The sequence below is a fragment of the Nonomuraea sp. NPDC003707 genome (assembly GCF_053587055.1).
In genome coordinates, this window is sequence record NZ_JBSFNK010000038.1 from 1 (window position 1) to 114520 (window position 114520).

The 114520-nt window shown below is 67.4% G+C and carries 106 protein-coding genes and 5 pseudogenes; 46 read left to right on the forward strand and 65 right to left on the reverse strand.

What is annotated here, in order from left to right; genetic code table 11:
* Positions 1 to 248: 248 nt before the first annotated feature.
* Entirely contained in the window at positions 249 to 572 is a 324-nt protein-coding gene (locus ACWDRB_RS54565; protein ID WP_449908464.1) for an EthD family reductase, read from the forward strand.
* 370 nt (positions 573 to 942) lie between these two features.
* Here ACWDRB_RS54565 and ACWDRB_RS54570 read toward each other — a convergent pair whose 3' ends face one another.
* The gene (locus ACWDRB_RS54570) at positions 943 to 1407 is read right to left on the reverse strand and encodes a luciferase domain-containing protein (RefSeq protein WP_449908466.1); all 465 of its coding nucleotides are present in this window, start codon (positions 1405 to 1407) and stop codon (positions 943 to 945) included.
* Positions 1408 to 1417: 10 nt separating this feature from the next.
* A complete protein-coding gene (locus tag ACWDRB_RS54575; protein WP_449908468.1) occupies positions 1418 to 2326 on the reverse strand; it encodes an NADP-dependent oxidoreductase in 909 nt (302 codons plus the stop codon).
* An 89-nt stretch (positions 2327 to 2415) separates the two neighbouring features.
* Between ACWDRB_RS54575 and ACWDRB_RS54580 the strand changes: the two genes are divergently transcribed.
* Positions 2416 to 3684 (forward strand): LuxR C-terminal-related transcriptional regulator, encoded by a 1269-nt coding sequence (locus ACWDRB_RS54580; protein ID WP_449908470.1) that lies wholly within the window; start codon positions 2416 to 2418, stop codon positions 3682 to 3684.
* Between the two features lie 382 nt (positions 3685 to 4066).
* On the opposite strand, the gene ACWDRB_RS54585 is transcribed toward ACWDRB_RS54580, so the two are convergent.
* From ACWDRB_RS54585 to ACWDRB_RS54610, 6 genes and pseudogenes are all read right to left on the reverse strand, one after another.
* Positions 4067 to 5554: an MFS transporter gene (locus tag ACWDRB_RS54585; protein ID WP_449908471.1), complete on the reverse strand. Its 1488-nt coding sequence runs from the start codon at positions 5552 to 5554 to the stop codon at positions 4067 to 4069.
* Positions 5555 to 5615: 61 nt separating this feature from the next.
* Positions 5616 to 6155 (reverse strand): TetR/AcrR family transcriptional regulator, encoded by a 540-nt coding sequence (locus ACWDRB_RS54590; protein ID WP_449908473.1) that lies wholly within the window; start codon positions 6153 to 6155, stop codon positions 5616 to 5618.
* Positions 6156 to 6212: 57 nt separating this feature from the next.
* Positions 6213 to 7796, reverse strand: a complete 1584-nt coding sequence (locus tag ACWDRB_RS54595) for a multicopper oxidase family protein (protein ID WP_449908475.1) — start codon at positions 7794 to 7796, stop codon at positions 6213 to 6215.
* Positions 7793 to 8239: a hypothetical protein gene (locus ACWDRB_RS54600; RefSeq protein ID WP_449908477.1), complete on the reverse strand. Its 447-nt coding sequence runs from the start codon at positions 8237 to 8239 to the stop codon at positions 7793 to 7795. The genes ACWDRB_RS54595 and ACWDRB_RS54600 overlap by 4 nt, the downstream gene beginning before the upstream one ends.
* A 51-nt stretch (positions 8240 to 8290) precedes the next feature.
* Positions 8291 to 9160: pseudogene (locus tag ACWDRB_RS54605) on the reverse strand (IS630 family transposase); the annotation flags it as partial.
* Positions 9156 to 9449 (reverse strand): annotated as a pseudogene (locus ACWDRB_RS54610) (helix-turn-helix domain-containing protein); the annotation flags it as partial. The pseudogenes ACWDRB_RS54610 and ACWDRB_RS54605, both read right to left, overlap by 5 nt.
* Before the next feature lie 218 nt (positions 9450 to 9667).
* On the opposite strand from ACWDRB_RS54610, the gene ACWDRB_RS54615 reads away from it, so the two are divergent.
* Together ACWDRB_RS54615 and ACWDRB_RS54620 are read left to right on the forward strand one after the other, a co-directional pair.
* Positions 9668 to 10072: a hypothetical protein gene (locus tag ACWDRB_RS54615; protein WP_449908478.1), complete on the forward strand. Its 405-nt coding sequence runs from the start codon at positions 9668 to 9670 to the stop codon at positions 10070 to 10072.
* Positions 10073 to 10149: 77 nt separating this feature from the next.
* Positions 10150 to 10851: a class I SAM-dependent methyltransferase gene (locus ACWDRB_RS54620; RefSeq protein WP_449908480.1), complete on the forward strand. Its 702-nt coding sequence runs from the start codon at positions 10150 to 10152 to the stop codon at positions 10849 to 10851.
* A gap of 104 nt (positions 10852 to 10955) precedes the next feature.
* Here ACWDRB_RS54620 and ACWDRB_RS54625 read toward each other — a convergent pair whose 3' ends face one another.
* On the reverse strand, positions 10956 to 11288 hold the full coding sequence (locus tag ACWDRB_RS54625; RefSeq protein WP_449908482.1) for an integrase core domain-containing protein: 333 nt from the start codon (positions 11286 to 11288) through the stop codon (positions 10956 to 10958).
* Between the two features lie 87 nt (positions 11289 to 11375).
* On the reverse strand, positions 11376 to 11999 hold the full coding sequence (locus ACWDRB_RS54630; RefSeq protein WP_449908650.1) for an integrase core domain-containing protein: 624 nt from the start codon (positions 11997 to 11999) through the stop codon (positions 11376 to 11378).
* Between ACWDRB_RS54630 and ACWDRB_RS54635 the strand changes: the two genes are divergently transcribed.
* A complete protein-coding gene (locus tag ACWDRB_RS54635) occupies positions 11880 to 12254 on the forward strand; it encodes a hypothetical protein (RefSeq protein WP_449908658.1) in 375 nt (124 codons plus the stop codon). The genes ACWDRB_RS54630 and ACWDRB_RS54635 overlap by 120 nt on opposite strands.
* Before the next feature lie 29 nt (positions 12255 to 12283).
* On the opposite strand, the gene ACWDRB_RS54640 is transcribed toward ACWDRB_RS54635, so the two are convergent.
* Positions 12284 to 12520 (reverse strand): hypothetical protein, encoded by a 237-nt coding sequence (locus ACWDRB_RS54640; RefSeq protein ID WP_449908484.1) that lies wholly within the window; start codon positions 12518 to 12520, stop codon positions 12284 to 12286.
* A gap of 257 nt (positions 12521 to 12777) precedes the next feature.
* On the opposite strand from ACWDRB_RS54640, the gene ACWDRB_RS54645 reads away from it, so the two are divergent.
* The 3 genes from ACWDRB_RS54645 (at position 12778) to ACWDRB_RS54655 (ending at position 17007) form a co-directional block, all read left to right on the forward strand.
* The gene (locus ACWDRB_RS54645) at positions 12778 to 13041 is read left to right on the forward strand and encodes a hypothetical protein (RefSeq protein ID WP_449908486.1); all 264 of its coding nucleotides are present in this window, start codon (positions 12778 to 12780) and stop codon (positions 13039 to 13041) included.
* 216 nt (positions 13042 to 13257) lie between these two features.
* Positions 13258 to 16494 carry a glycoside hydrolase family 97 catalytic domain-containing protein gene (locus ACWDRB_RS54650; RefSeq protein ID WP_449908488.1) on the forward strand — a complete coding sequence of 1079 codons (3237 nt, stop codon included), beginning with the start codon at positions 13258 to 13260 and terminating at the stop codon, positions 16492 to 16494.
* 168 nt (positions 16495 to 16662) lie between these two features.
* Positions 16663 to 17007, forward strand: a complete 345-nt coding sequence (locus ACWDRB_RS54655) for a hypothetical protein (protein ID WP_449908490.1) — start codon at positions 16663 to 16665, stop codon at positions 17005 to 17007.
* A gap of 751 nt (positions 17008 to 17758) precedes the next feature.
* On the opposite strand, the gene ACWDRB_RS54660 is transcribed toward ACWDRB_RS54655, so the two are convergent.
* From ACWDRB_RS54660 to ACWDRB_RS54705, 10 genes are all read right to left on the reverse strand, one after another.
* Positions 17759 to 19438: a CocE/NonD family hydrolase gene (locus tag ACWDRB_RS54660; protein ID WP_449908492.1), complete on the reverse strand. Its 1680-nt coding sequence runs from the start codon at positions 19436 to 19438 to the stop codon at positions 17759 to 17761.
* 349 nt (positions 19439 to 19787) lie between these two features.
* Positions 19788 to 21104: an NAD(P)/FAD-dependent oxidoreductase gene (locus ACWDRB_RS54665; RefSeq protein WP_449908494.1), complete on the reverse strand. Its 1317-nt coding sequence runs from the start codon at positions 21102 to 21104 to the stop codon at positions 19788 to 19790.
* A gap of 127 nt (positions 21105 to 21231) precedes the next feature.
* Positions 21232 to 21825 carry a TetR/AcrR family transcriptional regulator gene (locus ACWDRB_RS54670; protein ID WP_449908495.1) on the reverse strand — a complete coding sequence of 198 codons (594 nt, stop codon included), beginning with the start codon at positions 21823 to 21825 and terminating at the stop codon, positions 21232 to 21234.
* A gap of 73 nt (positions 21826 to 21898) precedes the next feature.
* Entirely contained in the window at positions 21899 to 23479 is a 1581-nt protein-coding gene (locus ACWDRB_RS54675) for a class I adenylate-forming enzyme family protein (protein ID WP_449908497.1), read from the reverse strand.
* Complete coding sequence (locus tag ACWDRB_RS54680) at positions 23472 to 24008, reverse strand: hypothetical protein (protein WP_449908499.1); 537 nt, start codon at positions 24006 to 24008, stop codon at positions 23472 to 23474. The genes ACWDRB_RS54675 and ACWDRB_RS54680 overlap by 8 nt, the downstream gene beginning before the upstream one ends.
* Before the next feature lie 87 nt (positions 24009 to 24095).
* A complete protein-coding gene (locus ACWDRB_RS54685) occupies positions 24096 to 24866 on the reverse strand; it encodes an ABC transporter ATP-binding protein (protein WP_449908501.1) in 771 nt (256 codons plus the stop codon).
* On the reverse strand, positions 24863 to 25837 hold the full coding sequence (locus tag ACWDRB_RS54690; protein ID WP_449908503.1) for an ABC transporter ATP-binding protein: 975 nt from the start codon (positions 25835 to 25837) through the stop codon (positions 24863 to 24865). The genes ACWDRB_RS54685 and ACWDRB_RS54690 overlap by 4 nt, the downstream gene beginning before the upstream one ends.
* Positions 25834 to 26691: an ABC transporter permease gene (locus tag ACWDRB_RS54695; protein ID WP_449908652.1), complete on the reverse strand. Its 858-nt coding sequence runs from the start codon at positions 26689 to 26691 to the stop codon at positions 25834 to 25836. Before ACWDRB_RS54695 ends, ACWDRB_RS54690 begins: the two co-directional genes overlap by 4 nt.
* Entirely contained in the window at positions 26691 to 27647 is a 957-nt protein-coding gene (locus ACWDRB_RS54700; protein WP_449908505.1) for an ABC transporter permease, read from the reverse strand. Before ACWDRB_RS54700 ends, ACWDRB_RS54695 begins: the two co-directional genes overlap by 1 nt.
* Positions 27648 to 27653: 6 nt before the next feature.
* A complete protein-coding gene (locus tag ACWDRB_RS54705) occupies positions 27654 to 29306 on the reverse strand; it encodes an ABC transporter substrate-binding protein (RefSeq protein ID WP_449908507.1) in 1653 nt (550 codons plus the stop codon).
* A gap of 184 nt (positions 29307 to 29490) precedes the next feature.
* Between ACWDRB_RS54705 and ACWDRB_RS54710 the strand changes: the two genes are divergently transcribed.
* Entirely contained in the window at positions 29491 to 30906 is a 1416-nt protein-coding gene (locus ACWDRB_RS54710) for an amidase (RefSeq protein ID WP_449908509.1), read from the forward strand.
* A gap of 76 nt (positions 30907 to 30982) precedes the next feature.
* On the opposite strand, the gene ACWDRB_RS54715 is transcribed toward ACWDRB_RS54710, so the two are convergent.
* The 4 genes from ACWDRB_RS54715 to ACWDRB_RS54730 form a co-directional block, all read right to left on the reverse strand.
* On the reverse strand, positions 30983 to 31234 hold the full coding sequence (locus ACWDRB_RS54715) for a hypothetical protein (protein ID WP_449908511.1): 252 nt from the start codon (positions 31232 to 31234) through the stop codon (positions 30983 to 30985).
* Complete coding sequence (locus ACWDRB_RS54720; protein ID WP_449908513.1) at positions 31231 to 32505, reverse strand: flavin monoamine oxidase family protein; 1275 nt, start codon at positions 32503 to 32505, stop codon at positions 31231 to 31233. Before ACWDRB_RS54720 ends, ACWDRB_RS54715 begins: the two co-directional genes overlap by 4 nt.
* Before the next feature lie 61 nt (positions 32506 to 32566).
* Positions 32567 to 32770: a hypothetical protein gene (locus tag ACWDRB_RS54725; RefSeq protein WP_449908515.1), complete on the reverse strand. Its 204-nt coding sequence runs from the start codon at positions 32768 to 32770 to the stop codon at positions 32567 to 32569.
* A 108-nt stretch (positions 32771 to 32878) separates the two neighbouring features.
* Entirely contained in the window at positions 32879 to 33874 is a 996-nt protein-coding gene (locus ACWDRB_RS54730; RefSeq protein ID WP_449908517.1) for an alcohol dehydrogenase catalytic domain-containing protein, read from the reverse strand.
* 141 nt (positions 33875 to 34015) lie between these two features.
* On the opposite strand from ACWDRB_RS54730, the gene ACWDRB_RS54735 reads away from it, so the two are divergent.
* The 4 genes from ACWDRB_RS54735 (at position 34016) to ACWDRB_RS54750 (ending at position 37730) form a co-directional block, all read left to right on the forward strand.
* The gene (locus ACWDRB_RS54735; protein WP_449908519.1) at positions 34016 to 34903 is read left to right on the forward strand and encodes a LysR family transcriptional regulator; all 888 of its coding nucleotides are present in this window, start codon (positions 34016 to 34018) and stop codon (positions 34901 to 34903) included.
* Between the two features lie 96 nt (positions 34904 to 34999).
* Complete coding sequence (locus tag ACWDRB_RS54740) at positions 35000 to 35281, forward strand: hypothetical protein (RefSeq protein ID WP_449908521.1); 282 nt, start codon at positions 35000 to 35002, stop codon at positions 35279 to 35281.
* 205 nt (positions 35282 to 35486) lie between these two features.
* Complete coding sequence (locus ACWDRB_RS54745; RefSeq protein WP_449908523.1) at positions 35487 to 36782, forward strand: MFS transporter; 1296 nt, start codon at positions 35487 to 35489, stop codon at positions 36780 to 36782.
* 234 nt (positions 36783 to 37016) lie between these two features.
* The gene (locus tag ACWDRB_RS54750) at positions 37017 to 37730 is read left to right on the forward strand and encodes a flavin monoamine oxidase family protein (RefSeq protein WP_449908654.1); all 714 of its coding nucleotides are present in this window, start codon (positions 37017 to 37019) and stop codon (positions 37728 to 37730) included.
* A 40-nt stretch (positions 37731 to 37770) separates the two neighbouring features.
* Here ACWDRB_RS54750 and ACWDRB_RS54755 read toward each other — a convergent pair whose 3' ends face one another.
* Positions 37771 to 38193 carry a MarR family winged helix-turn-helix transcriptional regulator gene (locus ACWDRB_RS54755; protein WP_449908525.1) on the reverse strand — a complete coding sequence of 141 codons (423 nt, stop codon included), beginning with the start codon at positions 38191 to 38193 and terminating at the stop codon, positions 37771 to 37773.
* A 411-nt stretch (positions 38194 to 38604) separates the two neighbouring features.
* Between ACWDRB_RS54755 and ACWDRB_RS54760 the strand changes: the two genes are divergently transcribed.
* Positions 38605 to 39384: an oxidoreductase gene (locus ACWDRB_RS54760; protein WP_449908527.1), complete on the forward strand. Its 780-nt coding sequence runs from the start codon at positions 38605 to 38607 to the stop codon at positions 39382 to 39384.
* 123 nt (positions 39385 to 39507) lie between these two features.
* On the opposite strand, the gene ACWDRB_RS54765 is transcribed toward ACWDRB_RS54760, so the two are convergent.
* From ACWDRB_RS54765 to ACWDRB_RS54825, 13 genes and pseudogenes are all read right to left on the reverse strand, one after another.
* Positions 39508 to 41928: a glycoside hydrolase family 2 TIM barrel-domain containing protein gene (locus tag ACWDRB_RS54765; protein ID WP_449908529.1), complete on the reverse strand. Its 2421-nt coding sequence runs from the start codon at positions 41926 to 41928 to the stop codon at positions 39508 to 39510.
* Between the two features lie 56 nt (positions 41929 to 41984).
* The gene (locus ACWDRB_RS54770; protein ID WP_449908531.1) at positions 41985 to 43469 is read right to left on the reverse strand and encodes a beta-N-acetylhexosaminidase; all 1485 of its coding nucleotides are present in this window, start codon (positions 43467 to 43469) and stop codon (positions 41985 to 41987) included.
* A 185-nt stretch (positions 43470 to 43654) separates the two neighbouring features.
* Positions 43655 to 45124 (reverse strand): family 43 glycosylhydrolase, encoded by a 1470-nt coding sequence (locus ACWDRB_RS54775; protein ID WP_449908532.1) that lies wholly within the window; start codon positions 45122 to 45124, stop codon positions 43655 to 43657.
* Positions 45121 to 46044 (reverse strand): carbohydrate ABC transporter permease, encoded by a 924-nt coding sequence (locus ACWDRB_RS54780; RefSeq protein WP_449908534.1) that lies wholly within the window; start codon positions 46042 to 46044, stop codon positions 45121 to 45123. The genes ACWDRB_RS54775 and ACWDRB_RS54780 overlap by 4 nt, the downstream gene beginning before the upstream one ends.
* Positions 46041 to 46952 carry a carbohydrate ABC transporter permease gene (locus ACWDRB_RS54785; RefSeq protein ID WP_449908535.1) on the reverse strand — a complete coding sequence of 304 codons (912 nt, stop codon included), beginning with the start codon at positions 46950 to 46952 and terminating at the stop codon, positions 46041 to 46043. Before ACWDRB_RS54785 ends, ACWDRB_RS54780 begins: the two co-directional genes overlap by 4 nt.
* Before the next feature lie 51 nt (positions 46953 to 47003).
* Positions 47004 to 48371, reverse strand: coding sequence for an ABC transporter substrate-binding protein (locus tag ACWDRB_RS54790; RefSeq protein ID WP_449908537.1), 1368 nt, complete (start codon positions 48369 to 48371; stop codon positions 47004 to 47006).
* A 26-nt stretch (positions 48372 to 48397) separates the two neighbouring features.
* Entirely contained in the window at positions 48398 to 50500 is a 2103-nt protein-coding gene (locus ACWDRB_RS54795) for a beta-galactosidase (protein WP_449908539.1), read from the reverse strand.
* Between the two features lie 205 nt (positions 50501 to 50705).
* Complete coding sequence (locus ACWDRB_RS54800; protein WP_449908541.1) at positions 50706 to 51725, reverse strand: LacI family DNA-binding transcriptional regulator; 1020 nt, start codon at positions 51723 to 51725, stop codon at positions 50706 to 50708.
* A gap of 227 nt (positions 51726 to 51952) precedes the next feature.
* Entirely contained in the window at positions 51953 to 53662 is a 1710-nt protein-coding gene (locus ACWDRB_RS54805) for an IlvD/Edd family dehydratase (RefSeq protein WP_449908543.1), read from the reverse strand.
* A 324-nt stretch (positions 53663 to 53986) separates the two neighbouring features.
* On the reverse strand, positions 53987 to 54511 hold the full coding sequence (locus ACWDRB_RS54810) for a LacI family DNA-binding transcriptional regulator (protein WP_449908545.1): 525 nt from the start codon (positions 54509 to 54511) through the stop codon (positions 53987 to 53989).
* Positions 54512 to 54545: 34 nt separating this feature from the next.
* Positions 54546 to 54653: pseudogene (locus ACWDRB_RS54815) on the reverse strand (transposase); the annotation flags it as partial.
* Positions 54617 to 55324: a response regulator transcription factor gene (locus tag ACWDRB_RS54820; protein WP_355202248.1), complete on the reverse strand. Its 708-nt coding sequence runs from the start codon at positions 55322 to 55324 to the stop codon at positions 54617 to 54619. The pseudogene ACWDRB_RS54815 and the gene ACWDRB_RS54820, both read right to left, overlap by 37 nt.
* Positions 55321 to 56418 (reverse strand): sensor histidine kinase, encoded by a 1098-nt coding sequence (locus ACWDRB_RS54825; RefSeq protein WP_449908547.1) that lies wholly within the window; start codon positions 56416 to 56418, stop codon positions 55321 to 55323. The genes ACWDRB_RS54820 and ACWDRB_RS54825 overlap by 4 nt, the downstream gene beginning before the upstream one ends.
* Positions 56419 to 56606: 188 nt before the next feature.
* On the opposite strand from ACWDRB_RS54825, the gene ACWDRB_RS54830 reads away from it, so the two are divergent.
* The 7 genes from ACWDRB_RS54830 (at position 56607) to ACWDRB_RS54860 (ending at position 61632) form a co-directional block, all read left to right on the forward strand.
* Entirely contained in the window at positions 56607 to 57563 is a 957-nt protein-coding gene (locus ACWDRB_RS54830) for a quinone oxidoreductase family protein (RefSeq protein ID WP_449908549.1), read from the forward strand.
* 3 nt (positions 57564 to 57566) lie between these two features.
* Positions 57567 to 59012, forward strand: coding sequence for an FAD-dependent oxidoreductase (locus tag ACWDRB_RS54835; RefSeq protein WP_449908551.1), 1446 nt, complete (start codon positions 57567 to 57569; stop codon positions 59010 to 59012).
* A gap of 12 nt (positions 59013 to 59024) precedes the next feature.
* A complete protein-coding gene (locus ACWDRB_RS54840) occupies positions 59025 to 59231 on the forward strand; it encodes a hypothetical protein (RefSeq protein WP_449908552.1) in 207 nt (68 codons plus the stop codon).
* Between the two features lie 198 nt (positions 59232 to 59429).
* Positions 59430 to 59612, forward strand: coding sequence for a hypothetical protein (locus ACWDRB_RS54845; protein ID WP_449908554.1), 183 nt, complete (start codon positions 59430 to 59432; stop codon positions 59610 to 59612).
* Between the two features lie 2 nt (positions 59613 to 59614).
* A complete protein-coding gene (locus ACWDRB_RS54850) occupies positions 59615 to 59776 on the forward strand; it encodes a hypothetical protein (protein ID WP_449908556.1) in 162 nt (53 codons plus the stop codon).
* Between the two features lie 190 nt (positions 59777 to 59966).
* Positions 59967 to 60329: a hypothetical protein gene (locus ACWDRB_RS54855; protein WP_449908557.1), complete on the forward strand. Its 363-nt coding sequence runs from the start codon at positions 59967 to 59969 to the stop codon at positions 60327 to 60329.
* A 31-nt stretch (positions 60330 to 60360) separates the two neighbouring features.
* A complete protein-coding gene (locus ACWDRB_RS54860) occupies positions 60361 to 61632 on the forward strand; it encodes an MFS transporter (protein ID WP_449908559.1) in 1272 nt (423 codons plus the stop codon).
* A gap of 192 nt (positions 61633 to 61824) precedes the next feature.
* On the opposite strand, the gene ACWDRB_RS54865 is transcribed toward ACWDRB_RS54860, so the two are convergent.
* The 6 genes from ACWDRB_RS54865 to ACWDRB_RS54890 form a co-directional block, all read right to left on the reverse strand.
* Positions 61825 to 62181: a hypothetical protein gene (locus ACWDRB_RS54865; protein ID WP_449908560.1), complete on the reverse strand. Its 357-nt coding sequence runs from the start codon at positions 62179 to 62181 to the stop codon at positions 61825 to 61827.
* A gap of 9 nt (positions 62182 to 62190) precedes the next feature.
* A complete protein-coding gene (locus tag ACWDRB_RS54870) occupies positions 62191 to 62523 on the reverse strand; it encodes a hypothetical protein (protein WP_449908562.1) in 333 nt (110 codons plus the stop codon).
* 485 nt (positions 62524 to 63008) lie between these two features.
* Positions 63009 to 63590 carry a hypothetical protein gene (locus ACWDRB_RS54875; protein WP_449908564.1) on the reverse strand — a complete coding sequence of 194 codons (582 nt, stop codon included), beginning with the start codon at positions 63588 to 63590 and terminating at the stop codon, positions 63009 to 63011.
* A 343-nt stretch (positions 63591 to 63933) separates the two neighbouring features.
* Positions 63934 to 64350: a nuclear transport factor 2 family protein gene (locus tag ACWDRB_RS54880; RefSeq protein WP_449908566.1), complete on the reverse strand. Its 417-nt coding sequence runs from the start codon at positions 64348 to 64350 to the stop codon at positions 63934 to 63936.
* 382 nt (positions 64351 to 64732) lie between these two features.
* The gene (locus tag ACWDRB_RS54885; protein ID WP_449908567.1) at positions 64733 to 65485 is read right to left on the reverse strand and encodes an SDR family NAD(P)-dependent oxidoreductase; all 753 of its coding nucleotides are present in this window, start codon (positions 65483 to 65485) and stop codon (positions 64733 to 64735) included.
* A 93-nt stretch (positions 65486 to 65578) separates the two neighbouring features.
* Positions 65579 to 66010 (reverse strand): Rrf2 family transcriptional regulator, encoded by a 432-nt coding sequence (locus ACWDRB_RS54890; protein ID WP_449908568.1) that lies wholly within the window; start codon positions 66008 to 66010, stop codon positions 65579 to 65581.
* Positions 66011 to 66208: 198 nt separating this feature from the next.
* Between ACWDRB_RS54890 and ACWDRB_RS54895 the strand changes: the two genes are divergently transcribed.
* The 3 genes from ACWDRB_RS54895 (at position 66209) to ACWDRB_RS54905 (ending at position 69005) form a co-directional block, all read left to right on the forward strand.
* Positions 66209 to 66454, forward strand: coding sequence for a hypothetical protein (locus tag ACWDRB_RS54895; protein WP_449908570.1), 246 nt, complete (start codon positions 66209 to 66211; stop codon positions 66452 to 66454).
* Positions 66451 to 66675, forward strand: a complete 225-nt coding sequence (locus ACWDRB_RS54900; RefSeq protein WP_449908571.1) for a hypothetical protein — start codon at positions 66451 to 66453, stop codon at positions 66673 to 66675. Before ACWDRB_RS54895 ends, ACWDRB_RS54900 begins: the two co-directional genes overlap by 4 nt.
* Before the next feature lie 221 nt (positions 66676 to 66896).
* Positions 66897 to 69005 (forward strand): serine/threonine-protein kinase, encoded by a 2109-nt coding sequence (locus ACWDRB_RS54905; protein WP_449908573.1) that lies wholly within the window; start codon positions 66897 to 66899, stop codon positions 69003 to 69005.
* Positions 69006 to 69232: 227 nt separating this feature from the next.
* Here the strand turns inward: ACWDRB_RS54905 and ACWDRB_RS54910 are convergent, their stop codons facing one another.
* Both ACWDRB_RS54910 and ACWDRB_RS54915 read right to left on the reverse strand, forming a co-directional pair.
* Positions 69233 to 69460: a hypothetical protein gene (locus tag ACWDRB_RS54910; protein WP_449908575.1), complete on the reverse strand. Its 228-nt coding sequence runs from the start codon at positions 69458 to 69460 to the stop codon at positions 69233 to 69235.
* Positions 69461 to 69468: 8 nt separating this feature from the next.
* Positions 69469 to 70293 (reverse strand): hypothetical protein, encoded by an 825-nt coding sequence (locus ACWDRB_RS54915; RefSeq protein WP_449908577.1) that lies wholly within the window; start codon positions 70291 to 70293, stop codon positions 69469 to 69471.
* A 336-nt stretch (positions 70294 to 70629) separates the two neighbouring features.
* Here ACWDRB_RS54915 and ACWDRB_RS54920 point away from each other — a divergent pair, with 336 nt between their 5' ends.
* From ACWDRB_RS54920 to ACWDRB_RS54930, 3 genes are all read left to right on the forward strand, one after another.
* A complete protein-coding gene (locus ACWDRB_RS54920; RefSeq protein ID WP_449908579.1) occupies positions 70630 to 70992 on the forward strand; it encodes a CU044_2847 family protein in 363 nt (120 codons plus the stop codon).
* Between the two features lie 62 nt (positions 70993 to 71054).
* Positions 71055 to 72509, forward strand: a complete 1455-nt coding sequence (locus ACWDRB_RS54925; RefSeq protein WP_449908581.1) for a WD40 domain-containing protein — start codon at positions 71055 to 71057, stop codon at positions 72507 to 72509.
* A 156-nt stretch (positions 72510 to 72665) separates the two neighbouring features.
* The gene (locus ACWDRB_RS54930; protein WP_449908583.1) at positions 72666 to 72863 is read left to right on the forward strand and encodes a hypothetical protein; all 198 of its coding nucleotides are present in this window, start codon (positions 72666 to 72668) and stop codon (positions 72861 to 72863) included.
* A gap of 322 nt (positions 72864 to 73185) precedes the next feature.
* Here ACWDRB_RS54930 and ACWDRB_RS54935 read toward each other — a convergent pair whose 3' ends face one another.
* The 3 genes from ACWDRB_RS54935 to ACWDRB_RS54945 all read right to left on the reverse strand — a co-directional run bounded on the left by ACWDRB_RS54935 (position 73186) and on the right by ACWDRB_RS54945 (position 75579).
* Entirely contained in the window at positions 73186 to 73392 is a 207-nt protein-coding gene (locus ACWDRB_RS54935; protein ID WP_449908584.1) for a hypothetical protein, read from the reverse strand.
* A 742-nt stretch (positions 73393 to 74134) separates the two neighbouring features.
* Positions 74135 to 75199, reverse strand: coding sequence for a hypothetical protein (locus ACWDRB_RS54940; RefSeq protein WP_449908586.1), 1065 nt, complete (start codon positions 75197 to 75199; stop codon positions 74135 to 74137).
* Positions 75200 to 75321: 122 nt separating this feature from the next.
* Entirely contained in the window at positions 75322 to 75579 is a 258-nt protein-coding gene (locus ACWDRB_RS54945) for a hypothetical protein (protein WP_449908587.1), read from the reverse strand.
* A 1355-nt stretch (positions 75580 to 76934) separates the two neighbouring features.
* Here ACWDRB_RS54945 and ACWDRB_RS54950 point away from each other — a divergent pair.
* From ACWDRB_RS54950 to ACWDRB_RS54960, 3 genes and pseudogenes are all read left to right on the forward strand, one after another.
* Positions 76935 to 77186: pseudogene (locus tag ACWDRB_RS54950) on the forward strand (hypothetical protein); the annotation flags it as partial.
* A gap of 474 nt (positions 77187 to 77660) precedes the next feature.
* A pseudogene (locus ACWDRB_RS54955) lies at positions 77661 to 78173 on the forward strand (transposase); the annotation flags it as partial.
* 289 nt (positions 78174 to 78462) lie between these two features.
* On the forward strand, positions 78463 to 80112 hold the full coding sequence (locus ACWDRB_RS54960; RefSeq protein WP_449908589.1) for a glutamate--tRNA ligase: 1650 nt from the start codon (positions 78463 to 78465) through the stop codon (positions 80110 to 80112).
* Between the two features lie 121 nt (positions 80113 to 80233).
* On the opposite strand, the gene ACWDRB_RS54965 is transcribed toward ACWDRB_RS54960, so the two are convergent.
* From ACWDRB_RS54965 to ACWDRB_RS55010, 10 genes are all read right to left on the reverse strand, one after another.
* Positions 80234 to 82240 (reverse strand): radical SAM protein, encoded by a 2007-nt coding sequence (locus ACWDRB_RS54965; RefSeq protein ID WP_449908591.1) that lies wholly within the window; start codon positions 82238 to 82240, stop codon positions 80234 to 80236.
* Positions 82237 to 83505 (reverse strand): aminotransferase class I/II-fold pyridoxal phosphate-dependent enzyme, encoded by a 1269-nt coding sequence (locus ACWDRB_RS54970; protein ID WP_449908593.1) that lies wholly within the window; start codon positions 83503 to 83505, stop codon positions 82237 to 82239. Before ACWDRB_RS54970 ends, ACWDRB_RS54965 begins: the two co-directional genes overlap by 4 nt.
* Positions 83502 to 84362 (reverse strand): class I SAM-dependent methyltransferase, encoded by an 861-nt coding sequence (locus tag ACWDRB_RS54975; RefSeq protein ID WP_449908595.1) that lies wholly within the window; start codon positions 84360 to 84362, stop codon positions 83502 to 83504. Before ACWDRB_RS54975 ends, ACWDRB_RS54970 begins: the two co-directional genes overlap by 4 nt.
* Positions 84352 to 85425, reverse strand: coding sequence for a hypothetical protein (locus tag ACWDRB_RS54980; RefSeq protein WP_449908597.1), 1074 nt, complete (start codon positions 85423 to 85425; stop codon positions 84352 to 84354). The genes ACWDRB_RS54975 and ACWDRB_RS54980 overlap by 11 nt, the downstream gene beginning before the upstream one ends.
* Positions 85422 to 86459, reverse strand: a complete 1038-nt coding sequence (locus ACWDRB_RS54985; protein WP_449908599.1) for a S66 peptidase family protein — start codon at positions 86457 to 86459, stop codon at positions 85422 to 85424. Before ACWDRB_RS54985 ends, ACWDRB_RS54980 begins: the two co-directional genes overlap by 4 nt.
* Positions 86449 to 87900, reverse strand: coding sequence for a glutamate--tRNA ligase (gene gltX / locus ACWDRB_RS54990; protein WP_449908601.1), 1452 nt, complete (start codon positions 87898 to 87900; stop codon positions 86449 to 86451). The genes ACWDRB_RS54985 and gltX overlap by 11 nt, the downstream gene beginning before the upstream one ends.
* Positions 87901 to 87939: 39 nt before the next feature.
* Complete coding sequence (locus ACWDRB_RS54995; protein WP_449908602.1) at positions 87940 to 89055, reverse strand: hypothetical protein; 1116 nt, start codon at positions 89053 to 89055, stop codon at positions 87940 to 87942.
* A 452-nt stretch (positions 89056 to 89507) separates the two neighbouring features.
* The gene (locus ACWDRB_RS55000; RefSeq protein WP_449908604.1) at positions 89508 to 90701 is read right to left on the reverse strand and encodes an MFS transporter; all 1194 of its coding nucleotides are present in this window, start codon (positions 90699 to 90701) and stop codon (positions 89508 to 89510) included.
* A 93-nt stretch (positions 90702 to 90794) separates the two neighbouring features.
* On the reverse strand, positions 90795 to 91580 hold the full coding sequence (locus ACWDRB_RS55005) for a thioesterase II family protein (RefSeq protein ID WP_449908605.1): 786 nt from the start codon (positions 91578 to 91580) through the stop codon (positions 90795 to 90797).
* 267 nt (positions 91581 to 91847) lie between these two features.
* Positions 91848 to 92363, reverse strand: coding sequence for an LmbU family transcriptional regulator (locus ACWDRB_RS55010; RefSeq protein WP_449908607.1), 516 nt, complete (start codon positions 92361 to 92363; stop codon positions 91848 to 91850).
* 654 nt (positions 92364 to 93017) lie between these two features.
* Here ACWDRB_RS55010 and ACWDRB_RS55015 point away from each other — a divergent pair.
* From ACWDRB_RS55015 to sbnB, 13 genes are all read left to right on the forward strand, one after another.
* Positions 93018 to 93332 (forward strand): phosphopantetheine-binding protein, encoded by a 315-nt coding sequence (locus ACWDRB_RS55015; RefSeq protein ID WP_449908609.1) that lies wholly within the window; start codon positions 93018 to 93020, stop codon positions 93330 to 93332.
* Between the two features lie 6 nt (positions 93333 to 93338).
* Entirely contained in the window at positions 93339 to 94307 is a 969-nt protein-coding gene (locus tag ACWDRB_RS55020; RefSeq protein ID WP_449908611.1) for an EamA family transporter, read from the forward strand.
* A gap of 183 nt (positions 94308 to 94490) precedes the next feature.
* Positions 94491 to 95207 carry an aspartate/glutamate racemase family protein gene (locus ACWDRB_RS55025; RefSeq protein ID WP_449908613.1) on the forward strand — a complete coding sequence of 239 codons (717 nt, stop codon included), beginning with the start codon at positions 94491 to 94493 and terminating at the stop codon, positions 95205 to 95207.
* A 105-nt stretch (positions 95208 to 95312) separates the two neighbouring features.
* Entirely contained in the window at positions 95313 to 97277 is a 1965-nt protein-coding gene (locus ACWDRB_RS55030; protein ID WP_449908615.1) for a hypothetical protein, read from the forward strand.
* A gap of 7 nt (positions 97278 to 97284) precedes the next feature.
* Complete coding sequence (locus ACWDRB_RS55035) at positions 97285 to 100386, forward strand: amino acid adenylation domain-containing protein (protein ID WP_449908617.1); 3102 nt, start codon at positions 97285 to 97287, stop codon at positions 100384 to 100386.
* Entirely contained in the window at positions 100379 to 100579 is a 201-nt protein-coding gene (locus tag ACWDRB_RS55040; RefSeq protein ID WP_449908618.1) for an MbtH family protein, read from the forward strand. Before ACWDRB_RS55035 ends, ACWDRB_RS55040 begins: the two co-directional genes overlap by 8 nt.
* 41 nt (positions 100580 to 100620) lie before the next feature.
* The gene (locus ACWDRB_RS55045) at positions 100621 to 101646 is read left to right on the forward strand and encodes an amino acid--tRNA ligase-related protein (RefSeq protein WP_449908656.1); all 1026 of its coding nucleotides are present in this window, start codon (positions 100621 to 100623) and stop codon (positions 101644 to 101646) included.
* Positions 101643 to 102902, forward strand: a complete 1260-nt coding sequence (locus tag ACWDRB_RS55050; protein WP_449908620.1) for an ATP-grasp domain-containing protein — start codon at positions 101643 to 101645, stop codon at positions 102900 to 102902. The genes ACWDRB_RS55045 and ACWDRB_RS55050 overlap by 4 nt, the downstream gene beginning before the upstream one ends.
* A gap of 9 nt (positions 102903 to 102911) precedes the next feature.
* On the forward strand, positions 102912 to 104579 hold the full coding sequence (locus ACWDRB_RS55055; RefSeq protein WP_449908622.1) for a condensation domain-containing protein: 1668 nt from the start codon (positions 102912 to 102914) through the stop codon (positions 104577 to 104579).
* A gap of 260 nt (positions 104580 to 104839) precedes the next feature.
* Positions 104840 to 105589 carry an N-acetyltransferase family protein gene (locus tag ACWDRB_RS55060; RefSeq protein WP_449908624.1) on the forward strand — a complete coding sequence of 250 codons (750 nt, stop codon included), beginning with the start codon at positions 104840 to 104842 and terminating at the stop codon, positions 105587 to 105589.
* A 136-nt stretch (positions 105590 to 105725) separates the two neighbouring features.
* Positions 105726 to 106424 carry a PucR family transcriptional regulator gene (locus tag ACWDRB_RS55065; RefSeq protein ID WP_449908626.1) on the forward strand — a complete coding sequence of 233 codons (699 nt, stop codon included), beginning with the start codon at positions 105726 to 105728 and terminating at the stop codon, positions 106422 to 106424.
* A gap of 219 nt (positions 106425 to 106643) precedes the next feature.
* Entirely contained in the window at positions 106644 to 107591 is a 948-nt protein-coding gene (locus ACWDRB_RS55070) for a pyridoxal-phosphate dependent enzyme (protein WP_449908627.1), read from the forward strand.
* On the forward strand, positions 107584 to 108579 hold the full coding sequence (gene sbnB, locus ACWDRB_RS55075; RefSeq protein ID WP_449908629.1) for a 2,3-diaminopropionate biosynthesis protein SbnB: 996 nt from the start codon (positions 107584 to 107586) through the stop codon (positions 108577 to 108579). The genes ACWDRB_RS55070 and sbnB overlap by 8 nt, the downstream gene beginning before the upstream one ends.
* Positions 108580 to 108772: 193 nt before the next feature.
* On the opposite strand, the gene ACWDRB_RS55080 is transcribed toward sbnB, so the two are convergent.
* The 3 genes from ACWDRB_RS55080 to ACWDRB_RS55090 form a co-directional block, all read right to left on the reverse strand.
* Positions 108773 to 109837: a helix-turn-helix domain-containing protein gene (locus ACWDRB_RS55080; protein ID WP_449908631.1), complete on the reverse strand. Its 1065-nt coding sequence runs from the start codon at positions 109835 to 109837 to the stop codon at positions 108773 to 108775.
* 116 nt (positions 109838 to 109953) lie between these two features.
* Positions 109954 to 110481 carry a DinB family protein gene (locus ACWDRB_RS55085; protein ID WP_449908633.1) on the reverse strand — a complete coding sequence of 176 codons (528 nt, stop codon included), beginning with the start codon at positions 110479 to 110481 and terminating at the stop codon, positions 109954 to 109956.
* A gap of 295 nt (positions 110482 to 110776) precedes the next feature.
* Entirely contained in the window at positions 110777 to 111244 is a 468-nt protein-coding gene (locus ACWDRB_RS55090; RefSeq protein WP_449908635.1) for a cupin domain-containing protein, read from the reverse strand.
* A 153-nt stretch (positions 111245 to 111397) separates the two neighbouring features.
* Here ACWDRB_RS55090 and ACWDRB_RS55095 point away from each other — a divergent pair, with 153 nt between their 5' ends.
* Entirely contained in the window at positions 111398 to 112036 is a 639-nt protein-coding gene (locus tag ACWDRB_RS55095) for a TetR/AcrR family transcriptional regulator (protein WP_449908636.1), read from the forward strand.
* A gap of 396 nt (positions 112037 to 112432) precedes the next feature.
* On the opposite strand, the gene ACWDRB_RS55100 is transcribed toward ACWDRB_RS55095, so the two are convergent.
* Positions 112433 to 112666, reverse strand: a complete 234-nt coding sequence (locus tag ACWDRB_RS55100) for a hypothetical protein (RefSeq protein WP_449908638.1) — start codon at positions 112664 to 112666, stop codon at positions 112433 to 112435.
* 73 nt (positions 112667 to 112739) lie between these two features.
* Between ACWDRB_RS55100 and ACWDRB_RS55105 the strand changes: the two genes are divergently transcribed.
* Positions 112740 to 112910, forward strand: a complete 171-nt coding sequence (locus ACWDRB_RS55105) for a hypothetical protein (protein ID WP_449908640.1) — start codon at positions 112740 to 112742, stop codon at positions 112908 to 112910.
* Between the two features lie 114 nt (positions 112911 to 113024).
* On the forward strand, positions 113025 to 113429 hold the full coding sequence (locus tag ACWDRB_RS55110) for a nuclear transport factor 2 family protein (RefSeq protein ID WP_449908642.1): 405 nt from the start codon (positions 113025 to 113027) through the stop codon (positions 113427 to 113429).
* Position 113430: 1 nt separating this feature from the next.
* Here ACWDRB_RS55110 and ACWDRB_RS55115 read toward each other — a convergent pair whose 3' ends face one another.
* Complete coding sequence (locus ACWDRB_RS55115) at positions 113431 to 114513, reverse strand: TDT family transporter (protein ID WP_449908644.1); 1083 nt, start codon at positions 114511 to 114513, stop codon at positions 113431 to 113433.
* Between the last annotated feature and the right edge of the window lie 7 nt (positions 114514 to 114520).

Sequence of the window (114520 nt, forward strand, 5' to 3'; positions counted from 1 at the left end):
AGGGCACCACCAAGATGAACTCCCTGCGCTCCGACGACCTCGACGCCCGCTTCCCCGGCCTCATGCGGGCCATCATCGACTCCTGCGTCCGCGAAAACGACCAGGCCGCCCAAGCCCGTTAGACGACCGCGCCGGTCACGAACGCACTCCCGCGATCTCTAGCCTCTCCGACGGATCGCGGCTTCATCTCCCATGCCCCGATGGCATGAACATTCCGATATCTGTACGAGATCACCACGAGGAGACCCATGATCCAGGCGTGCTTGCTGTACCCGAACACCGAGGGCTCGCACTTCGACTTCGAGTACTGGCAGAACAGTCACCTGCCCTGGCTGACGAGGATCCTCAGCCCGGCACTCCAGCACATCTCCGGCGTCAAGGGGTTGTCCGGCGGCGAACCCGGAAGCGGGCCGCCCTATGTCGCCATCGGTGCCCTGCAGTTCGAAAGCCTTGACGCGATGCAGGCCGCCTACATGCCACACATGGAGGCGATCTTCGACGACATCAAGAACTTCACCGACATCACCCCGGTACTGATGCTCGGCGAAGTCGTCGGTCCGGCGCCCCGGTAGTGTCCGGTCCCGGACGTTCGTCAGCGGCGGTCGCGGTGCTCCTGCCTGCCAGGGGCCTCAGTAGCAACGCGGCGGACGGTCCCGAGCCCAGCTGGGCGAGTCCGCCGGACAGTAGCTGCGCGACTATCTCGGTACGACCACCGTCACCTACGTCCACCTCTACCTCGGCGTGATCCCTGATGCCTATCGCCCGCTGCTGTACTTCGTGTGCGCAGCCGGAAGTGCTGGCAGTGCATTGTGGTGCTCTCCTGCGACAGCACGGTTGATGACCGGGGAGCAGCGAGCCGAGCCGGCGCAGATCAATGCGGCGTTGACCGAGACGGCTCCCAATGACTCCACCCGGTCTGCGCCACATGACAGCTGAAGAGCGCTACAGTGACCTGCCGGTCGCGTAGCCGTAGGAGGTGGCGACGACGGTCTTGGCTACTTCCAGTTCCTCCTCGGTGCGGGGTCCGTAGAGCATCACCACGTTGATCGTGGGAGAGTACAGGGGGTGGCGCTCACCCCAGCCCTTGGCGATGAGTTCCTGCTGATCCTCTTGAGACAGGGCCAGGTGCAGGCTGCCGTCGGCATGGACGTGTGCGAACTCGGCGATCAGACGGGGCGGCAGGAGCACCGCTCCCTCAGGTGGCTTCGCGTCGCCTTCCAGGAAGAAGGCGGTCGCGCCCGGCTCGGAGATCTCACTGGGCCTGATCTCGGTTGCGGGGAGCGCGGTACTCATCCACTGCGTCAGTTGTTCGCGGATCTCGTCGGGGCTGAGTTGGCTGAGCTGAACGTGCGGCACGGACGGTCCCGTCTCGGGGCGGTCGCCTGCGCGGGTGGGCAGGGTCATCATGGTGGTCTCCTCAGAGAGTGATCGCGATCTTGCCGCGGGTGTACGTGCCGGCGGCGAAGTCGCGCATGGCTTCCATGGACTGTGCAAAGGAATAGGTGGCGGCCACCTCGATGCTGATGCGGTCGGCGGCCAGGCTTGCCGCCTGCCCGGGCAGGTCTCCCGTGGCCGGATCCATCCAGACGTAGACCGGCACCACGCCATCCACCTCGGCGGGGCCGTACAAGGTCGAGATCAGCCGTCCACGTTGCCGAACGAGCACCGCCGTTGAGGCGAGTGCGGGACCGGCGTTGATCAGATCGACGACCACGTCCGCGTCGGTAGAGATGGGGCCGCGCGTGTAGTCGATCGCAGTCTCCGCACCGAGCTCCTGGATATAGGCGGCGTCCGCAGGGGCTGCGGTGGCCAGCACGCGAGCGCCTGCCTGGGCGGCGTGCTGGGTCACGAGCGCGCCGACTCCTCCGGTGGCGCCGATGATCAGCACGGATTCGCCGGGCTCGATGCGCGCGGCTGTCACGACGCAGTGCGCGGTCATGGCCACGGTGGGCAACGCCGCGGCGGCGATCGGGGGCAGAGCTGACGGCCGGTGCGTGATATGTGGCCCGTCGGTGATCACCGCATACTCGGCCAGCATCCCGGACACCGCGCCCGCGTAGGCGATCACCTCATCACCCACCGCGAACCGCGACACCCCCTCCCCCACGGCTGTCACGACGCCGGTGGCGTCCATGCCGGGTACGAACGGATGCGTCACAGGGAACAGCTCGCGCAGCTCACCGGTGACCAACTTGATGTCGAGCGGGTTGAGCGCAGCTGCCTGCACGCGCACCAGCACCTCTCCTGAGGCTGGCAGACGCTCAGGTACATCGGAGACGCGAAGCTGGTCAACAGCGCCGTAACCAGACGCGGCAAGGGCTTTCATGGGAACAAGCCTGCTGGTGGCACGCGGGTGGACGCACTGCCCGTTCGGCTGGTCTCCGCTGCTCGAACGAGTAGCCCTAGCATGAGGCCATGCGCCTGCCTGACCCCGCGGCCGCACTCGCCGCTGCCGCTTCGGTGCTCCAGGCCCCGATCGGCGGCATTCTGGAGCCCGTGTCCGTAGCGTTGTCGGAGTGCCTGCCGCACCGGGCGCTCGCCATGCTGACCGGTGATTGCGCCAGACACCCTATGAAGGCGTATGGCGAAGCCGCGCTGACCGAGCTGATCACCAGCACCGAGTTGGCCAGAGCGGGCGGGACGGTGGAGGTGGGGAGACCATGGTTCGGCCAAGCCCATCTGGCGGGCGAGCTCATATACGCGCTCGTCGTGGCGTCCCAGCCACCCGGTGCCGACGGCGCCCTGCTCGTGGTGGTGACCGGCGATGAACCCGCCGACGAGGTGCGCGTGCTGGTGCAGGCGCTGTGGGATCTGGTGGCGCTGCACCTGTCGCACCGGGCCGTCAATCTCCGACCGGCCGACCTCAGCGGGAACCGGGTCGCGGCCAGCGAGCGCGCCCGTGCCATCACCGAACTCACCAGCGCTCACGCGGCCACGCTCCAGTCGCTGCTCAGCACGTTGCGCAGCCGTACACTCGACGACGCCGCAGCTCGGCGCACCGCCACCGATCTGGCAGTCTCCGCGCTCATCGAACTGCGCGCGGCGGCTGACCTCGACTCCACCCTGAGCGAGGAGCGGGCAGGAGCCGCCTTCGACCGGCTCGCGGGGAAGCTGGCGCCGCTCACCCGCTACAGCGAGGTGTCACTGGAACTCGACGGCCCGCGCGAGCCGGACCACGTCCTGCCTGGTGACATCGCCAACGCGGCCCAGGCCCTGGCCAGGAACACCGTCGTCACCATGCTCGAATACGAGGGGCTGAGCAGGATCCGCGTGACCTGGGAGGTGGCCGGGGCCGAGCTCCACCTGGCGATCCGCGACGACGGACCCGGCGTGCTGACCATCGACGCCCTACCGGTACGCCGCCTCACCGAGCTGGCAGCAGCCGTGGGCGGCCGCCTCTCGCTCGACGCGGTCCCGGGCTGGGGCACCACGGTGACCGCGGCGCTGCCACTCACGCCACCTGTCACAGAGGTTCCTGACGATGCCTTGGCCGTACTCAAACCGCGCGAGCTGGAAGTGCTCGAACGGCTGGCGCGCGGCTTGCGTAACCGGCAGATCGCCGAGGACCTGCTGATCAGCGAGCACACGGTGAAGTTCCACGTCGCCAACATCCTCGGCAAGCTGGGAGTCGCCACCCGTACCGAGGCCGCGGCCCTCGCCCACGTCCATGGCCTGAGCGCCTGACCGCGGACAACGATGATCACCTGTGTCTCGGCTGGGCGCACAGCGCGCGCCGTTTTGTAGGTTGCCGGGCTTGAGGGCACCTTCCTCGTGGCCCGTGGAGGGAGGCCGATACCCTATTCGCGAGTAGCAACGCCAAGTTCTGTGTCACATCGTCCGGCCGTACCCGCCAACGAGGTCATCGCCACTGTTCGCTCTCATCCGACCCGAGGCATGTCGCGTTGACCACCGAGGGAGAAGCGCCGGCCGCGTCGCCGCGCTCGAAGCGCGACACCCAGGACGGCCGGTATACCAACCCGCTGCACACCTGGCTGGTCAGCGAAACGTCCCCGACAGCGATGACCGCGTCCTGCGCTTCCCCACCCGCCAACGGGAGCCAGACGGTTCAGTGGTGTGCCGCGGCCAGGTCCAGCCGGGCCGGTGTCAGCCGCCAGACGGCCAGTGCCGCGACCAGCATGAGGATCGCGCCGTACAGGCTGGTCGTCTTCAGTGATTCGGTGAAAGCGAGCGTGGCCTGGGCGACCAGGTCGGCGGAGCCGCTCTCGCGGGCGACCGCCAGCGCACCGCCGAGCGATTCGCGAACCGCGTCGGTGGCGTTCGCGGGAAGTTCTGCACGGTAGAGGACGGCGGCCAGGCTGCCCAGCACTGCGACGCCGAAAGTGCCGCCGATTTCGTAGGAGGTCTCTTCGATGGCGGCCGCGCTGCCCGCCTTTTCCGCCGGAGTGCCCGACATGATTGCGGCGGAGGCGATGGCGAGCGTTCCCATGCCCGCCCCGATCAACAGGAGCGAGGTGGCCACCCAGGGGAAAGTCGTCGGGGTGAGCCAGAGCACGACAAAGCCGAGCGCGGCGATCACCAGCCCGCCGGCCAGCACGAGGCGCGCGCCGATCTGCGCGGCGATGGCCGGGGCCGCGGGCGAGAGCACACCGGCGCCGACCGCCATCGGCAACATGGCCAGGCCCGTCTGCAGCGGGGAGTAGCCCTCGACCAGTTGCGCCCACTGGACCATGAGCAGCATCATGCCCGCCAGGGCGATCGAGGTGGTGAAGGCGGCCAAGGTGCCGGCGGTGAAGGCGCCGTTGCCGAACAGCCGAATGTCGAGCAGGGGATCCGTACGGCGCAGGCACCGTCGTACGAACCACGTCAACGTGCCTGCGGCCAGCACGGCCGTGCCCGCGGTCCAGGCGTCCAGCCCTTCCGTGGCCAGGTGCTTGATGGCGTAGACCAGGGCGACCATGCCGACGATCGACAGCGCCGTGCCCAGCGCGTCCCAGCGGCCCGGTCGGGGGTTGCGCGACTCGGGCAACAGGAACAGCCCGGCGGCGATCGCCACGACCATCACCGGCACGTTCACCAGGAAAGCGGTGTGCCAGCTGAAGGACTCCAGCAGCAGACCGCCCACGATCGGGCCGAGCGCGCTGCCGACCGCCGCCATCGCCGCCCACACCCCGAGTGCAGTGGCCCGCTCGCGGGCGTCGGTGAAGATGTTGCGGATCATCGACAACGTCGACGGCATGATCATCGCCCCGCCGATGCCGAGCAACGCCCGTACCGCGATCACCTCGGCAGGGCTGTCGGCCCACACGATGGCGGCGGACGCCCCGCCGAAGACCGCGAAGCCGCACAGCAGCATGCGCTTGCGCCCCCAGCGGTCACCCAGCGCGCCCACGGTCACCAGCAGACCCGCCACCACCAGGGAGTAGACGTCGATCATCCACAGCAACTCCACCGCGCCCGGCCTCAAGTCGGCCGAGATCTGCGGCAGCGCCACGTTGAGGATGGTCATGTCCATCGTGACCAGCAACAGGCTCGCTGACAGGACGGCCAGCGCCGTCCAGCGTTTGCGGTAGAGCTCGGTCGCAGTGTGCATCATGAGGTCCTTCCGGGGTTGTGTGGCCGACCCCGGCGCGGCAGGTCTCATGCGAGCACGGGGATCAGCTCTTCGGTTCCATCAAGGCGTTCAGCCGGTCCCGCAGGGCTTGTGCGATCGGCTCGGGCAAGGGGGTGCCGTTGGTGGCCTGCCATAGCCACAGTCCGTCGACGGCCAGCCGGGCCAGGAGCAGGTCGATGTCGTGGGGCTCGGCCGAGGTGGGCAGCGGGGCCCAGCGGTTGATGAGCTCGTTCCACACTGTGGCGAGCTCGGGAGCGGCGGCCGACTCCAGCATGAACGCCAGGTCCGCCTTACCCGCCTGGCTATATGCGCCCATCCGCACATAGGCCGCCACGGTTTCTCGCACCGACGCCTCCGCTGGCGGCTTGCCCAGCTCGGCGATGAGCCAGGTCTCCCAGGCCTCGGTCAGATGCTTCTGGATTGCCATCAGCAGGTCGTCGCGCGTTCTGAAGTGGTACATCAGCCCGCCCTTGGTGACGCCGGCCTCTTCGGCCGCCGACTCCAACGTCAGGCCGGTGATGCCATCGCGTTCTGTCACGCGGATCGCGGCGTCCAGGATCTGGTTTCTCTGGCTAGGGCGCACCCTCCTAACTATACCACCCAGAAGGTACAGTTAGGAGGGCATGTGAAGGCGTGCGGCTCATATGATGCTGAAGTTCGCCATCATCGCCATGTCCTCGTGCTCCAGGTTGTGGCAATGGAGCATGTACCGGCCGCGATAACCCTGGAAGCGGGCCAGCACGTCCACGGTCTCATACGGCCGCACGTCCACCGTGTCCTTCCAGCCGCGTTCATGCGCCCCGGGCGGCTGCCCATCGCGAGACACCACCTGGAAGTGGGCCAGGTGCAGATGCACCGGATGGTAAAAGTCACTGGTGAACCGCCACCGTTCGATGGCCCCCAGGCGCGGCGCCGCCAGGAATCGATCGGGAGCGAAGGGATGTCCGTTCACCGTCCAGATGGAGGAGCCGTCGGACCTCCACGTCAGCCGGAAGTCGAAGGTCCGGGTGGCCGCGACGCGCGCCCCGGCCAGGGGCTGGACGTCTGCGAGCCGGGCGGGGACGTGTGACCCGTCACGCACCTTGCGGGTCACCCGGAACCGCATGACCTCGCGCATCCTCCCCTCGCCCAAGGTGTTGACGAGCTGGACGGCGGTGCCGGGTTTCCAGCGCGAAAAGTCGATGACGACCTCGGCCCGCTCCGCCGGAGCCAGTGTGATGGCGTCCAGCTCCTGGGGACGGGCCAGCAGTCCGGCGTCGGTGCCGATCTGGATCAGCGGTCCGCCGGGATCCAGGCGCAGGCGGTAGCGACGCGCGTTGCAGGCATTGAGCAACCGGAAGCGGTAGCGGGTGGCGGTCACCTCCAGTTCGGGCCAGGGCGCGCCGTTGACCAGGGTGACGTCCCCCATCACGCCGTTCATGTACGGCTCTTCGACGCCTGGCCTGCCCTTGAGCGACGGGTCGAGGGCGGGGTAGCGGAAGGAGCCGTTCTCCTCGAAGGCCCGGTCACAGATCATCAGGGGAATGTCCCGGTCCCCGTCGGGGAGGGGGAGCGCCAGTTCCTCGTCGTCGCGCACGAGGAAGAACCCGGCCAGCCCGCGCCAGACCTGCGGGCCGCTGAAGTCCATGCGGTGGTCGTGATACCAGAGCGTCGCGGCCTGCTGGATGAGCGGATACACGTATTCTTTGGCCTGGTCAGAGATGGTCCAGGCGTTCGGCGCCATGTGCATCGCGCCATGAGACATGCCCGCGTCGGCCGGCGCGGGCCGCCAGCCCTTGGGGGCGACGATGTCGGTCGGATAGCCGTCGGATTCGGGTGGAGTCACTCCGCCGTGCAGGTGGGTGGAGGTGGGCACGGGAAGTTCGTTGCGCACGGTCACCAGGGTGTTGCGCCCCGACCGGCCGACGATCGTCGGGCCGGGGAACCGCCCGTCGTAGCCCCACACCTGGGTACGCAGTCCGGGCAAGATCTCCGCCTCGGCGACGCGTTGCACGATCTCGTAGCGATCCACCCCGCCCGCCGTGCTCACCGGTTGGGCGACCTGCGGTATGGGCAGCGGAACACGGAACGGCTTGGGCAGCGCCGTCCTGCTTTTGATGACCCGGCCCGGGCTCTCCTGGCCCGCGGTGCGCAGGGTGGCGGCGCCGCCGGTGATCGTGGCGATCGTCATCCCTCCCGTGACGCCCAGAAACCCGCGGCGGCTCAGTCGGCGCGTGAATGTCATCGGGACTCCTTCGTGTATGCCGCCGCAGCGGGCGTGTCGACCCAGACCGACTCGGCGAGCACGACCAGCAGGACGAGCATGGCGACAGCGGCCATCGTCACGCCGAGGAACATGTGCGGGGCCACCACGCGGGCCATGCCCAGGCCGATCTGTACCGCCGCTATCGCCAGGAAGGCGCCGGACAGGATCGTCGGCCGCCAGATGGCAGGGCCTCCTGCCCGCTTGCGCCACCGGTACTCCAGTACCGCGGCCACGACCTGAACGAGCGCGACAACGAGGAGCGCGGAGCCGACCGCGCTGTGAACGGTGAGCAGACCCGCATCCCCTGTCACGAACAGGCCTGCCAGCAAACCCTGAACAAGAGTCGCCAGAAGAAGAAGCGCTGAAGTCACCCTTAGCACCCATGCCATCCATGGGGCTTTGGGAATCGGGTCGGTGGGCATGAACGTCCTTTCGTCATTCGCCGCACGGCGCGGGAGAGCGCAGCCTGTGGGTCATGAGTCTGTTGCCCCGCATGGCATGCGCCACGGGAAGGCATCTCGGCCCGAGCGCTCGTTACTGTACCATCTAGAAGGCATAGTAACTCTATGCCCCCGGCGCTGATGAGCTCGATGGCGCGGGCATGACGCAGCTGGTAGATGTCGATCTCCAGTGGCGGCGAAGCCGGTTTTCGGTTGGGCACGGGCGTTGCGCCAGCGAACGTAGCCACCGATCGCCGTGTTCTGCTCGTCATGGGAACGGTGATCGGTGCTGTTCAGGGCGTAATAACGCAGCGCGGCGAACTCGGACTCGATCCAGTTCAACCACGAGCCGTAGGTCGGCAGGAACACCAGCTCGACGTCGTTGCCGGCGGCCCACGCTCGGACCTGGAGATGCTTATGCGGCGAGTAGTTGTCCATGATCACATACAGCCTCTCGCCGGGCCACCGCGAACGCAGGGTCTTGAGGAAGGACAGAAACTCCCGCCACCGCTTACGCCGGCGGATGCGGTAGTACAGCTTGCCGGTGGCCAGATCCAGCGTGGCGATCATGTGTATGACGCCGAAGTAACGGTTGTAGGTGGCCCGCAGCCGGGCCGGACTTCCGACTGGCCGCCACCGTTTACCCTTGCGGGGCAGCAGGTTCAACGGGCCGAACTCATCGACGCAGATCACCTTCCCGTCGGCGGGTGGGTGGTCGTATGACTCCAGCACCCGCTGCATCTTGGCGATGAAGTGCGGGTCGTTGGACGCCTTCCACGTGGTGGTGGTCTGCCAGCTCACGCCACCCTTGCGCAGGATGCGCCGCAGGTGCTCGCGGCTGAGGGCGTCCACCACGCCGCAGCCGATGAGGTGTTCGGCCAAGGTGCGCAAGCTCCAGGTGGAGTGGCCGGGGTGATGCCCACTCGGCGGGGACCGTCCGGGCGATCAGACAGATGTGCTCACGCACCTGCTCACTGATCGCCGGTGGCCGGCCCCCGCTCCATTTTGGGTCCAGCGCGTCGAACCCCCGCTCGTTGAAGGCGTGGATGACATCGCGCACGTAATCCTCACCGACCTGCATCAACGAGGTGATATCCGGCACGCTCTGGCCTTGCCCCGACATCATCACCACGATCGCCCGGCGCAGCCTGACCGGGTCCTTCGCACTCCGGATCTTTCGGCCCTCCTCCATCGACAAGGGCTGGACGAACACATCCGGTGGACGAGCCACTCCCTCCCAGCTTCAGAGGCAGCCAGCCTGACGGGTTCACCAGCCGAGATCAATTACCCGGTCAACGTTCCGGGACGGCCCACTAGGAAGCAAGCCCGCGATCGACACGCTGCCGGAGACCAGCGATGAGACTCAGCCCTCAGCAACGCCACCACAACGAGACCAAGATCCGAGCCGCCATGGACCGGCTCCTGCGGGGTGACCTCCCGCCCGGCGGCAAGTGCGACATCAAGACCCTCGCCCGGGAATCCGGCATCGACCGCACCGCCTTCTACGGCAACCGCCCCTACGCCCACCTGCGCGAAGAGTTCGAAACCAGGCTCGCCGCCATCCACGATGCCGGCGACACCCCCCACTCCCGCGATGCCCAGATCAGCCGGCTGAAAGCCGAGATCACCACCCTCAAAGAACGACTCACCCGCCGAGACCAGACCATCGACGAACTCGCCGACTTCCGCATCGAAGCGCTCTCCCGGCTCGCCGCCCAGCATGAGGAGATCCTCCAACTCCGCCTCCAGGACGATCGAGATGCCCAAGTACGTCGGCTACCGACCAGGACCACAAGCACCGGGCCATGCAGTTGACGAGTCTTCTGCGGACTGCCATCGCTGACTGCGAACTGTCTTGGCAAGCAACGACGATCTCTGCTCGAGTGGGCCGCATGCCACAGCGCTATGACGAATTCGCCGATTGGTACGACACCTGGGTCACCAGCGGAGTGGGACAACCACACGCCCAATCAGCAGACCGACTGCTGCTCCGACTACTCGGCCCCGGCCATGATCGCCTCTGCCTCGACCTCGGCTGCGGTGGAGGCGCACACGTCCCCGCCCTGACCAATCTGGGCTGGCGCGTCACCGGCGTTGACCTCTCCCCTCAGCAGGTCGGCCTCGCCCGGCGAACCGGCATCACCGCCACGGTCGCCAATGCCGAAGACCTTCCTTTCGAAGACCAATCCTTCGACGCCGTCGCCACGATCATGACCACCACCGACTTCGACCACCTGCCGCCGGTCTTCGCCGAAGCCCACCGAGTACTCCGCCCCGGAGGCCGTCTCGTGGTCATCGCGAGTCACCCCTGCTTCGGCGGGGTCTTCGTCGAACGTGACGGCCAAGGCTCCTGCATCGTCCATCCCGGCTATCGCCGCCATGAACGCATCGAGGAACACCCCCTCCTCGGCGACGGAATCCGCTCCCGCGTCGGCGTCGTCAACGTCCCCCTGCCCACCCTGCTCAACGCGTTGACCGGGGCGGGGCTCATTCTCAACGAAACCGCGGAAGATGACGGCGATCAACCGATCCCGAAATTGCTCGGCCTCACCGCCATGAGGCCACACCAACAGCCATGCCGATCACCCATGTGATCTCCATCACACACCGCGCCCCGAAACGCAACACAAGGCACATCGAGAGCTACAAACGACCGCATGCACGGCAGTGCGCCTGCCGACAATTACATCCAGGCAGATCAAGCGGCATGTGAGTACTCGTGGAAGACCCCGCCAAGCCGGTCCCGCCGACGTATGTTCAGGTCGACGATTCGCGCCGGATCCGTGATCGGGTCCGGAACGGCGCGTTGCGGAGCCGCTTGATCCAGGGCTCGATGAGCACGGTGCCGGTTGTAGAACTGTTCGTACTCACGCAGGGCGTACTGTAGGTGGCGTTCGTTCCACAGCAGGCAGCGGTCGAGCAGCTCACGGCGGCACGACTGCACCCACCGCTCCATGACCGCGTTCATCCGCGGCACCCGGATCCCGGTGAGAACGGTACGGATACCGGCCTCGGCCAGGATCTCGTCCATGAGGCTGGGGAACTTCCCGCCTCGGGTCCCGGATCAGGTAGCGGGCCCGACAACCGACCTCTTCCAGGTCCATCACGAGATTCTTCATCACCTGGACGACCCGGCTCGCGGTCGGATGGGCGGTGGTACCCAGCACACTGACGCGCCTGCCGGCGTGCTCGATGACGGCCAGGATGTACTGGCGTTGCCCAGCGAGGGTGACGGTCTCGATGAAGTCGCAAGCCGGCAGCGCATCAGCTTGGGAGCGCAAGAAGTCGGCCCACGTGCTGAATGCCCGTTCGGGCGGCGGATCGAGCCCTTGCTGCTTGAGGGTCTCCCAGACGGTGGAGGGCGCGACCTTGATGCCGAGCGTGGTGAGCTCTCCGTGGACCTGCCGGTAGCCCAGCCGGGGTTCTCGCGGACCAGGCGCAGGATGAGAGCGCGGATGGACTGGAGGGTGGGCGGGCAGCCAGGCCGCTTCGGCCGGCGGTGAGGTCGGGCCGCATTGTAGTGCGCCAGGTGGCGGGTTAGGGTTCGGCGGAGATGGTGCTCGTTGAGGATGAGCAGGCTGCCCAGGAGTTCACGGCGTAGGGTGCCGATGAGCCTTTCGCAGTGTTCGTTCGCCTTCGGGGCCTGCGGTGGGCTCTTGATGACCCGCAGGCCGGCGTCGGCGAGGATCGCGTCAAAGGCGTCGGTGAACTGGCCGCCACGGTCGCGGATCAGGAACTTCAGCTTCGTCATATCCGTGCCGGTGTCGATATCCATGAGGAAGTTACGAGCGGCCTGGACCGTCCACGGCCCGCTGCGGCGCGGGGCGGGCTCACCCCCGGCTCGCTTAAGGATGTTCCAGACGGTAGAAGCCGAGATCGTGTGGCCAAGGCGGGTCAGTTCACCGTGGATGCGCCGGTGGCCCCGGCCATGCGCAAGATGAGAGCCTTGACCGCGGCCGAGGTGGGTGGCCGTCCGAGACGGCGACGTCTGCTGTAGTCCCACTTCTTCGCCACGAGCTTGCGGTGTCAGGCCAGCAGCATGGCCGGGGTTATCGGGAAGATTTCCGCCCATCGGAAACGGGGAATCAGGTGTGAGAGCGCCGCCAACCACAGGCGATCGGCCGGCTCGTAACGCACCCGCTGGACCTGACGGCGCAGGACCTCATTCTGATGCCGAAGCACCAGCAGTTCCGCCTCCTTGGAGACGCTCCTCCGTAGCAGCAGCCCGAGCAAAGACAACAGACGCCGGGTAACGGCGTACACCGTAGACAAGATCACGAAACATGATCCCAGGCGACCCCGACCAGCCATTCGGCGCCCCCGAGCCCTTCCGCCCACCGGACGACGGGCTCTGCGCTGGAAGTGATTCGAGTTCTTGAGCCCCACACGCTGCAACTCGGCTCCATGACGGTCCGGCGGGCACGCCAAAATCGGCTGTCACACGCTGCCGTCGAGCCACACCGGGCGGCAGGACCCCCGACGGACCGAACGTAGGCGACGTTCTCTTCTCACTCGGCCGGGTGGCCGGTGGCTTCGTCATCGACCGTATCCACGGATCCATCGTCGGCCCGATCGTGATGCCCGCCCCCATCGCGGGCCCGTTCCTCCTGCATCCCCCTTGGCGCGGTCCAGGCCTGGGCCCCTATGCCTATCCCGCCGTCGACGGTTTCGACCAGCTCGCCGCGCCGCGGGTACTGAGCGACATCGCGGAGGGCGAGGACGCCCACGTCTCATCGGGAGGGAAAGCGCCCGTATCCACGAATGATCGGCCCGCGCCCACCTGAAGGCCGTCGTGCATCACTTCACCCGAGTACTCGCCAGCCAAACCTGTCCGATTGAGGCACTTTATTACTTCGCATTAGGACGTTGACGAGAACCTTTTCGGACATCTAGCGTCACGGAACATGCTGCGGAGTGCCTCCGTAACACACCCCCTGACAGAAGAGGCAAGCGTGCACCGAGCGGACGCGGCGCGGAGAAGACGAGCGCGACTGCTCTCGATGACGGCCGCCGTCCTGGTCTCGGTAGGGGCCATGGCGGTCCCCGCCCAGGCCGACGAGCCCGCCCCCGGAGCTCTGGCCGAGGTCGCTGAGGCGGGTGCACAGGTCGTGCGGTCACCGGACGGGGATCTGCGGGTCGCGATCACCACCGTGGGCGGGCGCCTCACCTACAGCGTGAACAGTCATGGCAAGGCTCTCGTCGGCGCGTCAGGGCTCGGCGTGGATCTCGCGGGACGGCCCAGCCTCACGCAGGGCATGAGCATCGAGTCCGTCGAGCGGCGTACGATCGACGAGACGTGGAAGCCGGTCTGGGGGGCCTCGAGCAAGGTCCGGAACCACGCGCGCGAGCTCACCGTCCACGCGGTCCAGGCCGACACGGGGTTCAGGCTCGATCTGGTGTTCCGGGTCTTCGACGACGGAGTCGGCTTCCGCTACCGCTTCCCCAGTCAGAGCGGTCTGGACGCCTACACCGTCACCGCCGAGCAGACCGAGTTCGCTCTCGCCCCCACCGCGCGGAGCTGGTCGATCGCCGCGGGCAAGACCTGGTCCGCCGATGAGCAGCACTATCGCGACCTGCCCCTGTCCGGTGTCTCCACCGCCCAGACCCCCATCACCGTCTCGCCCGCCGCCGACTCGTACGTGGTGGTGCACGAGGCCGACCTGACCGACTACCCCAGCATGACGCTGAAGTCGGTGCCCGGACGGCCCGGCCGGTTCTCCAGCGACCTGATCGCCCTGCCCGACGGCACCAAGGCCAGGCTGAACGGCGAGTTCTCCACGCCCTGGCGTACCCTGACCGTGGGCGAGCGCCCCGGCGACCTGGGCGAGTCCCATCTGATCGAGAACCTCAACGACGCGTGCGCGGTCTGCGGCGACACCTCCTGGATCAAGTCGGCGACGTACGTGGGCGTCTGGTGGGAGCTCCAGCGCAGGCAGACCACCTGGACCGCCGGGCCCAAGCACGGCGCGACCACCGCACGGGTCAAGCAGTACATCGACCTGGCCAAGCAGGCGGGCGCGAAGTTCGTACTGGCCGAGGGCTGGAACATCAACGCCGGCGGCGCCTGGGCGAATCAGGACTTCCTGACCCCGCAGGCCGACTTCGACCTGCTCGAGGTGCTCCGGTACGCCGCCGACAACGGCATCGGGTACATCGCCCACAACGAGACTCGGGGCGACATCGACTACTACGACCAGAACCTGGAGAAGATCTTCTCCAAGTACGAGGAACTCGGCATTCGCGCGATCAAGACGGGCTACGCCACGAAGTTCCTGCTCGGCGGCGTGAACCGCAGCCACTACGACCAGGAGGCCGTACGCCACTACCAGCGGGTGATCGACGCGGCGGCCCGGCACCGCATCACCATCGACGCACATGAAGCGATCAAGCCCACCGGCCTCGCGCGCACCTACCCGAACATGATGACGGGCGAGGGCGTCGCGGGCATGGAACAGCAGAACTACATGGGCGTCAACGGCAACCCGCCCGCACAGGCCACCATCCTCCCCTTCACCCGGTTCATGGGAGGACCCGCCGACTACACGCCCGGCGTCCTGAACGTCACCTGGGACCCGGCCCGGCTCGGCACCCGCGTCCAGACCACCTCGGCCGCACAGCTCGCGTTGTACCCGACGTTTTTCAGCCCGATGCAGATGCTCGCGGACACCCCCGAGAACTACGCCGCCCACCCGGGATTCGCCTTCCTCAAGGACATGCCCGCCACCTGGGACGAGACCCGCGTCCTGGACAGCGTCATCGGGGACTACACCACGACGGCGCGTCGGAACGGCGACACCTGGTACCTCGGCGCGATCACCGATGAGAACGACCGGACCCTTCAGGTTCCGCTGTCGTTCCTCCCCAACGGCATCTTCGTGGCGGAGACCTACGCCGACGCCCAGGAGACCACCTGGAAGGGCGACCCGCTGCCCGTCGAGATCCGCAGGACGCTGGTCCGGTCGTCCACCCGGTTGTCCATGTCGCTGGTCGCCGCCGGCGGCCAGGCCGTCAGGATCAGACCCGCGACCGCCCGGGACCTCGCCCACCTCTCCTGGTACACCGGCCCGCGTGCCGGGTACGGCACCCCCAAAGCCGTGCTGGACCCGGCCACCCAGCAGCTCACCGTGAAGGCTCCCCTGACCAACAAGGGCAGCACCGTAGCCGAATTCCAGGCCCGGCTGTTCGTCGACGGTCGCGCCGCGGGCCAAGTGCGGCGTGTCCGCGTCGCGGGCGGTGCAACCCGGACCGTCGAGTTCGTTCTGCCCGCCTCCGAGGTTCCGGACCAGGACTTCCGGATCGCCATGGGCGCACCCGGCGGCGAGCGCGGCAGACCGGTTCCGGTGGCGCAGCCGCGTTCACTGCTCGGCCTCGTCCGGGAGCTGCGAAAGTCCGGCGGGCTGACGTCGTCAGCGCTGGCGCTCCTCCAGCCGACGATCTCCAGGGCCGACACCGCGCTCCGTCAGGGCGACGTGATCGGCCGTCTCCTGGCGCTCCAGGAAGTACGGCTGTCGCTCTACGGTCTTCCCCTCACCGAGGTGACCGCGCAGGCCCGAACCGCCATCGACGACCGGCTCGCCGCTCCGCTCGGCACACCGCAGGCGCTCTTCTCCCTCGCGCTGAAGGTGCGGCTCGCAACCGACGTGGGAGCCCTCGACCCGGCGCTGTCCGGCAGGCTCGGCACCGAGGTCAAAACCTCCATCACCGCGGCGGCCGCGAACAACCCGGCCGGAATGAGGGAGGCGCTCAACCAGTTCACGGCCCTGGTCACGGCCGGCCCGGTCCCGGCGGACGTCGCGGCCGACCTGCTGGCCCTCAGCGGAGTGCTCGCCACCGGGCCCCGCAGGATCGAAGCGGAGTCCGCGCAACTCCTCGGCGGCGCGTGCCTGCGTACCGACCACACCGGCTACACCGGCACCGGCTTCGTGGCCTGCATGAAGACCAAGGACAGCGGCGTACGGTTCAATGCCCCGGTCACCATCAGTGGCCTCTACACCCTCCGCCTCCGCTTCGCCAACGCCATGGGCACCCCTCAGACGATGACCCTCAACGGCGGTACCCAGCCCATCCAGCTCACGCTCCCCACCCTGGCCAACTGGGACACCTGGTCGGAGCACCAGCTCAGCCTCCCCCTTACCCCGGCCGCCCCGCTCACCTTCACCTTCGGCCCCAACGACAACGGCAACGTCAACCTGGACTCCATCAGCCTCGACCCCGATCCAGGAGTCATCCACCGATAACTCGCATCGACCACCATGACGCCTGTGAAATCAGTGGCAGGACCGATCCTGCGGCACCGTCCCACCGGCTCAGCCCAGGACATTCCGCCTGCCGAAGAATCCATCCATGCAGTTCAAGCGGCATGTGGCTACTCGTGAGGAACTCCGCCGAGCCGGTCTGGTCGGCGTATGTTTCAGGTCAGCGATGCGCTCTGGATCCCTGATTGGATCGGGGACGGTGCGCAGCGGGATCGCTTGGGTCAGGACTTGATTGTGCTCGCGAAGGGAGAGAAGCGCCATCCTGTTGGCCGCTCATTCGACGGACTGTGGTTGCTCAACAGCTGCTCGTGCACGTTCGATCGCCGAGGAGACCTGGCCCTGTTCGGCGCGATTCACTCAATGGAATACGAACAAATGGCGCATAATACCGACGGCAAAGGATGCGGGGTTGCTCGGCGGTTGCTCGCGCGTACGCGATACGACCCGGGACGCGTGATCACTACCCGGCACGACAGCGGCGATAAATGCGATTAGATTGACACAAGGCAGCACGTCGCGGCACCCAGCGGCATTTAAGAAACGCACTCATAATCCGTGGGTCGTGGGTTCAAGTCCCACCCGCCCTACTCTTCAATACCGCGTTCGACCTGGGGTTTCTCAGTTCTCGCCGGCCTTCGATCGCGTTCTTGATCATGGTTGGTTGCTCGGTGGCTGCTCATCTGCGCGGGTCGTGCGATGCGGTAGATCATTTAGCCTGCCGACGTCACGTCAGACCCGCGTGACGAGCAGGAGAAGATCAAGTAGGAACGGCCGAGCAGACTTTCGTCCGCTGGTCGCTCGTCGCGAGCCGCCAGCCTCCAGCGGTTACGACAGGGTCAAGCGGATCGTCCGGCAATCCTGGTCGAACGGCCCGATCGGCGTCGCCGCGCGATAGGACGATTTCACCACCTGGACGTGCTTCTCCGCCCCGCCCACACATGTCTTCGCCATACTGCGAGATTCATGGCTGTACGGCACCATCCGCCCACCCCTGACGCCGTTCCGTCCTGCCCGAGCTCCCCAGGCCGGAGGCGACACTGTCCATTGACGACATCTGCAGATCCAGTCCAACGGTGTGCATCCGGATACCGGCGGGAGCCCTTGGCTGATGACCGCCAAGGTGAAAGCCACCGCACGATCGACGTCGGAGGGGGCCACCGGAGCCCAGCCGGCGGTCCCGGCCATGGCCATCGACGGAAAGCGGTCCCGTACAGGCACGCAACGAGGTGCCTGTACGGCGGGTCGGCTACCCGGGTCGCCCCCTGATCGGCAGACGGAGGACCGCGCCGTCCGATCCGCCGAGGTGCAGGGTTTGCCGCGCGGGTCGAGAGCGCGACACGTGCCACAGGTCCTCGTCGTTGCCAGGATGCACGAGATAGAGCGGGAAGCAGGAACTGCTGATCGCCAGGCGCAGCCGGTGCCCGGGGCGCACCCGGTAGGCGGTGTCGCCGAGGCGCACGCGCACCCGAGCCGGACCGGCCGCGGTGGACACGATCTCCGCCCCCTCCAACACCATGCGCGCCCGCCCCGAGGGATAGACGTCGAGCAGCCGGACGATCACATGGGTGGACGGCGCGTCGGCGTCCACCCGCAATGCGACCTCCGCCGGCCCCACGATGTCGAACGGCGTGTCCTGCGCCTCGCCCGTGAAGGTCGCCACATCATCGCGCGCATGGACGACCTGCTCGCCCGGGAGCCCGAAGAGCTGGCTCCACTCGACGTCGACCAGGTAGGGAACCGGGGTGAGAGGGTTGTGCGTCCAGGAGACGCACGTGGCCACGCCCTCCGCCGCCGGGCGCAGCTCACCACCGTCGACGCTGGAGAGCGCGCGGTCTCCCTGCGTCAGGTGCAGCTTCACCAGGCCGGTGTCCCCGGCCGGCCAGCGGTCGGCGATCTGCCAGCCGGAGTTCGCGACCCGGTACCGCACCCGGGGAGCCCGCCACCGGCCCGGACGACCCGACAGGTAGTGGTCGAAGAACTGGGTGGGCTCGTCGAGCATTCTGGGCAGGTAGCGCGCCAGCGCGTCGTCGTCGACCTCGTGGTCCTCGTGCGGGTGACCGTCCTCACGCAGCTCGAAGTCTTCATGATCCGTCGCGTTCATGCGGAGGAACTGATGCGCTGCGGCCGGCGACGCGCCGGTCCAGTGCCAGTCGTCGAGCTGGCTTCGCTGGAGGTTGTCCCACCAGCCGCCCATGTGCAGTGCGGGAAGCTTCATGGCCGGGGCGGGCGGGCCGGTGGGGAACGAGCGCCGAAGCAGTGCGCCGTCGCCGCAACCGCGAACGAGATCGTCGAGCAATGGGGCCATATGCATCGCGTACTCGGGGAGCGAGTCGAGTCCGGCCAGCGGTTCGGGCGGCAGGACGGCTCCGTCGAGCATGCCCGGCGTCGTGAACGTGTGCAGGACCCACTCGTAGAGCGGAAGCTTGGGCACGACGCCGGGCGAGAACATGTCCATGAACCGCGAGCCGGTGACGCGCGGGACGATGGCCCGCAACGCGGGGTGGCCGCTCGCCACCGCGGCCCACTGGGTGAAGCCGTAGTAGGAGTCGCCGAGCATGCCGACCGTGCCGTCGCTCCACGGCTGCGCGACGATCCAGTCGATCGTCTGGTGGCCGTCCGCGGCCTCGTTGACGAACGGGAAGCGCTCGCCGTCGGACCGGAACTTCCCCCTGACGTCCTGGGCGACGACCGCGAAACCGTGGGCGTTGAGATAGGCGGCGATCGCCGGGATAAAGGTGTAGCGCCCGCATTTGTCATAGGGCAGTCGCACCAGCACGGTCTGCAGGTCGTTTCGCTGGGAGTCGGGCAGGTAGACGTCCGTGGCCAGCCGCGTTCCGTCGCGCAGGTGCAGCATGGTGACGTCGGCGCGGGCGTCGATCGGTGCCGGGGTGCCGCTCCAGAGCAAGCCGGCGGAAGTGATGCTCATGACAGGTCTACACCTGCTCTTTCACTCGTTGACCATGAAGAACTCGTCGGGGGTGGTGTGAGGACCAGGTACCCGTCGCGCTTCGGCCGGACCTCCTCGACGACTCCAGGAGCGCGCAGCTTCTCGCCGGCGAAGACGGGCGTCACGAACCGCACCCGTCCAGCACGTAGTTCAACGAGAACGCGTCCGGATCGTCCTCTCGACGTCGGAGTCGGTCCCGGGTCCCGCCTCCCAGAGCGCCGGAGCACCACATGGGCCGTCGCGAGCGACTCCGACGCACCGTCCGGCGTCGCCACTTCCGCCAGCACGTCCGCGCTGAGCAGACGCGTGGAGGCAATCGCGGGGACGCTCATGAGTCGAATCCCATGCCGAACCGGTCGAGCACGCGCAGCCATGCGTTGCGTCTGCCGGTCCGGTCCTGCCGGCGCATGGCCCATTGGGTGATCTGGATGCCGATCCACGCCAGCGGTTCGGGTGGGAACGGCAAGGGCTTCCTGCGTACCATTTCCAGCCGGGTCCGCTCGGTCGGCCGGCCGTCGAGCAGGTCCAGCATGACGTCGGCGGCGAAGCGTGAGGCGCCGACGCCCAGGCCGGTGAAGCCGGTCGCGTACGCCGTCCGGCCGTGGTGGGCGGTGCCGAAGAACGCGCAGAAACGTGAGGAGGTGTCGATGACGCCGGACCAGCGGTGGGTGAATCGGATGCCGGCCAGTTGCGGGAAGGTCCGGGCGAAGTGCCGGGCCAGTTTGTCGAAGGTTTCCCGGCGGTCGTAGTGCTGTGCCCTGATGGAGCGGCCGAAGTGGTAGACGGCGTCGTAGCCGCCCCACAGGATCCGGCGGTCAGGAGTAATGCGGTAGTAGTGGAAGCGGGTGCCGGAGTCCGTCACGCCCATGTCGGGGTCCCACCCGACCGCTTTCACCTGCTCGTCGCTCAGCGGCTCGGTCGCCAGGACGTAGTCGTAGACCGGCACGACGGGCAGGCGCAGGCGGCGCAGCGGGCTGCGGAACGCGTTCGTGGCGATGATCACCTTCTTGGCCTTGATGACCACCCGGTCCGTGGCGGCCTCGACGTGGCCGCCCCGGTCATGAAGGGAGACGAGCCGCGTGTGTTCGGCCAGGCGCACGCCCAGCCGCTCGGCGGTGTCGGCGAGGCCCCAGGCGAGGCGGGCGGGATCGACCAGCACGCCGACGTCCGGGCTGTGGCGGCCGGCGAGGTAGGTCGGTGAGTCGACCAGTTTCCGGACCGCCGTCGCGTCGAGGAAGCCCTGTGTCCCCGGTCCGAGGTCGGCGATCTCGTGGTCGCGGGTGGCGACCGTGAGGACACCGCCGCGGGCCAGGCCGCAGTCGATGTCGTAACGCTCTATGGTGGTCACGATCTCGCCGAGGTTGCGCACCCCGAGCTCATGCAGGGTGGCGTATTCGTCGGGCCAGCGTGCCCGTCCGTTGGCGGCGCCGTGCGTGATGGTGGCTTCGCAGAAGCCACCATTGCGGCCCGAGGCGTGATCCGCGATGCGGTCCGCCTCGATGAGCAGCACCTTGGCGGCAGGGTCGCGTTCTACCGCGCGCAACGCGCTCCACAGGCCGGTGAAGCCGCCGCCGACGATCAGCAGATCCGCCTCGGCCGGCTGGTCGAGCGAATCCCTGGCCGGCGGCCTGTTCGGGCTGTCCAACCACAGGGGTTTCAGTACGGAGTCATCGAATGACCCGTCGGGCCACGTCACCGTTCTCACGTCCTTGGTACGGCGTTTCGAAGTGTTGTCTGCTCCGCGCCAAGTCCGGAATGTGGCCCGTCCGGGTTCAGGCCGTGCGCTCGTGCTCCGGCAGCTCGAGCACGCGAAGGAAGTGCCGCAACGCCTGGAGCTGGCGTTCGGGCGTCCACATCTCCGGGTGCTCGATCACCGACAGGACCATGCCGCTCGCCCAGACCCGCACCAGGTCCACCATGGCGTCGAGCTCGTCGGGGTCGACGAAGCCCTCGATGCCCTTCCTGATGACGTCCCGCATGCTCGGCTCGATCCGCGCGAAGAACTCTTCGACGGCGGGTTCCACATTCCGGTGGCTGACCAGGGCGACTCGCGCGCGTTCCTGCGCGAGCGCCTGCTCGTCAATGGGGAGGAAGTACTGCAGCACCGCTTCGAGCCGGTCGTGCTGGTCCTCGATCGAGGTCAGCTCGTCGCGCATGGCGTGCGCGTCGTCCAGCGTCCGCTCCAGCATGGCCTTCAGCAGGGCACCCCGGCTGGGAAAGTAGTGGGTCACCAGGGTGACCGACCCGCCGAGCCGCTGGCCGACCTTGCGTAGCGTGAAGCGGTCGAGCCCTTCGTCGCCGAGGACCCGTTCCGCGGCGTCCATGATCTGCTTACGCCGTTCGTCGTGGTCAACGTAGATCGGCACAGCACCTCCTCCACCTCGGTTATATAACGTCGGTCACATCATAGCGGCGCGCCTTTCCGGTCATTGATGTTGCTCACGCCCTGGTGTCGATCACGCCGTCGTGCAACGGCTCCTCGGCGCGCAGCGCGGCTTTGTGGATCTTTCCGCTGGGCGTGTACGGCAGCTCGTCCCGGAGCTCCACGTACCGCGGCACCTTGAACGGGGCCAGCCCGGTGCCGGCCCACTCGACGACCTGCCGGGCCGTCAGCGTGACGCCCTCGGCGGGCACCACGATGGCCTTGACCTCCTCCTCCCGGTCGGGGTCCAGCACGGGGACGGCGGCGGCGTCGTCGATCTCCGGCATCGCGCACAGGTACTGCTCGACCTCGGCGGCGGAGATGTTCTCACCGCTGCGGCGGATCATGTCGCGGATCCGGCCGAGGAAGAAGTGCTGGCCGTCCTCGGTTTTGCGCGCCAGGTCGCCCGTGCGGAACCAGCCGCCGGGCAGGAAGAGCTCGGCGTTGACCTCGGGGCGGTTGTGGTAGCCGAGCATCATGCCGGGGCCGCGGAAGCAGAGCTCGCCGGGGGTGCCGGCGGGCACCTCGTTGAGGTGCTCGTCGATGACCTTCGATTCCCGGTTCGGCGCGCAGAAGCCCATCGAACCGTTCCCGGCGAGGTCGTCGCGGTCGTACGGCACCGTCGTGCCCGTTCCGATCTCGGTGCTGGCGTAGCACTCGCGGGCCTTGATGCCGAAGCGCTCCTCGATGGGCCGGTAGGCCTGGGGCGGCAGCCCGGCGACCGGCGCCCGCCTGAGCGCCAGCTCCTGGTCGAGCTCGCCGGCGGGGAACTCCAGGAGGTCCTCGTCGATCCAGGCGAAGTCGATCTGGTAGTCGTGCAGCCAGCTCATGAACTTGCGGCGGCTCAGCCCGGGCGTGATGTACAGCGCCGCGCCACAGGCGATGGCCGCCATCAGGTACGCCTGGTTCTGCATGTAGTAGAACGGGTGATCGGCCAGCATCCGCTGCGGATCCACGGAGGCGACCGCTCCGTAGATGCCCAGTTGCAGCCAGTACTCGTGCGTGAGCAGGCAGCCCTTGGGCAGGCCGGTGGTTCCGGAGGTGAACTGGATGTTCGTCACGTCCAGGGGCTGAGCCCGGTGGTGGCGCGCGGTGGCCGGCGTGGCGAGCAGTCCAGCGTAATCCAGGCCGGCGCCGGTGTTCGGGCCGAGGGCGGCGACACGATCCGCCTCGACCGGCCCGATCTTCCCGTCGGCCAGGTGCCGGTCCACGAGGTCGCCCTCGCCGACCAGCCAGGTCGCCCCGGCGTCGGACAGCACGAAGTCGATCTCGCGGCTGGTGTATTTGGGGTTCAGCGGCACGATGGCGGCACCCGCTTCGACGACGGCGAGCCAGGTGACGGGGAACTCGATGCGGTTGCCGATGAGCACGCCGACCTTGGCGCCAGGTTCCAGGCCCGCGGCCTCCAGCCCCGAGCGCAGCGCGCTCACCTCGGCCCGCAGCTCGCCCCAGGTGCGCGAGCGCTGCAGCCCTTCGATCTCGTGCAGGGCGAGCCGGTCGCCCCAGCGCTCGGCGGCGGCGTCGAGGGCTTCGGGCATGGTCTTGCCGAGCAGCGCACGGTGGTGTTCGGCGAGTCCTGCGATCGCGGTGTCAGACATGTGACTGCTCTCGTCCTTTCTCGGGGGAGCCGCCGTTCGCGGCTGCCAGGGTCCACAGGACTCGCTGGGTGGCCACGAAGCCCGGCTTCTCGCGGCCTTGCACCTCGCCGACGAGGTCGAGAACGACGAGATGGCCCTGCTCTGCGCGGTCGACGACCTCGCGCAACGTTCCGGTGATCCTGAACCGGTCGGTCAGGCGGATCACGGACACGAAGCGCACGTGGTCGAGGCCGTAATTCCACGGCGTGCACGGGGTCTGCGAGACCAGTACGTGGTTGAGCAGGTAGTCGAGCATGCCGAGCAGGTGGAAGCCCTCGACAAGGTCTTCGCCGTACCCGTCGTCCTCTTCCGAGCCGTAGGGGTGGGGGTAGCCGTCCAGGTACGTGGCGAACTCGAACTGCGCCGAGCGGTCGGCGTCCATGGCGAACCAGGGCGTGGTGAACGTCCTGCCCACCAGCGTGGGCAGGTCGCGTGGATGCGGCACCGTCAGAATGACGACTTCGGACGTGTCCGTGACATCGATGCCCATCACTCCTCCTTTATATATTCCACGTTACATAACCTCCGTTACATTAACAATCCCGGTAAGGACCGGGTGCGGCGTGAGCCGTGCGGGTCAGGTGGATCGGCGGCGGGGGCGCCAGTTCGGTCGTGGGATCGCGTCGATGAGCGCCTGGGTGTAGGGCTGAGCCGGACGATCGATGATGTCGGCCGTCGGCCCCTGCTCCACCACGCGACCGTGCTGGAGCACCACGCAGGTGTCACTCACCTGCCGTACGACCGCCAGATCATGGGAGACGAACAGGTAGCTGATGTCGCTGCGCTCGCGGATGTCGGCCAGCAGGTTGAGCACCTGGGCCTGCACGCTGACGTCGAGGGCCGAGACGGCCTCGTCGAGGATCAGCAGCGCCGGCTCCAGGGCGAGGGCCCGGGCGATGGCCGCGCGCTGGCGCTGGCCGCCCGACAACGATCCGGGCCGCTGCCCGGCGTGCCGGTCGTCCAGCCCCACGTCGTGGAGCAGCCTCGTCACCCGCTCGCCGCGTTCGCCGCGGCGGCGCAGGCCGTGCAGCGACAGCAGCTCGTGCAGGCCGGCGCCGATCGTCTGGCGAGGGTCAAGGGAGCCGTAGGGATCCTGGAAGACCATCTGCACGCTTCGCGCCGCGCGCGGCTCGTTGACCACCACCGTTCCCGACGTGGCCTGCTCCAGGCCCGCGATGATCCGGGCGGCGGTCGTCTTGCCCGAGCCCGACTCGCCGACCAGCGCCAAGCAGGTGCCGCGGTCGATCGAGAAGCTCACGTCCCTCAGGGCGACCTGTGAGGGCGCCCTGCGAGCGGGGAAGGTCTTCGACACGTCGCGAACCTCCAGCACTGGTGGCAGCGCGCTCATGAGGCACGCTCCCGCGGCGAGCCGGCGACCTCTTCGGCTCTGTGGCAGGCCACTTCCCGCCCTTCCAACACCCGCCGCGGCGGACGCTCGCTGTGACAGCGGTCCTGGGCGAACGCGCACCTGGCCGAGAAGGGGCAGCCGGCCCCCGCCTCGTAGGCGGCGATCGGCCGTCCGGGGATCGCCTGAAGGCGCCGGACCTGGGTGGCCGATGGCCGGGATCGCAGCAGGCCGGCAGTGTAGGGGTGCAACGGCCGTGCGCACAGCTCGGCGGAGCGGCCTGTCTCGACGATCGTCCCGGCGTACATGACGGCCAGCCGGTCGGTGACGGCCGCCGCGAGGTCCAGGTCATGGGTGACGAACAGCAGGCTGCGGCCCTGTTCCCGGATCTGCTCCAGCAGGACGGCCATGACCTCCGACTGCACCGTGACGTCCAGCGCGGTGGTCGGCTCGTCGGCGAAAATAAGCCGTGGGCCCGGCAGCAGCGCCGCGACGATCATCACCCGTTGCAGCAACCCACCGGAGAGCTGGTGCGGGTACTGGTGCATGCGCCGCTCCGCGTCGACGATGCCGACGTCCCGCATCAGGGCGCAGGCCGCCTCCCACGCCTGCGCCGCCGGCATCCGGCCCGTGTCGACGACTCCTTCGGTGACGAACTGGCCGATAGTCCGGCTCGGGTTGATGTGCGCACGCGGATCCTGGTGGATGAGGGCCACCTCACCGGCGCGGTAGCGGGCCAGCTCCTTGCGGGACGTGGTCAGGACGTCCTTGCCGTCGAAGACGATCTCGCCGGATGCCCTCAGCCCGCGCGGCAGCAGGCGCATGGCCGCTCTGATCGACAACGACTTGCCCGACCCGGACTCACCCACGAGCCCCACGGACTCGGCGGCGCCGACGGTGAGGCTCACGCCGTCGACCAGGGTGCGGTCGGCGACCTGTACGTGAAGGTCGCGCACTTCCAGCAGGGTGTTCATCGGCGACCTCCGGATCGGACTGCCAGTTGCGCGCCGAGGACGTTGAACGCCACCACGGTCACGACGATCAGAGTTCCGGCGACCAGACTCTGCTGCACGGCCCCATCCAGCAGCTCCGAACGTCCCTCGGCGACCATGACGCCCCACTCGGCCTGGGGCGGCTGGATGCCCAGCCCGAGGAAGGAGACGGCGGCGAAGTCGGCCAGCGCGGTGCCGAACCCGTAGGTGGCCTGGGCGAGCAGGATGGGGAACACGTTGGGCAGCAGATGCCGCAGCCCGATCCGCAGCGGCGACATGCCGGCGAGCTGGAGGCTCTCCACGTAGCCGCGACGCCGCTCCCGCACGGCCACGCTGCGCACCACCCGGGCCATGTACGGGGCGTACACGAGCCCGAGCGCGAGCACCGGCGCCCAGAACCCGGCGCCGAAGACCGCCGAGGACAGGATCGCCACCAGGATGCCGGGCACGGCGAACATGACGTTGAGCAGCCGATTGCAGATCCGGTCCACCCATCCGCCGTGCCAGGCGCTGAAGAGGGCCAATGCGGTGCCGAGCACCGCACTGATCAGCACGACCATGGCCGGCCCCGCGAAGCTGAGCCGGGCGCCCACCAGCGCGCGGGACAAGATGTCCCGCCCCAGGGAGTCGGTGCCGAGCCAGTGCTGCGCGCTCGGTCCCTGGCTCGCGGCGAGCACGTCGGCGGCGTCGGCCTCGTACGGCGCGAGCCAGGGCCCGGCGATCGCCAGCACGGTGAGCAGCCCCGCGACGACGCCGGAGACCAGCAGCAGTGGGCTACCCGCACCGGCCTGTCGCCACCGCACGTTCGGCACCGTTCTGGTCCAGGTGAGCGCCATCACGCCCCCGCTCTCTCGCGCGGGTCGAGCGCCACCTGCACCAGGTCGATCATCGTGGTCATCACGACGAAGACGACCACGATGATGAGGCTGACCGCGGTCACCACGTCGTAGTCCTTGCTGGAGATGCTCTGCACCAGCAGCGCGCCGACGCCGTCCACCCCGAACGCCTGCTCCACGACCACCGTCCCCGAGACCAGGCCCGCGATCGCCAGGCCGGAGGCCGTCAGCACGGGAAGCGCGGCGTTGCGCAGCACGTGCCTGCGCACGATGATCCCGGCGGGGATGCCGCGGCCCCGGCTCGTCTCCACGTACTCCTTGCCCGACTCTTCATCGACCGCGGCGGAGGTCAGTTGGGAGACGTACGCGCCGTACCCGATCGACAGGGCGATGGCCGGAAGCGTCAGATGCCAGATGCGGTCCAGGAACCCGTCGCCCGCGCCATAGGTGGGAAACCAGCCGAGCCGGACGGCGAACGCCCCGATGAGGGCGTTGGCCGCGACGAAGCTCGGGACGGCGACGCCCAGGGCGACGAGCGTCGCGACGATCGGCCGTCCACGGCGGGCGACACCGCCCGCCACGCCGACGACGATCCCGACGACCAGCACCAGGGCCGCCGCCATGGCCACGAGCATCAGCGTGGTCTGCAGGCGCGGCCCCAGCAGCGCCGCGACATCCTGCCGATAGGTCAGCGATCTGCCGAGATCGCCCCGCAGAGCGGCCGTCAGCCAGTGCCAGTAGCGCTCCAGCAGCGGATCGTCCAGCCCCAGCTGTGCCCGTACCGCCGCCCGCGCCTCCTCGGTGGCCCGCGCGCCGAGGAACCTGGCGACAGGGTCCCCCGGCGCGATGGACAGCCCGGCGTAGATCACGAAGGAGGCGGCCACGATCGTGCCGAGGGCGCCGGACACCGTACCGGCGACCCGCCGCATCGCGGGCGCCTTGTCAGCGTTGGCCATCGCGCCTCATCCGGCCGCGCCGACGTAGGCCATCTGCGGCATCGACCAGTAAGCGAAGGACGTCACCGCGCCCGTCAGCCGGTTGCCCAGGAAGGTGATCGTGTTGGTCGACAGCAACGGAACGGAGCTGGCGTCCGGCTCGAAGACCTCCTGCGCCTTGATGATCTTCCGGGCGCTCTCGACCGGATCGAGCGTCTGCCGGGCCTCCGTGAGCAGCTTCGTGACCTCGGCGTTGGCATAGCCGGTGTAGTTGTACGGCTGCTCCGGCAGCAGGTCGAAGCCGAGCGGTTCCAGCGGGCTCTGGCCGGCGTTGAAGTTCTGACTCAGCATCAGGTCCACTCCTGGACGCTTGGACGCGTCGTAGGACGCCTCGGCCCACACCAGGGGCTGCATCGTCTGGATCTTGACGGTCACACCGATGGCCTTGGCCTGCTGCTGGACAAGCTGAGCCGTCCTGGACATCGTCTCGTCGCCGGCCATGGTCGCGAGGACGACTGTGTCACCCTTGTACGACGACCCTTGGACCAGCGTCTTGGCCGCCTGAAGGTCGTAGGAGCGTGCCTTGACGTAGGCGTCATAGGCCGTCTGGTACAGGGCACGCTGGCCGCTCGGCCAGCTGGCCGGGGCCAGCAGGGTGTAGTTCGCCTCGGCGGCCCCGTGGAAGACGACCTTCGCCAGCGCGTCACGATCGACGGCGCGCTGCAGCGCCTGGCGGAGCTTGTTGTCGGCGAGAGGACCGTCGGGGCGGGCGATGGCAAGGGAGACGGTCTGCGTGGAGGGGCCGAAGATCAGCCGACCCTTCTGCGACTTCTGCAGGCTCGGCACCGTGGAGAAGGGCAGTTCGTACGCGCCGTCGATCTCCCCCGCATTCAACGCCTGCGCCACGGCGGTCGCGTCGGTGACGAACGTGAAGCCGACCTCCTTGGCGAACGGCCGCAGCTCCTTGTTCCAGTAGCCGTCGTTGCGCGTGAGGGTGATGCCGCTGCCGCTCTTCCGCTCCCCCAGCGTGAACGGGCCGCTGCACACCAGCCCGCCCGATGGGGTGCCCACGTCCTTACCGGCCCGCTCGGCCCATTCCTTCTTGACGACGACCCCCGAGATCGTCGCCATGCCGTCGGCGAACAGCGCGTCAGGCTGCTTGAAGGTGACCGTGACCTCCTTGTCGCCGGTCTTCTTGATCGCCTCGACGTAGACGAAGACGAAGCTGACGATGGCGGTGGGGTCGGCCGAGCGCTTCAGGCTGTAGACGACGTCGTCGGCGGTCACCGGTGTTCCGTCCGAGAAGGTGACGCCGTCGCGCAGGGTGAAGACCAGTTCCGTGGGCGAGCGCTGTTCCATGGTGGCCAGGCTCGGGCGGGTGCTGAAGTCGGCGTTCATGCTGAGCAGCGAGTCGCACACGTTCTTGACGACCTGGCCGGAGCTGTAGCCGGCGGCGTTGCGCGGATCGAGCGTGTCGGGCTCACCTGTCGTGAGATTCCAGATGATCTTATCGACGTCGCCCTTCGCGGCCGGCAGGGACGAGGTCAGTTTCGCCGGGTCGATCTTCCGGGCGGTGGGGGTCTCGGTGGAGCTTCCACCGCAGGCGGCCACCGTGGTGCTCACGATCAGGGCCATGGCCGCGAACATGAGCCGGCGCCCGGCCAGATGGGCAAGGTCCATGGCTTCTCCTACTTCCTGCATGTGACCTAGATCATGCCGGTGACATAACCGTGAACATATAACCGCCGTCATATAACCCGCAAGATACCTCTTGCGAAATCAGGGTGACGTGATGTTCGCTACGTCACACAACGCTTGTCACAGCACCTGTGGCCGGCTTGAGTTCGAAGGAGACACAACGCCTATGTCGGACCACCTTTACTGGAAGAGCGCCGCGGAACTCGGTGAGCTGTATCGCGGCGGCAAGGTGTCCCCGGTGGAGGTGGTCGACGCCGTGCTCGACCGGATGGACCAGGTCGACCCGCAGCTGAACATCATGGTCACCGTGACCGCCGACCAGGCGCGAGCGGACGCCAAGGTGGCCGAGCGGCGGCTGCGGTCGGGGGAAGATCTGCCGCCCCTGTTCGGGGTGCCGATGACGGTCAAGGACCTCGCCGAGACGGCCGGGGTGCGGACCACCTACGGCTGTACGGCCTTCGCCGACCACATGCCGGAGGAGGACGCGATCGGCTGGGCGCGGCTGAAGGAGCAGGGCGTGATCCTGCTGGGTAAGACCACGACCCCGGAGTTCGGGCTGCTCGGGGTGACCGAGAGCAAGTTGACGGGCTCGACCAGTACTCCCTGGCGGCCGGGCTACAACGCGGGCGGCTCCAGCGGCGGCGCGGCCGCTGCCGTCGTCGCGGGCGTCGGCCCGGTCGCCTGGGGCTCGGACGGCGGCGGATCCATCCGCGTGCCGTCGTCGCTGTGTGGCGCGGTGGGGATCAAACCGTCCATCGGACGAATTCCCACCGCCGACAGCACCGACGGCGACAGCACCGACGGCCCCATCGCCCGGACCGTGCTGGACGTGGCGATGGTGTTCGAGGCGACCGCGGGCCACCATCCCTCCGACCGGTTCTCCGTGCCCCGCGACACCCGCAGCTACGTCGAGGCCGCGCTGGCCCCCGGCGACCTGACCGGGGTGCGCGTCGCCGCCTGCTACGACCTGGGCCAGAAGGTCCTCGACCCCGGCGTGCGCAGGCTCTTCACTCAGGCGCTGGACGACATGCGGGCCGCCGGCGCAACCGTCGAGGAGGTCGGCATCGAGCTGCCCGACACGATGCTGTTCTTCGACCACCTCAACGGATACGAGTACCTGGAGTTCGCCGAGGAGATGCAGGCCGGCGGCGTCGAGCTGTGGCCGATGATCCTGGAGTTGGCCGAGCGAGCCAAAAGTGTCACCGGGCGGCAGGTCAGCGCCGCCTTCAGGCGCGGCAAGACCGACATCTATAACGCCTTCACTGCGGCGATGACCGGCGCCGACATCCTGGTGACCCCTACGACCCCCGTTCCCGCCTTCCCACACGGCGGCGACATCGGCCCCACCCGCCTGGTCGACGGGCAGGAGGCTCCGCCGCTCGGCCTCCTGATCCACTCGATGACCGAGCCGCCCAGCCACGCCGGGCTCCCCGCGATCACCGTGCCCGGCGGCTTCGACTCCGACGGCCTGCCGATCGGCCTGCAGTTCATCGGCCGCCTATGGGCCGACGCCGACGTGATCTCGGTGGCCGCCCGCTACCAGCGCGCGACCGACTGGCACACCCGTCGCCCCCGGCTCTGACCTCGCCTGTGTTGCCGATCCCGGCGCTCCAGCGGTCCAGCGACAGGCCGGTGGACCGCTTCGTCGTTCCCGCACACTACGGCTGCGGGAAGACTGGATCACCTGCCCTGACGAGGCCCGGGACCGTGCGCTCGTCGAAGGCGAACGGCCGGACGTCGCCGACGTGCCGGACTGTCTGCGCGCATTCGGTCTCCTCGCGGTTGCCGACGATGTCGGTGCGCTCCACCTGGATCGCCGCAACCTCGCGCAGCGCGAACTCCTTGGTGGCGGTGACCTCCAGGCGGGCGAGGCGACCCGACGCTCTTGCCGCCCACCCGGGTCGCCTCATCCGCGGGCGTGCGGGACTGGGCCGCCCTGGATGAAGGCCGCCGCGCGAAGGGCGGTGTCGGCGCCGGAGGTGATCGCGCCGTCCATCCACCCGGACCAGCGGCAGGACAGGTCGCCGCCGGCGAAAAAGAACGGAGCGGGCATCGCCGCGAGCTCACGCCACCCGGCCCTCTGACCAGGCCGGGCGGCATGCCACGTGCCCCGGGCGAACTCATCCCGGATCCAGTCGTGCGACAGAGCCTCCAACTCCTGCCCGATCTGCGGGTGCCGCTCGCCGAGTGCCGTCCAGGCCCGCCTGAGCGCCCCGTCGTGGCTGGGTACGGCCACGCCGAACCGAGCCACCGCCGCGCGCCGCCGGCCTTGGACCGCATACGCCTCGATCGCGTCGGGCCAGCCCGTCGAGTGCAGGCCGGCGGCCTCGCCCGAGACCGTCGCCCACCCCTTGGCGGCACGGCCGGCGTGCCGCTGCGCGACCACCCTGGCGGCCGCCGTCCCCAGTGGGACGTCCAGCCGCAGATCAGGCAGGACGTTGACGGGCAGAGCGATGATCGCTGCCGTGGCGGTCACCGCGAACCCCTCTCCGGACAGCATCACGCCGTCAGCGTGCGGCCCGATCGCCTCGATCCGGTGGCCCAGCCGGACGATGCCGCCCAACTTCCTCGCGATGGCGCGGGCGATGCCGTCGGCACCGCCGCCGATCCGGGCGAAGCCGCCCCCGAACGCCGTGCGGGCATTCCCGAAACCGGCGATCTCATGCAGGAGGCCGATCACGGAGTAGTCGTGCTCGCTGGCACCCATCAGCGCGAACGCCTCGGCGAGCAGCACCTCATGCGCGTTCGTCCGCAAGCCGAGCCTCTGGATGTACTCGGCCATCGTCACGTCCAGGTGCTCGACGGTGCGGTACCAGTCGGGACGGCCGAAGTCGATGCCTGCGGCATCGGCATCAAGCCGGGCGAGCAGGCGCTCGTACCCTGCCGACGCAGCCCGGCCCGGAAGGACCTTTTCCTCTCGCTCTTCGGTGGAGGGGAGCACCAGCTCGAGGCCGTAGCGCCGCACCTCCCGCACGACCGCGTGGTGAAAGGTGGTCGCCACCCACTCCGCGCCGAGATCCACCGCGGCTCCGGCCGCCTCGAACTCTGTCGTCCAGACACGGCCGCCGACCCGGTCCCGCGCCTCCAGCAGCACGACATCGATCCCCGCCTCGGCGAGGCCGCGGGCGGCAACCAGACCAGCCAGCCCACCTCCGGCCACCACGACATCCACTGGGCTCATTCCGCATCCCTCTACTCGGCGCTCTTCCGGCACGGCCCGATCGCGGGTCCAGCCCGGCAAGTCACCAGTATGTATAACGCTTGTTGTGTAACGCAATAAACAAATACCGAAGCGATGCGTTCCGGCTGGTCGTGTCCTGAACCAAGCGCGGGCCGTCGCGAGGGGGCACCCACATCGGCAGCGGATCGGCCGCTGCTTCGTCGGGTGACAGCAGCGCGTGCGCGCAGGCCCACTTCATCGAGTTCGACCGGCGGCGGTCGATCACCTCGTCGAAGATAGAGGAGCAGGCCGTGGGTAGGCTCCAGTCAGGGTTTCGGCGGGGGTGTTGCTCACATCGGCTCCATCAGGGGCTCTTCGATCGCGTCGAGCGGGGTCAGGGCTCCAGCACGATCCGGTACCGGGCTTGTCCTTGGCTCAGCCGGCGCACCGCGAGGTCGGCTTGTTCGAGCGGCAGGCGTTCGAGGCGTGGCCGGACGTCGTGGGCGGCGGCGAAGCGCATGGTGTCCTCGATGTCGGCGGGAGTGCCGGTGAGGTGGCCGGTGACGATCAGCGCGTTCATCACCAGCTGCGCGACGGGTACCTGGAGGGCTCCGCCGTCGACGCCGATCAGGGTGAGCCGTCCGCGCAGGCGCAGACCATCGAGCAACGCGCTGATCGGCTCGGAGGTGGGCGCCGTGCACAGGATCAGATCGGCGCCGCCGAGTTCCGCCAGCGTCTGGCCGGCGTCTTGGGTGGTGGCGTCGATGTAGTGGCGGGCGCCGAACGCAGCGGCGTCGTGCCGTCGGTCGGTGCCGCGGGCGATCGCGACGACCTCGTGTCCCATGCGGGCGGCGAACTGCACGGCGAGATGGCCGAGACCGCCGAGGCCGTACACGGCGACCCGCGAGCCCGGCGGCAGGCCGGCCTCGCGCAGCGCCGTGAACGTGGTCACGCCGGCACACCCCATCGGCGCCGCGTCGGCCGCGCTCAAGCCGTCGGGGATACGGGCGAGCGCCTCGACGGGAACGGTCACCGTGTCGGCCCAGCCTCCCGGGTAGGACAGGCCCGGGATCCGGCGTCGCCGGCAGTGCACCTGGTCGCCGGTGCGGCAGGCGTGGCAGTGGCCGCAGCTGCCGCCGGACCAGCCGACCGCGACCCGATCGCCCGGTTCCCAGCCGGCGGCGAGTGCGCCGGTCGCCTCGATCACGCCGGCGATCTCGTGTCCCGGGGTGATCGGGAAGCCGCCGGCGGGCTCGGCGGCGCTCACCGTACCGAGGTCGGCGCCGCACACACCACTGGCGGTCACCCGCACGCGGACCCAGCCGGGCTCGGGATCGGTGATCGCCACCTCGACGGGGCGAAGAGGGCCGCCGGGTTCGGTGACCGCCATGCGGCGGAACATGGTCGCCAACGCTGCTTTCCCCTCTTTCGTGGAGCACGTGCCGACGCGCTCCTGACATTCACGAACGATATGGCGGGCCTGGTCGGCGCCGGTAGATGTGCGGGGTGAATCGGGTGATAACCTCCGGCTATGAGTGAGCGGTTGAACCTGGAGGCGTTGCGGTATGCGCGGTCGGTGGCCCACGCCCGCTCGTTCTCGGCGGCCGCGCGCGCTCACGGGATCACGCAGCCGGCGTTGTCGAACGCGATCGCCCGGCTGGAGGAGCGCCTCGGGGTGCAGCTGTTCGAGCGGTCCACCCGGGGCGTGACCCTGACCGCCGAGGCGGTACGCCTGATCCCGCTCATCGACACAGCTCTGTCGGCGCTGGATGCGATCACCGCCGAGGCTCGGCGGATGGCCGACCCGCAGGCTTCGCGCATCCGTCTGGGCGTGTCCCCGCTGATCAGCCCGGACCTGGTCGCCCGGGCCTTCAGCGCCGTCCGCCGGCTGCCGGTCCCGGGGGATCTGGTGCTGCGGGAGGCCAACATGGCCGACCTGCACGACGCGCTCGCCGAAGGTGAACTCGACATCATCTTGATCCCGTCGGTGAACCCGCTGCCGCGCTTCGAGCACCGCATCATCCACTCCGAGCCGGTCGTCGTGATCGACGCCCACGCGCAGGCGTCGTCGGCGGTCGAGCTCAGCGATACCGCCGATGCGCAGTTCATCCTGGTGCCCGACGCGTGTGGCCTGACCCGGTTCACCACGCAACTGTTCCGCGAGCACGACCTGCCGCTGCGCGCCTATCCGGGCGAGGCCGGCGGCTACCAGGTCCTCGAGCAGTGGGTCGGCCTCGGCCTGGGCACGGCGATCCTGCCCGAGTCCAAGCTGTCGGACGCCGGCCTCACCGCCCGCCCACTGCTCGACGACGGCCGGCCTGTCGAGTTGTTCTACGAGGCGGTGTGGGACCCCACGTCCCGCTACGCGGCCGACCTGAGCCGGCTCGTCGACTCGCTCAGCGATAACCGCCGCCTATAGCCGTATTCTCATCGCCGGTCTACCGGATCCTCGGCCACGGACATAGCTTCGGCGCATGGCCACGCCGTGGTCATCACGCCCGAAACGAGGAATCCCATGGCCTACCTTCAGATCACCCTGGACGTCAACGCGGCTGACCGTGCCGCCGCGGCGGGCGTCTACCAGCGCTACAGGCAGCCGTTCCTGGACACGGTCGCGGGCGCCAAGAGCAAGGAACTGCTGGTGCGCGACGAGGACGTGCAGGTCCTTCACGGGTTCGCCACCGTCGCGGACGCGCAGGCGTACCTGTCCACCGAGCTGTTCACCCAGGACGTCGTCACTGCCCTGCAGCCCTACCTGAACGCGGCTCCCGACGTGCGCATCTATGAGACCGCCTGACGCCGATCGCCTTCGCATGCGGTCGGCCGCCGTGGCAAGCCCTCGCACCACGCCTGCCGGAGAGGCGAGCTCACCGCCGCCGCTGATCCGGCGCTGCGCCGTTTGCGGAGCACGTCCACGAGCTGACCGCCGGCATCACATCACACTCATCGTGGGGCGCCCACCCTGGCCACAGCCGCCCCACGTCGCGCAGACAAGGACTCTCGTGCCTGAGCCCGAACACCTCGCCGGCACCGGGTCCATGACTACCGTCCCGGCCAGGCCGGCCATCGATGCCGTCCAGCGGCGCACGATGACCGTGCTGGTCTTCGCACAGATCATCGGCACCGTGGGGGTAGGTGTCGCACCCTCGATCGGGATCCTGCTGGCCGGCGCGGTCACCGACAACGAAGCCTGGGCGGGCCTGGCGCGCACCGCGAGCACGCTCGGCGCGGCGCTGCTCGGCCTGCCGCTGGGCACTCTGGCCGCCCGCCGTGGACGCCGCGTCGCCCTCGCCGGCGGCTGGTGGACGGCCGCCGCCGGCGGCGCGGTGCTGGTCGCCGCGGCGCAGTGGAGCCTGATCGTGCCGCTGTTCGCCGGCCTGCTGCTGATCGGTGTCGGCCTGGCGGTGAGCCTGCAGTCACGGTTCGCCGCCACCGATCTCGCGCGGCCGCACCACAAGGCCCGCTCGCTCGCCCTGATCGTCTGGGTGGGCACCCTCGGCTCCGTGCTCGGTCCGAACCTCGGCGTGCCCGGCGAGATCATCGGCGCCGCCACCGGCCTGACCGTGTACGCCGCGGCCTTCCTCATCGCCGCGCTCTGCCTGGCCGTTGCCGGTCTGATCGTGTGGGTGTGGCTGCGTCCCGATCCGCTGCTGTTCCTCGAACGGGCCGCGCCGGCATCACGCGCGGGTGCTGGTGGCAGGCAGCCGGGCCGTATCCGGCAGGTGCTCGCCGAGCTGCGCGTCAACCAGCGGGCCCGAGTGGCGGTGATCGCGATTCTCACCGCCCAGGCGGTGATGGTCGGGATCATGACGATGACGCCGGTCCACCTCACCCACCACGGCGGCTCGATCACCATCGTCGGCATCACGATCAGCCTGCACATCGTCGGCATGTACGCCCCGGCCCCGCTCGTGGGCCTGATCGCGGACCGCTACGGTCACCGGCCGGCGATCAGTGCCGGGCTCGGCATCCTGGCCGTCTCGCTCGTGATCGGCGCCGTGAAACCCGACGACACCGGCTGGATCATCACGTCACTGATCCTGCTGGGCATCGGCTGGTCCTTCGTCAATGTCGCCGGGTCCGCGCTGTTCAACGCCGTCGCCTCCGCCGAGACCCGCGCCTCGTCCCAGGGCGGCGTCGATGCGCTGTCGAACCTGTGCGGAGCGGCCGCGGCGTTCGCGTCCGGGCCACTGCTGGCCGTCAGCAGCTTCTCCCTGCTGTCCGTCCTGGCCCTCATCGCGCTCCTTCCGCTGAGCATCCTCATGGCCGGCCGTGCCGTCGCCCGCCAGAGCGTATGACCCGTCTCGGCACAGTCCGGACGCACACCGTCACCTCGGCCCAGGAAGGAGACGCATGTCGCCTTTCACCTCTCAGCACGACGTCGTCGTGGTCGGTGCCGGCCCGGCCGGCCTCACGGCGGCGGCTGCCCTGCCCGCGACCGCACCGGAGGCCGGCTGGCGTCCACCGACGACGGGCTCGACCTGGGCGCCACCTGGTTCTGGGACGGCGAGCCACGGGTCGCCGCGCTGCGGCTGTCGACCCCGGTCACGGCCATCCGCCCGAACGGTGACACGGTCGAGGTGCGAACGGTCGCCGGACGCCTGAACGCCGGCCAGATCGTGCTGGCGATCCCACCGGCGCTCGCCACGGCGAGCATCGACTTCCACGGCGCACTGGAGCCGGAGCTGGTGCGTCTCGCCGAGGCCACTCCGGTCTGGATGGGCGGCGCCGTCAAGGTCGTGGCCACCTACCGCACTGCGTTCTGGCGGGCCGCGGGCCTGGCGGGAGCGGCGATCAGCCGGACCGGCCCGCTGCGGGAGATCCACGACATGTCCGGGCCGGACGGCACGCCGGCCGCCCTGTTCGGGTTCGCCCCCGCCCCCGCCCCCGCCCCCGACGGTCCCGGATTCACGACGGCCGTGACCACCCAGCTGGCGCAACTGTTCGGCCGGCAGGCGGCCCAGCCCGAAGCACTGCACGTGCAGGACTGGAGCAGCGAACGATGGACCTCGCCGCCCGGGGGCCGACACCTGACGGACTACGACCTGTTCGGGCACCCGCTCTACCAGCGACCCGCGCCGGCCGGCCGACTGCACCGGGCATCGACCGAAACCGCCACCGACCACGCCGGACACGCCGAAGGCGCCCTCCTCGCCGGCGAGCGAGCCACCCGCGCCGTCCTCGCCGCCCAAAGCGCGAAGCGAGCCGGTGCGGGGCCGGCGGCCGGGCTCGGGAGGTCATGGTGACTGCTCGGCACGGGTGCCGAGCAGTCACGTCTGGGCGGTTTCAGTGGCGGGAGATGGCTTGCTGCAGCAGGTCCTGGAGTGTGTCTTGCTGCTGCTGGGTCAGGCCGGCCATGAGAGGCTCCCCGCCCCTCAGGGATTCCAGCAGCTTTTTCCGGCGCTCGGCGCCTTCGGGGGTGAGCATCAGCTGCTTGGCCCGGCGATCGGTGGGGTGGGGACGCCGTTCGAGCAGCTGCTGACTCTCGAGATTGTCGATCACGACGGTGGCGTTCGACGGTTCACAGCCCATCCGCTCGGCCAGTTCCCGCATGGTCATCGGACCCGTCAGCTCGCGAAGCGCGGAGGCCTGCGCGATGGTCAGACCGAGCTTGCCCACCCGCTCGCGCTGCCGCGCGTTGTTCTGCATGTCCAGCTCGTGCACCAGCTTGCCCAGCTCCCAGTCCGCGGCTACCTGCGAATCCGACATGCTCATAAGCCGAGTTTAGCAATCTCCTTCAACCCATGATAGGTATGGCTATAACCTTTCAAGTCATATCTAAATGGAAGGTCGGACTCATGACGGACACGACATCGCACCTGGTCACCGGCAACCACCAGCCTCCGCCACAGCCTCGTCCTCGAACTCGCCAAACCCGACACCATCGGCTTCGGCATCCACTTCGCCGACGTGCCCTTCGGCCGCGTCCGCATCGAGGACGGCCGATCGGCCTGGCACCCCATCGACGCCTGAACCCGGCCGGGCGGGGCACCATCACCGCACGGTAGGCGGTCCCGTCGTCGAGCCGCCTGGGAATGGTCCACGACGCCGAGCCTCCAACGAGCCCATCGAGGGCTCGCCATCCATATTTTTTACCTTTAGTTCAAGAATTGGAGTGCCATGAACCTCAACCTCACCGCCAAGACAGCCGTCGTCACCGGTGCCAGCCGGGGCATCGGACTCGCCACCGTCCGGACCCTGATCGACGAAGGCGTCCGTGTCGTGGGCGCCGCTCGCACCATCACACCTGAGCTGAAGCAAACCGGCGCGTATGCGGTGTCGGCTGACCTGAGCACCGCGGAAGGAGTCTCCGCCCTCATCGACAGCGCCCTCGCCGAGCTGGGTGGCATCGACCTGCTGGTGAACAACGTGGGAGGCGGGGACAAGACGACCGTCGGCTTCCTCGATGTCGACGACTCCGAGTGGACCAGCATGTTCGACATCAACGTGCTCGCAACCGTCCGTGCCACGCGTGCGGCCCTGCCCAGCCTGATCGAGCGTCGGGGCGCGATCGTCAACGTCTCGTCCATCGTCCCCCTTATGCCCGGGGGTCTCCCGATCGCCTTCGCCTCGGCCAAGGCGGCGCTCACCGCGCTCGGCAAGTCCCTGGCCGAGGAGTTCGGTCCTCGAGGCGTACGCGTGAACACCATTTCCCCCGGCCTGGTCCGCACCTCCGTCTATCAGGACCCCAACGGCCAGGTCAGCGAGTGGGCCGCCGCGGCCGGCATGAGCCTTGACGAATTCGTCCAGCAGATGGTGAAGGCCCAGAACGTCACCACCGGCCGCATGACCGAGCCCGAGGAAGTGGCGGCCCTGATCACCTTCCTCCTGTCCGACGCGGGCGGAAACATCACCGGCGTCAACTACGTCATCGACGGCGGCACGATCAAGACGGTCTGAACCGGAAGCATGCCGGCCGCTCGCAGACGGCGCTCGGCTTCTCCACCCCACCTGACCGGCGAGCGCGCGATTGCTGGTCCGGCGGCTCCGAGCCGGGCCGGCAACCACCACCGCGGACTTCGCTCAAGCGCCGCCGTCGAGACTGACCTCGGCCGGCTCGCAGCCCTCGGCCGATACCCGGATGACGATCTCTCCTGAACCCGCGCGTCGTACGATCGCGAGCGCCCGCCCATCGAAGGTCTCGTGCCGGGCGGTGCCGTAGGTCTCGCGAGGAGCGGGGTTTCCGCTTCCCAGCGCCACGAGCTCTGCAGGTCCGGTGACCTCGACCTCCACATCGCGATCTGCGCCCGTAAATACGGTCCCGTCCGAGTCGACCACCGCGATTCGGACGAACAGGTGCTGTGCCGTGACGTCGGCGTCCTCGACCGTGACCGCCAGCCGCGGCTGTCCGGTGGCCGTCGCGAGGCTGAATGACTCAGCCCGGGCCCCGTCCCTGATGGCCGTCGCCGTCAGCGTGCCGGGCTCGAAAGGGACGTCGAACACCGCGGTGTAACGGTTCGCCCTTCCCGCCGCCGCAGAGTCGATCACCTTTCCGTTCACGGCAAGCTCCACCCGCTCCGCATCGCAGTACACCTCGACGCCGAGCGTCCGGCACTCCTGACCGGGCCAGGTCCAACTGCCGATGCTGTCGCTCCACGCCCACGGCCCGGCGGAGAGAACCTTGCCGTCCTCGCCCGACCGCCGCACCGCGATGTAGGGCTCGCGGCGCAGGCCGAAGACGATCTCGCGGTAGTAGGAGGCGGGCCGGCGCTCGCCGATCAGGTCGAGGTCGCCGCACCAGCCCGCGATCCACGGGTAGGGCGCGTTGGATGGTTGCTCGCCCTCGGCCAGGTACTGGGAGCGGCCGAGGCCCACCTCGCCCAGGTAGTCGAAGCCGGTCCAGGTGAAGTCGCCGATCACGTGCGCGTTCTCGGTCACAAGAGCCCAGGTGCGATCGATGGCCGTGGGGAAGGTCTCGGTGCCGACGATGACCCGGTTGGGGAACAGCTTCTTGTCCAGGACGTACCGCGAGTCGATGTAGTTCATCCCCGCGATGTCGAGCAGGCCGAACGACTCCGCGGTCTTCTCGGTGACGAGCGGGGAGGCGCTGATCTCGTTCATGATGTCGAGCGGCTCGGCCATGAGGGTGTTGATGCCGGTGGCGTCGTCGGCGTCGGCTCCGCGCTGCGCGGCGATCGCCTTCGCGTCGTCCATCACCGCGAGCAGCCCGTTGATGGCGTTCGTCACGAAACGCGTCGGGTCCAGCGCGCGCACCTTCTCCGCCAGCGCGCGGCCGATCAGGCCGCCCGCGGGCGACCCCGTCTCGGTCACCTCGTTGCCGATCGAATACATGAGCACGCTGGGGTGGTTGTAGTCCTTCGTAATCAGGGCCTCGACGTCCCGCTCCCACCACTCGGGGAAGACGAGGGAGTAGTCGTGGTCCATCTTGGGCGCGTTCCACATGTCGAAGGTCTCGTCGATGACGTACATCCCGAGCCGGTCGCAGGCCTCCAGCAGCGCGACGCTCATGGGGTTGTGGGCGGAACGGACGGCGTTGAAGCCCGCCTGCTTGAGCAGCCGGACGCGTCGCTCCTCCGCCTCGGGGATCGTGGCGGCCCCGAGAATGCCGTTGTCGTGGTGGATGCAGGCGCCGCGCAGTTTGACGGTCTCGCCGTTCACGCGGAGCCCGTTGACCGGGTCGACCTGGAGCTTGCGGATGCCGAACGTTGCCGACATGTCGTCCAGCGTCGTTCCGTCGCGGGTGATGCGAGCTTCGGCGGTGTAGAGCGCAGGGTTTTCGGCGCTCCAGAGCTCGGGCCCGCCGACGTAGAGGCGTTGCCTGCTCAGCGAGCTGCCGTGGGGAGGCACCGTGACGGGGACCACTCCCCCGGCGACCTCGGTTCCGCTCGGATCGGCGACGCTGACGGCGACGTCCACGGTGGTCCGCCGGTTGGTCGAGTTCGCGACCTGTACCGCGACTTCCACGACGGCGCCGGTCTCGTCGATGTCCGGTGCGCTGGCGCGCAGCCCGTGCGGGGGAATGTGGACCGGCGAGCCGACGTGGAGCCAGACGTTCCGGTAGATGCCGGCCCCGCTGTACCAGCGGGAATCCTGCCCGTTGCGGCATTCCACCCGGATGACGTTCTCTTCGCCGGGGCGCAGGAACTCATCGGCATCGATGGTGAACAGGGAGTATCCGTAGGGACGATGCCCGGCGAAGGCGCCGTTGATGGAGACCGCTGCGTCCCGGTAGACGCCCTCGAACTCGAGGAGGATCCGCGGCCCTTCGAGGTCTTCGGGAACCGCGAACGTCTTGCGGTACTCGTAGGTGCCACCGGGGAAGTAGGCCGCGGCCCTGTCCCCCTGCGGGTCGCGCTCGCGCTCGATCATCGCGTCGTGCGGGATGTGGACGTCGGCGTAGGGCGCCACCGCGCCGCTGAGCTCGTCGAAGGGGTTCACCTTCTGCCGGAACTGCCAGCCGTCGTTGAAGGGGAGGCGCTGCATCGAAGTCCCTCTGGTCGGCGGCCGCCCGCGGGATCGGCCGGCCTCGGTTCGTTCACTCAGTTGTCGGGCGATCCGACCTGGTCGATGATCGCCTGGAAGCCTGCGTAGTCGGCCGCGGGCTGCGGGGAGTTCCACGTCTTCTGCGCCATGATCCGCATCCGCGGGTAGATGTCCGCGGCGGCCTCGTCCGCGGTCCAGGTCCCGCCGCTGTTCCAGACGTTCAGCATGGAACCGCGGTGCCCTGGGGCTCCCACGGCCACCGTCTTCACCGGCAGGTACTTGATGTAGGTGCCGTCCTGCTCGCGGTACAGGTAGCCGTAGAACTGCTCGGCCGACCAGGAGTCGTGCAGGTAGTTGACATGGATCTGAGGCGTCTGACCGCCCGACGGGTAGGCGTACGTGGGCAGCAGACTGTCGTTGACGATCTGGTAGCCCTTGTCGAGCAGCGTCTGCGGCGTGTACGGGCCGTTCGGGCCGAAGAAGTCCTCACTGTCGGAGTCGGTCCAGTACTGGATGACGACGTTCGTGTCGACCTCGATCGTGGTGCCGGGACCTACGTTGTCGTTCCACGCGCGCCCGATCTTGCCCTTGCCGCGGACGAACGCGTTCATCTCGTTCGCGAACTGGATCACCGCGTCCTTCGCGGTGGCGTCGGGCCCGACGGCCGTCTTGGCGTACTGCTCCAGCTGCGGGTAACGCGCGTACTGGCTGTTGGCCAGGTACTCGTCCTGGCCCAGGTGCCAGTACTTGCCGGGGAACAGCGGCAGGTACTCCGCGACGATGCTCTTCAGCAGATCGCGCGCTGCCGGGATCGTGAAGTCGATCTTGGTGGGTGAGATGTTGCCGTCCTTGTCGACGAGCCGGTACTGCGGGTACTTCTGCAGCAGCACTCCGAGGTGGGCAGGCATGTCGATCTCGGGGATCACCCTGACGTTGTACCTGGCCGCGTAGGCCACCAGGCTCCTGATCTCGTTCTTCGTGAGGTACTGAGCCGACTGCAGACCCAGGCCGCTCTCGACTCGCCAGCTCTCGTCATCGGTCAGATGGAGCTGAAGCGTGTTGAGCTTGAGGTAGGCCATGTCGCGGACGCGGGCCTTGAGCCAGTCCAGCGAGAAGTACATGCGCCCGAGGTCGATCATGACGCCACGCTCGGGATAGGTCGGCCAGTCGTAGGCAGTGCCGGTGGGGATCGTGTTCCCGTTCTTCAGTAGTTGCAGGATCGTGCGGGTGCCGTTGAAGGCGCCGTCCACGGTGCCCGCCGTGACCATGGCGCTCTTGGCCACGGCCAGCCTGTAGCCCTGGTCCCCGATGTCGGCGATGCCGTTCTGTAGCCCCAGGACGATGTCGCCTGGGCGGGGCCCGTCGTCGTTGCATGCGACCTCGACCGTTGAGCCGAAGCGGCTGCCGAGTTCGGAGGCGAGGAGGGCGGCGACCGGCTTCAGCTTGGGCAGGTCACCTGGATGGACGAGCACCCGGCTCTTGCCGGTGAACGTGAACTGTCCCGTTCCCGCGGTCCACGAGCGCAGGGCCGGAATCGTCACGGGTGGCGTCGTCGATGAGGTCGCCAAGGCGGGCGACGCTACCGCCGCGAGGCTGATTCCCACAACGGCGACGAGCGTCCCTGCGAGAATACGCACTGCTCTGGACCTGCTCTTCATCCACTTTCCTTTCCAATTGTCGGATGTGGGTCTGGGGGGGTGCGACTGGATTGCGGATGCCGGGAGCGCTAGGAGAGAAGCCCCTGCGTCTCGGTGAGCGCGGAGTACGAGTCGCTGCCGCGATACACGAACTCGTGCACGACGGCGTCCTGGTTCTCAGCGAGGAGTCCGACGAATCGTCCGGTGAAACCGCCGGCCACCTCGGTGGAGAGGTATCTGCCGTCGATGCGGCCGAGGTCACGCCACTCACGCCCGTCGAAAACGCGCGCGACGATGAGATCCGGGCCGCGCCGCGGAGTACCCTCGCGTTCAGGCGACGGTTCCGTCCGCAGCTCGATCGTCGAGGTGCCGTCCGCGATCAGTTCGCCGAGTTCTATCGGCATGTCGCCGATCGTCGCCACTGCGCGCACCGACTGGGAGCCGACCTGCACGCTCACGCGGTGGTGCGGGTCGATCCGAAGCTCCAACCCGGCGCCCGGCCCGACCTTCGCACGCGTACTGGTGAACAGGTGCTCCTGCCGCCGCCCGACGAAAGCGTTCTCCCCGAGATGCCATCGCCCGCCCTCGATGCGGAGGAGGTCGGGCGGGAGACCCGACGGTGAGACGAACGACAGCGGGATGCCATCGGCGGTGAGTGCTTCGACGAGCACCTCGTCGCGGTCCGGCTCGATGGCGGCGCCGACGCGGGGCCAGCCGTCCTCCCATGAGAGCCGGGTGGCGAAGGTCTCACGCCCGAGAACGTGCCAGGCGGGCGTCGAGCCTCGTGGCCGCGTGCCGAGGAAGACGATCGCCCACGACCCGTCGGCGAGTTCGACCAAATCGGCGTGACCCGTGCTCTGCGTCGGCCGATCCGTTCCCCGAGCCGTCAGGATGGGGTTGAAAGGGCAGGGCTCGAAGGGGCCGTCCGGCGACGAGGAACGCGCCACGGTGACGGCATGCCCGCGCTCGGTGCCGCCCTCGGCGATCACCAGGTACCAGAAGCCGTCCTTCTTGTGGAGATGCGGGCCTTCTGGGAACTGGCCTCCGGTGCCACGCCAGACGACCGCCGGCTCCGAGAGCAGCGATCCGGTCACGGGGTCGAGCTGCGCCTGGAGGATGCCCTGCTGTCCGGCGGGCAGCTCGCCCGACCATGACAACCAGCAGCGTCCGTCGTCGTCCCAGGCGAGATCGGGGTCGATGCCGTGGGCGTCCGTTATGCGCAGCGGGTCCGACCAGGGGCCGGCTGGGTCTTCGGCCGTGACCAGCAGCTGGCCGGGTCCGTTCGTGACGTTGGTGGTGATCATCCAGAAACGGCCGTCGTGGTGGCGCAGCGTCGGCGCGTAGATGCCGCCGGACGGTCTGGCGTTCACCCGCTCAAGCTGTTCCGGGCGGTCCAGCACGTGTCCGATCTGCGGCCATCGACGTAGATCGCCGGAGCTGAAGAGGGGAACGCCGGGGGCGTACTCGAAACTGGACGTGACGAGGTAGTACGTGGAGCCGACGCGGCAGATGGACGGGTCCGGATGGAACCCGGGAATGATCGGCGTTTCGGGGATCATCCCTTCACCCCTCCGGTCGCGAGCCCGGACTGCCAGTACCGCTGCAGGAAGATGAACGACGCGATGAGCGGCAGGACGGAGACGAAGGACCCGGTCAGCACGGTGGAGAACAGCACCTGGGCGCCGCCTCCCGCGGACGCGGTGCCCTGCCACTGGGCCAGGCCGACCGTCACCGGGAACAGCGACGGCGTGTTCAGCATGATCAGCGGCAGGAAGTAGTTGTTCCAGGTGGCCACCAGTTGGAACAGCAGGACGGTGACGATGCCCGGGGCGAGCAACCGCAGCCCGATGGTGAAGAAGATCCGGAACTCTCCGGCGCCGTCGACGCGAGCGGCCTCCAGGAGGCTGTCGTCCACGGCGTCGGCCGCGTAGACGCGCATCAGGTACACGCCGAACGGGCTGACGAGCGAGGGCAGGATGATCGCCCACACGGTGTCCGTCAGATTGGCCGCCGCGAACAGCAGGTAGGTCGGCAGCGCGAGGGCGGTGAGCGGCACCATGATGGAGCCGAGGATCACCGAGAACACCGCCGTGCCGCCGCGGAAGCGGTACTTCGCCAGCGCGTAACCGGCCGCGGTCGCGAGCATCGCCGCGCCGACCGAGCTGATCACGGCGTACATGACGGTGTTGAGCATCCACTGCCAGAAGACGCCGCCCTGGAAGGTGAACAGGCTTCCGATGTTGTCGAAGAACTCGAAGTTCTTTCCGAACCACAGCCCGAACGTCGCGAACAGATCGCTGTTGTCCTTGGTCGTGGAGATCGTCAACCAGAGCAGCGGAACGAGGAAGTAGACGACCGAGATCCAGACGAAGAGCGTCAGCAGGGTGCTTCTGCGCCTGTCCCGTGCTACGCCTCCACGGCGCTTCGGCGGGCGGGCGACGGGCGCGGCCTCGGTGGCGAGGGGTGTGGTGGTGGTCATCGGTTTCGCTCCCTTCGGCTGGAGGCCGTCTGGACCACGAAGGAAACGATCATGATGATGATGCCCAGGAGGAAGGCGATGGCTGCCGCGTAGTTCACTTCCTGGTGCTTGAAGGCGACGTTGTAGGCGTACAGGTTGGGGGTGAAGTCCGTCCCGATCGCGTTGGGCGCGATGTTGAACAGCAGGTTCGGCTCGTTGAAGAGCTGGAAGGATCCGATGATCGAGAAGATGATCGTGAGGAGGATCGCGGGCCGGATGGCCGGGAGTTTGATGCTCCACGCGATGCGCCACTGCCCCGCCCCGTCGATCTCCGCCGCCTCGTAGAGATCCGTCGGTATCGAGCGGAGGGCGGCATAGAGAACGATCATGTTGTAGCCGATGAACTCCCACCAGACGACGTTCATGGTCGAACCCAGCACGTTCTGCGGCGAGAGCAGGTTGGGCGCCTGCACCCCGAGGCCTTCGAAGATCTGGGTGATGAGGCCGAAGTCGGCCCCGTAGAGATAGCCCCACATCAGCGCGGCGACCACGCTCGGGATCGCGTAGGGGACGAAGATGAGCAGGCGGGCGGCCTTGCCGCCGCGGACCCGTCCGCTGTCCAGTGCCAGAGCGAAGAAGATCGACGCGACCAGCCCGATCGGCACCTGGATGAGGAGGAACAGGGTCACGCGCCTGAGGCCCGCCCAGAAGCTCGGGTCCTCCAGTGCCCGCGCGTAGTTGGCGAACCCACTGAAGACCTCACCCCCCACGAGCTGGGAGGTGAAGAGGCTGATGTACGCGGAGTACACCAGCGGCACGATGAACATCGCCGCGAAGACGAGAAGGAACGGGATGACGAGCAGCCACGCGGCTCGTGTCTGCCCGCGCCGGAGAGAGAAGGCTTTCCGGCGCATGGGGAGTGAGGCCATGGATTCTCCAGGGGACTGGCCCGGGCGATAACACCGGGCCGGTCGGATCGATTACTTGACGGTGAAGCCCTGCCGCTTCGCGTAGGACGCCAGATCGTCCTGCCACTGCGAGAGCCCGGCCACGAGGTCTCCCTTCACGGAGATCGCCTTGCCCAGCGTGTCGTTGAAGCTGGTGTTGGCGTAGTCCATGAAAGGCAGCCACGCGAAGTCCTTGTCGACCGTCTTCGACACGTCGGAGAAGAACTGGTTGACCTTCTGCCCGCCGTAGAACTCGCTGGCCTGCCCGGTGAACTTCGGGTCCTCGAGGGTGGCCTTCTTGGTCGGGAAGAGGAACTGCTCGTTGGCGAGCTTCAGCGTGGACTCGGGGTCGTGGTTGATGAACCTCGCCAGCTGGTACGCCGCGATCGGGTTCTGCGACGAGGCGAGCACGGCGTTCGACGACCCACCCCAGTTGCCGGAGACGTCCTGGCCGGCCTGCCACTGAGGGATCTTCCCGGCGCGCCACTTCCCGGCGGTGTCCTTCGCGGTTCCCTGCAGGAACACCGGCCCCCACGCGGCCACGGGCCAGCTCGCGTACTTGTCGCGGGACAGGCCCTGGTAGAACTCGTCGGTGAAGTCGGCGTCCGTCGACACCAGGTCCTTCTTGATCAGGTCCTGCCAGTACGACATGACCTTCTTCTCGACGTCGCCGGTGAGGTCGATCCCGACGGTCTTGTCGCCGTCGTAGGAGAAGGGCTTGGCGCCGGCCTGCCAGAACAGGCTGATGATCTGAGGCATGTCGTTGCCCGGCAGGTTGGTGATGTACGCCCCGGTCTTCGACTTCACCTGCTCGGCCGCCTTCGCGAAGTCGTCCCAGGTCGCCGGGGCGCCGTCGAGTCCGGCCTTGCGGAAGAGATCGTCGCGGTACAGGGTGCCGAGGGGCCCGGAGTCCTGGGGGATCGCCCAGACGCCCTTGGAGTCGGCTACCTGGTTCCAGACCCAGTCGACGTAGTCACCGGCGAGTTCCTTGCCGCCGTAAGGCGTCAGGTCGAGCAGGCTGTTGGTCTGCTTGAAGGAGCCGATGTAGTCGTAACCGATCTGGGTGACGTCGGGCGCTCCCTTGCCGGCCTTCAACGCCGCGCGCACCTTGGTGTAGCTGCGGGTCGCGTCCGTGGTGTTGACGAGGTTGACCTTGATCTTCGGGTACTTCTTCTCGAAGAGATCGACCTCCTTCTGGAGGTCGGGCAGCCATGCCCAGAGGGTGAGCGTGGTCGGGGTGTTCATCGCCTTGTCGATGTCCGCCTGCGTGACGTTCTTGATCTGCTTGTCGCCCGAGCCGGAGCCGGAGCCGGAGCCGGAGCCGGAGCAGCCGGTGAGCGCCAACGCGGCCGTGACCACCAGTGCTCCCAGCGCCCCCGCTGTCTTACGTGCAGGCATCATGGGCCTCTTTCGTGAAAGGGTTCGAGCTACTCGGGCGAGCAGCCGGTGGCCTCGAGCAGCAACGCGGCGCGCCGCTCGAGTGGAATGTGGACGCCGAGCTCCCAGGCCTCGCCGGTGACGACGTCACGAACGGCATACGGCACCGTGACCTGCGTCGGCTCGGCGGACCAGTTGGAGACGAACGCCAGGCGGCGCCCGTTCGCCTCGCCGGTGGCGACCGTGACGGAGGTGCTCGCCCCCCATGCGGTTGTCGCTCGATGGGCAACCAGCCAGCGCGCGAGGCTGCGCGACAGCGGCGGGTTGGGCACGGTGGCCACGTAGGTGACCCGTCCCGCCTCGAAGGGACGGGTCGAGATCGCGGCCTGCGCGCCGAGCTCCGTCCGGTCGAACTCGGCAAGGACTTCGGCATCGCCGACGCGAAGGACCTCCACCCACGCGGTGGCCGCGGAGCCCTCTTCCAGCTTGAGACCGCTGGTGGAGCGGACAGTGAGCGGCGTGTCGATGTTGCTGTACTCGTCGTAGCTGGTGCCCGCCGCGTCCGCGAGAAAGGCGGGAGCGACCGCCGGCCGCGCGCGAACGAGCTCGTCGGCGTACCCGGTGCGGATGCCCACGACGAGATGCCCTCCGGACGCCGCGTACGCCCGAAGATGCTGGAGCGTCTCATCGTCGGCGACGTAGATCGCGGGGGCGACGATGACCGGATACCGGGCGACGAGCTCCTCGACCGGCGTCGCGACGAACTGGCGCGTGTGCTTGACCCGGACCTGCGCGCCCGCCTCGAACAGTCCGCGGTAGAAGGCGTCGAAGATGTTGAGGTAGGCCGCCGTATCAGGGCCGCCGCCCGGCAGCGGCAGCGGCGGATGTGCCTCGAACGACCACTTGGTGTCCGTGGAGTACAGGAGGAGAACGTCGGCGTCCGGCACGTACGCGTCCAGCGCCGGTCCGATCGCCTGCAACGCGGCCCCGAGCTCTGCCACCTCCCGGTAGATGCGCCCCGGCTGCTGGCTGTGCGGCAGGACGCCGCCCCAGTACGTCTCGGCGCCGAAGTGCAGCGTGTGCCAGTGCCAGTACGCCACCATCCGAGCCCCACGGGCCAGGAGCGCGAACGCCGCCTGCTTGATCTGCCCGGGGTACGGGGGGTGGTTCTGCCACGGGTCGCCGACGGACTGGGCGTTGGTCTCGGTGACGAGGAACTGCGTCTGGGCCGACGAGTAGGCCCGGTCTCCCCACTGGAAGAGCGCCCACACCCCGGTGTGCCACCACAGCACTTCCCGCGGCACGTCCACGCCGGCCTCGAGCCCGTCCTGCATCTTGTAGTACGCGTTGCCGGCGACCACGTCGAGGGACGCGACCAGCTCGTCATCGGAGACCTGCGGCCGTGGATAGGAGATGCATGTCGTGACGAACTGGTCCTCGCGCGCGTACTCCCGGACCACGTCGGCCTGCCAGCCGATGAGCTCGGTGGCGAGCGTCGACTGGAAGCGGCGCCACTCGATCTGGTACTGCGGAGTGGTGTTCGCGTCGGGCCGCCACAGGTCCGCCCAGTCCGAGAGCCGGTGCGACCAGTAGACGAGCCCCCACTCCCGGTTGAGGTTCTCGACATCCCCGTAGCGGGCCTTGAGCCAGTTCACGAAGCGCTGGAAGGTGTGCTCGTTGTGCGGGAGATGCAGGCCCGGCTCGTTGTCCACCTGGAAGCCGATCACCGCGGGATGATCGGCGTACCGGCTGACGACCTTGCGGACGACGCGCTCGGCGTAGAAGCGGTACGCCGGGTGGCTCTGGTCCATCTCCTGCCGGGCGCCCCACCCGTTGCGGACGCCGGTCTTCGACTCGGCGGCGATCTCGGGGTGAAGGCGCTGCAGCCACGGCGGCACGGCATAGGTGGGAGTGCCGAGGATGACCGCGATTCCTCGTGCGTGGGCGGCATCGAGCACAGGCTGCAGCCAGTCGAGGTCGAACTCTCCTTCGCGGGGCTCCCACGTGGACCACACCGACTCCCCCACGCGGATGACGCTGAACCCCGCCGCACGCATCAGGTCGAGATCGCGTTCGAGCGTGCCTTCCGGCTGGTACTCGGCGTAGTACGCAGCGCCGAAGAGCACGCCCGAGAAGGTGGGATTGGCGGTCATAAGAAACTCTGTCCCCTAAATGTTGTCGACAACATTGCGGTGAGGCTACGGAGTCGGGAATCGAGAACGCAAGCCCGTACCCCGAACTTGTTACCGAGCCGAAGCATGGAGGCGGCCTCGTGAGCTGGGCATCACTCAGGCCGGCGACGTGAAGTCACCAGGGCGGGCACGTGCGCACCCCGTGACGGGACGCCATCCGCGGGCGTTACCTGACCCGCGCTGTGGAGCTCCGAACGATCAGGTCGGGGCTGTACTGCTCATCACCGGCGCCGCTCATCGGGTCGGCGTCCGGCGCCGAAGTGTCCGGCGAGATCCGGTCGATCAATTGAGCCGCGAGGCGGGCGCCCTCTTCCACGAAGTCCAGGCGCACCGTGGTCAACGCCGGCCGCACGAAACGACCTTCTTCGAGATCGTCTATCCCGATGACACTGAGCTCCTCGGGAACTGCCCGGCCGTCGTCCAGGACGGCGGCCATCACGCCGATCGCCATCGCGTCGTTGGCCGCCGCCACCGCCGTCACGGCTTGCTCGCTCGCACCCAAACCTTGCCATGCTCGGTAGCCGGACTCAGCAGACCAGTCCCCTTCCCCGACCCACACGACGTCGCCACCCGCGTCTTCGACGGCAGCGATGAATCCTGCCGCTCTATCGCGTGCCGCGAACCAACCGTCGGGACCGCTCACGTACCCGATCCGCCGGTGCCCAAGCTCGAGAAGGTGTTCGGCTGCTCTCCTGCCGACGAGTTGACCGACCAGTACACCGCTCACCGGGTCGACGATCTGAGCATCGATGACCATGGGAACCTCGACAACGCGACGCCGCAGCCCTTCCAGCACGACGTCCGTCTGCGCGGTGGCCAGGATTCCCGCTACCTGATGTTCGATCGCGAGATCGATGGCAGCGTCGACCGATTCCGGATTCTCGCCGTCGACGGCGATGATGTCGCTGACGTATCCCCGCTTCTGGACCATCTCCGTGACACCCCGGACGATCAGAGCCGGGCCGCCCTGGCCGATCCTGTCCGTTAGGACCGCTATGCGGTTCGACCTGCGCAGACGGAGTTGCCGCGCAGCCGGATTCGGGCGGTACTGGAGTCGCGCGAGGGCCGCTTCCACTCGCTTTCGCGTGCCCTCGCGTATTCCCTCGTATCCCTGGAGGTAGCGAGTGACCGTCTGGTGCGACACTCCCGCTTCTCGGGCGACGTCGTAGATCGTGGGAGCCTTCATGGTTCCTTCATACAGTGCCCAGGACCAGAACACCGCAACGATAGCCGGTGCTCACAAGGCCCCTCGACAACAGTTGAGGTTGACCGCACGTGCGGTTGGGTAGCCGATGTTGTCGACAACATCACTGTGGCATCTCGGGGGCCTTCAAGTTCGAGGCGGACGGCGGCGGCCTTGCCCAGGCCGCTGACGCCACCGGTGATGAGCGCGGTGCGCATGAGGAGGTCCTTTCAGTGGGACTCGCGCGGCACGTGGTGGCCGCTGGAGCCGACGAGGAAGTCGAGGTCGGCGCCGGTGTTGGCCTGCTGGACGGTCTCGACGTAGAGGCGCTGCCAGCCCCGCTCGGGGCGGGCGAACGCGGCGGTCATCTCCGGGGACGGCTCGCGGGCGGCCAGTTCGTCGTCGGGGACGTCGAGCTCCAGCCGCCCGGCCGGGACGTCGAGGATGATCGTGTCGCCGGTGCGGACAAGGCCGAGGGGCCCGCCGGCGGCGGCCTCGGGGGCGACGTGCAGCACGACAGTGCCGTAGGCGGTGCCGCTCATCCGGCCGTCGCAGATGCGCACCATGTCGCGCACGCCCTGGGCGAGCAGCTTGGGCGGCAGCGGCATGTTCGACACCTCCGGCATGCCGGGATACCCCTTGGGCCCGCAGCCGCGCAGGACCAGCACCGAGTCCGGGGTGACGTCGAGGTCGTCGAGGCGGGCATGCAGGTCCTCGATCGAGTCGAACACGACGGCGGGGCCGCGGTGCTGGAGCAGGTGCGGCGAGGCGGCGGCGGGCTTGATCACGGCGCCGTCGGGGGCGAGGTTGCCGTACAGGATCGCGATCCCGGCGTCCTGCTGCAGCGGCTGCCGCCGGGAGCGGATCACGTGGCGGTCGTGGACCTTGGCGTCGGAGAGGTAGTCGATCAGGGGGCGGCCGGTGACGGTCATCGCGGCCGGGTCGAGCAGGTCGCGCACCTCCTTCAGCACCGCGTGCAGGCCGCCGGCCCGGTAGAGGTCCTCCATCAGGTGGCGGCCGGCGGGCTGCAGGTCCACCAGGAGGGGGACCCCGGAGCCGGTGCGGCCGAAGTCATCCTGGGTCAGCCCGACGCCGAGCCGGCCGGCGATGGCCAGCAGGTGGACGACGGCGTTGGTGGAGCCGCCGAGCGCGGCCAGCGCGACGATGGCGTTGAGGAACGAGCCGCGCGTCATCACGTCAGACGGGCGGCGACCGTCGGCGATCATCTCGACGATCAGGCGGCCGGTCTCGTGCGCGCCTTCGAGCAGGCGGCTGTCGGGAGCCGGGGTGCCGGCCAGGCCGGGCAGCGTCATGCCGAGCACCTCGGCGAGCAGGCCCATGGTGGAGGCGGTGCCCATCGTGTTGCAGTGCCCCTTGCTGCGGATCATCGACGACTCCGAGCGCAGGAAGTCGGCCTGCGACAGCGTCCCGGCGCGGACCTCCTCGCTGAGCTTCCACACGTCGGTGCCGCAGCCGAGCTGCGCGCCCCGGAAGGTGCCGGTGAGCATCGGCCCGCCGGGCACCACCACCGCAGGCAGGTCCACCGAGGAGGCGGCCATCAGCAGTGCGGGAATCGTCTTGTCGCAACCGCCCAGCAGCACCACGCCGTCGATCGGGTTGGCCCGCAGCATCTCCTCGATCGCCATGGCCGCCATGTTGCGCCAGAGCATCGCGGTGGGCCGCACGTTCGTCTCTCCCAGCGACACCACCGGCAGGTTCAGCGGCACGCCGCCCGCCTCCCAGATGCCGTGCTTGACGTGCTCAGCGACCTCGTTCAGGTGCATGTTGCAGGGGGTGAGGTCGGAGGCGGTGTTGGCGATCGCGATGTGCGGGCCGCCGTCGAACGCGTCCGGCGGCAGCCCGCGCCGCATCCACGCCCGATGGATGTAGGCGTTGCGGTCGCTACCGGCGTACCACTGAGCGCTTCGACTCCTCACCATGAGATCATCCTTTCCATTATTTGGAACTTCGCTCCGGATTATGGAACTCGGAGGGAGAATAGCCCATACGTCACTCGACAGATATCCGCCTCGAGGAGGAACTTCCGTTTTTTGGAATAATGGTCTGATGTTCGGAACATGTCCGAGCTGACCGACGAGCCCAGGCTCGTCGGGTCCGACCGCGTGCTGGCGGTGCTCAGCGAGCCGGCCCACCATCCCGCCACCGTCGGCCTCGGCGAGACCGCCGCCGTCCTGGCCGGACGCCGGCCGACCAGCGCCGGGCCTCGGAGGGAGCCGTTCGTTCGCCGCGTTTCCCCGGCGACCTCAGATCGCCTGGGTGGTGCGCCGCACGACCAGGCGTGGGGTGAGAACTTCGTTGCGTGCCTCGGACCGGCCGCGGATGCGTTCCAGCAGCAGCCGGCCGGCGGTCGCGCCCATCTCGTGGCCGGACTGATCCACGCTGGTCAGCGAGATCGGCATGAGAGCGCCGGTGGGTGAGTTGTCGTAGCCGACCACCGACAGTTCGTCGGGGATCCGGACCCCGGCCTCCCAGCAGGCGGCGAGCACCCCGAGAGCGGCGACGTCCGCGCCGGCGAAGATCGCTGTCGGGCGCGGATAGGACTCCAGGAGGCGCCGGCCGACGGCCCGGCCTCCTTCGTGGCTCCAGTCACCTTCGATGAGGGTGACTTCGCCGTCGAACCGGCCCGCGTCGACGCCTTCGTCGGTTTCGACGCCCACGACCGGCGGCTGGAGGGCTCTTTCGAGGTGACGGGTGCTGCCCGTGTCCTCAGGAGCGCCGACCGGTCGTTCCTGTCCGAGGCGACGATCGCCGATGTCTGACGGCTCCACCACTCCGATCGTGCCGGGCTTCTACCCGGATCCCAAGGTTGTCCGGTGTGGTGTCGATGAGTCGCTCCGCCATCGGCACCATCGACTTACGCCGCCCGTCCAGCATCAGCCCCCGCAGGTACAGCCCGCCGTGGGCCCGCTGTCATGCGGGGGCCGGCTCGCCGGTACGACCAGGCCGGTCTCGTACGCGACGACCACCGCCTGGGCACGGCTGCTCAGGCCGAGTTTACCCATCAGGCGCTTGACGTGGGTCTTGACCGTGGCCTCGCTGAGAGTGAGGCGGTTGGCGATCTGGGCGTTGGACAGGCCGTTGCCGACGAGGCGGAGCACTTCGGTCTCCCGGGCGGTGAGGGTGGACAGTTCGGCCGTCCCCACGGAGGTGGTGCGGTGGTGGTGGGCGTAGGTGTCGACGAGTTGCTGCGTGATCCGGGGGGTGATGAGGATGTCGCCCGCCACCACCGTATGCACGGCCGCGATGATCCGGTCCGGCGGGGTGTCCTTGAGCAGGAACCCGGACGCGCCCTCGCCGAGCGCGGTGTAAACGTACTCCGGCAGGTCGAACGTCGTCAGGACGATCACGTGCGGCGGCTCGGGCGCGGCGAGGATGCGCCGGGTGGCGGCGATCCCGTCGAGCACCGGCATCTTGATGTCCATCAGCACCACGTCCGGGCGGGCCGAGGCGGTCAGGGTGACGGCCTGCTCGCCGTCGGCCGCCTCGCCCGCGACCTCCAGGCCCGGAGCCGCGTTCACCAGCGCGATGAGCCCGGCCCGGATCAGCGCCTGGTCGTCGGCGATGAGCACGCGGATCGTCATGGCACGTCCGCCATCGGCAGCCGGGCGACGACGTGGAACCCGCCCTCCTCGGCGGGGCCGGCGGTGAGCACGCCCCCGTACAGCTCGGCCCGTTCGCGCATGCCGCGGATGCCGTGCGACCCTGAGACGTTGACCGGCTCCCGGTGGCCGGGATGGCCGTCGTCGCTGACCCGCAGGGTGAGCGTGCGTTCGCCGTAGCCGACTTCGACGCGGGCACTGGCCGGGCCGGCGTGCTTGAGCGCGTTGGTCAGCGATTCCTGCAGGATGCGGTACGCGCACAGGTCCGTGCCGGGCGGCAGCGGCCGGGGGGCGCCGATGATCACGACCTCGACCGGCAGGCCGGCGGTACGGGTGCGGTCGACGAGTTCGCCGAGCAACGCGAGACCGGGTTGTGGTGACACGTCCAGTTCGCCGCTCGGGTCCACCCGCAGCACGTCCAGCAGCCGGCGCATCTCGATGAGCGCCTCGCGGGTCGCGTCGCTGACGGTGGTGATCGCGGTCCGCGCGGTCGGCAGATCGGTGTCGAGCACGTATCCGGCGACGCCCGCCTGCAACGAGATCACGGACATGTGGTGCGCAACCACGTCGTGCAGTTCGCGGGCGATGCGCACCCGCTCGTTCGCCGCCGCGCGGGTCGCCTCCTCCGCCAGCCTTCGCGTACGTTCGCCCCAGCGCCGCGTACTGTCCGCGAGCACCCACGCGCCGGCGACCAGCAGGTTGTCCTGGAAGAAGTCAGGCCACTGGAACGGACCGGGTCTGGTGGCGTAGGACAGCACGATCAGCGCGACCGTGCCGAGCACGGCGGCGGCCGCGACGGGCCGGGGCCGCAGTGTCGTCACGGTGAACAGCCCGACGATGAGGCCCATGCCGGCATTGGGGAACATGCCGTAGCCGACCAGGATGTAGACCGCGAGCGCGGCGCCGATGATCACCATGGTCAGCACCGGCGTGACCTGGCGGAGCGCGACCGGGGCCGCGGTGAGCACCGCGAGCACGTAGGCGGGCAGGGGCGCGGTGATGTGCCAGGCCATGGTGGCGATGGTGATCGCGATCAGCACGGCGGCGAGCAGGATGTCGCCGAGTGCCGGTTTCATGGTCATCACCATGTGAACACCGTAATCGGGCGGGGCTCGCGGTGTCGCGCACCAAACGGGGTATCCCGTTCTACCCCCTGTGGGGTAGCCGAAGTTGCCGTCGTGGAGCGACGACGCGGGCTGCCGCGCGCGCCTAGGTTCGGGCGTGCCGGTTCGTACGGCGACTCCGACTACGTGAGGAAGTGCCGATGGATGTGTCCGCCGCGGTGGTTCACTCGTTCGACCACCCGCCCCGCTACGAGCCGTTCGATCTGCCCGTGCCGGCCGACGAGGACGAGGTGGTCCTCGACGTGCTCGCGGTCGGCCTGCACCCCCGGGTACGCAGCGGGGCCGCCGGCCGGCACTACACCAGCACCGGCAAGCTGCCGATGGTCCCCGGCGTGGACGGCGTCGGCCGGCTCCCGGACGGCCGGCTGGTCTACTTCGTGGCCGATGACGAACTGACCGGTCCGATGGCCACCCGCACCGTGGTCGACGTCCGCCGGTGCGTCCCGCTTCCGGATGATGTGGACGTGGTCAAGGTGGCCGCCGCGATGAACCCGGCCATGTCGTCGTGGATGGCGCTGCGCCGCCGGGTGCCGATCCGGCCCGGCCAGTCGGTGCTGGTGCTGGGCGCCACCGGCAATGCCGGGCAGATGGCCGTCCAGGTGGCCAAGCGGCTCGGGGCCGGGCGGGTGGTCGGCGCCGGGCGCGACCCCGGCCGGCTGGCCCTGCTGCCCGAGCTCGGCGCGGACGCCGCGGTCGCCCTCACCGACGCCGCACTGGCCGAGGCCGCCGCCGAAGTGGACCTCGTCCTCGACTACCTGTGGGGCGAACCGGCCGCCTCGGTAATCCCGGCGCTGCTGTGGGCGCGCTCCGATCGCGGCCGGGAGCTGAACTGGATCCAGATCGGCGCGGTGGCCGGTCCGACCGTCGAGGTGCCGTCGGTGGCGTTGCGCTCGGCCAACTTCCGGTTGCAGGGCAGCGGCCAGGGCGCGGTGTCGGCCCGGGCCTACCTGGAGGAGTTGCCCGAGCTGGTGGACGAGATCGACCAGGGACGGATCGCGGTCAGCGCCCGGATCGTCCCGCTGGCCGAGGTGGAATCGGCGTGGACCGCCCCAGAACGGCCCGGCGTCCGGACCGTGCTGGTCACCGAGGAGGTGTGAACCATGCTTGAGGTGATCATTTCCGGGGCGGGCCCCACCGGGCTGGTGCTGGCCATCGAGCTGGCCCGGCGCGGCGTGGACTTCCTGCTGGTGGACAAGGCGGCGCGGCCGTTCGCCGGGTCGCGGGGCAAGGGCATCCAGCCGCGCACCCTGGAGGTGTTCGAAGACCTGGGGGTGCTGGATCGGATGGTCGCCGCCGGCGGCCCGTACCCGCCGCAACGCCTGTACGCCGAGGACGGGCCGATCGACCGGCGGATCATGGAGCACCAGGAGCCGACCCCGGCTGAGCCGTACCGGGATGGGCTGATGCTGCCGCAGTTCCGCGCTGAGACCATCCTGCGCGAGCGGCTGGCCGAGCTCGGACACGCCGTACGCTATGACCACGAACTGCTTGGCTTCGACCACGACGACAGCGGGGTGGTCGCGCGGATCGGCGAGGCGACGGTGCTCGCCCGCTACCTGGTCGGCGCCGACGGCGGGTCCAGCGTGGTCCGCAAGACGCTCGGAATCGGCTATCCGGGACGCTCCCTCGACATCCGGGCGTTCGTGGCAGATGTGCGCGCCGACGGCCTGCCCGCCGACGTCTGGCACACCTGGAACGAGGGCACCCTACGGCAGATCGCGATGTGCCCGCTGGCCGGCACCGAGCTGTTCCAGTGCCAGGGCGGCCTGCCGCTGGAGGGCGAGGTGGACCTGTCGGCCGCCGGGCTGACCGCGATGCTGGCCGACCGTACCGGAGACAGCGGCATCGTGGTGCGGGAGGTGGGGTGGGCGTCGGTGTACATGATGGGCGCCCGGCTGGCCGACGCCTACCGCAGCGGGCGCGTCTTCCTGGCCGGGGACGCGGCGCACGTGCACCCGCCGACCGGCGGCCAGGGGCTGAACACCAGCATCCAGGACGCCTACAATCTGGCCTGGAAACTGGCCGCGGTGCTGCGCGGGGCGCCTGAGGCGATGCTCGACTCGTACGAGGCCGAGCGGCGGCCGATCGCCGAATCGGTGCTCGGGCTGACCACCCGGCTGCTGGACGAGGCCGAGCGCCGCGCGATGCGCCGCGGACGCGAGGCCCACCAGCTGGACCTCGGCTACCCGCTGTCGCCGCTGACCGGCCCCGGCCCGATGGCCGGCTACCGGGCACCCGACGCCCCGCTCACCGGCGCCGCCGGCCGGCCGGTGCGGCTGTTCCAGCTACTGGCCCACCCATGCTGGACCCTCATCGGATACGAGGTGCCGGACGTCCCGGCCCCGCGCGCCGGGCTGAGCATCCACACCACCGGCAAGCGCGGTGACCTCGTCGACGACGGCGGCCACCTGCGCCAGGCGTACGACCTGTCACCCGGCGACTGGGTGCTCATCCGGCCGGACGGCTACATCGCCCTGACCAGCACCGATCCCGCCGACATCGAGACCTACCTGGACCAGACCGGCCTGCGCCGGTCGCAGAGCTGAAAGAGGCCGATCATGTCCGCACAGACCCGAAAAGAACACCGTCAGGTACGACGCGCCGCCGAGTTGCGCCGCGCCGAAGCCCAGCGGGAAGTGCACCGCTTCGGCCGCGAGACCCGCCGTGCCGGCAAGACGAGCCTGATCCTGGTCCGGGCCAGACTGGCCGAGCTGAGTGCCCGGAGCTTGACCAAGCTGGCCGCCCGCCTGCGCGGACCGTCCTGAGCTACGGAAGACACCCTCGATGTCCTTCGACCACACAGACGACCACACCGCACCGCACGGCGGTACGGCGATCCCGGGCGCGAACCCGGATGGACACATGCTAGGCCCCGACGACGGATCCACGACCTGGTTCGCCGGCGCGCTCATCACCTTCCGGGCCAAGGCGGCCGACACCCGTGGCGTGCTGTCGTTCTTCCAGTGCGACGTGCCGTACGGGTGGCAGGCGCCGGTGAGAGCGAACTGTTCCACATCACCGAGGGTGAATGGGAGGTCTTCGTCAACAACACCGTGCACCTGGTCACCCCCGGCTGCACGGTGTGGATCCCGCAGAGCACCTCGCACTCCAACTTCGTACGGTCCAAACGCGGCCGAGGGTCCTGACCATGGGAGAGGACGCGTTCGTGGCCGACGCGGCAAGCGCCGCCGCGAGCGACCCCGTCAGCGGCCGGTGGATGGTCAGCCCCGGTTTCGAGAACCATCCGGCGTACCGGGTGACCTGGATCGGCGCCGCCACGGCGCCCGCCTGCCGCAGCTGGCCGAGATGACCCGACTTGTGGCTGGGGCGCAGGCCACCAACACCGACCATGCCGTGGGCGACACCGTATCGGTCGTTCAGGACGACGTACCAGCTGGTGCCATCCACCACCTGCTCGGCAACGTACAGGTGCGGTGCCTCGACGGGCCTGATCCGGCCGACGGGCCCAAAGGCGCGGGTGGAATCTCGACAAGGTCGGCATGTTCGGCCACTCCTTTGGCGGCTTCGCCGCCGCTGAGGCCATGCTGGACGATCAGCGGATCGACGCGGGTGTGAACATGGACGGCCATCTCTTCACCGACCTCGGGGAAGTCGCGGAACGCGGCCTTGACCACGCGGTCTTCCTGTTCGGCAGGCAGGAGGTCAAGCCGGGCAAGACCGTGGAGCACGCTGGCTCCAAGATGTACGCAACCGCTTCCAGAAGATGCACGCTACTGTTCCCAGCATTTGACACCTCCACCAAGATGGCCGCGGCGCCGGCAACGGTTCCCGGATGGCCGGCCCGATATCCTGCGCGAAGTATGGACTGGAGGTTCCGGTCGGCGGCGGAGGCCCAACAGTAATGATCACCGGAGTCACCAGGGGGCCCGCAGCATGACCGGCACCACGGAGGCCGTTGGCGGGTCGGCTGCAGTCGACAATGCAGCACGAAGTGTCACGCGCCCGTTCTACGTATACGCCGTGCTCGCCAACACGCTGTTCCAGCGCGGCGTATTCGTCCTCTTCCTTCAGCAGCGAGGCTTCTCCGCCGAGCAAGTGGCCCTACTGCAGACACTGCTCTACCTGGTCAGCGGACTTGCGGAGTTGCCGACGGGGGTCATCGCCGACCGAATCGGCAGGCGTGCCAGCATCGTGATCGGCCAGCTGCTGATAGCTGGATGTCTGCTCGGCCAGGGGACGTTCTCCAACTACTGGGTGTTCCTGGCGCTGTTCATCGGGCAGGGCGTGGGCATGGCATGTGTGTCCGGTTCGGACACCGCCCTGCTGTACGACCTGCTCGTGCGTCGTGGTGCAACGGCCAGCTACGTCAAGATCAAGTCCCGGTTCACCATGCTCGGGACGGTCACCTCGGGAGCCGCCATCGTCCTCGGCGGCCAACTGCAGCAGATCTCCTGGGGAGTCGTCTACGTCGGTTCGGCGGCGTGCCTCGCCCTGGCCGTGGTGGTGCTGATGTCACGGGTGCCCGAGATCCGCGGCGCGGACGCGGTGGACGAGCAGGACGGAGCCGAGGAGGAGCATGGCGACGCCACAGCATGGCGGGCGATGCTTCGGGTCGCCACGCCGGCGCTCGTGACGCTTGTCGTGGTGTCCGGATTGATGCATGCGACTTTGACGCCGTACATCATCTTTACGCAGAAGACCCTCTCCGATCAGGGAGCGGGCACCGCATTGGTCAGCGTGGTCATATCGGCGGGATTCTTCGCCGGCGGGCTCACCCCGCTGCTGTCGGACCGCGCGGACCGGCGCATCGGGTATCGGGTCATAGTCCCGGTGTCCCTCCTGACGCTCGCCGCGGCGCTCGGCCTGAGCGGCCTCGGCCTTGTCTGGGTCACCATCGCCGCGTTCCTGGCCCTGGTCGGGATTCCCGAGATCACCGCCGTGATCGTGGACAACGTGTTCAACGAGGCCGTGCCGTCGCGCCACCGGGCGAGCCTGCTGTCGATGATCGCATTCGTGGAGTCGGCCCTCATCGGCATCGGCTATCTCGTCCTCGGCGCGCTCATGGACGGGCTGGGCTCCGGTGTGGGCATGGCCACCTACGCCGCGGTCCCCCTGCTGGCATGTCTCCTGTGGCTCCCGGTGCTCTTCCGAGGGGCGCGGGTGACCACCGAGATCGAGAAGCCCGCCGACCAAAAGGCATCCTGAAACAGACCATCTCGAGGACTCCGCCCTGGCCCACCTGCCGTCGGGGAAGTTCACCGCGAACGCGGCCTGGCTGACCCTGGCCGCCACCTCCTACAACCTCACCCGCCCAGCCGGGCATCTCGCCGTTGCCACCTCCTGCGCAGCCGCGCGGCGCGGTGGCTGGGCGTCACCGGACGTGGCAGTTGTAGATCGTTATTCATGTGATCGCGGCTGCTGTCTGGTTCCATTGGCGGTGGCAGGCAGTTGCGCGGTGCTGGTGGCGACGCCGCCATCGCGACCAGTGCAGGACGTGATCGATGTCAGTGAGATGGCGCAGGCGGGTGTAGGCGCACCGGCGTAGGAGTTTGGCCAGCTCACGGCAGCCAACGGGGACCGTTCGAGGCCGGTGACGACGGCGGGTAACACATGGGCGATCATGCTGATCAGGCTCCAGCGGTGCCAGGAGGCCCAGGTGGTGACCTGCCCAGCATCCAGCCCGGTCAGGCCCTTGGCAGCCTGGAAATCCTCCTCGATGCGCCACCTGCGACACTGCGCTGCCGAAGATTTCATCCATGCAGTTCAAGCGGCGTGTGAGTACTCGTGGAGGACTCCGCCGAGCCGGTCTCGCCGGCGGATGGTCAAGCTCGCGATTCGCTCAGGATCAGTGACCGGATCCGGGACAAGACGCAGCGGGGCGGCTTGGGCGAGAGCGATGAGCTCGGTGCCGTTGTAGAACTGTTCGTACTCGCGCAGGGCGTGCCGCAGATGGCGTTCGTTCCACAGCAGGCAGCGGTCGAGAAGCTCGCAGCGGCACGACTGCACCAACCGCTCCATGACCGGGTTGGCCTGCGGAGCGCGAGGTGGTGTCTTGATGATGCGGGCGCCTCCGGCCGTGAAGACTTCGTCGAACATCGTGGTAGACGTCGTATCCGATCGCGAATAAGGAATTTGAACCCCTCCGCCCTGTCCCCCAGCTCGATCATCAGGTTGACCTAGCCCACCGATCCGGAGCCTCCGCCCGGCACCCGTCTCGCGACTCATGGGTACGATCAGCAGCCGGTCTCCCGCCGATACTGAGACACCTACCTGCGGCTCCCAGGGCCCCCACACGGCCGACATCCCTTTGACGGTCATGTGTCTAATGTCAGATGAGCGTGACTGACGTACATGACGAACGACTTTTCGCCCATGATCCGCGTGCTGGATGTGGTTATCCGCCGCCGTCCATCACGCAGATCACCGGAGGAAGCATGCAGGTGCAGCGGGTCTTGTCGCCCGTCACAGGGCTGGAGTCATGGACCGTGCTGGGTGACGACGCTGGCCCGATCCAGCCGATCGAGGCCTATCCGGCCCACAGCCCACGTACGCCCGGAAGGGGGCAGCCGGGTGACACTCCGTTAACGCCGGATTCCGTTCCAATTCTCTCTGACCCCCGCTGGCCCCTCGGGGTTTCTCCCGATCAGCGCCTGCACTGCCCGACCGGCCAGCGCACGGGTCTCCGATTCGGAATGCCGGCGATAGAGGGCGACCAGCTCATCCAGGAAGTGGAGCCAGCCGGTCAGGCAGGCCGCCTCGATCGCGGCCAGCGTCAGGTTGTCGTCTGAACTGTGCAAGGCCTGCCGGATGAGGGCGATCGACTCCTGATCCGGTTCCTCGGCTGCGATGGCCATCCGTACCAGTGCGCCGTGATCCGATTCCGTTCGTTCTCGTGCAAGAGACCGAAGATCTTCGAAGCTCGCCACGGGCAGCCGCATCTTCAGAAAGGCGGCCATCCGGTCCAGTGTCTCGCCCGGAGCAGTGAGCATGAGGTAGTCCACCGGCGTTTTGCTGTCGTTCGCCACGGACAGCCACACGGTCCCATCCGGGTCCCGGTACCGATGCTCGATCACATGCGCGGTGCGCGGTACCAGCGCGTCGTAGGTGAGGTCGATTCCCTCCTGCTCCTCGAGATCCACCAATAGATCATCAATGTCGTTCACAAGGTCAGGCCCCTGCACCGGAGGGGTCAACACCAGGTACGAGTCCGCCACCATCGCCGAAGTCCCATCGGTCGCCGTCCATGAGCACTGCGTCATGCTGTCAGGCCGGATATCATCCCGCATCCGAATCCACGACGGGCGTGGCCCCTGCCCCTCCAGGGACCAGTTGACTCGGGACGTTGAGAGGCCATGGGCGGGAACGTCTTACCGCGCGGGGTGGAGCCGGTCGCGATGAAATCGTTGCCCGAGGAACTCGCGCGGCAGGAGCCGGCCCGAAACTCGGCGAACGCGAGATCCTGGCCGCCATGTGCCCTGGGCCACGGGGCCCCCGAGCACTCTCCACTCAGCCGGCGTTGAACGCCTCCTCGACGGTCAGCGTGTCCTCATACAGGTGCATGCGGACGATCCGGTTGTCCTCGACCATCAGGTGCATGGCCGCCGCCGTGGTGAACTCCTTCCCACTGGCCACGACGGTGTGCGTGAAGACCGCCAGCAGCACCACGTCACCACCGTCGACGATGACGCGCTCCAGCACGACCTTGCTCCTGCCGTGCGCGAAGTGCGGCCACATCGTGGTGAAGTACGGCGCGACCTCCTCCCGGCGGGTACGGCGCCCGGTCCAGGGCAGCGCGTCACTGCCGGGGACGTGCCAGTCGATCTCCTCGGCGAACAGTTCCTGGATGCCGTCGGGGTCCTGCCTGCCGAGGCGCTCCACGAACTTCTCGGCCACGGTCCGCGAGGTCTGAGTATCTGTTGCCATCGTCCTTGTCCTTTGTCTTTCTTTCGTATGAGGTGTGCCGGTCGGGCCTCAGCCCTGGAACAGGAGGTGCTTGCCGCTCAGCGGCCCGCCGAGTTGCATGAGCGCCCCGCCTTCGCGCAGCGCGGTCGACCGGCGCGAACCCGCATTCGGTCAGCAGCCGTGTGAAGAGGGCTTGGCGCTCTCGTCGTCACCGGCGAGGAAGACGACCTGGTTGCCGTCCTGCTGCCGGGGATCGGGCTGCCGCATCGCCCGCCCGGTAGTGGACCACGCTCGTCATGACCCACTCCTTGTTGTGTCGAAGCCGTTGCCCTGACGACGGTCGCAAGTACGCGGCTCAGACGCCCTGGAGCGTCGAATGCGTCCCGCGTCGCCGATTCGGCGCCTAGAGCTGTGTGGCGCCGCCGTCGACGAACAGTTCCGCGCCGGTGGTGAAAGTGCTTTGGTCACCGGCCAGGTAGAGGGCGGTGGCGGCGACCTCGTCGGGATGGCCGGCGCGGCCGAGCGGGGTCGGTGGGGCGAGCTCGGCCGCCGTGGGCCGATCGCCGTGCGGGAAAGCGGCGAGGAGCTCGTCCAGGCCCGGGGTCTCGACAGGGCCGGGGGTGAGGGCGTTGACGCGGATTCCGCGGCCGGCCAGCTCGGCGGCCCAGGTGCGGGCGAGGCTGCGGATCGCGGCCTTGGTGGCGGCGTAGACGCCCAGGCCCGGGACGGCCCGCAGGGCCGAGCTGGAGGAAAGCAGCATCACCGAGGCGCCGGCCGTCAGCAGCGGCAGCGCCTTTTGGACAGTGAAGACCGTGCCCTTGAGGTTGATCGAGGTAGTGCGGTCGTACTCCTCCTCGGTGATCGCGCCGAGCGGGCCGTAGTCCCCGACCCCGGCGTTGACCACCACAATGTCCAGGCGGCCGCTGCGGTTCGCGATCTCGGCGAAGAGCCGGTCGAGGTCGCCGAGGTCCGAGGCATCGCCCTGGATGGCGATGCCTCGGGCGCCGACCTGCGCGACGGCGGCGTCCAGCGCGGCCTTGCGGCGCCCGGTCAGGTAGACGGTCGCGCCCTCGGCGGCGAAACGGCGGGCGATCGCCAGGCCGATGCCGCTGGAGGCGCCCGTGACGAGGGCGATCTTGTCGTTCAGTTGTCCCATGAGACTCTCCAAGTTCTTGATGTAACCATGTTGGTTACATCTGCGATGCGCGGGATGCAACCCCCTCGACCAGGGAAAGTCGACGGTCCGAGGTCAGGCGGCTTTCAAGACGTCCCGCAGCACGTCCTCCAGCGTGGTCTTGGCCAGCTCGCTGCGCAGGGCGGCCTCCACATTGTCGTACACGGCGGTCATCGCCGGCCCGATGCCGTGACCCACGACGCACTCGGGGTCCGGTGTCGCGCGATGCAGGGCGAAGACCGGTCCCGGTTCGATCGCCTCGTAGACGTCGAGCAGAGTGATCGCCGCCAGGTCCCGCGCGAGCATCCAGCCCGCCCCCGCACCCCGCCGCGAATCGGCCAGGCCGGCCTTGCGCAGCTCGCCCAGCAGGCGGCGGATCACCACCGGGTTGGTGTTGACGCTCGTCGCGATCTGCTCGGAGGTGGCGACCTCGTGGCCACGCCGCTGATACAACCCGATCCATGTCAGGACGTGCGCCGCGATGGTCAGTCTGCTGTTGGCACTCACGTCGGACTCCACCTCCCTCGCCCCTCCGTTCTGGTCGTAACGATAGTTGTTACAACCGCATGCGGCAAATCCTGCGGGGCCGGCCAAGGCGAAGGCGGCCGGCGAGGTGCCGCTGCAGCTGGGCAATCAGATGGGCCACGCCTCCTTCCCGGTCCAGCTCGTCGGCGAGGCGATCGACGGTGCCGAAAACTACGGCAAGTGGCTCTACGGCGAGTCCGGTTCCACGTTCGACACGCCCGGCAACCGCAAGGGCTCGAGGAGCTGTCGACCTGGACGAAGCAGGGCTACATCCCGGCCGACGCCAACGGCGTGGACCCGCAAGGTGCGGTCGATCGCTTCGCCAAGAGCCAGGGTGTTTTCCTCGTCGACGGCACCTGGGACTCGGCGAAGATCAACACTGGGCTGGGCAAGGGCGCCAGTTCCACGGCTTCAACGGCCAGATGAAGATCAACCACAACGAGCCGACGTTCAACGGGTACAGCACCCGGTACGGCTACTTCGAGATGCGCGCGAAGGGCCCGAACACCGGCGGTGGCGGCCACACCGCCTGGTGGATGGTCGGCACCCAGGACGAGATCGCTGATGGTGCTGCGGTGGCGTCGTCGCAGGTCAACCGGCAAAGGCGAGCCATCGGCCGGCTGGAGCCGAGGGATGTCTGTTGCTGAGGGGCAGCACGAAGCACCTCATCTTTGGATCAAACAGGAATTTAGTCGCAGAGATGGCCAAACCTGGACAGTTGATCACCTGCGTCGACTCGCCATATCCCTCCGCGAATTAACCAGCAGAGTCGTGGGAGCGACCAAGCCGGATCCCGCGATCCCCGACCCCCAGGTGCGTGAACGTGCGGAATCGCCGCTGATCTGCTGAACGTGTATCGTCGGGAACTATGTTCCGCCCCCTGCAAGCTGGCGAGCCGACCCAGCTGGGTGACTACCGCATCGTTGGGGGCCTCGGTGAGGGCGGGCAGGGCGTGGTCTACTTGGCCGAGCGTGCCTCGGGCGAGCGCGTGGCGATCAAGGTGCTGCATGCCAGGCTGGCGAGGAGAAGCGAGGCGCGCGGGCGTTTCTTACGCGAGGTGGACGCGGCCATGCGGGTGGCGGCGTTCTGCACAGCCCGCGTGCTGGACGTGGCGGTCGACGGCGACAGACCCTACATCGTGTCGGAGTTCGTCGATGGCCCGTCACTGGAGGATTCCGTCCGCGAGCACGGACCCAGGTCCGGAGGCGCGCTCGATCGCATCGCGGTCAGCACGGCCACCGCGCTGGCGGCCATCCACCGGGCTGGGATCGTCCACCGCGACTTCAAGCCGTCGAACGTCCTGTTGGGCTCCGACGGCCCCCGGGTGATCGATTTCGGCATCGCGCGCGTGATCGACATGACCGCCACCGGCGGCTCGGTGGGCACCCCGGCGTACATGGCTCCCGAGCTGATCCACGGTGAGCCGGCGCAGCCCGCATCCGACGTGTTCAGCTGGGCGGTGACCGTGGGCTTCGCCGCGACCGGGCGCCCGTTTTTCGGCCAGGACACACTGCCTGCAGTAATGTACCGCATCCTCAACGCCCAGCCGGATCTGGACGACGTCCCCGAGCCCCTGCGCGCCCTTCTCTCCCGCTGCTTGGCCAAGGCGGCGCCGGAACGTCCCACGGCAGCCGAGGTCCTGCACCTCCTCCTCGGTCACGGCCAGATCGTGACCAAGCCCGTCGGCGGGGACCCGGCCGCTCACCCGGCCGCAGCTCCACCAGCGGAAGCTCCTCCGGCCGGAGCGGCACCCGCCTGGACGCCTTCTACCGGCATGCCGTCAGCAGGACCGCCCTTCGCCGGGACACCCGCTCCCGGAACGCCACCCGCCGCCCTCACCACAGACTCACGCCGCAAGCGGTCCAAGCTCCTGGTGGTGGGCTCGGTCACCTCCGTGGCGGTACTCGTGAGCGTGATTGTGTTGGCCCTGCGGTGGGGAGCGAGCGACTCTCCACCAACACCCACGCCCTTGGCGGCGACGGACATACCGTCGGCGACGACCAGCGTCGCCGCCCGGCCGTACGGCAGGAGGATGGCAAAGGTCACCCTCGGCGACGAGGTGAACACCCTGGCGGTAAGCAACTACGCCGGACAGCGCGCGGTGCTGGCCGGCAGCACCAAAGGGGTGGCCAAGGTGTGGAAGTTCGACACGCGCCCCAGCGAACTCGCCAAGCTGAAGAACACCGGCGGTGAGGAGACAAACGCTGCCATCGACGTGGGCGAAGTAGACGGGCAGGCGGCCACGTTCAGGCGGCTGCGGAATGGCGCCGTCATCGTCTCCGGCGCGGAGAGCGTCGAGCCGCTCGGCCCCACCTACAAAGGCCACCAGAAAATGGTCTACGCGATCGCCCCGGCGCGGGTGTCGGGCAAGACGGTCCTGGTCAGCGGCGACGAGGCCGGAAAGGTCCACGTGTGGGACCCGAAGACGGGCAAGGACTCCGGACCCCAGCCCAAGGCGGCGGGCGGCGACCCGGTGTTCGGTGTCGCGACCGGCACGATGGACGGGCACCCGTTCGCGGTGACTGCGTCGGCCGACGACACCGCGCGGGTGTGGAGCCTGGAGACCGGCGCTCTGGGCGCCACCTTCCACGGCCACAGCGGTGATGTCTTCGCTGTGGCGACCACCGTGATGGACGGCGCGCCGGTGGGCATCAGCGGCGGCTCCGACCGCAAGATCCGCGTCTGGGACCTGCGCAACGGCCGGGAGCAGACCTCGTTCTCCGGCCACACCGCCGAGGTCGCCTGCCTGGCGGTGGGCAGGGTGAAGGGCCGCGCGGTCGTCGCCTCCGGCGGCTTCGACGGGACCATCCGCGTCTGGGACCTGCGTAGCGGCAAGCAACTCGGCGACCCGCTGAAGTCTCCCGGTGGGCGCGTCTACTCGGTGGTGATCGCCGAGGACGACGGGGAGTCCTGGCTGGCCGCGGGCGACGTCAAGGGCAACGTCACCGGATGGAGCCTCGGCCCGGCCTCCCCCTAGAGAACCGGTCATGTAATCGTTAGGACGCGAGGCTGCAGCCTGTAGGGCGTCAAAACTCGCGCGCATGGTTTGAGCTGGGATTTCTTCGTCCGAGCTATGCGGCTCGACGGTACTCGTTGATCGCTCCTCCGAGTACATTGTGGCGTTCGATCCGGCCTTCCATCGGCACCACCACTGCGGGTGCCGATTAATCATCCGGCCAGGTCAGGCGGCACGTCGGTACTCCTTCAGCACGCCACCGAGTCGATCATGTCGACGGATGTCGAGCGGTGCGGTTCGAGCCGGCCCGGTGTCGGGATCGGGAAGCGATCGAAGCGGAGCTGCCTGCCGAAGAGCGCGGTGCGGCCGGTGTTCAAGGTCTCGAACTCGCGCAGCGCGTGTAGGAGGTGACGCTCGTTCCAGATCAAGGTCCGGTCCAGCAGCTCGCGTCGGCAGGTCTGGATCCAGCGCTCCATGATGGAGTTCATTCGCGGTATCCGGACACCGCTTTTGACGATGCGTACTCCTGCATCGGCCAGTACCGCGTCGAAGGCGGCAGTGGATTTGGCGTCCCGGTCACGGATAAGGAACGTGGCCACGGTACCCACATCCTGCAGGTCCATGGCGAGGTTGCGGCCGAGTTGGGTGACCCACTGCCCGGTGGGGTGGGCGGTGACGCCGAGGACGCGGATGCGGCGGGTGGCGTGCTCGACGACTGCCAGGGTGTATAGGCGGCACCGGTGAGCGTGCGGACCTCGAAGAAGTCACACGCCGGCAAGGCGCCTGCCTGGCTGCGCAGGAACGCGGCCCAGGTCGTGGCGGTCCGCTCGGGAGACGGATCGATGCCGTGCGTTTTGAGGATCTCCCAACCCGTAGAGGCGGCGACTTTGATACCGAGCGCGGCCGGCTCACCGTGAATGCGCCGGTAACCCCATGAGCCGTTCTCCCGTGCCGGCCGCAACACCAGCAATCGGATGGTCCGGACGGTACGTGGGCGTCCACGCCTCCGAAGCGCGCTGGCCGCGGCGTGGCGGCGCCGCAGCAGATCGCGGTGCCGGCGCAGGATGGTGTCCGGGCGGACCAGCAGCACAAGGCGCCGGAGCTTGTCCATCGGCAAGCGGTGAAGCAGCCCAGCGAGGAGGAACCGATCTGCCGGCGTGAACGCGGGCTTGGCCACCTGCCGCCGGAGCACCGTCAACTGGTGCCGTAACACCAAGATTTCGATCTCCTTGTCACGATCAGTGCGGGGTAGCAGTCGCAGGAACGAGAAGGCGGTCCTCATCGTGCGGTAGGCCAAGAGCAGCAACACGACCGGCCATCATGCCGTGCGGGCGCGCGGCGGGAGCACAAGAGAACACATCACCCCCACGACCTGGACGGATGAATATTCGGCACCCGCAGGTACATACGGCTCCTGCCGCCCCTCAATCTGGGTCTCACGTGTCGGCTTTCTCGGGTAGGCGGGGGCGACCGGTCAGGCTCGCACCGCCTGCGTATATGGCGACAGCTGAGCGGCAGGCCCTGTCGACCACAGCTCGTAGCCGTTGATTGTCAGCGTGACGGTTTCGCCAAATGATGTAGCGGCGGATCATGCTGCCCTCCAAACGGCCCAGATGTAGGCCGCGTTGGTGGATAGAGTGATCGCATGGAGGATGACAGGACTCACTTACTCGACGTACCGGTGGAGGGCGGCGGCCGCCTCCTTGTGGAGATGGCGGCCGGGGATCTGCCCGAAGGACTTGATCTGGCGGCTGCCCCTCCAGGCGCGGTCGTCGCCCGGGCCCGCGAGTCGCTGGAGAGTTCGCTCGGGCATCTCACGCCGGCTCTGCAGTCCCTGAGCGCCAAGTTTCGGGCGCTCAAACCCGACGCGGTCACCGTGGAGTTCGGGATCACTCTCAGCACCGAAGTCGGTGTAGTCGTGGCCAAGGGCAGCAGCGAGGTCCATTTCGCGGTGACGCTCTCCTGGGAAGCCTCCGCTTCGGATCCCGCCAAGACCGACGCGTCGTGACGAACCCCAATGCCTCCATCCTCCGTGTCTTGACAACGTCGGGCAGGGTTGCCGGAGTCGGGGTGCTGGTCGGCGAGCGCGAGGTGGTCACCTGCGCGCATGTGGTCAACTCGGCGCTTGAACGCGATCTCCGAAGCCAGGATGCCCCAGACGACATCATCAAGGTCTCCTTCCCCTTGATTGCGAACGACCTCCAGAGAAAGGCGCGTGTCATTCGGTGGTTTCCACCGAATCCGAGCGGGGTGTCCGGTGACGATCTGGCCGTATTGCAGCTCACGGACTCCTTGCCCCGGGGCGCCGCGCCGGCCCACATCGACGCGAGTGCGCCCGGCCCGGGGCAGATTGTCGACATCTTCGGCTATCCCGGTGTCCCGCCGCGGCCCGATGGCGGGTGGGTGGAGGCTGTCGTGCGTGGCCTGGTGGGCGGCGGCAGAGTCCAGCTCGACGGCAGCGAAGGGTCGGCGCTGCGGGTACAGCCCGGGTTCAGCGGCAGCCCGGTGATCGACCGGGCCGGCGGCGGCTTGGTCGGACTGTTGGTGGCCGCGCCGCGGGGCGCCTCGGGTGAGCGGGACAGCTACGCCATCGCCGTCAACCGGATCAGGGCCCTGATGACGACCGGATCGGACCCCCCTGTCCGCATGCGTGTCCCGGTCTCCACCACCCTCGCGGGTCACACGGGCCCTGTTGTCTCGCTGGCATTCAGCGGTGACGGCATCACGCTCGCCACAGGTAGCGCGGATGGCACGGTCAGGCTGTGGGACGCTGGCACCGGAACCGCCGTCGACACCTTCAGCGACCACAGCTCCGCAGTGAGCTCGGTCGCGTTCTTCCTGGACAGCGACTTGCTCGCGAGCGGCTGCCTGGACGGATCCGTCCGAGTGTGGAACCTCGTGATCTGCGAGGGCTACACGATGAGCGCTGATGGCGACGCCTGGATGCTAGCGTTCACCCCCGACTCCGACGGCAACGCCAGCATCTCCCCCTTCCGGGGCAGCACAGCCGATGTGTGGTCGGTGGCACTCAGCCCCAACGGGAGGACCTTCGCCATCGGCCTGCGAGATGGGACAGTTGTGGTGCGGGACATCGCCATCCACGCCAGTGCCGTCCTCGTCGACCGGTCCGGCGAGGCGCTGTCGGTGGCGTTTAGCCCCGACGGCAGGACCGTCGCGCTCTGCGGACAGGACGGCATTCCCCTGCTGCGACAGATTTCCGTCGACGACAACGGGGCACGCGACAGCTCCACAAGGCTGTGGGCCGCTTCGGCCGCCGCCCTCGGCGGGAGTGCCGCCGTATTCGCCAGGAGCGTGAACGCGGTGGCCTTCAGCCCGGACGGCACGGTCCTCGCCAGTGGCTGCGCCGACGGTACCGTGCGGCTGTGGGACATGACCACTGGCAACAACACCAAGACGTTCGCCGACCACACCGGCGCGATCAACGCCCTGGCATTCAGTCCGGACGGCACGTTCCTGGCCAGCGGCGCCGACGACGCGACCGTCCGACTGCGGAGCCTGTGGTAAGCCGCCGGTCATAGAGCCTCAACCCAGGCCGGGGTTCAGACTGGAGGCCGCCCGGTTTTGTACTAAACAGAAACTATGTTACTGGACTGTACATTTCTTGATCTCGCACCATCATCGGCAGGCTGCCCTTGGGAAACGCCGCCCTCGGGAGCGTTGATGGCGGCCACGGACATCCTCATCGGCCATCCGATGGACGATGCCGAAACACTGTCAGCAGAAGACGCCACTGTCGCCGAAGACCCTGGACTGGTGGCCCTGCCCGGCCTGCCACCGCAGTACGCGCTGCGCTATGACGCCCCCTTCGCGCGCAAGTTCATCGTCGCCGCCATCAGCATCGCTGGCCGCCTGGTCTAAGCTGCCTGGAAGCGCCCGCGTGCGTCGCTGAAGAACTCGCCTTGCACCTGCTCATCGAAGAAGCCAAGGCCCTCCTGGATCTGTTCGCGGTGGTGGACATGGCGGAAGTCCATGTGATCTACAACGTGTTTCGCCGATAACACCTTCGATGACGTCGACCACGAGATTGCGCCTGCCGAAAACTCCGTCCACGCAGGTCAAGCGGCATATGAGTACTCGTGGAGAACCCCGCCGAGCCGATCTCGCCGGCGTATGTTCAGGTCGTCTATTCGCTTCGGATCGATGATCGGATCCGGGACGGTACGCAGCGGAGCTGCTTGGTTCAGGGCCTGATGGGCTCGGTGCTGATTGTAAAAGCGTTCGTACTCGCGCAGGGCGTGCCAAGATGGCGTTCGTTCCATACGAGGCAACGGTCGAGAAGCTCGTGACGGCACGACTGCACCCACCGCTCCATCATCGCGTTCATGCACGGCATCCGAACACCGGTGAGCACCGTCTTGATGCCGGCCTCGGCGAGGACCTCATCCATGAGCGCAGGGACCTTCCCATCCCTGTCACGGAGCAGAAAGCGTGCCCGGCAGCCCGCATCGCCCAGGTCCATCACCAGGTTCTTGATCGCCTGGATGACCCAGTTCGCGCTCGGTGCGCGGTGGTGCCGAGCACGCGGACGCGCCTGGTGGCGTGCTCGATGACGGCCAGGATGTACTGGCGTTGCCCGTTGAGGGCGACGGTCTCGATGAAATCGCAGGCCAGTAGCGCGTCGGCTCGCGAGCGCAGGAAGCCGGCCCATGTGGTGGACGCCCGCTGGGGCGCCAGTTCATCAGATCTCGGTGCCAGCGCAGGACGGTGTCCGGTCGGACCAGGAGCCGTAGCCGGCGCAGGACCTCGCGGGGCAGCGAGGTCAGGAGGGCGGCGAGAAGGGCCCGGTCTTCGGGAGCGAATCTGACTTTGGCGTCGGCGCCGAGTTGGCGTTCGAGGACGGTGATCTGGTGGCGTAGGGCGAAGATCTCGATGTCCTTGTCTCGATCGCCCATGGGCAGCAGCCGCAGTGCGGCGAACGTGCTCGTGACGGTGAGGTAGGCCAGACGAAGGAGCACGGCCGATCATCATGCCGCACGCGATTGCCTTCCTGGTGGCTGGAGCTCGCGCCACCACACGAGGCTCCCACATGGCCATGACCTGGGCGGACGTAATTATCGGCAGGCGCACACCTGGCCGAGGTCCAGGAGGAGGCCCGATCCCTGGTCTTGGCCGCGCCGGCCGGCTGAGGCTCAGGAGTTCCCGGGCGCGGGTCGCCACACGAGGGCGCGCCGCGAGCCGTCGGGGGCCTCGGCCCATCCGGTGATCTCGCCCTGCGCATTGACGGCATTGGCCATCGTGGCGGTGCCGGTCACCGGGTCGGGCAGCAGGGCCGGCGCCGCGCCGGGGCCGGCCCAGACCGCCGCGTGGGCGGCGGTGCCGGCCCCCGTGCAGGTGTGCGTGCCGGCGATCACGTCGTCGTCGTTGACGGCTTTGGGCGCGGCCAAGCCGCCGGCGTCGGGCAGGCGCCGCATGCCCTCCTCGGCGCTCCAGATGTAGCCGCCCGCGAGCACACCGTCCGCGCCGAGCGCCGACTGGCCGACGATGTGGCCATCGCCGTTGATCCCTTCGGCCTGGCTCCACTGGCCGCCGAGCGTGCCGAGCTCGGTGATGACGCCGTCCTCCCAGAGGAAGGCCCGGTGGGTCCGCTGGCTCGCCGGGCCGGGCGGTTGGAGGCGGCGCTGGGTGCCGGCGATCTGCCCGGCCGGGTTGACGGCCGCCGCATAGCTGCCGGAGACGGCGGCAAGGTCGGTCCTGATGCCGTCCCGGATGCGGAACGCCTGGTAGCGGGCCGTGCCATTGGGCAGCAGGTACCGATATTCGCCCACGACGACGCCCGCGCTGACGTCGTGGACCAGGGCGTAGCCGCCGAAGGGGCCGAGGTCGGTCATCGTCCCGGCGCGCCAGTGAAAGACGTGCCCCTTCTCCGTCTCCGTGTAGCTGCTGCCGACGACGTTGCCGTCCTCGTCGAGGGCGCCGGCGTAGGCGTGGCCGCCGCCGAGACTGCCCAGATCGACCACCTGCGCGCCGTCCCAGACGGTCGCCCGCTGTTCGCCGGTCGCGCTCACGCTGGAGCCGGCGATCTGTCCCAGGTCGTTGATGTCGAGCGCGTTCCCGGTGACACCCAGGTCGGTGACCTCCCACTGGTCGGTGGTCGCCGGGCAGCCGTCCGCCGCGGCCGGGCCCGCGGCCGCCGCCTGCCCGGCCATGAGGAGGATGCTCGCCAGAATGGTCAGGTTCGTGCGCGTGGATCCCATGATCACCCCTTCGGTTCGAAGAGCCAGCAAAACGATCACCAACATAAGGGCGCGATCGCCAGCAGCCAAGGCATGAAGGGGAACGTCACCATCCGTCCCTACACGCTCTCAGAAGGCGGCTGTCAGCCGAGCTCGCAGGCGGCGGGCGTGGGTACGCCAGTGCGGCCGAGGTCGGCGGAGCGGGCAGCGGCGATGCCGTCGCGATAGCCGGTGCGGCTGGTGCGGCGCACGCTCATCCTGATGGGCGGGTGATGCGCGGCCACGGCGCGCTCCACCTCGGCGCGGCGGTCGGCCAGGACGGCCACATGGTTGCTCGATGGCTGCTCGTGCACGTTCAACCGGCGAGGAGATCTGGCCCTGCGCAGGGGTGAAGCTCTCAATGAGGAGAGGACAAATACCACATAATGCAGACGGCAAAGAAGGCGGGGTTGCTCGGTGGTTGCTCGCGTGTACACGATACGACCCGGCACACATGGTCACGACGCGGCACCACGCGGGCGATAATTCCGGCTGAGCGATACAAAGCGACACTTCGCGGCACCCAGCGGCATTGACCAATGATTCTTTTAATCCGTAGGTTCCGGGTTCGAGCCCCGGGCGCCCTACCACTTCACACCCTATCCGACCTGCGCTTTCTCGATTTTCGGCCGTCTTGCGCGAGGCGGAGATGGCCGAGTTCATGCTCGTCAGATGCTCTTCGGCACGCGTCCGGCACATCGGCGGGCCGACAGCGTGATCGATATGAGCCGACTCGCGCTGCTGGGTGTCGGTTGCCAGGGGCCAGATCGTCAAGGTGGATGCGAGCGACGCCCAGCCGAAGGGCATGGTGGAAGGGTTGTCGGGCGGGACACGCCCGACGCGGGCGCAGACTCGTCCAAGAGGTGATCAAGCCGCGTTCGGGTCGAGTTCACGCGCGGTCGACGCGGTCGCGTCCGTTCTGCATGGTTTGAAGCCACAACCTATGCGCCGGCTGGCAGCCATCGGCTGTGGAGAACTGCCCGGTAACACACCTTAGCGGGGCAGGCGGCAGCGAACCTGATCGAGCAATGTCGAGGATGATTGGGCGGGGCAGTAGGAGTCAGAGGGCCGGAGTCAGGGTGGCGGTGAAGCCGAGCAGCTTTACGTTAGAACACCGCGCAACCCCGGTCGCAGTGGGGCAAGAGTTGTCCGGCAGGCTGCGATGATGCAGCCTGGAACGACCTACAGCAGCTTGATACACAGAATGACCGTTATGTCCTTTTCGTTGAAAGTGCTCGATTCCGGGCTCCTGCGCTGACAACGCCGCAGGTCAGCGAGAGTGCTCCCCGCGCACGCGGGGATGGTCCCCGCGCGTGTGAACCGCGCGGATCTCCTTCCCTGTGCTCCCCGCGCACGCGGGGATGGTCCCCGCACCAGACGGTTCGTGATCTCGGCGTCACCGTGCTCCCCGCGCACGCGGGGATGGTCCCCATGTCGAGAACCCCCGGTAGCCGTTCGTTGTGCTCCTCACATGGCCGGATCGGGGACATCAAGGCCGTGGCACATATCCTCGCCGCCCAGGTCGTCATCGCGGTCGGAGCCTGCCGCGATGACGACACGGGTCTCGGATGGCCGCCGTTCGGCCCGGTCCACACCTGGCCGCCGTACCTGCGTACGGTGGTGCGCCTGGCAATGGAGGCACCGCAGCCGGCGATGATCCTGTGGAGGCCTGAGGGGCTGACGCTGGCCAACGACTCGGCGATCCTGGGCGCGGCTCGCGCCGCTGCGGCAGCGTGCGCTCCGCGGAGAGGCGGTGCGTGCCCAGCGGTTCCCGGCCCGGCTGGTGCGCGAAGGAAGAGTCCAGGATGCCTGGTGGGATGTCGAGTTCTCACCCGTCTGCGACCTAGACGGGCGTATCGCCGCTACTTTCACGTCCTTCCGCGAGCGTACCAACGAGGTGCTGGCCTCGCGGCGGCTGCGCACGCTCAACCGGCTGGCGTCCGCGTCCCGCGGCGCGCGAGCGCCGTAAGGGGCTGCAGCAGGCGCTGGACGAGTTGCGCGAGGCCGAGGACCTTCCCTTCGTGATCGCACCCGCCGCTGGATGCTGTTCGTCGGCCGCGACCTCGGCGACGGCGACACCTGCGAGTACTGCATCGACATCTCCGATCTCAGAAGCGCCCCGCGCCCCGCACCGTGAAGCCACAGCGCCGGAGCCATAGACCAAGATGCGAGGGGGCTACGCGCTGTCCCACCGCAGGTTGGGCATCGTAGCGGGAAGGTTGAGCAGGTCGATGAGCTCGGCCTGATGCAAAGCGACCCTCTACCAATCGTGTCGGCCCCCGACGGCGCACCTCCAACTGGGGATACGCTTCACACGGAATCGGGCTGCCTCTGCACGACCCGAGCGCCGAGCAGTGGGCCAAATCTCATCAGAGTCGGCTAGGAATGCCCTGAAGATCTTGGTGGTCTGGCCAGGTGGGATCCAAGGATTCAGACTCGGTTCATGATGGATCGTCGGAGGGTTCCGGCCGGGCCTGAGGTGTGGGTCGTGTGCCGGGAGATGATCCCAGTCGGGAGCGTGTTCGCGTTCCTGGCCGAGCACCGGCAGACGTTGTTCCCGCCGCAGGCGTTCGCGGACCTGTACGCGCCGGTCAACGGACGTCCGTCGGTGCCGCCAGGGCTGCTGGCCACGGTCGTGGTGCTGCAAGCGCTGCATGGGCTATCGGATGAGGAGGCAGTCGCGGCGCTGTGGTTCGATCTGCGGTGGAATGCCGCTTGCGGGCTGGGCTTTTATGACCAGGGGTTCGATCCGCCGTTGCTGACCTACTTCCGGCGTCGGCTGGCCCGCTCGGTGGACCCGGATCGCATCTTTGCGGCCGTGCGCACCGTGGTGGAGCAGACGAGGGTGCTGGCCGGCAGGGCGCGGCGGGCGCTGGATTCGGCGGTGCTGCTGGATGCGGTCGCCACCCAGGACACCGTCACTCAGCTGATCGCCGCGATCCGCCGGGTAGCCCGCTAGGTGCCGGGCCCGAGGGCGCTGGTGGCGGCGCACTGTCACGCCTGCGACCTTCGACCTGCATGAGAGCTTTCGTGCTGGTATAAATGGTCACCCGTCGTCGACGCACGCCTCGGACTCATCGGCCGGCGTCTGATAAAAGGCCTGCTGTTCTGGGCACGGTGTGCCTTCGGCACCCGCGACTCGGATTACCCGGCGTACACCATCAAATGGCGCCTGATCGGCTCGGACGGCTGTGGTGCCGTACTACGCTATCGGCAAGGGTTTGGCACCACGAGTATGGAGAATCATGTACGAGCGGTCGTTCATCGATAGTCTGTTCCCGGCGGATCTTCCAGAGCCCGCATATTGGGAAGAAAGATTCCCGCCTCGACAGCTCCCGCCCGGCGCGCGAGTGACGCGTTTTTGCCCGAGCCCCACCGGGCCGCTCCATATCGGGGGAATCTCCACCGCGATCCTCTGTGAGGACATCGCGCGTCACTCGGGTGGCACATACCTCGTCCGCATCGAGGACACGGATCAGGCGCGTGAACTGCCCGGCGTCAAAGAACAGTTCGAGCGCGCGTTCCAGGTGTTCGACGTGGTGCCGCGAGAGTCCGTGTGGACCGGTGGGAACTACGGGCCCTACATCCAGTCGGCCCGGCGCGACATCTATCTCACATATGTCCGCGACCTGCTCCGGCGTGGGCACGCGTACTTGTGTTTCGCCACCAAGGACGAGCTCGCGGCGATGACCGAGGCGCAGCAGGCGGCCAAAATTCCGACCGGCTATTACGGCGAATGGGCGGCCTGGCGGGAAAAGCCGGCCGAAGACGTCGAGAAGGCGCTGGCGGAGGGACGGCCTTATGTGGTCAGATTCCGCAGCGACGCCGAGCCCGGCGCGCGGGTCTCGTTCGTCGACGCCACGCGGGGCACCGCGGAGCTGAACGCCAATCACAACGACGTGGTCATACTCAAGAGCTCGCATCTTGAAACGCCGCTGCCGACCTACCATTTCGCCCACGCGGTGGACGATCACTTGATGCGCGTCAACCTAGTCGTCCGCGGTGACGAGTGGTTGTCATCCGTCCCCGTTCATCTGCAACTGTTCGCGGCGCTGGGTTTCGACCAGATCGAGTACGCGCATTTTGCCCCCCTGTTGAAACTGGACAAGGGAAACAAGCGGAAGCTCTCGAAGCGAAAGGATCCGGAGGCGTCCGTCTCCTACTACTACGAGACCGGATATCCGCCGGAGGCGGTGCGCTACTACCTTCGAGGGTTGATGAACGGACGTCTCGCCGAGATGCCCCTGGCCGAAGCCCGCTCCGTCCCGATCGATCTGAGCGGCTTGACGCCGTCGGGGGCGCTCGTCGACGTCGTGAAACTGGACGACATCTGCGCGGACTACGTTGCCGGCCTTTCCGGTCCGCAGATCCTGCAGGCTGTCGCCGACTGGGCCGGGGGTTACGATCCTGAGCTCGCGGATGCGCTCGCGGCGGAGCCGGACCGGGCGCTCGGGGCCCTGTCGATCGAGCGGGAAGGCGTCGAGAATCCGCGCAAGGACCTGCGCCGGTGGTCGGAGTTCCGAACGGTCTATGGCTACTTCTTCGATTCGCTCTTCACCGCGGTGACGGAACTCCCGGACAAGCTCGCGGGAATCGATCGAACGGTCGTGGCCGCGTTCGCCCGTGACTTCATCGACGCCTACACGGAGATCGACGATCCGGACCAATGGTTCGACCAGATCCGCGAGCTGGCGGCGAAACACGGCTTCGCCCCGAATCCGCGCGAGTACCGTGCGGCGCCCGAACGGTACCACGGGTCGATCCGTGAAGCCTCGCAGATCGTCCGGGTCGCGCTCACCGGCTCCACCCGCAGCCCGGACCTGCAGGCGGTGGCGAAGTGCCTGGAACGGGACACGGTGATTCGCCGGGTCGGCGCCCTCGCCACCATCAGCTGAGAGGCGGCCGGGCCGGGTCCGGCGGGTGGGCCGACACGCCTAGTTCGGCCCACCCCCAGACGGGTACAGCACACGCGTTCGGGTCACGGCACACGTGTTCGGGTGTCCCGAGGACGTCGTTTCAGCTCGCGGCACTTCGCGCGCAGGAGGGCTTGGGGATGATCTGGAAGGACTTCGACACCTGGATGCTGCCGTGATAAATGGCCAGGAACATGGAATCGACCGGAGCGGTCGTGAACCGTGAAGGATCCCACGACACCGCCACGCGCTCAGCTCCGGCGGCGGCCGCATCAGGGGATGGGTGCAGCTGGCCGACCTCGACGAGCAGATCGTGCACGCCGACGCTCATGGAGGCCGTGAGCGGCGGCGCGTCCACGAGGCGCCGGACGCTTCCCGCCACCGCGGCCACGCCGAGGAGCTGGTGCGCCACCAGCTCCTCATACTCATCCGGGTCGATCTCGCCGGGATCGAGCCGCGCCAGCAGATACTCGGCCGCGGACCTGACGACGGGCTCGTACAGATCCGTTTCCAGAAGATGCCGCAGGATCGCCTGGTAGTGCATGTGCTCAGGAATGCTGTCGGCGTCGACGAATTCCATCACCAGCTCGGCATCGAACGCGGACGGATCACTCCAGATGGCCCGATGGTTGTCGAGCAGCCGGCCCAGAGTGGTCTTCGGGTCCGTTTCACGCAGGAACTCGGTGAGAATCAGGCACAGATCGACAACCCGGCGCCCGGTACGGTGACTCACCGCTTTCAGGACACCACGCAGCAGACATCCGTGGAGCAGGGCCATCGTGAGCCGGAACTCCATGCCGGCGATCCAGTCACGCTCCGGCATCCGGCTGTGCTCGACGACGAACTCGGCCACCATCTCGGGATTGGTTATCTGGTAGGGCAGCCGGCGGGTGCGCACATCATGGTCGCCGCGGAATCGCTCGGTGGTGTATTCGGTGTTGTTCAGCAGCAGTAACGGGTAGACCACCGGATGGCCACCGCTGGAGATGACGTACTCTATGCCGGAAAGAAAGGTCTGCAGGGTCTCTCCGGGCATTCCCCAGATGAGCTCCGTATAGGTGGGGATGCCGCGATCCTGGAACTCCCGTTGCAACGTGCGGTAGTAGTCGGCTTTGATGTTTGAGCGTTTTGCGATCTGCAGCACTTCGGGGGTGAAGGATTGCGCGGACAAGGTGACGGCGGCGATCAGGTTGCCTGAATAGAGGATTTCCGCGATCGCTAGCACCCGCTTGCTGGTGTTCTTCGCCCAATTGGTGAACAGGAACATCCGCTTGTCCAGCCGCTGAAGTTCGCTCACCAGCCATTGCGCGATCTCCACGTCCTGCGGCAGGATCCCGAAATTCGCGTCGGCGAGGAACAAGGTCGCGTTCTGGCTGGCATGCGTGATGATATAGGTGATCTCATCCTTGATGCGGTCCAGGGGGAAAGCGCGCACCTTCGACTGGGTCGCCCCGCCCCAATAGCAGAACGCGCAGGAATACGGGCAGCCCCGGTTCGTCTCCAGAATGACGATCCGGGAGTCACGGATGTCCGCCGGGCTGTAGACGCCGCTGAGCAGCGGTGACGGGATGGTCGACAAGTCGCGGATCCGCGCACCGGCCGGGATGGTGATCGTTTCGTCTCCTCGGCGGAAGCTGGTCCCGGATATCTCCTCCCGCCGGCCGATGCCGTCGTCGTCCGCAAGAGCGCGCAGCAGGTCACGGAAGACGAACTCGCCTTCGCCATGGACCAGAATGTCGACCGCGGCCGACTCGGCGAACACGGTGTCCGTCTGATTGGTGACCTCGTTGCCGCCCATGATGATCGTGCACCCCGGCCAGCGTTTCTTGACCGCGTCCGCGACGTACATGGAGGGCCGGCGGTTCCAGAAGTAAACCGAAAGGGCCAGCACATCGACATGGTCGATGCCGTCGAGCCAGGCATCGATGTCGTTCACGAGTCCCGGTTCCTGGAAGATCACGTGTTTGACGAACTCGTAGTTGTCGCGGCAGCGCTCATCAGCGACCGCCGTCGCGTGCAGGTAGCCGAGATTCAGGCTGTAACGCACGTCGGGCATCGGCGTGATCTCGACGAGATGGCACATCCTTCTCGTGGTCGTTCCGGTGCTCATAGGTCTCTCTTCCCTGGGGTGAGCAGGCCGGCCTCGGCGAGGCGCAGGCAGGCGTCGCTGATCAGGTCGGGCGAGCGGCCCAGATACATCCGGACGTGACGACCACCGCGCGGTTCCAGCCGCCTCGTCGAGGGCCAGGCGTCCGACATGAACACGCCCGTCTCCACCGCGCACCGCTCCAAGTAGCGGCTCCGGTCGGCGTAGTCGGCCGGCACCGGATAGAGGAGGTAGGGGCCTGCAGGGCCGGCCACGATCTCGTGATCCGGTACGCCGCCGGCGACGAGCCCGTCCATCGCCTTTCGCCGACGTACCTGGTAGATGGCGCGTTCGTCGGCCAGATACGCCTCCACCGCGGCTCGATTGGAAAGCCACTGAGCCATCGCCGTCTGCAGATGCCCGCCGTGGTTGTAGGTGTGCGCCGCGCGCATCTCGTTCACGAGATCGTCGAGCAGCGCCGGTGGTGCGGTGATAGCGCCGAGTGCCCATCCATTGCAGTTGAACTGTTTGCCCAGCGATCGCACGGCACACCAGACGAGCCGCTCGCTTCCGGCCTCACTCAGGAGTTCGAGCAACGCGGAGGTCGGCTGTTCCGCGGGGTCGAGAAAGCCGTAATACGCATCGTCCACGAGTACGGCAGCCCGATGCTCGACGGCGAGACGCACCAGCGCCCGGACAGCCGACGGTTCCCAGCTCAGTCCGGTGGGATTGTGCTGGGCGTTGATGACCACGAGCGTGAGCGGCGTCTCGAGGGAGCGCGCGAACTCCGTGACCATTTCCGCGGTCGGCGCCCACCTGCTCCATGCCGTGGGATCCAGGTAGCGAACGTCGAATCCGGACGGTTCGAGAATCCCGGCGTAGTCCCATGCCGGGCCGATCACCATGGCGGACGACGCCCCGCCGGTGTTCCGTGCTCTGACCAGCTGGCCGAAGTCCCGCATGACGCTGCGGGTGCCGGTCCAGCTGACCGCGACCTCGAAAGCGTCGTCGTAGTCGCCGAGACGGTGGGTGTCGCGAATGTACTCCCGCAGCACTGAGCGCAACCAGGGCAGGCCGTACATCGACAGCTGATATCCGTGAGCGGAGGCGGGCACGTCCCGCAACGCCCACAGCAGGCCGGACGGAGTTCCTTCCCAGCGTTCTCCCAGTCCCAGCAGGATCGCCTCCCTGCTTTCCCCCTTGGCCAGAAACTGTTCGAGCCAGACGGTGTCCGGCAGCCGATTCGGCACCAGACCGCGTTCGAGCATGGGCGAGAGCGTCTGCATCATCCGTCGATCACCTGTCGTGACGCGTGCAGCACCGCCTCCGGGTTGGGATGGTTACGGCGGAAGATGAGGATGTCGTATCGGGTGTAGGCCAGATTCTCGTCGAACAGCTCGTAGAAGTACGTCAGTCGCGTTTTCGCGGCGGCCCGGAGCGCCGGGTCGACATTCTCGAGGTGCGGCTGCCGGAAGACCGATTCAACGTACTCGGCGATACGTTGCGACGACTGCCTGACGTATTCGTACGTCTCACGGTGCACCAGAGTCGCGGACGGATCGGCGAACAGCTCCGTCCAGTAGCTCTGATCGGTGACCTTGAGATCGACGCCGATGGCCTCTCCGACTGCCCGCCGCAGGCTGTCCGGGGGTGTGGTGTGGTAATAGATCGGCACCGCGACGAGCAGTCCGCTGGGCGCGAGAACGCGGTAATACTCGTCCCTGGCCCCCCGATGGTCGGCGATGAACGAGGTGACGTTGCTGCAGTAGACGAGGTCGAAACCACCGTTCTCAAAAGGCAGCGAAAGCCCGTCGCCGACGCGGAACTCGACGTTGTCGATCCCGAACCGAGCTGCTTTCTCCGCGGCGAACCCCACGGAGATCGGGTTGATGTCCAGGCCGATCACCCGGCCGTCGACCCAGCTCGCGAACTCGATGCTGGTATAGCCGGTATTACTGCCGACCTCGAGAATCGTGCATCCGCTGCGCAGGCGGCAGAGATCGATGACGCGCCGGATCGTGGCCCCACCGCCCGACGGCATGTTGGGCTCGTTGACCAGCCCCACCAGGCGAGAGAAGTCGAGCTCGGCGATGACCTCGGCGGTGAGCCCATCGAAAACACTGGCGATGACGGCATCAGTGGTCATGGCGAGGATCCTCCTTCGGCGGCAAGGGCACCGGGCTGACGTCGAGGCCGAGCTCCGCGGTCACCGACGTGACAAGGGCGGGTCGAATGCCCGTAGCGCTGACCTTGGCGAGGGCGTCCTCCCGGGACAGCGCGCCCAGGCGGACATGATGGGCCAGCTCATACGCGTAGGGGTGGAACCCGTACTTCCGCACGTGGTCGAGGATGAGCAGGCCGTTGAGCCGGCAGTTGGTCGAGCACGAGTCGGTGTCTTTCGGCGGTCTCCAGCCGAATTCCGCGAGCTTGGCGATCGTGGCCTCCTCGCTGTAACTCATCGCGTAGAGCGGATTCAGCAGCCCGGCAGGACCCGGCCCGCGCTGCTCGGTGCGCCATCCGGCGAGTTGCTCGCTCAGCGAGGTGGAGGCGAGGGACAGCGGCGTGAAATGCCGCGCGATCACGTCCTCGAGAAAGGACAGGCCGACCAGCGGGCTCGTGGTGAACTGGCCCGGTGTCCAGCCGCCTATCAGCAACGGGATGCCGTGGGCGCGGGCGAACCGCAGGCCTGAGGCGAGAACCATGCTGATGCACGATCCGCAGCCTCCGGTGGAATACTTCATGGTGTTCGCGTCGAAGTCCAGCTTCATGCTGACGTTGTAGAGCGGCCGCATCAGTCGGCCTGGAGGCCGGAAGAGAACATGGTCGGCATCGAGGCTGTCCAGGACCCGGCGCATGTTTCCGCTGGTCCCGGCGGACAGAAAGCCGTTGTCGAGCGTGAAGGCGAGCACCCGCAGCCCGAGTTCTCGTCGTGCGACGGTCAGCGCGAGCGAGCTGTCCTTGCCACCGCTGTACAGAACGAGGCAGTCGTAGTCGCGCGATGACGCGTCGGCCAGTGCCTGCTTTACCGCGTCGTCAATGCTCTGTCTGCTGACGACGACCTGTTCTTCGCGGTCACGACAATGGGAGCAGATGCCGGCGTCGTCGAACGAGATTTCCGGGAACGACTCCGGAAGCACACAGACCTTACATATCTGCTGGTCATAGCGGATCAGCACCTCGTTCTGCTCGACGGTGAAGGCGACATTCATCTTGTTCCTGCCCTTCTTTCCGCGACGGCCGGTGCCAGCAAGGTCAGCCGCCGTTCTCCGGCGTCGAGACGGCACGGGACGCCGAGCGGGAGGGTCAGCATGGGTTGGGTATGGCCGAAGTCGACGTCGGCAAGCACGGGAATGCGCCGGCCGCCGAGTGCGGCGAGAAAGACCCGGTCGAAGTCACTTGCGACGTCGCCGCGCGCCTGGGGCTGGCAATGACGGCCGATGACGAGCCCGGAGATGCGATTCAGCAGGCCGGATTCACGCCATTGCAGCAGCAGGCCGTAACAACGTTCCGGACTCATCTCGTTGGCTTCGAGGCAGAGGACGGCGCCGTCGAGGTCCGGCAGGTACGGCGTGCCGATGAGCGCGCCGGCCGTGGGCAGGCACCCGGCGAGCAGCGGCCCTTCGGCCACTCCGGGGATGACGCATCGCCATGCGCCGGGCTGGGTCTTCCGCGGCCGGGTGTCGTCCCGATCCCACCACAACATCTCATCCGTCCAGAACGGAGGACCCGTGAGTTCGATCGGTCCCGACCAGGACGTCAGTACGCGAGCGAAATTGCCGGTGGTGAAAGACAGAGGACCGCCGGCCTCCCCCCATTCCGAAACGACCATCGGGCCGTGGAACGTCACCAAAGACGATCGGGCGAGCACGGCCCAGAGAATCGAGGTGAGGTCGCTGTACCCGACGATCGGCTTCGGGCGAGCCGCGATCAGGTCGAAATCGAGATGGAGTGCCAGGGCCAGGCTCGTATAGCCGCCGACCGCGGCGACGATGACGTCCACCTCGGGGTCTTCGACCAGGCCGTGCAACTCCGCCGCGAGTTTCGCGGGTTCGGCGGCGAGCAGCCCGTCGTCGGACGTGGCCGACGGTGCGAGGCGCACCGTGTACCCGTGATCGGCCAGGGCGCCTAAAGCGCGGGCGAAGCGTCGGGGGAACCGGGCCGGCGCGGGGGAAGACGGCGTCCAGATTCCGATCGTGGCCTGGCCGGGCAGCCCGGGGGGCCGGACGAGCACTTCACCGCGCATACGGCTGCCACCGTTCCCGGGACTCATCGGGGCCGAGAATGCGGACGACGTCGGCCAAGGAGAGCGGCGTCTTCTCAGCACCCAACAGCGTCAGCAGCGTCCGCACGATCCGCCCGCGGGCCTGCCGGTCACCTCCCGCGAGCCGCCGCACAGCATCCCCCAGATCGCCACCAGCGCTCAGAGCCGCGCACGCGGCTTGCGCCCAGCGGCCTGCTTCGGGAGCGGCGGAGACGAACTCAGGTCTTTCGAGTGCGAAGCCGAGCAGCTCCGCGATGTCGGTCGTGCCATCCAAGCGCTGGCGAAGCACCGGTGCCGCACGAGCCGCCAGTACACGGGCATGAGACGGGCCGGCCCCGGCGGCACGCAGCCGATCGCGGATGAGCTTTTCCACGAAGACGTCCGAGGTCTCCGAACGCAGGTAGGTGCGGTTCATCCAGGCCAGCTTCTCCAATGACTGCACCACGAATTCCTTACGGCTGATCCGGGTGAAGTCGTAACTCTCGATGAGCTGGTCCAGCGTGCAGATCTCGTCGCCGTTGTGGCCGTAACCCAGCAGCGCGTAATAATTCACGACTGCCTCAGGCGGGTAACCGGCATCCCGCAACTCGTCCAGGTAGAGCAGGTGGCCACGGGGCAGAAAGCGCTCGCCGATGCTGAAGCCCGTCGTGCGCACCAGCGGGTGATGAAGATAGAGCGGCGCTTCCAGACCCAGAGCATGGTGGACGATCGCCTGAGGGGCCATGTTGGGCAGCCCTTCGACACCGCGGATGACATGGCTGATCCGCATGAGGCTGTCGTCGACGACGACGGTCAGGTGATAAGTCGGCCAGCCGTCGGGGCGGCAGATGATGATGTCACTGAGCTCTGCCGCCGGCACGGAGATGGGCCCTCGGAGCAGGTCCGTCGAGGTGATCACGCCGTCGTCCGGCACCCGCAGCCTGATCGCGGGAGAACGTCCTTCTCGTGCTGCCGCCTCGGCGTCCGCGCGGATCGCTCTCCGGCAGCGGCCGTCGTAGGCGCGCGCGTGCGCACCCGGGCGCCGAGCGGCCGCGGCCAGCTCGGCCAGCCGTTCCGGTGCGCAATAGCACCTGTACGCAGCCCCCGATGCGAGCAGTTCGTCGACCGCATCCCGATAGAGGTGCAGCCGCTGCGACTGGCTGTAGGGAGCGTAGCCGCCGCCCTTCTCCGGGCCCTCATCCCATTGCAGGCCCAGCCACCGCATTCCATCGGGATACGACTGCAACGCCCCTTGCGTCTGCCGGTCGAGATCGGTGTCGTCGAACCGCAGGACGAAAGCGCCGTTGTACCGTCGCGCGAAGAGCCAGGAATACAGGACGGTGCGGACGATGAAGCCGGGGAACGAGATTTCACCATTCGGGGCGAACCGCACACGAACATCGCCGTGCTCTTCGACCAGGCGTACCAGGGATTCGCTATCCATCACCGCTCCCACGGGCAAGTCGCATGACGCGGATCAGCACTAGATGTTCATGAAGCCGTACGAGGTCGTGCAGTCGAAGATCTCGCTCAGCCGAAGGTGGTCCGCTTCGCCGCGCAGATACCGCGACGTGGCGGCGAGCTTCTCGCTCCACTCCTCAGGAACGAGTGCCTTGGCATCGTCCATGACATCGGGATGGCGGCGATGAAAGTCCGCCATATCCGGCACCAGGTACGCCTTCGGTATCTGCGTGGTCTCGGAGCAGAGGAATAGCGTGATCGCCGGCGTGTGCGCCGCGACCTCCCGTTCGACCTCCACATCGTGGATCAGATGGGTCGGCATGAAATAGCTGTGACCGGTCCTCAGGCTCAGGCGGTCTTCGACCGTTCGCAATCTGCTCGGCTGATATTCCTGGTGGGGCGGCCAGACACTGTCCACTCCCTGCAGATCCACATCGTGGTAGCGCTCCCCCACGGTGCTCTGCACGTCCGCGTGCGGGTCCTCCGCGTAGATCGACTGGCGCATCTCGCCGATCGCCACGTAGGAGACGAACGAGAACGGATGGGAGTGCGGCGGCTCCACGATGACTCCCGGCTCCAGCCGCTTCGTCGACTCGAAGCCCTGGGCGTTGGGATTGGGCTGCCAGATGTGAATGCTGAGGTGCCACTCCGATACGGGGTAGGCGAAGTATTCTCCCACTCCCGATTTCGGAGGCGTCGTGGCCGACGTGGGGTGGGCCATCGACGTGAGAATGCCGGTCTGACCGCCCCAGCCGTAAATGCAGTGCATGCGCGAACTACGCGACTTCTCGGCGATCTCGCTCGCGGTCCGGTCGGGTCCGGACAACGAGCTGCGCAGGATGTCCAGGTAAACCGCCAAGCGGTCCGCGCGCCCGAGGGTGCGGACGAAGGTGTTCATCAGGGTGAGGCGTTCGGCGCCTTCCGGTTTCCTCCGGATGTCCTCCAGCATGACCTGCAGCCGGCCGAGAGCGCTCGACGCGTCGGTGACCTTCTGCTCGGCCTCCGCCATGATGCCGATGATCGCCTTCTCGGTCTCGGGGTCCACATACCCTGTCGACAACGCGTCGGCCGAGTCCCGCAGCGTGAGCTGCTCCGGACGTCCCAGGTCCAGTTGATTGGCTGCCATCGAGTGCCTCACTTCTCTGATCTGACGTGCGAGGGTCCGGCGGACGAGCAGTGCGCCTGCCGATGGGGGCTGAGGCCGTTCCGGCCTGGGTCATGGAGGTGATCGGCCGATCACATGACCGCACAGAAATGTGCGTGCCGTCCGTTTCTTCGACATATTCCGCGAGACGCTTATATGACGAAGCAGGGCGCGGAAACAGTCATGTGAGATTCAGCCATGAGCGTCACCCACGGCGGGCGGTCAGATGTTGACGGGCGGAAAACGCCGACCAGGCCACGTTTTCGCGCGCCGGTTCCGACGAACCTCGTCCCGGCCGTTCAAATGAACGGACTCTGCCTCTCGCCACACCGGGCGACTCGAACTCCGGGCCTCTTTCTCAGCATCTTTACACGTTCACATTTGAGACACAAGAGCCGGCGAACATATCGCCGGTCGCGCCTCGGCCACATGGAGCCGCCTGAATATCATCGCAGGTTATTCCATCCGGCTGACGCGGCCTTGCTCACCGAGACGGCGAACGATGCCAGGACGACCAGACCGGCGGCGCCGCAGACAAATGCCACGCCCGGCCCATTCATTCCGATGAGTATGCCGAACACCGCCAGTGAAAGCGGTGTCAGGCCGGAGACGCCGAGAGTGGCGATGCTCATCAGCCGGCCAACGTAGGAGCGGTCGCAACTGGTCTGCAACAGCGGTATCAGCAGGCTGTTCACCACGCCTGACAGGATGCCGATGAGCGTCATGCTGACGATCGCCATTAACAGCGTGACGGTCATTCCCACGACCGCGAGACAGATTCCCGCCACCATGAGCATGAGCGAGACGACCACACCGGCTCTGGTCAGGCGCTTGCCGACGCTCGCCATGGTGAACGATCCCACGATCGACCCCACGCTGTAGCAGGACAGCAGCATGCCGATCGCTCCAGCGCCCCAGTCCCGGTCCATGCAGAGGACCGGCATGCCCACCGAGATCGGGCCTTGGAGGGAGAACTCGATGCCGAGGGCCAGCAGCGTCAGCACGCGTATGAGCCGATTGCTCCAGACGAGACGCAGGCCCTCCCGCGCCTCTTTCCACACCCCTGAGCGGCCCGCACCCGTCCCTTTCTGCAATGCGGCCACGTGACGCAGGCCGAGCACCGCGGTCCCTGATATCGCAAAGGTGGACGCGTCGACGACGAATCCCACCGCCGGCCCTGCCGCAGCGATCACCATTCCGCCCGCCGCGGCGCCGGCCACGGTAGCGGACCGCTGCACCCCCAGCAATATTCCTTGATATCGCGGCAGATCCTGGGTGCTCAGCACATGAGGCGCTATAGCGCCTTCCGCGGGATCGGCGACCGCACGAATCACTCCAAAGCAGAAACTCGCCACCAGCAGCAGCGGCAGTTGTGGCACTGCGGTCAGCGACAACAGCCCGAGCGACAGGCTTATGCCGGCGCTCAGGTATTCGGCGGCGGCGACCAGCCGGATCGGGCCGAGGCGGTCCACCATCACTCCGCCGAATATCAGCAACGCGATCCTGGGGACCGCACGCGCGATGAGAATGACGGAGAACCCGACCGGACCGATGTCCTGCGCGGCGATGACGGCAACGGCGATGACGAAGAACTGTGAGCCGAAAAGCGAGATGCCGGAGGCGCAGATTCTGGTGATCATCCGTCTGTCGTGAATACGAAGTGCCTCATGCATGGCAGATCCCGCAGGTCCCTCCGCACGACGATCAGGCACGGCCGGCCTGCCGGACCGCCTTCACGTCAGCAGGCCGCGTACTTCGTCGTCGACGATCCTGGCCAGCCGCCGCCACAGTTCGTCCTTACTCAGCAGGCGACCTTCCTGTATCCGCAACGTGAAATCAGATCGGGTCAGGTCCGACCACCCCGTGTACGTCCGCACGTCGTCCGAGTCTTTCCGGTCGGCGATCACGGTCAGCGGCGCGGACATCGGGTCAACCGATCGATCCCGTAGGCTTTCGGTGAGCGCCAGGTCGGCGCGGAGCGGCTCGGTGATAACGTCGACCCAGTCGGGGTCGTCGAGAAGCTTCAGGTTGGTCTTTCCGACATTCCGCAGATATTCCGCCAGCTCGTCAAGCTTCGCCGTTGACGCCGGGAGCCCGGGAATGCGCAGACCGTTCGGGGAGTACGGCAGTGATCGCAGGATGACTTTCTCGATCGATCGGTTTCCGCGGCTTTCCAGCACATTGGCCGTCAGTCCGGCGACCATGGCTCCGAGACAGTCACCGAAGAAAACCATGGGCATGTCCAGAAGTGGTTCGATCGCTGTCTCCAACGCTTCGAGCAGCGGGTCTATCTCAACGAAGGCCGACCGGTTGAATGCCTGCTCGCGCCCCGGCAGGAGCGGAACGCAGAGCTCGACTTCGGCGCCGATGTGCCGCCGCCACGAGTTGAACGAAGCCGGCCCGCCGGCGATGTGCGGGAAGCACAACAAACGCAGTTCAGCGTTGGAGGCTCGCTGATAACGGACAATGGTGATCTTCGAAGAGTCCATGAAGTATCTTTTCAGGTGCGGCCAGACCATGGACCCGCTCCCCCATTCCGCGCCGCCTGGAGGCGGCACCAAAATTCGGGGCCCGCGGACCGAATGTGTGAAACTCGTGGCAGGACACCGGGTCACCTCGAGGAGAATGTCCGCACGAGCGGAAAATGAAAAAATCTCACGGTGGCGACGCCACTCGGACAACCGTCTCGATGGAAGCACACGAAAAATATCCCGTCAACGAGATCGCCGGCCGTTGCGGCATTCAGGTCGCTTTCATACCTCATGGAGAGGCACCTGCGCGACGAATCAGGTCGCCTCCAGGTGATCAACCGCCTGATCGAGCGAGTGTGCGATCCATTCCGGCAGTGAGACGGAGGCGGCCTGCGCCGCGGCCTTCCATCGTTGTTCCCGTTCGGATGAGACCTCGACCGTGATGGTCACGGTCACCCGCTCATCCTGGGAACGCGCGCTGTTGTGAATCTCCTTGCGCAGCCTTCTCTGGGACCATCCCTCCTCTTCCGCACGCGTGAGCCAGCGCTCCTGCTCGTCCTCGGGCAGGCCTGCCACCTCCGCGTGGTGCTGCAAGCTGAGCGTGTCCCGGCGACGGGACATCGGGAACTTGCGGGCCACCCACGCGTAATTGCGCAGCGTCTTGTACGACAGCGAGGTTTCCGCGATGGCCATCCGGTATCGGTTCGGGAAGGACTTCTCGCCGTAGACGAGCCAATCCCCCAGCCACCAGGCCGACGAGTTGCTGATCACCCCCAACTGATCACCGATTCTCTGCCACAGCTCGAAGGACAGGTCCTGCGGCAGGCACAACCCGAGCCTCCTGGCGCGGACGGAGGCATCCAGCCCCAGCCTCGCGCGAGGCGATGTCACAATGTCTTCTCGATGTCCTGGAGCAGAGTCGAGAATAGGCGCGGCCATTCGCGTGTCATCCCCCGTGGTCTGAGTCCGGGCCAGTTCGCCTCGATCCTGTATATGCTGCCGTACCGTCGCAATCCTCTATCCGCAAACCCTGTTTCGTTTGCTGGATATGTTGACTGTGTGTGATGTGACCAGACAACTACCAGCCCGCCGCGGCTGGGCACGCCGGTTGTGCCGCCCCGTCAGCGCCGATACCCGTTCGCGGCCCGTTTCAGAACCTCGACGTCCGCACGGCACCGCCGTTCTCAGCGCCGTCTGCTCATCATGCGAGACGGAAAAACCGCACTCCACCCGCCTCCCGTCATATCCAGCAAACGAAACCGTCACTGCGGTTCCGGGATTGCCAGCAAGGCGCCGGCACAACAGGATCGACGTGAACCAAGGGTTCACATAAGATGAAGGGAATTCGTCCATTCCCCGGCAGTCGCCGTACCCATTGCCGCAGGCCGGCACAGGCGCCGCACGGTTGACGAAGGTCACCTTCTGATCGCCCCGTGGCAGGTTGCGGAACAATTCGTGAGCTGACGCATGAGCAGGAGGCTCTGCATGGATCCAGACAATGTGGTTACCTCTCGGGGGAACACCTCGCCGGTGAATCCGGATGCGGGTGGACAGATTCTGGACTTGCGGCAAACCGTCGAGACCTTCTTCGCCCGCGCGCTCCAGATCCCCGGAATTGGCGAGCAGGAGAACTTCTTCGAATTGGGCGGAGACTCTCTCTCCGCCGCCCACCTCATCCACCTGATCAAAACCGAGCTCCGCTCGGATCTGAAGGTACGCGACTTCTACCGGGACCCCACGGTGACGGGATTGATGAAGATCATCGCCATACCTGAGTCAACCAGGAGAACGGATCCATAAACACCGGTGAAAAGACTGCAACTGATCAGCATCGGAGCGGCGGCCGTGTCCGCCATATGCTTCGGGTCCGCAGGCATCGTCGCCAAGGCACTGGGCGCGGCGGAGTTCACGCCGCTGCAACTGGTCTGGATAAGACTTGCCTTCGGCACCATCACGCTGACGCTGTGCGCCCTGGTATTACGGCCGCGCAGTGTCCTGATTCCCTTGACGAGCCTGCCGGTCATCGTGCCGTACGGAATAGTCGGGATAGCAGCTGCGCAAGGAATGTATTTCGCGGCGGTCACCAGGATCCCCGTGTCGGTCGCGCTGCTGATCGTCTTCATGGCGCCGATCGTCATCCTGCTGTGGACCCGGGTCATGCGCAGGCAACGCCTGGCAGGATCCGCGGTGGCGGGATCGATCCTCACGGTCTCAGGGCTGGCGATCGCGCTGCGGGTGTGGAACGGCATGGTGTTCGACGTCGCCGGCGTCCTCTTCGCCTGCGGCGCCTCCCTCAGCCTGGTCGTGTACTTCCTGCTCGCGGAACGGCTGCGGACCCAGGACGTGCATCCGCTCACTCTTCTCATCGGCGGGCTCGCGTCGGGCACGCTCGTCCTCACACCCGTGGTAGCGCCGTGGAATTTCCCTTGGGGCAAGATGCTCGAGGCGAAGGTGACCATGGGCGGGTGGCAGACATACGCGCTGCCGACTCTCGGCTGGCTCATCCTGATCTGCACGACCTGCGCTTATCTGCTCAGCCTTGCCGCGCTCAAAAGACTGCCCTCGACGCTGGCCAGCACCTTGGCGACCCTGGAGGTTCCGGCGGCCCTGATACTTTCCTGGCTGGCCCTGGGAGAAGCGCTTTCGCTGTCGCAATGGGTCGGCACCGCCGTCATGATCGGCGGCTCCTATCTCGCGCAACGCGGCGCGATCGCACGGCGCACGGTCAGACATGAGGAAGCGCCACTTTGCGTGCCTCTTCCGATGAAGAGCTAGGCGATCGCCATGATGCCGCCGGCCCGGTGTGCGGGCCGCTTCCCACCAGAGCGGTGACAAAGCCTGATCCGGCGCGTTCAGCACGAATTCCGCGGCATCCGCTCATGAACACATCCACGAGAAAGCACCGATCGGCGTGACATCGCTGTGTCACCGCGATCGGACGACCAGGAGGAAACACCTATGCTGACGATCGGCCTGATCGGTGGCCTGAGCTGGGAGTCGACGGCGATCTACTACCAGACGATCAATTCGCAGGCCCGGAAGTCACTGGGCAGAGCCCACTCCGCGCGCAGCCTGATCTGGTCCTTCGAATTCCAGGAGTTCGAGGACATGATCTTCGCGCACAAGTGGGAGGAGGTTACCGTCCGGCTGAGCGACGCCGGCCGCGGCCTCGAGTCTCTGGGGGCGGACGTGGCCCTGATCTGCAGCAACACGTTTCATCGCGTCGCGGACCCCGTGGCCGATTCGCTGAACATCCCGCTGATCCACATTTCCGACGCGGTCGGGCAGGAGATCACGTCCTACGGCCTGCGGAAAGTGGGACTCCTCGGTACCCGATTCACCATGGAGCAGGATTTCTACTTCGACCGGCTGGCCAAACTGGGAATCGACGTGCTGGTCCCGGACGGGGACGACCGGGAATTGATCGACCGGGTCATTTTCGATGAACTGGTCCGGGGAACCCTCAACGAGGAATCCCGGCAGTCCTACCGGCGCATCATCGACGGCCTCTGCCGGCGCGGCGCAGAGGGCGTCATTCTGGGCTGTACCGAGATTGAACTCCTGATCGGCGAAGGCGACGTCACGGTCCCGGTCTTCCCCAGTGCCCGCATCCACGCCGAGAGCGCGATCAGTTTCGCCTTGGGAAACAAGCTGAACGCACCGCTTCTCGTTTGAGACAAGTCGGACGACTGGTCGGCGGACCTGAGCAGCGCATCGGGTGGATTCGCGCCCGATGTGCTGCCCGCGCCCCACTGCCAGCGGTACTGCGAGGAGATGATCGTGTACGAGGACGGCGACAACGTACTTCTGATCATCGGAGACAAGGAACTCTCACACAGCGCATCCTCCTGGCGTCCCGGCGAGCCGTTTCCGCTCCCCGAGGGGCCCGGCGCCGATCGGTACCGCGCGCTGCTGGAGACGCACCGCGTGGACACGTGGCCGCGGATCGACACCACCGAGCGCCGGGGAACCGTGATAACGACGGGCGATTCGGGGGCGTACTGGCCCGGCCTGCTGCTGGCGAAGGCCACCCACCGCGCTCACCGGCACGTCGAGAGCCCGCTCTCACTGCCGGCGGCCATCAGGTCCGTCCGGGACGAGCCCGTGGCCGTCGTGGGGCTGGCCGCCGAACTGTCGGTAGTGGGCGACTGGATCGGCATGGCCGCCCCTCGCGCCGGCATCGTCACGGCGAGAGACGTCGCTTCGCTGGTCTGTCTCGTGTACAGAACGCTGACCGTCGATTCCCTGGCGGAAAGACAGGACTTCGTCGTCATGCACCCGGCGGACGCCGAGGCGGACCTGGCGGACGCAGTGGCATTCGACGAGTTCGGCCGGCTCGGCCGTGACGGTGCCCGCGTCCTGGCGATACGCACACATGGGGTGGAATGCAGTGCGAACCTGCCCGACGGGGTGCTCTGTGGCCGCTCAGACCATCTGGATGTCCCCCTGCCGCGGACGGCGGACAAGGCGAGGTTCGTGTCCTGCCTCCAAGGCGCCGGATGTTACCGACGGGACCTGCACGAGTCGCAGCGCCTCTCTGCCGCGGACCTAAACGCGAGCTTCGTGTTCCTCGAAAGTTGTGTCTCGATCTCCGTGGGCAGCAATGCCCTCCCCACGGACATCGGCCTGGGACTCGGATTCCTGTCGGGCACCGCGGTAGCGGTCGTCGGCGCGCTCGGACTGCATCTGCCCGACCCTGCCTTCCTGCACGTCTTCACCAGCCTCGTACGCCAGGGGCTGTCCCTCGGGGAGGCTGTCGAAACGCTCAATCAGCACGCCCTGGCCATAGGGGGCGAGCTGTCGAGATTCGGCCTGCTCGGTGATCCCACGCTGGTCGTGGCACCACGAACGGAAGCGCGACAGGACCACTCTCTCGCCACGGGAAACTCCGTCGTGGACGCCGCCTCGATATCCACTTCCCCGTACGTCGAGGGGTTGGCCGAGGTCGTACAGCTGAACGAGACCCTGTCACGCCTGCAACAGCTCCAGTGGCTCGGCATCGAGATGCCTGAGGCCGAGCTGTGGGACATGCGGCGTGAGATTCGCGCCGCGACCATGAAGAGCAGCCCGCATATCGGCGAGAAACAGGTCGCCGAACTGCGGCAGAGAATAGGCGCCGTTCAGTCGCTCATCATCGATCAGCAGGTCGATCAGATGCACCGCAACTGGTGGCACTTCGCGGAAGGCTTCCTTCCCCGGTTCCGGCAGGTGACGACCGTACCAGCTGAATGCGCGTTGTGCGGTGGTGACAGCGCCTTCATCGGCACCTTCTCCCATCGGGTGGAGGCCGGCCTGACCATAAAGACGCTTCACTGCAGACGCTGCTCGGACATCTGGTGGTCGGTCGGCGAGCCGGCCGTTCGCCTGGTCAGCCCGCAAGCTCATTGGCTCGCGCGCGACCAGGCAGCGGAACTCACCGCACAACTGACCAATCCCACCGGGCAACCTCTGTCCGGCGCGATCGGATTCGGCTCCCTGGCCGGGTGGCGTACCGGTTTACCGGTCGGATGGAGCAGAGAGCTGACCTTGGAGCCACGCACCACGCAGGAAATCGCCTGGATCATGGACATTTCCTCGACAGCCCAGGTGCACGAGCACAAGTCAGCGTTCGTCTCCTTGCTGGACGGTTTCTACTCGGCCTGGGTGTACCGGCTCTATGTGACCGGGCAGGGACGACGGCGACCGGACCAGCCTCCGGCCGAGCCGCGCGACGCCGGCGATTTCGCTCAAGAGGCCGACGGGTGATCCAAGGATGACGACGATGGTGTTCCCTGCCATGTTCGAACGACAGGCGGAACAGAATCCGGACCTGATCGCCATACGCCATGGAGCTGCGGAGCTGTCCTACGGGGCGCTCAACACACGTGCCGAACACCTGGCTCAGGCTCTTGCCGAGAAAGGCATCGGGCCGCGGACTCTGGTCGCCCTGATGTTGCCCCGCTCGATCGACTTCTTCGTGGCGATCATCGCCACGATGAAGGCCGGCGGCGCGTACTGTCCCATCGATCCGTCCTATCCTCAGGACCGGATCGCTGACATGCGCGAGGACGCGCAGCCCGACCTGGTGCTGAGCGCGCTCGGAGACCTCGAGCCCGACCCATTCGCCACGTCTTCCCCCTCTTCCCGGCGTCGTCCTGCGCCAGGATCCGGAGACACCGCCTACGTCATTTACACATCGGGTTCGAGTGGCCGGCCCAAAGGCGTGATCGTGAGCCACGAAGGGCTGGCCAACCTGGCGGTCACGCAGAAATCCCGGCTGCGGGTGAACCAGGGCGACAGAGTCGCGCAGTTGTCCTCGTCGAGTTTTGACGCGTCGGTGTTCGAGATGGCCCTCGCGTTCGGCAGCGGCGCCACTCTGGTCATCCCGCCCGAAGGCGTCTACGCAGGGGACCCGCTCGGCGTGTTTCTGGCGGAGGAGCGGATCACGCATGCTCTGATCCCGCCTTCCACACTTGCGACCGTCCCCCCTCGGGATCTGCCGGATCTACGGATTCTGGTGGTCGGCGCCGAGGCGTGGGGCCAGGACGTCACAGCCCGCTGGGGTCCGGGGCGGACATTGATCAATGCTTATGGCCCGACCGAGACCTCGGTGGTCGCCACCATGAGTGACCCGATACTCCACCTCGGTTCACCTCCTCTCGGCCACCCGGTGGCGAACAGCCGCTGCTACGTTCTGGACGACTCTCTGCGGCCGGTCCCACCGGACGAGGTGGGAGAGCTTTATGTCGCCGGCTCATGCCTGGCCATCGGATATCTGAATCGCCCGGCACTGACGGCGGAGCGATTCATCGCCTGTCCGTTCGGCGCGCCGGGGGAACGGATGTACCGGACCGGGGATCTGGTGCGGGTCAACAGCGCGGGCGCGCTGGAGTTCGCCGGGCGCGCGGATGACCAGGTGAAGGTACGCGGCTTCCGCATCGAGCCGGGTGAGATCGACACCGTGTTACGCGCCCATCCCACGGTCGCCCAAGCCGTGACCCTGGTCAGAGAGGATCGGCCGGGGGACAGACGGCTCGTCGCCTACGTCACCCCGAGCACGGACGCGGCCGATGGTGGCCGGTTGCGGGAGTATCTCGCGTCCCGCCTGCCGCAGTACATGGTTCCATCAGCCGTCGTCATCATGACCGAGATGCCGTTGACCGCCAGCGGCAAGGTGGATCGTCAAGCGCTTCCCGCCCCTGCCGGAATGGCCGGGACGGGCCTTCCGGCCGAGGCCGGGAACGAGAAGGAAGCGCTGTTCTGCGAACTCTTCGCCCGAGTTCTCGGTGTGGACGCCGTCGGACGCACGGACAACTTCTTCGACTCGGGCGGAGACTCCATCCTCGCCATCGACCTGGTCTCGAGCCTGAAAGAGCACGGCTTCGAGTTGTCGCCGCGTCAGCTCCTGGAGAATCAGACTCCGGAGGCGCTGGCACGCGCGCTCGAACGGAAGAACAGCTCCGCCGAAGCCGGGCACACACCACAGGCGTCGTCGGTGCCGCCCACCCCTCTCATGCATTGGCTGAGGTCCCTGGGCGGGCCGCTGCACGACTTCGCGCAGAGCATGGTCCTGGCCGTTCCTTCAGGGCTCACCTTGGCCGAGTTGCGGGAGACGTTAGGAGACCTCATAGTTCGGCATGACGCCTTCCGGCTGAGGCTCGACACCGGCGCCTGGCGCCTGGAGCCGGCCGCATCGGCGTCCCTGAAGATCTCCCGGGTGAACGTCGCCGGCCTGGCGGAGAACGAGGTATTCCGGCGTGTCCAAGACGAGCGGAAGAACGCGTCCGATCGGCTGAACCCCGAAACCGGGGAGACGTTCGCCTTCACCTGGTTCGACGCCGGACGAACACGACCAGGATGGCTGGTCACGGTCTTTCACCACCTCGTCATAGACGGCGTCTCCTGGCGGATCGTGAACCGGGACCTTGCTCGGATCTGGGAGAGCAGGCGGTCACCCGCGAAGTCTGAGACATCGGCGCGCTCGCTGGGATTCATGGACTGGGGCCACCACCTGAGAACGGCCGCCGAGGCGCCCGCGCTGCTGGAGGAGCTCGGCTTCTGGACGAAGGTGTTACGGACCGAGGACCCCCTGCTCGGCGATCGGGATAGGGACCCGTCGATCGACCGGATGTCGACCGCGCGGCACCTGACTCGGTCACTCACCCCGGAAGCGACGCGGGACCTGCTCGATCAGCTGACCGGCCGGAACGGGTGGGGGGTGAACGCAGGCCTGCTCACCGCACTGGCCCTTTCTGTCGCCGAATGGCGGCACAACCGGGGCAGAGGCGCCAACACGGAGGTGCTCGTCAACCTCGAAGGACACGGCCGGGAGGAGATCGCGCCCGGCGTGGATCCCGCACAAACCGTGGGCTGGCTCACCAGCATGTACCCCGCCCGCATCGACCTGACCCAGATGGGGGCCGGGGCCGCGTGCGCCGGAATCAGAGATTGGCAGGCAGCGCTCGACAGCACCGAACGGCAGTTGCGCAGCATCCCGAAGAAGGGCGTGGGGTTCGGCATGCTGCGCTATCTGAACAGTCAGGGACGGGCTCAGCTCGAACCCTTCAAACCTCCGCAGATCTCCTTCAACTACCTGGGCAGATTCGTTACGGCGCACACGGATGAGTTGTGGGCGCCGGCACCCGAATTTCCCGTACTGGAAACGACGTGGAGCGATGAGACTCCTATGGCGCACACCATCGAGGTCAACGCCGTCATCACCGAATCGGCGACCGGCCCGGTATTGACCACCACCCTGCAGTGGGCGGGGAACCTCATCGCGGAAGAAGACGCGCTCCGTCTGGCGGATCACTGGACGGACGCACTGGACGACATACGACGCCGGCTGACGAACGGGCCGGGCAGCGATGACTAATCCCTTCGAGCGACCTACGGCCAAATATCTCGTCCTGCGCAACGACCGGAACCAGCACTCACTGTGGCCTTCCTGGATACCGGTGCCACCTGGCTGGTCGGTCGTCCACGAAGCCGCATCTAAGGAGTCGTGTCTCCGATACATCGGACGACACGATGCGTCCGCGCCGGCCGACGGCGAGACACCGCGCTGAGCAACCAACGACTGCGACACTAAGAGAGTGGGTTGAGCGATATGACAGAGGCCAAGACGAACGACCGGCTGTTCCCTTCTCAGCTGTGGCGGGAGCGCCGCGGGCATCACATCAAGTTACTGCAGAACCCATGGTATTCCGGCATCGCCGTGCTGCAGAACACCATCTCCGAACTGACCGTGGAATTCTGGCGGAACCAGCACGCGCAGACGCTCCACCTTCCGGTCACCACCGGATCCATCTCGAGCCCGATGGGTCTCGGCAGCGACTCGTACCCGGTCGAGATCGAGCTCGGCGGTGCGAAGACGTACCTCGCGGACTCCATGCAGTTCATGCTCGAACTGGGCTGCCGGATCACGAATCGAGACTGTTACTACATCATGCCGTCCTTCCGCGGCGAGGCCTGCGACGAGACCCACCTCAGTCAGTTCTTCCACAGTGAGGCGGAGATCGAAGGCGGGCTCGCCGACGTGATGTCGACCGTCGAGGAATACGTGGTGGCGTTGAGCGCGGGCCTGCTCGAACGGAACGCCGATCTCATAAACTCACTCGGCGGCCGGCTGGATCACGTGGAAAGGCTGGTGACGGGGCCGTCGTTCGTCAGGTTGACGTTCGACGACGTGGCGGAGGCCGTCGGGCCCGATGGGGTGATGGACCATGACGGGTGGCGTTCACTCACCAGGAAAGGCGAGCAGCAACTGCTTCGATCGGCCGGGGAATTCGTCTGGGTGACGCACTGGGACCACCTGTCCGTGCCGTTCTACCAGGCGTTCGCCGACGAAGAGGGCGCCACCGCCTTGAACGGGGACCTGCTCTTCGGGCCGGGAGAGGTCGTCGGCGCGGGAGAGCGGCACTTGAGCGCCGACCAGGTCAGGAAGGCACTCGCATTGCACCATGTCGATGAGGAGCCGTACCGATGGTATGTCGAGATACGTGAGGAGAAGGAGGTCCGCACGGCCGGCTTCGGAATGGGGATCGAGCGGTATCTCATGTGGCTTCTCTCACACAACGAGATCCGCGACATGCAGCTCCTTCCGCGTGCGCACGGCGAGGACATCTTCCCATGAGCCGGCAGACGGTGCTGATGTGCAAGTGGCAGCGAGATGTCGTGGAAAGGCTGCTTGAGCTCGGCAGCGCCGTCCATCTCGTCCTTGACGACTTCGACGTGCAGGTCGAGCAGCCGGACAAGCGGCTGCTCGAGTCCTGCGCCGACGTCTACCGAGTCGACAGTTTCGACTCTCAGGAGCAGTTGACCGGTATCGCCGTGGACCTCATCGTCCGTGGGATACAGCCGGACCTGATCTTCGCGCACACGGAGTTCAGCCAGCTGGCCGCGGGTTATCTGGAGACCATGCTGGGCCGGTCCGGCAACCGGCTGCGACATGCGGCGCTGAGAGACAAGCGGCTGATGAAGACGGTCGTGGCCCGCGCGGGTGTGCCGGTGGCCGGCTGGCGTTCGGTCGTCGATCCGGCGGACCGGGCCCAGGTGGCCGATGTGCAGGCTCATCTGCGCTTTCCCGTCGTCGTGAAGCCGGCCTTCGGGGTGGGCACGACGAGCACGACGCGGGTGGATTCTCGCGAAGAGTTCAGCCGGGTGATGGAGCGATATACGTTCGACCCGGTGCTACGCTCCCGCCACATCATCGTCGAAGAATTCATCACCGGCCGTGAACTGCACGTCGATGCGTTGTGGCTCGGCGGGCGGCCGGCATTCTTCCTGGTCAGCGCCTATCACCAGACCCGGCTGTCGCTGCTGGACCACGACGAGTCCACGGACGACCGGGTGACGCTCGACGGCAGCTATGTGATATTGCCCGGACACTCCTGCGAGCTTTATCGGAAAGCCGCGGACCTGCATACGCGGGTCAATGAATCGCTCGGCATCTCCGACGCGGTCACCCATCTGGAGGCGTTCGAGACCGCGGCAGGACACCTGATCTTCTCCGAGGTGGCGGCGCGGATGGGAGGAGGTTGGATTCCGCATGTGCTGAGCGAATATCTGGGCGAGAACGCCTGGGCGGTCGTGGCGAGCGCCCTGGCGACCGGGCAGGCGCCCCGATGGCCGGAGCCGACCGTCCATCTCGGCGGCCTGAACCTGCGACCCATGGTTTCCGGCCGCATCACAGAAATGCCGGATCATGAGCAGGTGATGGCGAACGCCGGCTCGCTCGCCTACGTTCCGGTCCGGGGTGTCGGCGATCTGGTCACCTTGCGGCAAGGGGCCGACTGGTGTGCGCATATCGTCCTCACCGCCGAAAGCGAAGCCGAGTATCTGGCGCTTGCGAACACCATCGCAAGAAGACACAGAGTGCTCACGGCTTGAAAAGGAAACGTGCACATCGTGGACGAACCCAGCAGCGCTCTTGATCGAACGAGTCAGGATCACGCCGAAAGAGCGCCGGAATCAGATGGAGCCGATCATGCGCAGGAAGACCCTTATGCGGAGATCGTGGCCGGGATCTTCGCGCGCGTCACGCGTCTGGCCGAGGTGCCGCACGACGTCTCGCTCTTCGACCTGGGTGGCAGCTCGCTCGACGCCGCCCGGGTGTGCACCCGGCTGAGCAGCCGCTTCGGCGTCCCGGTTCCGGTGTCACAGATCGTCGAGCACCCCACGGTGGCCGGCGTGGCACTGCGCATCGGCGAGATTTTGCGCGAAACGCGAACCATCGTGGAAGGACACGTCCCGCGCACCACTGATCAACACGATCCGATCACCGGAGGAGGCGACGCGGTTCCGCTCGACGGCATGCAGGCATCCTTCTGCGTGGCGCACGCCTTCGATCCCGAGGACACGGCACCGGTATGTGTCCTGCTCTGGGAGCTTGAGGGGCCCGTCGACCTCCAAGCGCTGGAAGACGCCCTACATGATGTGGGCGAGCGGCATGAGGCTCTCAGGGCGTCGTACGTCATGCGGGGACGGCCACCGCGGCCCGTCGCCTTGGTGACGCGGAATACCAGGCATCCCTCCTTACCCATCACCGAGATCGGCGACGTCGATGAAGGGCTGGCCCGATGGATCGACAGACAGCTGAATCGTTGTCTCGACATCGCTAAAGGGGAGATCTGGCGCTACGCCGTCCTGCGCTCCCCGCACACTGTCGTACTGGGCGTCGCGATTCACCATGTGGCGTTCGACGGCTGGTCACAAGGCCTGCTGGCGCGTGACCTGTCCGAGGCGTACGCAGCACGGAGCACTGGCCGACCGGCCCTTTTCTCGACGACAGCGCCCTCTCTTCTGGCCGTGGCCCGGGAGAAACGGCGGCAGCAGGCCCACGTTTCCCTCGGACGCCAGAAAGAGTATTGGCTCGGCGCGCTCGCCGGGACCGTCGATCTGGAATTACCGGTGCCGGATCCGGCCGTGCATCAGGCCGCCGCCCACACCCCTGGTTTCCATGTCGCGGCTGACGATGTGGCCGCGCTCGACAGAGTGGCGCGGGCCGGCCATGCGACCCGTTTCACCGCCTTGCTCGCCATTTACAATATGACCTTGCGCGACCTTACCGGGCAGAGCGCCATCGCGGTCGGCGTCCCAGTGGCCCGACGTGGCGGCGAGGCCCTTGACGCCGCTCTGACCTGCTCGATCAACACGGTATGCATACCTTTGCGGCGCTTGGAATCCAGTAATTGGACCGATGCTTTGAGCAGCACACGGACGGCCGCCGCAGCGGCGATGGCGGCTCAGGACGTCGACTTCCTCAATGTGGTGCGCCTGCTGAATCCTCGGCGCGGCGGCAGAAATCCAATCTTCCAGACGATGTTCGCCTTGCAAGACACCCCTCCGCCGTTGTTGACGCTCACCGGATGCGTCAGCACACACCGCCGCATCCCGCCACGACGGGCGATGTTCGAACTGGTCCTAGAGATGTTTCCACTGCCTGACGGCGCGATTCAGGCGGAGTTCAGCTATCAGGCCGAAAAAGTCGCCGGCTCCTTCGTCGAGCGGCTCGCCGCTGCCTATTATCAGAACTTCCGCGATATCATCTCCGAGCACTGGCCATGATCCGATGGGGAGACAGGCGGCAGCGGCTTTTCCGCAGCCGCCAATCCAGGCGGATCGGCGGCGTCGGCGTCTTCCGCGAGGGCGCGTGCGTTCAGGACGTGCCGCAAACCTGGTGGGCGGGATTATAGTGCCGTGCCGGCCATATCCAGAAAACGAAACACGCCGCGCGGATACGGGATTGCCGCTGGAAAGCCAGCATACCAGGATCGATCTGAACCGAGATGTCACCGAAACGAAGTGGCTCAAACGGAGGCTGTTCGATGCAGCAAGTCTTGCTGGACGAGCTTGGTCAGCCGGCGATCAAGTTCACCGAGGGGTCCATGTGGGGCAGGCGATGGGCTTCCCGCATCCAGGCCGTGGGTCCCGGAGCCGCGGAAGCAGTGCTATTACACCTGCAGGGATGGCATCTGTCAGGGCCCGAATCCCTGTGTAACGAACTGATCAGCAAGGGGGCGAAACTTGTCAGACAGGCCCACATCCTGACGCATTTCCTGGACGGGCTCGACCGGTTCGACACGGATATTCCGGCGAATATTCGCTGTGTTCCATGCGACCGGGCACCGGAAAGTGTGCTGCCCGCATGGGTTTCCGCGCTTGGCCCCGGGCATCCTGACCACATACCGGAGAACAACGACACCGTTCTCCGCCAAGAGGTGGATCCGCTGTTGAACGGCACCCTCATGGGGCCGGTACTGCCCTGCTCCGTACTCGCGGTGAATGAGCATGACGAGGTCGTGGCGGGAGTCGTGGTGAATGACTGGGACGGAACGCCATGGATCACCAACGGGTTCAGAGATCCGGCCCGTTCACCACGAGGGCTGGGCACCAAACTGCTTCTGCATTCCCTGAAGTCGGCGGCCTCGGACGGGTTTTCCGCGCTCACCGGATCGGTCAGTCACGACAACCAGGCTTCGCTCAACATGTGTGCGAAACTTGGCTTTCATAATATTTCGACCTATATGACGGTGAGCCTCGGGTGCGATGATTCGACCGCCGGTCGTATCGGCTGAACCGTGAAAGCGTCAGACGGCCTTCCGGCACCAGCCTTTCCCACCACGATCAGGGCGTCTGACCGGGTTGTCCTGAAGCGCGTTCGACGTCAGGGATGATGGTTCAGGCAGCAGGGAGACTATCAGGGAGATCCTCTTGACCACCGAATCACCCATTTTGGTCATTGCCATGGAGCGAGTGACGGGATCCGAGACCGAGAACGGAGTCGAAGCGACCGCCCACGCGATTGAGCGCCATTTTTCGGGATATGCCGGAAAAATGGTCACCGTTTGCGGCGGTGTAGTTCACTTTAATCTACGGCTCGCCGACTCCTCCGGCAAGGAGGTCGCCGCCGCCGTCAGCAGTGTTTCGGATTTCGTGCGCTCATGGAATGAGCACGGTGTCTGGTGCGCGGGCATCGGCGGCCCTGTGGCGGACGACCATTCGATTCCGACCGCGCGGGTCGCGGCGGACCGGACGCTCCGCCTGCTCAAGACCGATTCCTCGGCGCCCCGCGCGGCGCTTTTCTCCGAGCTTTCCTTCCACGTCGCTCTGTTTGAGCTGCAAGACAAGGTGATCGCGGAAGGGCAGGAGTCCACGGGGTCCGTCGCGCGACTGGCGGCGCACGACCGCGAGCACGGGACCGAATTACTGGAAACGCTCCGGGAGTGGCTCGCGTCGTTCGGGAACGCAGCCGCGGCCGCACACCGGATGAACATCCCGCCGAGCACTTTCCGCAGCCGCCTGCGCCGCGCGGTCGCTGTCTCCCGGATAGACCTCGGCGATGCGTCCGACCGGCTTGACGCGGAGCTGCAGATGCGCCTTTTCCATCCGGCACCGGAGCACGGGCATTGAGGGGATCGTCTCAGGGACATCCCGCCTAGGACTCTCCTCGCCCAGTGCGTTCAGCAGGCGATTGGGTGGTCGGCGGCAGCCAGGCCGGGACGAGCCGGGTCCGCGGCGAAAGACGACCTGGTTCCCAGGATCGTCGCCGGGTGATCTCGGCGACGACCCGTTCTTCACAGCGAGCTCGGAGGCAACGTGCCGATATACAGTTCCACCAGCAGTGTCGTCTTGGACGACATTTTCCTGCAGCTGCCCGGCTTCATCGCCGACGTGGACGTCTTCCTCAAGATCGAGGCGTTCAACCCGGCCGGCTCGCTGAAACTCAAGACCGCCGTCGGGCTGATCGACAGCGTGCTCTCCGCGGGCGTGCTGACCCCGCCACACAGTCGCCTGATCGAATCGAGCTCGGGAAATCTGGGCATCGCCTTGAGCGTGGTCGCCGCCGAACACGGCTTCCCCCTCACCATCGTCACCGACGTGAAGGCGAACCGGCAGGCGATCCAGACGATGGAGGCCTTGGGCACCGAGGTCGTGGTGATCGACAGCGACGACCCGAACGGCGGTCATCTGCTGGGCCGCATCGACTACATCCGGCGGGCGCTCGAACAGGACCCGCAGCTGATCTGGCTGAACCAGTACGCCAACCTGGCCAACGCGCACGCCCATCGAGATCGGACCGCCCGGAACATCCACGCTGAGCTAGGAGACATCGACGTGCTCGTGGCCGGAGTCGGTTCGACCGGCACGCTGATGGGGTGCTCGGAGTATTTCGCCCGGCACAGCCGGGGCGCCCGCATCGTGGCCGTGGACATCGAAGGGTCGGTCATCTTCGGCGGCCCTCCGGCCCCTCGCCACATTCCCGGAATCGGCAGCAGCCGTCGCCCGGAGATCTTCACCGATTCGGGCGGCTTCGACAAGGTCCTGGTCACCGAGCCGGACACCATCGCCATGTGTCACCACATGGCCCGTGAGCGCGGACTGCTGATCGGGGGTTCGACCGGATCCGCGCTCACCGCCTTACGGCAGCTCTCGGACTCCATCGCGCCCGGAAGCCGGGTGGCGGTCATCTCCCCCGACCTCGGGGATCGATACCTGGACACGATCTACTCCGGTCACTGGATCGAGAAGCATTACGGTGACGTGCCCGCCATAGCCAGCAGGAGCAGCCTTGTTTGAATTCGACGTGGTTCCCGGGGCGGCCGTCGCCGCGATTCTGCAGGCGAATCGAAAGAATGTCATCGACCTCGTCCGGAACGCCTACTTGTGGCACGAGCAGAAACAGACCATCAATCCGGACAGCTATTTCCTTCGTTTCCCGGACAAGCCCGAAGCCCGTATCATCGCGCTCCCCGCGTATGTCGGCGGCTCCGTGGACAGGGCCGGAATCAAGTGGATCAGCAGTTTCCCGCGGAACATCGACCAGGGCGTGCCACGGGCTTCGGCCGTGTTGCTGCTGAACGACTACGCGACCGGGCATCCGATCGCGTGCCTGGAGGCGGCCGGCATCAGCGCGGCCCGCACCGCGGCCTCCGCGGTCGTCGCCACCGCCGCCTTGACCGAACAGGTGTCGCGGTTCTCCTTCATCGGAGCCGGCGTGATCGCCCGCACTGTCCTCGACCATCTGCTGGACACGGGCTTCAGGCCGGCCCGGCTGGACGTGTACGACCTGGACGGCAGGAGTGCCGAGCACCTCGCCCGCCATGCCGGAGCCCGCGTCGATCAGGTGTCGGTGGCGCCCACCCTCGATGCGGCGCTGAGCGGGGATGTGGTCGTCTTCGCCACCACGGCGCGGTCACCGTACGTCGGGGCTGCCACCTCGCTGCGCCCTGGCCAGATCGTGCTGAACATCTCGCTCCGCGATCTGGCGCCCGAACTGCTGCTCACCGCCGATAACATCGTCGACGACGTCGAGCACTGCCTCAAGGCACAGACCTCGCCGCACCTGGCCGAGCAGCTGTCCGGAGGACGGGACTTCATCACGGGGACCATCGGTGAACTGCTGCTCCGGCACGTCGCCCTCGACCGGAACCGGCCGCTGATCGTCTCGCCGTTCGGGCTGGGCCTGCTCGACATCGCCGTCGGACATTTCGTACTGGAGCAGGCACGCGAACAAGGCCAGACGATTCGCATCCCTGACTTCTTCGGCGAGCCGACACGCTGGTGACGCCGCCCTGAACCGCGGCCACAACCGGCTCATCCACATCATCCGTCAGCATGTTTCACTCGCCGAATAGCAGCCTCTACCAAGCGGAGATAATCTCAGCTACGCTCGCCCAAGGCAGATGACCCGGTCTCCCCAGAACCGGCTGTACCGATTCAAAACTCGCACATGTGGTCTGAGCTGGAGTTTCTTCGTGTCAGCTAGGCTGCTCGGTGGTACTCGTTGATCGCTCCGCTGAGCACCTTTCGGCGTTGAATCTGGCCTTCCATCGGCACCACAACTTGCTCGTCTTGATTGGGTGGGCGTTGTTGGCGAGACTGTTGCGGTCGATGGCTGTTGTAATGCTCGGTGTACTCGTCCAAGACCGATCGAAGGTGCGGTTCGTCGTGATCAGCATCCGGTCGGTGCATTCGGCTCGGACGGTGCGCACCCAGCGTTCGGCGTAGCAGTTGGCCCGAGGTGTCCGCGGCGGCGTCTTCATCATCGTGACACCAGCCCCGGCGAAGATCTCATCGAAGACGGCGGTGAATTTGGCATCCCGGTCACGGATGAGGAACCGGAACGAGCCCGCCTTCTGCCCGAGATCTATGAGCAGATTGCGGGCCTGCTGAGCCGTCCACGCGCCGGCTGGATGGGCGGTCACACCCAGGACGTGAACGCGCCGCGTCTCTATCTCCATCACGAACAACACATACAGGCGTTTCAAGAAGATCGTGTCGACGTGGAAGAAGTCGCAAGCCAACAGTCCCTTCGCTTGCAGGCGGAGAAACTTTCGCCATGAAGTGTCGAAGCTTCGGGGCGCCGGACCGTAACGGCGCGAGCGTAGAATCCGGCGCACGGTCGCTTCGCTGACCTGGAAACCGAGTCGAGCCAACTCACCATGGACCCGTCGATACCCCCACCTCGGGTTTTCGCGTGCCAGACGGAGGGCCAACTCCCGGACCTCCTTGCTCGTTGCGGGACGGCCGGAGTGGTTGGAGTACGTCCACGCGCGTTTGATCAGCTGGCGATGCCACGCCAATAGGGTGCCCGGGGTGACCAGCCGATGAGTTCGCAGCATCGTCGGCAGGAAGCGGGTCAGTGCTGCCAGGACCGCCCGATCAACCCAGTCCGGTTTCGGCCGGATGACCTGACGCTTCAACACGGCCACCTCATGCCGGAGCACCATGATCTCGACGTCCTTGGACTCCTGAGCACGGCCTAGCAACACCAGCCAGCCGAATACCCGAATCAGGGTCATGTACAGCAGACGAACCGACACAGAGCGCGATCTTGCCCGTACGGCGCCTGAAGGTCAAAACCGCAGATCAAGCACCACGCGATGAGTTATGAAGCGGTACAGCCAGGACCTAGATACGGGTGATGCCGGGAGAGCCGCTACGCTCCCGTGGCCCCATCGATGCGCTCCCGGATCAGGTCGGCGTGCCCGGCATGCTGCGCGTACTCCTCCAGGAGGTGAATGTAGATCCAGCGGAGGCTGACCTTGCCGGTCGGCGCCCGGGGGTCGTCGGCCAGCTCCTCGAGGTCGATGTCCGCAACCGCGGCGTCGCAGGCAGCCGTCTCCGCGAGGAAGGCGGCGTAGTCCGCCTCGGCGTCGGCGTCGGCCACCAGGTCGAAGTCGCCGTCTTCGTACTCCTCCGTGATGTGCAGCTCGGGCAAGTTTTCGTGCAGGAACTTCTCCCGGAACCACCAGCGCTCGACTTCCGTCATGTGTCGCAGGAGGCCGAGCAACGTCAGGTTGGACGGCTCCACGGAGGCGGTCTTCAGTTGCTCGGAGGTGAGGCCGGCGCATTTGCGCAGCAGGAACACCCGGCGGAGCTTCAACCAGTTATCCAGCATCTCGCGTTCGCCACAGGCCATGTCGGTCCGAGGTCCCCGCTCTACGTCGGGTGCTGTCCACGTCATGTCACCATCATGACGACCTGCGCAACCGATTTTGCGGGGTACGCGCGTATCTTGCCCGCCGGGCGTATCGCTCGAAGATGGGGCTCGACCAGGGCATCCCTGTCCCGGCCTCGGCGACCCAATTCTTTGTCAGCAGGCTCTTTAGACACTCACGTGCGGGCAGACGTGGTTCTGTTCCGGGCTGCCTTGCCATCTGCGGTGCGGCCGCTGCCATGACTGCTGGGCGAAGAGCGCGCGGGCCGCACTTCCGCCCCAAGCCGCGCCCATCGATCGCCTTCTGAAGAACGGCCTACCGCTAGGGGGCCGACCGCCAGTCGGGGAGGTCCTCGAAGTACACGTCGTAGCGGTGCTGCTCGGGGAGAAGTGAGGCGAATTCCGCCTCGCCACGGCTGATGACGGCCAGCTGCTCGAAGTAGCCAAACCGTTCGATACCAGGGCTGAGCACGACGACCACGTTGGCCACCTCACCCTCTGCCGCCCCAAAGACGTGCGGCAGGCCGGGCGGTACGACGACAAGCCCACCCTTTCCCACCGTGGTCAGAGTGTCGCCGAGACGGAACAACATCGTCCCGTCCAGCACATAGAAAAGCTCGTGGGAGAGCTTGTGGTGGTGCGGGGGTGCCCCGTCGGCGCCGGTTGCGAGAGTGAGCCTGCTGGCGCTGACCGCGCCCCCGTCGGCGAGCAGCTCGAACGCGCCGTCCGTGAGCGATGCCCCGGCCGCCTCACCGGGTTGCACCACCAGCGCAGTTTGCATGGCCTCCATAGTGACTCCTTCGATCGGACGTGTCGCCCGGTGATCAGTCTGGCGCGCCAGTCACCTCGCGAAGGACGTCACCGGGACCGCACCTGCTGTACATGTACAGTTGTAGCCCACGGCAACTGTACATGTCCAGTCGGGGAGTGCCAGACTGCCGGTATGGCAGCGACGAAGACCCCACCCCTCGACACCGACGTCCCCGGAGCGCCGTCGCCCGATGCGACGCGTTCGCGGGACGGCGAGGCGTCACGCGCCACGATCCTGATGGCCGCCCGTGCGGCCTTCGACCGCAAGGGCTACGCGCAGACGTCGCTACGCGAGATCGCTAGAAACGCAGGGGTCAGGCCCTCACTGGTCGTGCACTTCTACGGCTCGAAGGCGGGCCTGCTGGCCGCCACCGTCGAATGGCCCTTCGATCCCGACACGGTTGTCCGTCAGGTCCTCGCGATGGGCCCCGACCACATCGGCGAGCGTCTCGCCGACGTGTTCCTGGAGACCTGGGAGCAGGACGGTCGGCCCAACACGGCTCTCACCCTGCTGCACGCGGCCTGCGAGCGTCCGGAGGCGGCCACGCTCATGCGGGAGCTGTTCACCACGTGCGTGGTGGATCCGATCGTCACGGCCATCGCCCCCGAACGGGCCGAGCTCCGGGCCTCTCTGGTGGCCAGTCACCTGCTGGGCCTGCACGTGGGGCGCTACCTGCTGGAGTTCCACGCGATCGCCGGGGCGGATGCCGACGTACTCAAGCAGGCGCTGGCGTCCACCATCCAGCACATGTGCACCGGACCGCTCTGGTAGGCGCCCCCCGGGCCCAGGCAATCGCAATCTGCTAGCACGTTGAGACGACACCCCTGCGATGCGGGCTGTGCTGCGAGGCGGCACGAGACACTTGAACTGGTCCAGGCAACAAAGAAACCCCGGGCCGACGGCCTGGGGTTTCTTTCTACATGAAGCGGGTGGCGAGAATCGAACTCGCGCTCCGAGCTTGAAAATCACCGGGCTCTGTGCCCCCATCAGCGAGCTGACCAGCGGGAACGGGTGCCAAGGGGAACCCTGGAGCTCGCCTTCGCGCCCGTAGTTGACCGTGGTTCCCCGCCCTGTCCGGCACGGATCGGGCACGGATACCTTTTGTCCGTAGCTCTAGCTGGATCGGTCACCGACGGCCATTACGGCCGCGGCGAGGGGTGACGGCGATTATATGGGGGCCTGCCCGCTGCGGGCGGCCAGGGCTCGGTCGGCGGGGCCGGCGAGGATGCCCTGGGTGAGGGCGTCGTCGAGTTCGGCCTGCTCGGTCGCCAGGATCTGCCGCAGGAGGGCGATGAGTTTTGCCGGGCGGCGGCGATGCGCGCGAGGGCGGCGGCCTGGACGGCGTCGCTGGCGCGAGTGGGAGTGTCGGGGCGGTCCTGGGAGGGTGATGGTGTCGGTCATGCGCCCGTCACGTCGTCACCCTGCCGCCGTCGACCGGGGGCCTGGTCCTCGACGACTTCGACGGCGATCCGGCGTGCCCGTCCGCCGCGCGCAACGACCTCGGCCGGGAGACCGGTTCCTCAACGGCGGCGGGTCCGGCGGGGCGCTCAGTCTGCGGTACGACAACTGCGGCTGGTTCGACACCGGCGTGTCCGCGTACACCCATCTCATCGTGCGGATCAAGGGCGCGACAGGAGGCAAGTAGGCCCCCCAACTCGCGATGGGCGGTCCGAGCCGCAGGAGGACCCTCAGGTAACATCCGTCCTGCGAGCCGACGGCATTTCTTCTGGTCATGAGGGGCTGACGGGTGGACAGCGCGATGGATCCAGCGGCCGACATCCGGGCTCGGCTCCAGGAGCATTGGGAGGCGTCCGAACGCGGTGACGTCGACGCTGAGCATGCGATCTACGCTGCGGATGCGATCCTGGACTACCCGCAGTCGGGCGAGCGTTTCACTGGCCGGTCGAGGATCCAGGCGCAACGCGGCGGGCACCCGGCAGAACGCCACTTCACCGTCCGCCGGATCCTGGGCCGCGGCGACCTTTGGGTGAGCGAGTGCGTGATCACCTATGACGGCGTGCCCACGTACTCGCTCAGCGTCATGGAGCTCACCGACGGTCTCGTCACGCACGAGACCCAGTACTTCGCCGACCCGTTCCCCGCGGCTCCCGGGCGCGCCGCGCTGGCCGAGCCGATTCCGGTCCGCGACCAGCAAGCCGATTGAGCTACCGCGAACCCCGCGTATAGGCACCGGCAAAAGACCGGCCTCTCCGGCCGCCCACGTGCGCGGCGAAGTGATGTAGCGAGCGGTAGGCCACCACGACCCATGCGGCGGCGAGCAGCGTGTAGAGGACGACGGCGACCCAGACGAACACCTGCGAGCCGACACGGGCGGCGAGCACACTGGTGCCGGTGACGCAGGCGCCGAGGGGAAAGATGAAAGACCACCAGGTGGGCGCGAAGGGCAGCCCCGCTCGCAGCTCCCGTACGGTCAGCGCCGCGGCGAGCGCCAGCCACAACATGGCGAAGCCCCACACCCCGGCCCCGCCCAGCAGCGCGAGGACCGCCGCGCCGCGCGCGTACGGCACGGGCAGAGCGCTCGGCGCCGCCGTGGCCAGCGCTCCCAGCCCTGTCACCACCTGGCCCAGCGCCCCCAGGCCGATCCACACCGTGGGCACCGTGGCACCGGCGGGCGCGTCATGGTGCACCAGGCGGCTGTAGATCATGGCCAGCACCAGCAGCGCCGCCACCAGGCCGAGCCCGAACATCGCATAGCAGCCCAGCAGCAGGGCCAGCCGCGGCTGTCCGGCAGGCGCGTGCGGGACGAGCAGCGCGCCCGTCGTCGCTGAGACCAGCGGCGGCACCACCGGCATCAGCCAGCCGCCGAAGGCCGCGTCCGGCGCGAAGCGGTGCCGGGTGATCATCAGGTACGGCACCGTACCCGCCGTGGCCAGACCGAGTGCAGTACCGAGCGACCACAACGCCCAGCTCACGCCCAGCGCGGCCCGTGCCCCGATCACCGGTTGGCCGAGCTGCAAGGCGCCGGCACCCACCGTGAGCAGCGCCACGGCTGGCGCGCCGAAGAACTGGGCCTGCACCGGATCGGCGGCGTGCAGCCGCAGCGCCCGCTGCCGGACGTAGCCGGCCGCCAGGACGACGAGCAGCAGGCCGGCCCCCGACCAGACCACTGTGGCGGCGGCCCGCAGGCCGGAGAAGCTTTGGGGCAGGGTGACCGCTGCGTTGGCGACGATGCCGGTGCCCATGACGGCCGCGAACCAGCTGGGGCCGAACGGCGCACGACCTGTCACGTTCGCC

Coding starts and splice junctions, on each gene's coding strand:
- ACWDRB_RS54975 (WP_449908595.1), bottom strand. CDS start 84,362: ATGACCACTGATGCCGTCATCGCCAGTGTTTTCGATGGGCTCACCGCC.
- ACWDRB_RS55060 (WP_449908624.1), top strand. CDS start 104,840: ATGCAGCAAGTCTTGCTGGACGAGCTTGGTCAGCCGGCGATCAAGTTC.
- ACWDRB_RS54775 (WP_449908532.1), bottom strand. CDS start 45,124: ATGATCCCCGAAACGCCGATCATTCCCGGGTTCCATCCGGACCCGTCC.
- ACWDRB_RS54790 (WP_449908537.1), bottom strand. CDS start 48,371: ATGATGCCTGCACGTAAGACAGCGGGGGCGCTGGGAGCACTGGTGGTC.
- ACWDRB_RS54820 (WP_355202248.1), bottom strand. CDS start 55,324: ATGACGATCCGCGTGCTCATCGCCGACGACCAGGCGCTGATCCGGGCC.
- ACWDRB_RS54940 (WP_449908586.1), bottom strand. CDS start 75,199: ATGGGATCCACGCGCACGAACCTGACCATTCTGGCGAGCATCCTCCTC.
- ACWDRB_RS54965 (WP_449908591.1), bottom strand. CDS start 82,240: ATGAGCACCGGAACGACCACGAGAAGGATGTGCCATCTCGTCGAGATC.
- ACWDRB_RS54935 (WP_449908584.1), bottom strand. CDS start 73,392: ATGGATGAGGTCCTCGCCGAGGCCGGCATCAAGACGGTGCTCACCGGT.
- ACWDRB_RS54850 (WP_449908556.1), top strand. CDS start 59,615: ATGGGAGAGGACGCGTTCGTGGCCGACGCGGCAAGCGCCGCCGCGAGC.
- ACWDRB_RS54650 (WP_449908488.1), top strand. CDS start 13,258: ATGACGGCCGCCGTCCTGGTCTCGGTAGGGGCCATGGCGGTCCCCGCC.
- ACWDRB_RS54785 (WP_449908535.1), bottom strand. CDS start 46,952: ATGGCCTCACTCCCCATGCGCCGGAAAGCCTTCTCTCTCCGGCGCGGG.
- ACWDRB_RS55040 (WP_449908618.1), top strand. CDS start 100,379: ATGACTAATCCCTTCGAGCGACCTACGGCCAAATATCTCGTCCTGCGC.
- ACWDRB_RS54900 (WP_449908571.1), top strand. CDS start 66,451: ATGAAGATCAACCACAACGAGCCGACGTTCAACGGGTACAGCACCCGG.
- ACWDRB_RS54780 (WP_449908534.1), bottom strand. CDS start 46,044: ATGACCACCACCACACCCCTCGCCACCGAGGCCGCGCCCGTCGCCCGC.
- ACWDRB_RS54715 (WP_449908511.1), bottom strand. CDS start 31,234: ATGAGGCGACCCGGGTGGGCGGCAAGAGCGTCGGGTCGCCTCGCCCGC.
- ACWDRB_RS55095 (WP_449908636.1), top strand. CDS start 111,398: ATGGCAGCGACGAAGACCCCACCCCTCGACACCGACGTCCCCGGAGCG.
- ACWDRB_RS54705 (WP_449908507.1), bottom strand. CDS start 29,306: ATGGACCTTGCCCATCTGGCCGGGCGCCGGCTCATGTTCGCGGCCATG.
- ACWDRB_RS54565 (WP_449908464.1), top strand. CDS start 249: ATGATCCAGGCGTGCTTGCTGTACCCGAACACCGAGGGCTCGCACTTC.
- ACWDRB_RS54980 (WP_449908597.1), bottom strand. CDS start 85,425: ATGAATGTCGCCTTCACCGTCGAGCAGAACGAGGTGCTGATCCGCTAT.
- ACWDRB_RS55005 (WP_449908605.1), bottom strand. CDS start 91,580: ATGGTCTGGCCGCACCTGAAAAGATACTTCATGGACTCTTCGAAGATC.
- ACWDRB_RS54680 (WP_449908499.1), bottom strand. CDS start 24,008: ATGGGCATCGATGTCACGGACACGTCCGAAGTCGTCATTCTGACGGTG.
- ACWDRB_RS54740 (WP_449908521.1), top strand. CDS start 35,000: ATGGCCTACCTTCAGATCACCCTGGACGTCAACGCGGCTGACCGTGCC.
- ACWDRB_RS54860 (WP_449908559.1), top strand. CDS start 60,361: ATGACCGGCACCACGGAGGCCGTTGGCGGGTCGGCTGCAGTCGACAAT.
- ACWDRB_RS55000 (WP_449908604.1), bottom strand. CDS start 90,701: ATGATCACCAGAATCTGCGCCTCCGGCATCTCGCTTTTCGGCTCACAG.
- ACWDRB_RS54805 (WP_449908543.1), bottom strand. CDS start 53,662: ATGGTGAGGAGTCGAAGCGCTCAGTGGTACGCCGGTAGCGACCGCAAC.
- gltX (WP_449908601.1), bottom strand. CDS start 87,900: ATGGATAGCGAATCCCTGGTACGCCTGGTCGAAGAGCACGGCGATGTT.
- ACWDRB_RS54880 (WP_449908566.1), bottom strand. CDS start 64,350: ATGGCAACAGATACTCAGACCTCGCGGACCGTGGCCGAGAAGTTCGTG.
- ACWDRB_RS55100 (WP_449908638.1), bottom strand. CDS start 112,666: ATGACCGACACCATCACCCTCCCAGGACCGCCCCGACACTCCCACTCG.
- ACWDRB_RS54625 (WP_449908482.1), bottom strand. CDS start 11,288: ATGGACGAGATCCTGGCCGAGGCCGGTATCCGTACCGTTCTCACCGGG.
- ACWDRB_RS55085 (WP_449908633.1), bottom strand. CDS start 110,481: ATGACGTGGACAGCACCCGACGTAGAGCGGGGACCTCGGACCGACATG.
- ACWDRB_RS55045 (WP_449908656.1), top strand. CDS start 100,621: ATGACAGAGGCCAAGACGAACGACCGGCTGTTCCCTTCTCAGCTGTGG.
- ACWDRB_RS54905 (WP_449908573.1), top strand. CDS start 66,897: ATGTTCCGCCCCCTGCAAGCTGGCGAGCCGACCCAGCTGGGTGACTAC.
- ACWDRB_RS54595 (WP_449908475.1), bottom strand. CDS start 7,796: ATGACATTCACGCGCCGACTGAGCCGCCGCGGGTTTCTGGGCGTCACG.
- ACWDRB_RS54870 (WP_449908562.1), bottom strand. CDS start 62,523: ATGTTCGACGAAGTCTTCACGGCCGGAGGCGCCCGCATCATCAAGACA.
- ACWDRB_RS54585 (WP_449908471.1), bottom strand. CDS start 5,554: ATGATGCACACTGCGACCGAGCTCTACCGCAAACGCTGGACGGCGCTG.
- ACWDRB_RS54755 (WP_449908525.1), bottom strand. CDS start 38,193: ATGTCGGATTCGCAGGTAGCCGCGGACTGGGAGCTGGGCAAGCTGGTG.
- ACWDRB_RS54885 (WP_449908567.1), bottom strand. CDS start 65,485: ATGGGACAACTGAACGACAAGATCGCCCTCGTCACGGGCGCCTCCAGC.
- ACWDRB_RS54695 (WP_449908652.1), bottom strand. CDS start 26,691: ATGGCGCTCACCTGGACCAGAACGGTGCCGAACGTGCGGTGGCGACAG.
- ACWDRB_RS54615 (WP_449908478.1), top strand. CDS start 9,668: ATGGACCGGCTCCTGCGGGGTGACCTCCCGCCCGGCGGCAAGTGCGAC.
- ACWDRB_RS55035 (WP_449908617.1), top strand. CDS start 97,285: ATGACGACGATGGTGTTCCCTGCCATGTTCGAACGACAGGCGGAACAG.
- ACWDRB_RS54830 (WP_449908549.1), top strand. CDS start 56,607: ATGGATGTGTCCGCCGCGGTGGTTCACTCGTTCGACCACCCGCCCCGC.
- ACWDRB_RS54920 (WP_449908579.1), top strand. CDS start 70,630: ATGGAGGATGACAGGACTCACTTACTCGACGTACCGGTGGAGGGCGGC.
- ACWDRB_RS54620 (WP_449908480.1), top strand. CDS start 10,150: ATGCCACAGCGCTATGACGAATTCGCCGATTGGTACGACACCTGGGTC.
- ACWDRB_RS54685 (WP_449908501.1), bottom strand. CDS start 24,866: ATGAGCGCGCTGCCACCAGTGCTGGAGGTTCGCGACGTGTCGAAGACC.
- ACWDRB_RS54575 (WP_449908468.1), bottom strand. CDS start 2,326: ATGAAAGCCCTTGCCGCGTCTGGTTACGGCGCTGTTGACCAGCTTCGC.
- ACWDRB_RS54765 (WP_449908529.1), bottom strand. CDS start 41,928: ATGCAGCGCCTCCCCTTCAACGACGGCTGGCAGTTCCGGCAGAAGGTG.
- ACWDRB_RS54710 (WP_449908509.1), top strand. CDS start 29,491: ATGTCGGACCACCTTTACTGGAAGAGCGCCGCGGAACTCGGTGAGCTG.
- ACWDRB_RS55090 (WP_449908635.1), bottom strand. CDS start 111,244: ATGGAGGCCATGCAAACTGCGCTGGTGGTGCAACCCGGTGAGGCGGCC.
- ACWDRB_RS54855 (WP_449908557.1), top strand. CDS start 59,967: ATGTTCGGCCACTCCTTTGGCGGCTTCGCCGCCGCTGAGGCCATGCTG.
- ACWDRB_RS54840 (WP_449908552.1), top strand. CDS start 59,025: ATGTCCGCACAGACCCGAAAAGAACACCGTCAGGTACGACGCGCCGCC.
- ACWDRB_RS54720 (WP_449908513.1), bottom strand. CDS start 32,505: ATGAGCCCAGTGGATGTCGTGGTGGCCGGAGGTGGGCTGGCTGGTCTG.
- ACWDRB_RS54655 (WP_449908490.1), top strand. CDS start 16,663: ATGTTTCAGGTCAGCGATGCGCTCTGGATCCCTGATTGGATCGGGGAC.
- ACWDRB_RS54835 (WP_449908551.1), top strand. CDS start 57,567: ATGCTTGAGGTGATCATTTCCGGGGCGGGCCCCACCGGGCTGGTGCTG.
- ACWDRB_RS54600 (WP_449908477.1), bottom strand. CDS start 8,239: ATGCCCACCGACCCGATTCCCAAAGCCCCATGGATGGCATGGGTGCTA.
- ACWDRB_RS54800 (WP_449908541.1), bottom strand. CDS start 51,725: ATGAAGGCTCCCACGATCTACGACGTCGCCCGAGAAGCGGGAGTGTCG.
- ACWDRB_RS54735 (WP_449908519.1), top strand. CDS start 34,016: ATGAGTGAGCGGTTGAACCTGGAGGCGTTGCGGTATGCGCGGTCGGTG.
- ACWDRB_RS54580 (WP_449908470.1), top strand. CDS start 2,416: ATGCGCCTGCCTGACCCCGCGGCCGCACTCGCCGCTGCCGCTTCGGTG.
- ACWDRB_RS54690 (WP_449908503.1), bottom strand. CDS start 25,837: ATGAACACCCTGCTGGAAGTGCGCGACCTTCACGTACAGGTCGCCGAC.
- ACWDRB_RS54910 (WP_449908575.1), bottom strand. CDS start 69,460: ATGGAGCGCTGGATCCAGACCTGCCGACGCGAGCTGCTGGACCGGACC.
- ACWDRB_RS55025 (WP_449908613.1), top strand. CDS start 94,491: ATGCTGACGATCGGCCTGATCGGTGGCCTGAGCTGGGAGTCGACGGCG.
- ACWDRB_RS54675 (WP_449908497.1), bottom strand. CDS start 23,479: ATGTCTGACACCGCGATCGCAGGACTCGCCGAACACCACCGTGCGCTG.
- ACWDRB_RS54865 (WP_449908560.1), bottom strand. CDS start 62,181: ATGAAATCTTCGGCAGCGCAGTGTCGCAGGTGGCGCATCGAGGAGGAT.
- ACWDRB_RS54930 (WP_449908583.1), top strand. CDS start 72,666: ATGGCGGCCACGGACATCCTCATCGGCCATCCGATGGACGATGCCGAA.
- ACWDRB_RS54970 (WP_449908593.1), bottom strand. CDS start 83,505: ATGATGCAGACGCTCTCGCCCATGCTCGAACGCGGTCTGGTGCCGAAT.
- ACWDRB_RS54730 (WP_449908517.1), bottom strand. CDS start 33,874: ATGGCGGTCACCGAACCCGGCGGCCCTCTTCGCCCCGTCGAGGTGGCG.
- ACWDRB_RS54960 (WP_449908589.1), top strand. CDS start 78,463: ATGTACGAGCGGTCGTTCATCGATAGTCTGTTCCCGGCGGATCTTCCA.
- ACWDRB_RS55050 (WP_449908620.1), top strand. CDS start 101,643: ATGAGCCGGCAGACGGTGCTGATGTGCAAGTGGCAGCGAGATGTCGTG.
- ACWDRB_RS54700 (WP_449908505.1), bottom strand. CDS start 27,647: ATGGCCAACGCTGACAAGGCGCCCGCGATGCGGCGGGTCGCCGGTACG.
- ACWDRB_RS54985 (WP_449908599.1), bottom strand. CDS start 86,459: ATGCGCGGTGAAGTGCTCGTCCGGCCCCCCGGGCTGCCCGGCCAGGCC.
- ACWDRB_RS55015 (WP_449908609.1), top strand. CDS start 93,018: ATGGATCCAGACAATGTGGTTACCTCTCGGGGGAACACCTCGCCGGTG.
- ACWDRB_RS54795 (WP_449908539.1), bottom strand. CDS start 50,500: ATGACCGCCAATCCCACCTTCTCGGGCGTGCTCTTCGGCGCTGCGTAC.
- ACWDRB_RS54660 (WP_449908492.1), bottom strand. CDS start 19,438: ATGAGCATCACTTCCGCCGGCTTGCTCTGGAGCGGCACCCCGGCACCG.
- ACWDRB_RS54825 (WP_449908547.1), bottom strand. CDS start 56,418: ATGAAACCGGCACTCGGCGACATCCTGCTCGCCGCCGTGCTGATCGCG.
- ACWDRB_RS54570 (WP_449908466.1), bottom strand. CDS start 1,407: ATGATGACCCTGCCCACCCGCGCAGGCGACCGCCCCGAGACGGGACCG.
- ACWDRB_RS54760 (WP_449908527.1), top strand. CDS start 38,605: ATGAACCTCAACCTCACCGCCAAGACAGCCGTCGTCACCGGTGCCAGC.
- ACWDRB_RS55110 (WP_449908642.1), top strand. CDS start 113,025: ATGGATCCAGCGGCCGACATCCGGGCTCGGCTCCAGGAGCATTGGGAG.